This is a genomic window from Natrarchaeobaculum sulfurireducens, assembly GCF_003430825.1.
GTDB lineage: Archaea > Halobacteriota > Halobacteria > Halobacteriales > Natrialbaceae > Natrarchaeobaculum > Natrarchaeobaculum sulfurireducens.
Genome location: NZ_CP024047.1, coordinates 110,405 through 221,733, shown reverse-complemented (window position 1 = coordinate 221,733; position 111,329 = coordinate 110,405). Strand labels below are relative to the sequence as shown.

Genomic DNA, 111,329 nt, shown 5'->3' with positions numbered 1-111,329 from the left:
AGGAGGTAGGCGAGCCACGATCGGTCGTATATTTCTCGAGTCATTGATGAATGTTGGTATCGAAATCAATCGGCGAGTCGGCGCTTAGTTGTCGGCGACCCGAGCGTATCGCTCGAGCTCCTCTTCGACGGATTCTTTCATGTTCGCCAGTCCCTCGTCGACGCTGACGCTACCCGAGAAGATGTCCTGAGAGGTTTCCTGGATCGTCAGCTGGACCTCGCGGGCGGGGCCGACGAGCATCCGGCGGGTCGCCGGAGTCGTTTCGGTTGCGAGTAGCTGATCGAACGCCGTCGCGTAGTGGGGTTGTTCGTCGAACCAGCCCTCCTCCTCAAGCTGGTCGATAGCCTCCTCACGGATTGGGTAGTAGCCGCTACCCTGATGCCACTCGATCTGGCTCTCGACGGAGCCGAGATCGGCGAGTAACTGGCCGACGTGTTCTTCGTGTTCGCTGCTCACCTCGGAGCTGACCCACAGCGACGCACCGCCGATGACGACCCCAGTCCAGTCGTCGGTCGGTGACGGGTAGAAACCGGTGCCGAGTTCGAAGCCGTCGACGTCATCCTCGTCGATGTCATCGGCGTCAACGTCGCCTTCCGCGCCACTGGCGGTCGACTCCACTGCTGCGGTTGAGTCGAGCATGATCCCGACTTGCTCCGTCAAGAAGGCATTTCGGCTTTCGTCCCAGGCCTCGATCCCCGGATTGAGGTAGAGGTCGTCCTGATAAAGGTCGCGCCACCAGGTCCAGAGGTCCTCGGCGAACGCGGTCTCGGCGTACATCGTCGTCGGCGCGCCATCGTGGCCGTTCTCGTTATCGAGGATGAGTTCGTTCGCAAGCGAGTAGAAGGTCTCGATGAACCAGACGTGGTTTGGCCAGGAGATCCCGTAGTTGGTCGCCCCCGAGTCGACCAGCGCCTCACAGTGTTCGCGGACCTCCTGGATCGTCTCCGGCGGCGACTCGGGATCGAGCCCCGCCTCCTCGTACGCGCTCTTGTTGTAGTAGAGGATCGCATTGGAGTTGTTGAACGGCATCGAGTGAAGTTCACCGTCGACCCGGAAGAAGTCCTGAACGGCGGGAACGAGGTTGTCGATCGGGTAATCGCCGGGAAGCAACGCCTCAGCCGACTGAGAGGCTCCAGCGTCGAGCACCTGCTGGTTGTGCAGGCTGTCGATCATTACGACGTCCGGGGACTGGCCGGCCTCAATGGAGGCGAAGAGACTGTTCAGGATGTCCTCGTAGCTCCCCTGGTACTCCGACTGGGTCTCCGCGCCGTCGTACCGCTCGACCATCTCGTCGAGCAGGTCTCCGCTGGCGCCGCCCATCGCGTGCCAGACGTTGATGACGTCGTCGTCGACTTCAGTGTCGCCTTCAGCGTCGTCACCGCCGCCACTGCCACCTTGCGTTCCATCGTCATCGCCAAAACACCCTGCCAACGCTGCAGTACCAGCCGCTGTCCCCGCAAGCACGAAGTTACGTCTCGTGTAATGCCCACCTGTTTTCGACTGATTTCCAGTCATCGAATGAGACGGCTCGGTCTAGACTAAATACGACTTATATTTTTGATATATGCCGCCAAAAATACGATCGGACCGCTACGTTCGTCTCAGTTCGATACCGTTTCTCACGATTCAGGACGCGGCCAAACATCCGATCTAGGCTCCAGCGTTCGACAGACCCGAACGAGGGGCAGAGCTTGTCTCGAGACCCTAGAAGAACGGAATCCAGACCGTCGTTGGGAACACGCCGAGTGCGTACCCGACGGCGATCAGCAGGGTCCCGAAGACGATGGCGGCTGCCGGCGGATCGACGTGGGTGTCTCCGTGTGCGTAGAACACGCGCTGAAAGAGTTCGCCGAACAGAGCGCAGGCGACGCCGACCGCGAGTCCGACGACCAGGGCGACCTCGAGTGAGTGGCTGCCAGCCAGTAGCGCCGTCTCGTTGTAGGGAACCGGTGGGCCAGCGACGGCGTTCGGTCCAAGCACCGCAGCCAGTGCGGCTGTGCTCGCGGGAAACGTGATGTGGTGGGTGACCGGAATACGCTCGACACCACAACAGGCGAAGACCAGCGTCGCCGCGCTGATACCGAACGCGAGGAACGCGCTACCCGAGACAACACCGATGTACGCCCCCAACAGTCCGCCGACGACTCCGATCGCCCCGACGTGGCCCCACCGATACTGGTGGGGAAGCCACGGCTCGACGACGAACCGGCTCGAGTCTGCAGCCGGGCTCGAATCGGACCGGCTCCGATCCGCGGCAGATTCGACCCGAGACAGTCCGCCGTCGGTCGTTCGTCTGCTCGAGTCCCTGCGCTCCCCTCGATCGTAGGGGCCCATGTCGAGAACCCGGCCGCGGACCGTTCCGATCACGCTGTAGCCGAGGACCAGCCGGTGAAATAACGCCGAGACGACGACTCCCATCGCGATGGGGTCGTACGGCATCCCAGCGGTGACGGAGAGTTCCGTGAGCCAGAAGCCGAGCACTCCGAACGCGCCGCCGACGGCGAGGACGTCCGGTTTCGTCCCGAGCGCGTACGTGACGTCCTTGGCCGCGTGGTAGTCGAACGACGTCTCGACGTACCCTCGGCGCACAGCGTAGGCCACAGCCGCTGCGCCACCCCCGAAGCTGATCGCCGGCGAAAACGGCGGTCCGAACGCAACCTCGTCGGTTATCACCGCCGCGTCCGGGTGGACGATCGCGGCGACCTCACCCGCGATCACGAGCAGTCCGGTGAAGACGAACGCCGCCAGCGCACCGATCGACGCGCCGAAGGCGCCACCGGCGAACGACGCGAGAAGCATATCGATCTGAACCAGCGCCTCGAGGAGGTCCTCAAACACAGGTGCCCCCGTCAGGTCGCTGCGTGGTTCGATCGTCGGTCGGCACGCGTTGTTGCATACCGGCCGTCTCCCGCCACCGGTAAACTGCGTGTATATGTGGCCGATGTACGTTACTGGTTGACTCCGTACTGCTCCCAATCAACCGACCACCCTCGTAGCTTCGATGGCCGAATCAGCCACGACAGGTGCCGGCACGAGCCGACGAATGATCCGTTCTGTAGGATGGGGTCGGTGAACACTCGATCGGTCAAAAACGGACCCAAGGATCGCCGGTTGGAACGAATATCGTAGCCACTGCACGTCAGTGCGCACCTGCTCGCCAGACGGATCGGCGATCGGTGTGCACATCGGTGCAGGTGTTACTATAGGTCGTCGATCGGTCACCGGCTATGCAGGATTTGGGAGTGATGGTACAGCGGTCGGTACGGTTCTCGTACCGGACAACGACCGACGTGGATGTTAGGAAGGTCCGCTGCGAACGGACGTTGTCGGAGTTCGTTCGATTCATCACCGGTCACTGCATCCGCTGGTTGTTCCTGGCAGAGCTGCTGTGACAGTAGTGTCGCATCAGAACTGACCGCAGAGCGGGATACAGCGGCGACTAGTGGCAAAAGCGAAGTCGGGTTTGTGGATCGAAAACGGGGTGTTCTGGCTTTTCAGACGTACTCGAGCAGTTCCTGGAGCGATTCGATCTCCAGATACGACTCGAACTGTGGCTCGAGTGTTTCGTTGTGGGAACGACGGAGCAAGACGGGAAGTAAACCGGCGTTTTCGGCCGCAATGAGGTCAGTTTCGCGGTCACCAACGTAGAGGCCGCCGTCGATTTCGAGTGTATCGATGGCCTCTTCCAGGTAGTACGGGTCGGGTTTGCGCCGACAGAAGCCTTCGACCCCGAGGTCGCGACCGCGAACGTACGAGAACGTCCGGAGGTCGAAGTGGTCGACGACGAACGACACCGTCGGATCGTAGTTGTTGCTCACCAGCGCGGTCGGACACTGCTCGACGAGCGTGTCGAGAGCAGTGACGTCAGGGTATAGCTCGCGTTTTCCGGCCTGAATGCGCTCGATCGAACGCTGGGCGCTGTAGTGCTCGCGGAGTGCGTAGAATTCGGACGGGTCGATGCCGAGTCGAATGCACGTCTCGGCGAACTCGTCGGTGTACTCGTAGGTCTCGAGTGCGGCCAACGCTTCGTACTCGACGTCGAGTTCGAGGTCGACGACCGCGTCGTGAAGTGCGCGGCTGTGAACCTCTGGATCGGTACCGTAACCCCGGAGGATGACGCCATCCATGTCGAACAGCACTGCGTGGTCTCCGGCAACGTCGATGATCGATTCGGTCGTCGTAGTTGGTCTCGTAGTCATAGGTTTCAGTCTCAGGTGTTCGAATTCGTAGTTCAGTTCGGACAGCCGTACACTCCGATTTCGTCGCGCTCGAGGTGCTGGTAAGTTCGTTGTCGTTGCTGTCTGATAGCCGGCTAATCGCTGTATCCGCGCCATCCCGTTCGTGTGAATCCTGCTGGACGGATGGGTCATCATCTAACAAGAATTTGTCGTAGACGCCGCCCGTTTCGAGCGGATCTGCGTCGGGATCGGTGCCCGCGACCAGCGGTCTCGTCCGATCGCTCGAGCCGCCACAGACCGACCCGGCGAGGCCGACCGTGAGCAGGGAGCCGAGTGCTACATAGATCGTCTGTTGGGACCGTCGACGGTCGGTGGAGTTCATGTCAGCGAACCACCGCTCGAGCCCGCGCGGAGATCGTTTCGCTCAGGAGGACGATGCCGAGGATGGCGATGAGAATCATCAGGACGGACGACCACTGGAAGGCATCGACGGCATTGAACAGCTGGACACCGATCCCACCGGCCCCAACTGCGCCGAGAATCGTCGCACTGCGGACGTTGATGTCCCACCGATAGACGCCGATGCCGACCAGTGCAGGCTTGATCTGAGGGATGACGCTGTAGAGCAGGACCTGGAACGAGGAGGCCCCGGTCGCACGGATCGCCTCGACCTGATCGAACTCGATCTCCTCGATCTCTTCGCCGAGCAATTTGGCGACGAAGCCGATCGATCGGACGGCGATCGCGACCATGCCAGCAAACGCACCGGGGCCAAGCATGACGACGAAAACGAGCGCCCAGATAATGACGTGGACAGACCGTGTGACGGTGACAATCAGTTTCCCGATCGCGTACGTCACCCGGTTCGGCGTCGTGTTCTCGGCGGCGAGGAAGGCCACCGGCAGCGACGCGCCGACAGCAAGTATCGTGCCAACGACAGCGATGTGGACCGTCTCGATCAGTGGTAGCACGATCTCGGTCGTATACGCCCAATTAGGCGGAAACATCCGGACCGCGAGGTCCAGCAGTTCCTGCGGCGCCGTCCAGACGTACTGCAAGTCGAGCCCCATGTAGAGCCACGAGACGGCGACCGTCCCCAACGCGACGAGAAAGACAGCGATCCGTTTGACGCGCTGTCGCGGTTCGAAACGTTGCCAGTGACGACCGGGTTCTGCGGCCATCACTGGACCCTCCGTCGGACGTAGGCGCTGAAGAGTTCGCCGGCGAGGACGACGGCGATGATCGAAAGCAAGATCAGCGCGGCGAAATCGTACTCGTAGCGTTCGAACGACCGCAACAGCAAGGTCCCGATTCCGCCGGCGCCGACGATTCCGATGATCGTCGACGAACGGATGTTGATATCCCAGCGGTACACTGTGAGGCCGATGAACCGTGGGGCAACCTGCGGGACGACGGCGTAGACGAGCGTCTGGAAGCGCGAGGCGCCAGCGGCGTCGATGGCCTCTTTCGCCCCCATGTCGATGTCCTCGATGTCTTCGGCGAACAGCTTCGAGAAGAAGCCGATGGTCAGATAGCTGATCGCAATAATGCCTGCTAACGGGCCGACGCCGACAGCTTTGACGGCGATGATGGCGATGATGAGTTCGTCGATCGCCCGCGTGATGCTGATGATCCCCCGGTTGAGGTAATAAATCGGTCGGGGCGCGATGTTCTCTGCGGCGCCGAACGCGATCGGCAGCGAGATCAACACGCCGGTGAACGTCGCGACGAACGCCATCGCGATCGTCTCTCCCATATAGCCGACGACCCGATCGACGTTCTCGCTCGCGGTGTTCGGCGGCACCATCGCCTCGAGGAGCAAGACGCCGTTGTTCATGCCGATACTCACCCGCTCGAGGGTAACGCCCGATAGCAGGGAGACGAGTGACCACAGGACGAACAGCGTCGCGCCGACGTAGACCGCCCACTTCATCCGGTGGCTCCCGAACGCGGTCGGTCGCTGCCAGGTTCGATCCGACGGAAGCTCCGAGTGTCCCTCTCCGGTCGCCATCTCAGTCACCCGTAACCGCTGACTGTTCGCGGTCGCTCTCGTCGGTCACCGTATCGGATTCGGAGACGACGCTGAGCGATGAGTCACCGGCAATTGTTTCACCGCGATAGATGACGTCTTTGGCGTTGTCGTCGAGATCGGTCGTCGGGCCGTCGAAGACGAGCGAACCGTCGTGTAGGCCGAGGATTCGATCGGCGTATTCGACGGCCAGGTGGACCTCGTGGATGTTGATCAGAATCGGAATGTCACGTTTGGCTGCGATCTCCGTGAGCAGTTCCATCACAGCGTGGGAGGTTTCCGGGTCGAGACTGCTGGTCGGTTCGTCGGCGAGTAAGATCGTCGGCTCTTGAACGACGGCGCGGGCGATGCCGACACGCTGGCGCTGGCCGCCGGAAAGTTCGTCCGCCCGCTTGTTCTCCATCCCGCCGAGCCCAACCGTCTCGAGGACGTCGTAGGCCATTTCGACGTCCTTCTGAGGGAACGTTCGACGCAAAGCGGCCCAGTTCGAGACGTAGCCCAGCCGCCCCGAGAGGACGTTCTCCATTACGGTGAGCCGTTCGACGAGGTTGTATTCTTGGAACACCATCCCGATGTTTCGACGCGCCGCTTTCATTTCTCCCGCGTCGAGGGCGGTCAGTTCGGTGCCGTCGAGTCTGATCTCGCCCTCGGTTGGTTCGGTCAACCGATTGATACAGCGGATGAACGTCGACTTCCCGGCCCCACTTGGACCGATCATGGCGACGATCTCGTTTCCGTCAACGGTCGTCGAGACGCCGTGCAGCGCCTCGTCTCCCGTCGCGTACACTTTCCGTAGGTCAGTGACTTCGAGCATTGGTGGTGGAATAGCTAAATCGGCTGTCAGGCTGCGCTACAGGTTTTCTTCGTCGTACTCGACTTCGTTGAACTCCTGGTTGATCATCACGTCCTGCCAGTGGTTTACGTAGTCGACCTCGACGTACTGCGGATAGCCCGCTTCTTCACCGTAAGAGGTTCCCGACCAGTCGGTGTTGAGCCAGGTCTCTCGAGCGCCCTCGATGATCTCCTCGTGGAGGTTGTACCGGTAGCCGATCGGTCCCGGCGGGAACGGGTCCGCTGCCCAGACGACCTTGAAAGAGTCCCAGCTGATGTCGTCGACCGCGTCGATGGTCTGATCGACACAGGTGCTGCAGATCGGGCCGCAGTCGTAGTCGCCGTAAGCGATCCCGCGACCGGACTGTTCGTGGCCGCCGGACATCTCCGGATCGTAGTTCTCACCGACGGTGAGCCCGAAGTGTTCGTCGAACAGCGCTGCCGGTGCCTGGTGGCCGGAGTTCGAGGACTCCTCGGTGTGCGCCGCTCGGAAGTCGTTGAAGTCATCGACGCTCTGTATCTCGTCCATGTCGGCGCGAGTGATCGCGATCAGGCGGTAGCCGAACTGCCCGTCAGCTTCGAGGCCCATCGCCATCGGAACCATACCGGCCATGTTGACGCCGAAGGGGGGTGTTACCCGTCGCGAAGTTGGCGATGTGAATTCGCTCGGAGCGCATCCCTTCGACGACCGCCGCGTAGCTGTCGATCGTCTGGAACTCGACGTCTCGACCGGTTTCTTCCTCGAGCGTTTCGATCATCGGCTCCAAAATATCGCGGTACGCCGACTCGCTGTCTTCGCGGGGGAGCTCCGCGTAGACGATTGGGTCGGGATCAATCCACTCCGAAGAGTCATCCGGCCGCTCGGGTGGTTCGGTGCCATAGACGGCCTCGGTATTGCCGCGGTCGCCCATGTTCTCGAGGTCGAAGTCGCTCCCACGTACGTAGTCGTTCTCGTAGATGAGCCCACCGAGGTAGTTGGTGTTCTCCCAGTCGGGATTCTCTGGGTCGAAATCCGACGAGAGCATCGGGTCTTCGGGTTCGGCGCCGTTGTTGCCGTTGCTACCGCCGCTGTCGCCACCGAGGCCAGCTCCGGCCTGGCCCCCGTCGTCCTCGTCACTCAGACACCCTGCCAGGGCTGCCGTCCCGAATGCACCGCCTGCCAGTACGAATTCGCGTCTCGAGGGTCGTCCACTGAAGCCTGACTGTCGTTTCGTCATCACCAGTTGGTCCGTACGCCTCCCTAAATACCTATTATATTTCTTATATGTTTGTAGAGTTAAGCGCACGTACCGTACTCGTGACGCTACCGTGTCTACGGTATGCACATAGCCGAACTGTCCAGAACGTAGTTGATCGTATGCCACTGTCCCAATTATGCGGAATATTGACTCTAAAGCGACTGAAACCCCAGTATTCAAATCCACAGAAAATGAGTGTCGACCGTGTTACGGAAGCGACTCCTCCGGCGCGGTCCGACCGAGCCGCCCGGGTTCGACCCGGCTACGATTCCCGGACAACCGACCGATCGGACGCTGACCATCGACGGAGACGAGTTTCACTGTCGAACGGTCACCTCGCCCGATGGAGAGTGGACACTGGCGTTTGGGCAACGAGCAGACCGAGCTACATCCCGGGCGTTCCGAATACGAAACGATCGAGTCGTCGACTGGCGGTCAGTGTCACGACCCACTCATGGTGCGATCGCAAACGATGGGACCGTAGCGCTCGTCTCCGGGACCGGACCGTCCGACGTCGGTGGCTCCCTCGAGGTCTTCGACGGGGAAGAGATCCACCTCGAGCGGCAGTTCAACGCGACCACTGGGCTCCCGGCGATCCGTGCCGACGGATCGTTCGTCGCCGTCTCGACACGGCCGCCGGCGTCGACTGTAACCCTGTTCGACGTCGGGGCAAACAGGGCAGTAGCCGCGCAGACGGTTCCCCGCCGAACACCGCGAGTGCTCGGATTTCACGGCGACGGCGAGTACCTCTACGTCGGGATTCGACGCAACGACGACCCGTATCTCGCCCTCGACACCACCGGAACGGTCCTCTGGGGAAGCGATCGATTTCGGGCGAGTCGGCCGCTCCGAGCTCGTCTCGAATCGCTCACCGAACAGCTCCGTTCCTGACCGATCGAACGAGGGAGTCGACACACGACGTTCCGTCGAGGCGAGCCACTCGAGGCGGTGACACCCTCCCCACACTGAAGGCGAAGTGTTCGCCTCGAATCACCGTAACCGGACGGCTTTTTTCGCCATCTCCCCTCCATCAGACCGTGTCGGAGTTCGCGTTCGAACTCGCGCTGTGTGCCCACCTCGAGGGCGCTCGTGAGGAGATCATCGCCCGCCAGCTCGGCGCCAGCGTCGCCGATCCTGGAGGCCGCATTCTCGATGTCGTCTGTGTCGAGCCTGGCCCCGGGTTCGACGACCGGACGGCCATCACGAGCGAGTCGATCCCCGACGCCGCGATCGAGTCTGCCGTCGGGCCCGGCCGCGCCCGCTACTGGAAAGACGCCTTCGACTGCCACCCCGACCGTGCCCGCCGGGCGACCGAGCGGGCGCTCGAGATCGGCTTCTTCGAGTCCCACCGCCTCAAGGGCCGCGAGTACGTCCGACAGGTCGCTCGCTACCCCGACTGGTACGGCCGCATCGTCGGCATCGAGAACAAACCCGACCTCGGTCGCCCAGGTGACCTCGAGGCGCAGTTGCGTACTGACGTCAGCCTCGCGCTGGTCGATGCGGCCGTCCTCGCGACTGAGAGCTACGTGACGCGAGCGCATTTGAACCGCATCCCCGAGGAAGTGGGCGTCTGGCGAGTCCATCGCGACGAGACGGGCGACGTGTGCGAACTCGAGGTCGTCCGCGAACCGGTCTCACTTCCCGTCGAACGGCCGGGGATCGAACCGCTCGCCTACGAACCCGGCCGGACCGACGTCGCCGTGGTCGACGCCGAGGCGAAAGCCCGACGACGACGACGGATCGCCGAGCGGGCCTACGGCAAGGGCTGGCGCACCTACGGTTTCCCCGGCTGTGCGAACGGCGATCCCGTCTCCTCGAGCGGCGCGACGCTCCCCTACTGTGCGTGGGCGGGTCGCGTCGTCGACGTGGAATCGGAGTGTGGCCCGTCGTGTCCAGGCTACGAACCGGTGGAGCGCCCAGCAGTCGACCTCGAAGCCGAACGGGACCGCCTGAGTCCCTGGATCGCCGACCCAGTCGGCAAGCAACGGCGACAGTCCGGCCTCGACCGGTTCGGCTGACGGCCTCGAGTCGGGGCCATCTCGAGCCGACGCCGACGAGAGGCGCGAGCGGGGCGTCGTCGCCGACTACACAAACCGACGGCTGTGGCCAGTATCAGATCGTGTACTGCTCGCCGTCGACGGCCAGTGGCTCCTCGAAGGCTTCATCGGGCGGATAGTAGTGGGCAACGTGGACCAGTCGCGTTCGGTCGGCATTCAGGTCCTCGGCGAGCGCAAGCGCACCCTCTCGAGTCATGTGTTTCGTCCCGAAGGTGCGTGGAACACCGTTTTCGTCCTCGTGGCGGCCACCGGCGGGATGATAGTCACAGAGGTGGGCCGGGACGATTGCGTCGGCGAGCAAGAGGTCCGGCTCGGCAAGCGCTGCCCGCGATCGCTCCGGGACGTTGTAGCTCGTATCACCGGAGATCGAGAGTTTTGCCCCCGTTATCGGGTCCTCGATCGCGACGCCATAACAGACCAGCGGCGGGTGCTCGACCGGAACCAGCGTCACATTGAAGCCACAGACGTGGATCGGCTCGAGCGGCGTCGTCGGACAGACGTCGATCACGTGAAGGTAGTGGTAGTCCTCGGCGACCGTTTCGGCGACGCTCCGGCCCGTCTGTGGATCAGTCTCGTCGGCCGCGTACACCTCGAGGGAGTCGACGACGCGAAAGAGGTTCCCGAGGCCGTCGAGGTGGTCGAAATGGACGTGCGTGACGACGGCGGCGTCGGGGATGGAAACGTCTTCGCGCAAGAACTGGTATCGGAAGTCGGGGCTGAAGTCGATCAGTAACGACTCGTCGAGGCGTTCGTTCTCGACGTGTACCGAAAAGCGAGTGCGCTCGATCCCCTCCTCACGGGCACGTTCGCAGGTTTCACAGTCACAACCGACGGTTGGCGTCCCAGTGGTGTCGCCAGTGCCCAGAAGCGTCACGCGCACGGGACGGTCACCTCCCTGGCCGTGGCTCGTGGCGGCGTCTGCGCCGTCCGCGTCGACGCCGTGGCGTGCGGTCGTCGGCGTGTCCCGAAGCCGTCCATCGTTCGTCGGCCCGACATTCGAAGGCGGTGCTTAAGGATGTTCCCCGCCGCCGCGGGCGGTCTGCGCTCACTCCCCGTCGCCGATCGGCGTGCCGTCGTACTCGTACTCGCGAAGTATATCGGGCTCTACGTCCCGGAGGACGGCCTCGTGGGTCGCCTCGAGGACGACCGGGGGTGCACAGTCGGCTTCGAGGGCCTCGATCCAGCGGCCGAGACAGAGACACCAGCGGTCGCCCGCCTCGAGGCCGGGAAAGTCCAATTCGGGCCGTGGCGTGAGCAGGTCGTTTCCCTGGGCGGCGCTGAACTCGAGGAACGACTCGGTCATCACCGCACAGAGCTCGTGGCGGCCGTGGTCGCCCTCGACGCGACGACAGCAACCGTCGCGCAGAAAGCCCGTCGTCGGATCGGTGCTGCAGGGCTCGAGTTCGCCCCCGTAGACGTTGCGATCGGAAGGCACGTCCGTCGAGTCGGGCGACGGACCGAAAAAGGGTTGGAAACCGGCGATTCGACGGCTACTGCCGGTTCAGTGATCGTGGTCGTGGTCGTGGCTGTGATCGTGGTCGTGGTCCTGGCTGTGGTCGTGGTCGTGGCTGTGATCGTGGCCGTGGTCGTGGCTGTGATCGTGGCCACCGTCGCTCGCCTTTCCGAGGTCGCCGCCGGCGACGAGCGCGTCGTGGTCGCCGCCCATCATGTCCATGTTCTTCAGCGTATCGCGCTCTTCGAACTCCTCGACGGCGTTCAGCAGATCCTCCTGGGTCAGTCGCGTTCGATCCTCGGTCAGCGCCTCGAGGACGGCCTCGCGGAGCACCATCCGAAGGTCGCTGCCGGTGAGCCCCTGGGTAACCTCGGCGATTAGCTGGGGGTCGAACTCGTCGATGTCCATCTGTCGGGTGATGACCCGGAGGATGTCCGCCCGCATGTCGTAGTCGGGCTTGGGGAAGTTGATGATCTCGTCGAACCGGCGCCAGGCGGCCTCGTCGAGCTGGTCGGGATGGTTCGTCGCGCCGATGAGCAAGACGTCGTCTTCGATGAGCGAGATGTTGTCGATGCTCTTAAGCAGCGTGTTGACCGCCCGCTTGAGCGCGGCGTGTTCGTCGCTTCGGCGGGTCTTCGCGACGAAGTCGAACTCGTCGATGAACAGAATACACGGCGAGAGGCGTTTGGCGACTTCGAACGTCTTGTCGACGTTTTTCGCCGTCTCACCGAGATACTGGGAGGTGATCATCGAGAGTTTGACCTCGACGAACGGCAGGTCCATGTCCTGGGCCAGTGCCTGGGCAGTCGAGGTCTTACCCGTCCCTGGGGGACCGACGAAGAGCAGTTTCCCGATCTCCCGAAGGCCGATCTGGGAGAGATATTCGCGGTGTTCGATCGCCTTTGCGATCTTATCGAGTTCGTTCTCCTGATCGGCCGTCAACACGAGATCGTCGAGGGACATCTCGACCTCTTCGGGTGCACGCACCTCGACGAGGTCCAGCATCTCCTCGTCGTCTTCGGTGTCGAAATACTCCTCGAGCAGGCCGTCGATCCAGACCCGGTCGGCCTGGATTGGCCGGTTTCGGTCGCGAGCGTCCTCGTGGCTGACGTCGAACGCGTAGTCGTCGTGGTCGGCGAAGTACTTCGCGAGCGTCGGGTTCTCGAGCAAGCGCTCCTCGTCGACGCGGTCGGCGAACCACTGCTCGGCGAGTTCCCGGTCTGCGAAGGTGAGCGTGCCGGAGAACTCGTCGCGTTCGGTGAACATCAGTTCGGAGACGGCCTCCCACGGCTGGGGGACGTCGGTTGCCTCGCGTGCTGTAGTCGCCGTCATCGACAGCGGGCGGCTGATCCCGGCCGGCGTCGAAACGCCGTCGCCACGATCCTCGCCGTCGGCGTCGGCACTGCCAGTCCAGTACACTCGGCGGTACGACGGCGGCAGGTCGTTCTCGTCTAGGGTCCTGTCGTCGGAGTACACGCTCGCCGTAAGCATGAATTCGACGACGTCGAGCGCCGCATCACTCATTCGGTCCACATACTCACCACATGCTCTTAACGGCGTCGTCATCCGCGGCGCATGCGACGACGGCACGTACAGCCGGTCACGTTCCGGTTTTCCGGCCAGCGAGCGGAACTCGAGGCGACTGGCTGGCTCGCAACCGCGCCCCTCGAGTGGCGATGACGGCCGAACGTTGACGGAGACGAATCAGATCGAAAGAACCCCGACAGAAATAGCCCAAAAATTTTTTTTAGAGCCTATTAAGAAACATACGTTTGGTTTTATTCGCTACATAGTCGATTTTGCACCGTCAAAAACACTTATTAGCATACGTTCCAATGGTTGTAGTATCGAGGTGGTGAAAACGAACACGACCGATATCAGACATTCAGTAGACGGCCCGCCTGGGTCCTCAGCCCACAGTGGCCGTATTCCTGTGTGCATACCGCGATGCGCTCTTGTGGCAGGCAGTTTTTGGCTGTGAAAGTCGATTTTTTACTCGAAAAGGGCCAGCGTCGACTACGGCCCAGGAGCTGGCGTTCGGTCCAACGAAGAGACAACAGCGGCGCAACGATTTTCGTCCGTCGGCTCACACGCATGGACATGAACGTCTTAGTGGGTCTTGGCGGCAGCGACGAATCGGTCAAGACGCTTCGCCAGACGATCGATCGCAGCACCGAGGCAGGCGACGAGCTAACTATCGCCGTCGTCGAAAAGCCCGAGTCGAAACGGTCACAAGAAGAGATGTGCGAGGAAGCCACGGGGTTGCTCGAGGAAGCTGGCGCTGACGCCGAAATAGTCGCACTCGAGGGCGACCCGGGTAGTGCACTCGTCGACTACGCCGAGCAGGGCGAGTTCGACCAACTGGTCATCGGCGGTGGGACGCTCTCGCCGATGGGCAAGATCCAGCTCGGGCCGATCGCCGAGTTCGTGCTGTTGAACGCGCCGACGACGGTCAAGCTGGTGCGATAACGATGACCGGAACGCGAACGTACCCCGACGAGGCGTCGGGCCCGTTCCCGTCGCCGCCGACGCGATTCGATGACAAAGACGGCCGGCCGATCGAGATCGTGAGTCTCGAGTCGTTCGATGGCGAGGCGTTCGATACCGTCGTCGAGATGTACACCAACTTCTCTCCCGAAGATCGCGCCCAGGGTATCCCGCCGACCGGGGAGGATCGCATCCGCGACTGGCTCGAGGCGATCGGGAGCGCCAGCATCAACGTCGTCGCCCGGCACGACGGCGACGTCATCGGCCACGCGGTGTTAGTCCCCGAAACTGACGATCCATCGTCGATCGACGACCGCGGCAACCTCGAGTGGGAACTCGCGATTTTCGTCCTGCAGGACTACCAGCGCGCCGGAATCGGCACCCAGTTGCTCGAGGGACTGCTCGGTCGTGCCATCGAACAGGGGGTCGAACGGGTCTGGCTCACCGTCGAGCGATGGAACAGTCCGGCGATTGCCCTCTACGAGCGGGTGGGCTTCGAGGCGAGCGGAACCGAGAGCTTCGAACAGGAGATGGCGATCAGGCTCGGCGACGCGGCGTAAGGGTCGGTGCGGTTCGAAGACGGCCGCCGGCGTGGCGGAAGCGCGGACAACCACCTCTACCTGACCGTGTCCTCGTCAAGCACTGTCCGAATCTTGGACGGTTCGCATTCCAACTCCCGGGGACACGGCAAAGGGGAGTGGGATCAGTTCTGTCGTCTCGATAGGTGCTATCGAGATTTCACCAATCGGCTCTGTTGAAACCCTATTCTTTAGATATGTACTCGCGTGAATCTACTGGACACTACACAAGTGAACTGACCGAATAGCATAGAACAAATAACGGTTTGACCTTTGAGAAGACACTTACCTCTCTACTATGAATCATTTGATATGAACCGTCGTGACGTCCTTGCTACGATGGGAATATCTCTCAGTACTCCTCTCGTTGGTTGTCTCCAAACCAGCAATACTGGAAGTGAGAACGAAGAACAGGAATACGAAGAGTGTTATCTCATTGAGATACAATATGAATGGTTCCCTCAAGACATCAAAGACGAAGTTGACACTGCACTTGAAGAAGGGAGCTACGAAACTGATACGTTACTGTTTGCTGAAGCCGTTGACGCTGAAGAGTCATATCTGGTAGTAAACGACACTCCATACGAACCGATCGTTGAGACTTCCAACGAGACACAGACTCTCGAACTCCACGAAGTTGACGTTATTCGGACGCCCGAGCCGAGAAACATTCGCGTCCACAACGACGACGACCGCAAACACGAGGTGCATGTAGAATTGACAAATGGAGAAACGTTCGTTGCTGAAACCATCACTCTGGACTCGGGAGAAGAAACCGAACTCGAAGCAACCGACAGGTTCGGCACCTACAATCTCTCCGCTCGAACACTTACCGGCCACGGTGCCGAAGAATACGATTACAGATACTCAATTAGTGATTCGACCCGAGACGCGTACGTCACGATAACTGAGGATGAGGTGCGAGTGAGTCATACCGAATCTGACCTTGAACCATGTTCGTGGGATGTCACAGGGTCAAGGTTTCCTAACTAATTCCTGAAGTTCAATTATTATTTACTTGTCCGTTCAGTACACACTCTGTACTGGTCGTTAGATTGCTTGGTCAAGATTGTGGACGATACACGCAAGAGCGAGTTCACGGACCTGCTTCCACCAGCGTCGTGAACGGACGAACGATCCGTACTTCCGCTTGAGCGTTGAGTTGACTGTCTCTGATTGACTCCGTTGGCCGTAGAGGTCGGCGTCTAAGCGTGCGTTCCATGCCTTGTGAAGCGGTGTGAACTCACGATGCTTGATTAGTGGACGAATCTCGTGTTGACGGGCAAGCCGCCTGATTTTCTGGTCGTCGTAGCCTTTGTCTCCGAGCAGGATGTCGATAGTCTCGGGGTTGCGTTTGATCAGCGACGGAGCGATCTGGCTATCGTGTTTTCGTGTCGTCGTCACGTGTAAATCAAGAACTGCGTTCACTTTGGAATCGACGAGCAGTGTTACTTTGAGTTGCTGAATCGTGAGTTCGGCGCGTTTCGTGTAGTGTTTTGAGGCGTGACTGCGGTCGAAACCCGAAGCATCGATCCCCGCAACGCCGTTGGTCGGGAGCAGTGAAACAGAGAGATTGAGCAGCACTCGCCAGACTGCCATATCGAGTCTATCGAACGCTTTGCACAGTGTTGATGGGGCTGGCAGTTCAGTGAGATTGATCGCGTTCCGGATACGGGGCATCTCGATGAGCTCATCGAGGAGTGTACGATAGGTCGTGTTCTTCCGAAGCTTGAGACAGAGGAGAACGATGTGCTGATGGAGCGTGTAGCGTTGTTTCGAGAATTTCGAGGAATATCGAGCAACAGCACGTTTCGCTAACTGAAATGCTTCCTCGACAAACCGGAGCAACCGAGACTTTGGGAGGGTCTGCATCTACTCAAACTACCGACTGAACCTGTAACTCACCAAGTATTTCAATAGAGCCATAATTTTAGAATTTAATCTTCTTGGATCCAGTTTCGGCGACATAATACGGGTAGCACAGCCGTATAGTGTCTCTCTTCAAACGCCATAGTCACTTCAACGGATCTTGGAACGATTTCTACAACCTCCTCAAAATCCACTGCAGGTTCGCTGAGTTTTGTTCCATCAGCGGTATAACTCGTTTCATGATTGACTATAACGCCCAATTCAATTTCCCTTATAAACATTGATTCGTCAACATCATCCGAAATATCGGCTAACTCTACGACCCCTGTTTCTACGAGAATCTCTGAATCCAGTCCCTCGTTTTCGATTACCCCCCGAACGTGTCCAGAGCCAGCATCTGCAGCTCTCCGCGTACCCCACTCATCAAACGACATCTCAGTACTTCCTGCTCGGTCATACTCGATATAGACTGTATCTTCTTCTTCGATGTACTCGTACTCGCGTTCGGGTTCGGCTTCTATCGATGCTAGATCACCCTCTCCAAGTTTGCTTTTTGGCTCGAATCCGGGATTAAAATCGTCTGCAAATTCTCCGCTGTCACTGGAGTCATTATCAGTATTGGATTGTTCGAGAGAACTATTATCGCCACTTTCGCCCCCGCTTTCGCTGAGGCATCCAGTGAGAGTCACTGAAAGTGTACCAATCGCGCCGAGTAGTACACGACGGTTCATATTAAATTCACCACCCTAGAATCATAAATATTTTCCGTCAGTGGATTTTCGAATGGGAACTCGAGACATAGATGTTTCTGAACTGATGGTATCCTGGCCTCTCAGCAGGTCGGCTTCGAGGCGACCGGCACCGAGAGCTTCGAACAGGAGATGGCGATCCGGCTCGGCAACGAGTAACGCCGAACGACGGGCGTCCACAACGGTCGGCGAAGCGGGGAATCAGTATCCCGTCTCGCTTCAGCGCAGACGGGTATCAGACGGAGAGAACGGGCTGGCTCGCATACGAAAGGACGTATCCGGCGGCTTGTTCGAGGACGTCCGCTGACGTGTCGGTCACCGACTCGCGCGGCAGGATGATGAAATCGGCATCGACGAGATCAGCCGTATCGAGGACGACGTTCCCCGGATGTCGCGTCTTGATGCTCTGTGAGAAGCCGTCGTCGACGGAGGTTATCAGCGGAACGTCTGATTCGGCTGCAATCTGTCTGACGCCGTCGAAGAACTCCCGAGTGTTCGTCGCCACGTCGGCCTCGTCGACCGTACCGGCGTTCATACCCTGGATGACGCCCCGACCGAGTACGAACAGGGCGTGAACCGACGCGTCGTACCGATCGGCGACCGCGACGGCGTACTCGAGGGCGGTAACGGATTCGTCGCTGCCGTCGACCGGCGCGAGTACGGTCTCGACGGTAAACGGCACGCTATCGTCCATACGCGCCAGTGAGTCGTCCGATGCAAAAAAGCCTCCCCCCGAAGACGGGCGGACTCGAGTGGCGTGACCGTCGGTCCGGTGGCCCACCGAAGGCGACACGACCGTCGGCCCGACGACCCACCGCAGGTGTTTAAGCCCCCGCGGGGACAATCGCCGGCCATGTTCGATACGGTCGTGGTCGCAACCGACGGCTCGGAAAGCGTCAAACGGGCCGTCGACGTCGCGCTCGACCTCGCCGGCCGCTTCGGTGCCGAGGTCCACGCGCTTTCAGTCGTCGACGCCAGCGAGGTCGACGCCTCGCCCGAACAGCTCCGCGAGGAGTTACGAACCGCCCTCGAGACCACCGCCGACGCGGCACTCGCAACCGTCGAAGATCGCACTGATCAGCAAGTCATCACTGCGGTCCGTCAGGGTCGACCGGCCAACGAGATCTGTGAGTACGCCCGCGAGGTCGACGCCGATCTGGTCGCGACCGGAACGCGCGGCCGCCACGGTGAGAATCGGCTCCTGCTCGGGAGCGTCGCCGAACGTGTCGTCCGCACGTCGCCGGTGCCAGTGTTGACGGTTCGCCAGCTCGAGCCCGCCGACGAGGCGAACGTCGACGCCTGAGACGGGACGACGTGCGTTCGAGACCGGGGGGTACTTCCCTCGGGGCCGCCCAGAAACGGGTATGTACGACGAACTTATCGACAGCGGCGACCTGCCACTCGCCCGCAAGTCGGTTCTGCCGGGCACCGGGTTCTTTCTCCCCGACTCGCTCGAAGAAGACGTCGAAGACGAGCAGGTAGCCGCCGCACTCGAGGGGGCCGAGGTGGCGGTCGTCGCTGACGCTGACGCCGACGGTCTGGCCTGTGTCGCGTTGATCCGTGAGGCCTACGACGACGTCCAGCAGATTCCGGAGCCGGACGAAGACGACGAGGACACAGCCGACGAACCCGACCGGGATGCGACGGACGCCGACGCGGCTGCCCTCGAACCCGACGCGCCGATCTCCGAGGCCGAGCCAACACCCCACGCGGTCGCGCTTATCCCGGCGAGTCCGCACAACGTCGAGGACGCGCTCGCTCGCGTCGCCGAGTACGGCGACGAGGGCATCGATTGCTACGTGTGTGACCTCGCGCCGGACCGCTACGAGTACGTCGAAGACGAACTCGAGGCCGCACTCGAGACCGCGGCTCACGTCGCGTGGTACGACCACCACCAGTGGGACGACGAGGTTGCCGACGCAGTCCGCGAGGCGGGTGTCGACCTCGTCGTCGGCGACTCCGAGGAGGAGTGTTCGGCCGACGTCGTCTATCGGTCGCTCGAGTACGAGTTTTCGGCGATGTACGACGAACTGGCCGCGGTAACCCGCGACCACGACCTCTGGCTGCGCGAGGACCCCCGAAGCGACGACCTGGCGGATTACGCCTACTGGACCGACCCCGCGGAGTACGTCGAGGTCGTCCGCGAGTACGGCGTCGACCTCCCCGAGTGGGTCCAGGAGTTCATCCGTGAGCGACGCGTCGAGAAGGAGGCGCTGATCGACCAGGCCGTCACCCGCGCGGAGTTCCGCGAAATCGGTGGCTACACCGTCGGCGTCACCTACGGGCGCTGTTCGCAAAACGAGGTCGCCGAGGCCATGCGCGAGGAAGGGGCCGACGCGTCGGTGGTCGTCAAACCCGCGGGCTCGGCGTCCATCCGCGGCACCGACGAGTTCGAGCGTTGCCACGAGGTCGCTGGCAAGGTCAACGGTGGCGGCCACCCCAAGGCTGCGGGCTGTAAGCCGGACATCTACGACGACATGCTCGATTACGCAAACCACTGGGTCACCCGTGGTGCAGTCGCCAAGCGGACCATCCTGAACGCGTTCGAAGCCGTCGTCGACGAGGAACTCGAGGACGACGCGACCGACGCGTAAGGAGACGAAGCCGGTTCGGACGAGCGAGGAAGAGAGACCGTGAAACGACAGGAAGTGCGGTTGTGTCGGGGTCGGCCGACGCCAGTCCGGCTCAGTCCTGCGAGAGGACGTATCGCATCACGAGCTGCAGGACGTGGACGAAGACACCGGCGACGGCGATATAGACGCCGATCGTCTGCAGCGCCACCGAGGCGTTGCGCCGATCCCGGACCTCCCAGATCTCGTAGCCGAGTCGCAAGAGGAATCCGAGGAAGATCAGGACGAACCCGACGAGTAACAACACCGGCAGGACGAACGAGCCGACGGCGATGACGACGATGCCGCCGAGGAACGCGAAATTGGCGAACCGGCCCCAGTGTTCGAACGTGATCGATCGGCCGTAGACGTACCCCGAGATGGCGGCCGTCCCGAGGGCGGTGACGACGACGGTCACTCCGAGGATCTGCAGGTGGGTCTCCGGCGGCGCGAACGAGAGCACGCCGGCCCCGAAGATGGCGAACGCAAACACCAGAAGCACCGTCCCGACGAACGCGACGCCCATATCGCCGCCTTTGACGCCGCGTTCGGCGATCAGTTCGCCGACGAAGATGGCGGCCCCGTAGACGAGCACGCCCAGGATCGGCGCGGTGCCGAACAGGTAGTCGTTGACCGTCGCGAGCGGCGTCGCGACGAAGGCGTACATGAGCGCGACCGTCACCGCCATCAGCCCACTCGCGCCGCCGATCACCCGGACCTCGCGACTCGAGAGGCCGGACTCGTGTGCGGATTCGTGGGTCTCGAAGGAACTCATCGCCGGGAGGTTGCCCATCGCGGAGGAAAAGCCTGCCTCTTGTCGGCGACCGAGTCGGTTGGTCGTCGGCGCTCGAGCGACTCGAGGGTGAGCCGGTCTGTACGGCTGTGCAGTCACCGAACGGTTCGCGTTGAAGACGAAGTCCTTCTACGACGAAGAGAACCGCGAGACGTTCCGCGAGGAGTACGCCGCGATGGCGCTTCACGAGAAGGCGATGGAAAACCCCGCACTCGCCGTGGCAGGAATCCTCGCGGTCGTCACGTTCGGGCTCGTCGTCGTGGATGCAGTCGGCCTCGTCTGAGCCGAGTGCGGGCTCAACCAGTCGAGCCGGTCGGTGGCTCGAGCAGCGTCGCGAACTCGCGTGCAAACGACTCTACGTCCTCCCAGTCGGTGTACTCGTAGTCCCGCGAGGTGTCGGTGTCGCCGCTCGACCGGCCGGCGAGAAAGCGCATCAAGAGCCGTTTGAGCCGCCCGTACTGGCTGTATTTCAACGCACCAGCGACGACCAGCGTCGCGTCCGGATCCCAGCCGGTCGTCTCGAGGAACTCCTCGATATAGCCCCTGGCTGGCGCTCGCTGGGCGGGCGTTTCGCGTGCCGCGGTGAGACTCACCGAAAAGAACGCCGAGGGAGCCCGGTTCAGAACGTCGACGTTGGTGCGAACGAACTCGGTGACCGGCCGCTGGTGGCTTCCACCGTGGATCGATGCGCCGACGATGACGCCGTCGAACGATCCTACTTCGAGGTCCGCCGGGTGGGCAGCAGCGTCGACCAGCGTGACGCGATGGCCCTCGTTCTCGAGTGCGGTGCGCATTCGTCTGGCGACCGTCGCGGTCTGGCCCTCGCTCGAGCCATAACAGACGAGGATCGTCGGCTCACTGCCGTTGTCGAGCCCGGACATACTGCACGGACGGGCGCAAAGTGTATCAAACACCCCCGTCGACAGCACGGAGCGAACAGGGCGGGGGTGAATCGCGTTAGCTCCGGTGAGACACCACCGAGTTACTGCCGGTCTTGAGTCTCCAACGCTTCAAGGCCTGCTTCGATAAGCTCTCGATACGCCTCTTCGAGGGGTTGATCCTGTTCCTCGGCGTAATCTTTCACCCGTCCGTTTAGCGTATATGAGGTATTGATGTTTGGTCGTATTTATGTCCAAAAAGGCAATTAGACATAAAATACAAATGTCTGTTGTCGTGAAGCGTACCAACACGTTCGCCGTGCGACCGCTCACCGACGACGATGAGCAGGTGCTACGGGACCTGTTGGACGCTTCCGCCGCTCTCTGGAACGAAATCAATTACCAGCGCCTCATGCGCTACAACGACGAGGACGGCTTCGACGGCGACGTGTGGGAGGCCGACACTGGCGCTCTCGAAGGCAAATACAAAGGCGTTCTCGGTGCGTCCACCGCTCAAACTGTCCGGCGAGCAAACACCGAAGCGTGGCGCTCGTTCTTTCGATTGAAAAAGAAGTTTCACGACGAGTCGAATAATTCAGTCACGGAATACCCGGAACCACCGGGTTTCCGTGGTAACGAGGACGACGGACGTGTTCTCAAAGGCGTTGTCCGAAAAGACGCATACACCGTCGAATGGGGCGACCGCTCCCGACTTGAGATGGTCGTCGGAAAGGAACTCCGAGACAAGCACAGCAGCCCGAAAAGTCGTCTCCGGCTAGAAGTCGTTGGCGACCCGAACTGGCCCGACTACGAAGACCAAGGCCGACTAGAACTGTGGTACGACGAGACTGATTGCACCTTCCGAGCTTCGCAACCCGTAACTGTTTCTGAGGAGACACGGGACGCTCCACTGGCCGACCACAAGGCTGCTCTGGACATTGGTGCAAACAATCTCGTCGCCTGTACCACGACGACCGGCGAGCAATATCTGTACGAGGGCCGGGAGTTGTTCCAGCGGTTCCGCGAGACGACGCGAGAAATCTCCCGATTACAGTCCAAGTTACGGGAAGGTCGATACAGTAGTGAGCGTATCCGGCGGCTGTACCGGAAACGGACTCGTCGCCGCGATCACGCCCAAGAAGCACTATGTCGTGACCTGCTCGAACGTCTGCATGCCGAAGGTGTGGATACGGTGTATATCGGTGGGCTGACCGACGTGCTCAAAACGCACTGGTCGGTCGAGACGAACGCCAAGACCCACAACTTCTGGGCGTTCAAACAATTCACCGAGCGACTGGTCTGTACCGCCGAGGAATACGGAATCTCGGTGGAAGTCAGGTCCGAGGCATGGACCAGCCAGGAGTGTCCGCAGTGCGGCGGCACAGACCAAACGATACGCCATCAAGACACGCTCACCTGCCCGTGTGGGTTCGAGGGGCACGCCGACCTTACAGCGTCAGAAACGTTCCTGAGACGTCATCAGAACTCGGAGAGTTCTGATTGGCGAACGAGACACGACGTGTCTCGTCAACGGCAGACAGAGAAGGCAGTCAGGCCGATGGCACGGCCCGTGCGGTTCGAGTGGGACAGCCACGAATGGCTGGAGTCACCACGCTCTCACCGTCCCAAAGGACAGCGCACAGACCCGAGTACCGTCCACTGTGACAGGAATGTTGCCTCCGGGAAATCGTAGACCGGCTGAGACTTCCACGGAGGAAACTCCGGCGTTCACGCCGGGGAGGATGTCATACGCCCCGATATAGCGCGCTCATCCAGGCACAGGACTACGACCTCGAGGTGTTCTACGACGAGGTCGAACAGATCGGCACCCATCTGCACGACCAGGCGGCCGCGGCGGACGACTGACCGACTGATCGAAGTGCTAAACAACCACGGGTCGGGTGACCCGTGGAACTCTCGCTGTTCCCTTTAGACGCACATCTAGATCCCGCAGAACAGTGTCTCGGACGAAGAGTCCGGGACGAACACCGCTAGACCGTCTGATACCCTGACGATCGAAACGGCCGACGACGACGTCGAAAGCCCCGACCGAGAGTTACTCGCTCTCGAGCCAGGCTTCGATCTCGTCGGCCAGCGCGCCCCGTCGGTGGATCGTCCCGCTCGAGACGTCGACGACCGTGCTCTCGGTGCCGGGCGTCTCGCCACCGTCGAGGACGACCGCGGCATCCCGAACCCGCTCGCTCACCTCCTCGACGCGGCGGGCGCTCGGCTGGCCGCTCTCGTTCGCGCTGGTGGCCGTGATCGGCCGTCCGGCACGGGTACAGAGCTCGAGGGCGGGCTCACAGTCGGGGACGCGCACGCCAACGCGGTCGCGACCGGCGGTGAGCACGTCGGGGATCAGCTCGCGGCGCGCACAGAGCACCGTTACGGGGCCCGGGAGGAAGTCGTCGGCGAACGCCCGTTCGCGATCGGAGGCCTCCACGTAGCCCGCCTCGACGGCCGTCTCGAACGTCGGGACAGCGAACGAGATCGGTTTGTCGCGGTCCCGTCCCTTGGCGTCGAAGACGCGCTCGACGGCGTCGGGGTCGAGGGCGTCCGCCCCGAGCCCGTAGACCGTCTCGGTCGGGTAGACGACCAGTTCACCGTTCCGGATCGCCGTCGCGACTCGCTCGAGTTCGTCCTCGTCCATACGCGAGGGTGGCGCGTTCGCGTCCAAAAGGCTACCGTCACGGTCCGAGCCGTCGACCTCGAGTCCGTAGCGACGAACCCGGCCGAGCTGTCAGTTGACGTTCCGAATCGGCTCGAGCGCGTATCGCTCGGCTTCGATCTCGCGTCGCGTGCGGACGCCGAGTCGGCGAAACAGGGGCACCGGCGGACACCAGCCCTGGAGCGCGTGCTGGAAGAGGAAGGCCGCGACGACGGCCGGGAGCGCGAGAAAGCGGCGATCGACGCGCAGGCCAAGTCCGAGCCCGATCAGCACGAGAGCCGAGGCGTTCGCCTCGAGCGTGCGTTCGATGTCCCACTCGCGCTCGAGTTCGACGAGGCGGTCGTCGATCTCGTCGGGCCGGTCGGCGTAGTACCACAGCCGGTCGCCGATATCCTGTCTGATCCGTTCGTTGACGTCTTCGAGGGTGCTCGCTGGCACGCGATCCGCCGTGGTGAGAAACGGAGCGTCCACGTGAGTTAGGTCGAGGCCATCTCGCGACAGCTCTCGGCACAGTTCGGCAGGATCTCGGCACAGGCCTGGCAGTGGTCGTCGTCGTGCTGGGCGCACTCCTCGGCACACTCCTCATAGAGGTCGGCACAGAGTTCGCCCAGTTGCTCGTGATAGCCGGAGTTGCGAGCCAGCCAGCGGGCGTGCAGCGACGCCACGTCGGCGACGTCCCGACAGAGTCGGATGCACCGAGCCATCCCCTCCTCGTCGGCACAGGCGTCAGCACACCACTCACAGACCTGCGCGGCCTCGAGACAGTTGTCGATACACTCCTGCATGTGGTCGTCGGCGTGTTCGATCTGTTGTACTGCCATGACGATGGACGGACGTGAGGCAGCGTCTTGAACCTGGCACGGTCGACTGCAAGGCGTAGGGCCCGAATCGAAAATAGCCGCTCGTTCAGCGCCGCGCCTCGAGTTCGGCCTCGAGGTCGGCCAGGTCCATCTCTTTCATCGACAACAAGACGAGCAGGTGGTAGACGATATCGGCGGCCTCGTAGGCGATCTCGTCGTGGTCGTCGTCTTTGGCGGCCAGCACGAGTTCGGTGGTCTCCTCGCCGAGTTTCTCGAGCACTGCGTTCTCACCTTTCTCGTGGGTGAACAGCGAGGCGGTGTATGAGCCCTCGGGGAGCGTTTCCTTGCGGTCTTCGATCACGGCAAACAGGTCTTCGAGCGTATCCTCCATCTACATTTCACCGGTGACGTTGCGAATGTCTTCTAACTGGCTGAACTTCTCGCTGTCGTCTCGGCCGTCGTCGAAGACGTCCTCGGTGACCTCGATCGAGACGTTCGTCCGCGCCGCAAGCGCGAGCGAGTCGCTGGGACGGGCGTCGATGACCGTCTCTCCGCGAGGCGTCTCGACGTGGAGATCGGCGATGTAGGTCCCGCCCTGGCCGTTTCCGCGCTGTTCGATCTCGCTGACGACGACGCGGTCGATCCGACTACCCAGTTCCTCCATCACGTCGAGTAAGAGGTCGTGGGTCAGTGGCCGGCCGATGTCCTCGGCCTCGAGACCGCGGGCGATGCTGGTCGCCTCGGTGAAGCCGATGAAGATCGGCACGACGTCGTCTTCGCCGTCGATCGCCAGGACGACCACCGGGACCGGTCCCTGGGGCGTCCCCGCGACGCGGACCGCGTCGATAGATGCCTGCATACCCGACTCGACGGGGGCGAGGATGAAAAACATAGCCGGACGCGAGTGCATGCACGGTGGAGCGAGAGAAACCGATTCGAGACGCCTGTTACCGATCGGGGCGGTCGCACTCGAGCGCCGGCAGCGTTGCGTCGTCGTTCTCGAAGAGGGCCAGTCCGTGGACGCGGCTGTCGAGGGTCAGTTCGGGATGGAAGGACGTAGCGACGACCGGGCCGTCGCGAATCGCGACGGGGCGGCCGTCCCACGTCGCGAGTACCGCAGCGTCACCCACCTCGTCGATGACCGGCGCACGGATGAACACCGCCGGAAAGGGGTCGGCGAGACCATCGACTGACAGCGGTGCCTCGAAACTGTCTTTCTGGCGGCCGAAGGCGTTGCGCTGGACGGTCACGTCGACCAGCCCGAGTTCGTCAACCCGGTCGTCTCCCGCGTCGCTCGAGGCGACGATCAACCCGGCACAGGTCGCAAACAATGGTTTGCCCGCGGCGACGTGATCGCGGATTTCGGGGGCGATTCCCTCGCTGTGGAGTAGTCGTGAGATGGTCGTCGACTCGCCGCCGGGAAGCGCGAGCAAATCGCAGTCGGGAGCGAGCCCCGACTCACTGATCTCATACACGTTGGCCTCGAGTCCACGCTCGTCGGCCGCACGCTCGATGGCGGCGACGTGTTCTTCGACGTCGCCCTGGACGGCGACGACGCCCGCAGTGAGTGTCATGCCCGCGGCTAGGGAGGAAGGAAACAAAAAGAGCGCGCCACGCTCCGGTCACGACGGCGACGGCGTCACGCTCCGGTCACGACGACGACGTCACGGCTCTGCGGTTGTCGAGTGTACCAGAAGGTCGACCCGAGCGGGCCGCTCGTCGTGGAGTGTGCCTGTCGAAAGCGGCGGTTCGGTTACGAGACGAACGTCAGGAGCTGAACCAGCACGCCCAACATGATACCGGTCGCGATGACCGTCTTGGGGTTGATGAGAATCGCGTTGGAGTCCTCTGCGTCGAAGTACCGGACCAGCCCGGCACTGGACATGAGTCCGCCGGTATTCTGTCCTCGATCCATACCCGACCTTACGTGAGGACCGAACTAAACCTTTCGACCCACCGTCGCTCGAGCGCCGGGAACGCTGTACCGACGCTGACGAACTGGCGCTTGCGAACCGACGCTGGTCGCCGAATACGCTGACCCGGCGAGGGATGGGCCACAGATTGTCGGACGGAAGTTACCGAAGAGAATTCGCGGGCCGATGGTGGCGAATCCTGACACTAATTCTGTCCGGCAGTATCACTCGTCGGTGACGTCTGCGATCCGGGCCGTGCCGGTCGCCCGCGAGATGTGGACGTTGAACGATCGCTCGGGCGTCTCCGCGTGGACGATCCAGTAGCCACCCATCTCGTGTGGCTGGCCCTCGAGTTCGAGGCCGTCTGCGTCGACGTCATCGGCCGACTCGAGGGCCGTTCTGGCTGCGTCGATGGCGGCGCTGGCGTTATCGACCGGCTCTTCGCCCGGCTCGGCGCGTGTCACGAGAACAGAACACGTGACGTTTCGCATCACGTGTTCGGTGACGCTGCCTAACAGGAGTTTGTCGAGCCCCCGCCGGCCATGGGTCCCCATCACGACGACGTCGATGTCGTGCTCGTCGACGTACTCGAGGATCACTTCTCGCGGGTCGCCCTCCTCGACTGCCCGAACGACCTCGAGGCCTGCGGGCGCTTGCTCGGCGACGCCGCCGGTAAGCTGCTGGCCGTACTCGCGCATCGACTCGGCGGCCTGACTCGAGGAGATGTCGAGTGGCGTCCGGTCGTCGAGGTCGGCGGCGTACAGCACGTGCAACGTGGCGTCGAATCGGTCGGCGATCTCGAGTCCCTGTTCGACCGCGCGGGCGGCAGGTTCGCTTCCGTCGGTCGGAATCAATACGGTGTCGTACATACCCGCCGGTTGGACGGACAGCACGTAAAACAACGGGGAAAATGGTCGGCCGGTGAGAACGACCGCCACTCGACGGGATGGCAGAGTCGCACGCAACTGGGAAACCCTTATGCGCGCCGCGTCGGAACCTAGCAGTGAACCGATGACTGTCACACTGAAGGATTTCTACGCAGACTGGTGTGGCCCCTGCAAGACCCAGGACCCCATCCTCGAGGAGGTCGAGGACGACTGGGAGGGCCGTTTCGAGGTCGAGAAGATCAACGTCGACGAAGAACAGGACGTAGCCAACGAGTATCAGGTACGCTCGCTGCCGACGCTCGTCATCGAGAACGACGACGGCATCGTCGAGCGCTTCGTCGGCGTCACCCAGCGTGAGGACATCGAAGACGCCCTCGAGTCCGCCGGCGCCTAGAGCAGACCACGTTTCGACCGATCGGTTTTTCGCCGAAGTTCACTCGAGAGTGACGACACCGAAACGAGTCGGCTCTCCGAACGACTGACCGGCACCGACGAGCTCGAGCGAGAGCCCGACGTTGGCATCAGTCGAGCGTTACACCCACTTCACGCCGACGTCGTGCATGTCATCGTTGTACTTCGCGATGTTGATGACCAGCGGCGTGACGCTCTCGACCTCCGCAGCGTTGGCTAGCGGGCCAGCATCGAGCGCGCGCAGCCCCTCGATCTCGTTCGAGAGGTCCCGAACGAGTTTCTTCGCGTCGGCGTCGTCGCCGACGACGAGCGTATCGAGGTCGAACGTCACGTCGAGGTCGGCGAGTTTGCCGGCCGCGAGGTTGTGGTACGCACCGACGACGGGAACTCCGTCGGGAGCGCGGTTCGCGACGAGTTCGCTCACGCTGCCGACGCCCGGCGGGTGATAGTGCAGGCCGTCCGCGTCGCCTTTCATGCCGACGGCGGGCGTGACGAGGATCGTGTCCTCGTCGAGGCGGTCGGCGACGGCTTCGACCGTGTCACCGACGTGATACGGCGGGACCGAGAGGACGACGATGTCGGCGCGGTCGGCCGCCATCTCGTTGACGAAACCCTTGAGGGTGGCGTCGACGCCGCGGTGCTCGAGGTCGGCTTCGTACTCCGAAACCGCCTCGCGGGCCTTCTCGGGATCGCGCGAGCCGATGAGGAGTTCGTGGTCCGTATCGCGCGCAAACCGAAGTGCCAGTCCTTCGCCGATGTCGCCGGTGCCGCCGAGTAGTGCGATTCGCATACGACGTTCTGGGGACGGAACGCGAATAAAGGGACGGGAGGTCGGCCGATCTGGCCGGAAGTTCGTCGCTGGTGCCGAGCCCGGGCCCACGACGGCCGTCGTCTCAGCCGACTCCGGCTCAGGCGAGCACCTGGACCGGTACCTCGGCTTCGTCATCGGCCCCGACCACGCGAACCGGGAACGACTGATCCTGGCTAACGGCCGCCGTCTCGAACTCGAGCGTTGCAGCCCCGCTTTCGCCGCCGTCGAGTGAAACCGGCTGGGTGTCGACGCGTTCGGGATCGTAGCCGACGATCAGGTCGAGTTCGTCCTCCCGGTACGTCGTGCCGTCGTTCTCGAGGTCGACGATCACCTCGAGGACGTCGCCGGCGTCGACCGGCGAGTTCGTCGAGCGGATCGAGACGGAGAGGCCGGCGTCGGGGGCGTCGTCGCCGTCCAGCAGTTGCCAGCCCTCGTCCGCGGTGAACGTTCCATCCGAGCCGATCACCCATGGCTGGACGTTACAGGTGTGACAGAACGCGTCCGTCGTAAGCGACGCGGTGTCCGTGGCACCCTCGAGGTCGGTGATCTCGAGGATCGTATCGGCCTGGGTGAGCCACCAGACGACGCGGTCGAGGTCGCCGTCGGGGTCGGTCGTAGTGAACTCGACGGTGTACGTCTCGCCGCGAGCGATCTCGAGGACGTCCTGAGCAGGCGTTCGGTCGTCGATCGTCGGTGAAGTATTCCCCCCGGCAGTGACGTCGACGGTCCAGGTGGCGACGAACGACTCGTCGGCGTCGTCGGGAAGAACGGCTGCAGCGACGTCGTACGTCCCCGTCGAGTCGAACGTGTAGCGGAAGTAGTCGGCACCGGCCTCGGCGTAGTAGGCGGCCTCCCAGGGACCGCCGACGCCGCTCGACTCCTGCTCGCCGTCGACCCACCAGATGGTCTGCTGGACGCCGTCGGGGTCGATCGCGCCGGCTTCGAAGAAGACCTCGGTGCCGGGCTCGACGGCGAGTTCGTCGTCGGGACTCGAGTCGGGCACCGCCGAAGCACCCACGACGGACACCGTTATCTCGGCGGTCCCGACGTCAGTCACGACGCGGACCGGGAACTCGTCGTCTCTCGGTACGGGATACGTGAAAAAGCCCTGGCGGACCGTCCGCGTCTCGCCGGCCGGAACCGTTAGCTCCCGGCGTTCGATCCGTGCTTCGGCCTCGCCGACGAGCAACTCGAGACCGAGGCGGACGTCCTCGGCTCCCGTATTCTCGAGTTCCGTCGTCACGCGGAGAAACTCGCCCGCGGGAACGGGGGCGTCCGTCTCGACGATCGATACCTCGATGGTCCCTGTCCCGTCGGCGGCGGTCGACTCGCGACCGGCAACCGGCCCGCCGGCGGCCGCAAGGACGAGGGTGGCCACGGAGACGCCTTCCAGCAGCCGGCGTCGCGTCGGATTGTCCATGCCCCAGGGTACTCAATGATTCCGACAAAAAGCGCGCAGACGGTTGCATACGCAAGGCATCGTTGGACGACGACGCTTCCCAGTACGACCTCAGTACCGCGTTCTGACACCGCTGTAGGCATCGATTACCGTCGGCGATCGACCCTCGACGCCGCCATCACGGGCTGTGGCTGCCCGTCGGACCCACCGCTCGAGGGCCAGAATAGCGACCTCGTCAGCTACTGCGTCCTCGTCGTCGGGGTTCATCGCCGCCCCCAGTTCGCTATCGTAGGCGTCGCGTTCGTCGGTCTGACGGATACATTGCTCGACCGTATCCGGGAGTTTCTGGCGACGCTGTTCGTCGACGTCGGAATCGGCTCCGAGCGCACGAAGGTCTTCGCGAGCAGTCCGTAGCGCCGACAGCGCCTCCTCGGCTCAAGATCACTCGCACGGTCCAGGCGACGTTCGACGTCCTCGAGTGTTGGGTCTGACATGGTCGACGGTATCACCGGCGAGGGGTTCAATTGCCGGCCGGGAACTGCCACGGGGAAGTCCGTCGACGACCGAGTCGATCCCAGCAGCTCCTGGGTCGACGACCGCAAGCCCGAGGTTTTCCGGGGCATCCGACGAACGGCCACCATGAGCAACGAACTCGCAACCCCGACCGAGTACGGCTTCGGTGGCAGTCTCAACTGGTTGATCGGCGGCGCCGTCGGCGGTGTCGTCGGCTCGGCTCTCTTCGGGCTGGTCCTGTGGCTGGTCGATCCCGCCGTCGTCACCGACGCGATTCCGGCGATCTACGGGCTCGAGCCGGGGACGATCGGCTGGGGCTTTCACCTCGTACACGGGCTCGTCCTCGGCATCGTCTTCGGCGTTCTGGTCACCCGTGACGTGATCTTCGGGACGATCACGGCGGGCGTCGCGACGGACGCCATCGACGAACTGGGGCTGGGGACGCGGCTCGCGCTCGCCGGGATGGTCTACGGGCTCGCCGTCTGGGCGATCCTCCCCCTGATCGGCCAGTCGATCGCCTTCACAGTCGGCGGCGACCCCAGCTTCCCCGTCGCCGCCTTCGAGAGCCTCCTCGGCCACCTGGTGTACGGCCTGTTGCTGGGTGCGCTGTTCTCGGTGTTCGTCGAGGTCGCCCCCGAAGCCGAGGCGGCTGACGCGCCGTTCGAGGAGGATCCCGACACGGAAACCGACCCCTGATCTCGGTCCGGCGACCACTTCCGTCAGTCCCACTCCTCGAGCGATGAGGACGGGGATTCGGCGAGGTCGTCGTTCGCCGGCCCCTCGAGCACCTCGCCGTCGGGTGCGAATCGCGAGCCGTGGCAGGGACAGTCCCAGCTACACTCGGCGTCGTTCCACTCGACGAGACAGGCCATGTGCGAACAGACCGCCGAGACCGCGTGCACCTCGCCGTCGGCGTCGCGCGCGCAGGCGACGGGACGGCCACCCTGGCGGACGACGGTTCCCTCGCCGCGCTCGAGGGTGGCGAGGTCGGGCGAGAAGAGGGCGCGCGCCCAGTTGGTCGCGAACTGGCTCGCGGCGTCGGCGTTCTCGGAGAGGGTCTTCCCGAGGGAGGGCTTCGGCGTAAATCGGAGCGGATCGAAGAGGTCGGCTTCCGGCGGCTCCGTGCCGGTGAGAAGCTCCGCGAGCAGTCCGCCGGCCGCGACGCCGTTGGTCATCCCCCAGCCGCGAAAGCCGGTCGCGACGAAGACGCACTCCGCGCCAGCACCGAGGCGGCCGACGAACGGGACCCTGTCGACCGGAACGTAGTCCTGGGTCGACCAGTGGTAGTCGACCGACTCGATGGGGAATCGCTCGCGTGCCCAGCGAAGCAGTCGCCGGTAGCGCTCGGTCGTCGAGCCACCCTGTCCCGTCTTGTGGTTCTCGCCGCCGACCAGCAGGAGGTCACCCTCGTCGTCGCGGTGGGTTCGAACCGACCGATACGAGTCTCCCGAGCGGTAGTACATCCCCTCGGGGTGGCGGCCGTCGAGTCGCAGGCCGAGGACGTAGGATCGTTTCGGGTGCATCCGCGCGAAGTAGCCCGCCCGGTCGAGGATCGGAAACCCGGTCGCGAGGACGACCTGATCCGCCCGCACCGTCCCCGATCGAGTCCGCACTCGGGGCCGGCGTCCGGGCTCGACGTCGGTAACGCGCGTCCCCTCGTAAAGCGACGCACCCTCGTCGGCCCGGAGTTGCGCGGCGATTGCGAGCAGGTACGCTCGAGGGTGAAACCAGGCCTGGTCGTCGAACCGGACCGCCGCCTGGGCGCGCTCGAACGGTGGCACCGAGGTGACGTAACTCGCCTCGAGTCCGGCCGCCCGGGCGGCGTCGGTCTCGCGCTGGATCGCTTCGGGATCGTCGCCGTAGAGATACGAGGGGACGCGCTCGAAGCCACAGTCGATCCCCAGCTCGTCGATACGGTCCTCGACCGCGTCGATGGCGTCTTCCTGGAGGGTGGCGTACTGGCTCGCCTCCCGGCGGCCGAACTCCCGACGGAGGTGATCGTAGATTCGGCCGTGCTGGCTGGTGAGTTTGGCCGTCGTCTTCCCGGTGACGCCGGTCGCCACGCGGTCGCGCTCGAGCACCGCGACGGAGACGTCCCGCTCGCGCAGTTCGATCGCCGTGGAGAGACCGGCGATGCCGGCACCGACGATCGCGACGTCGACCGACTCGGTGGACTCGAGTCTCGAGACGTCGGCTGCGGGCGTACTCGCCAGCCAGGGCGAGGTCGGTTCGCCGGGAAGGTCGGTGTCGGAAGAAAAGTCGGCCATGGACTGTCGGTTACCTACACGAAGCGCGGACAAAAAACGGCGGGGCGGGCGCCGCAGGCTGGGGAACGACCAGCGGCGGGACGAACCTCACCAGATGAACTCGCCGTCCTCGAGCGTCTCCCGGTCGCCATCCTCGAGTGACTCCTGGGCCACGACGGCCCGCTGCTGGAGCGCGTCGATCCGCGGGACCGCAGTCACGTTCGAGAGCAAAACGGTCGCCGTAAGCGACGACGCACGCGGTCGCGGCTCGTCGCCAGCGAGCACTTCGACGGTGTCGGTCTCTCGCTCGAGCCAGTAGCGAGCGCTCTCGAAGCCCTTGCGCGAGACGGCATCCGGCGGCCCCGAGAGGACGACGAGCGCGCGATCCGCGCTGTCGATCTCACAGGGCAGCGTGAGTTTGCCGTCGGCTGCCCGGCGGACGAGGCGTTTGACCTTCGCCGCGTCGGTCGGTCCCCCCTCGGCGGCGTCACCCTCGAGCCACGAGCGCAGGCGCTCTGGAAGCCACGACGGGATCGGCAACCAGGGAACTCGAGTTCCGGGCGAATCGAGTTCGAGTTCCGCCCGGCCGATCGTAGAGACACCGCCAGTCTCGAGCGTGCGGGCCAGATCGCTCGCGTCGGCCCGGTTCTCGGCGATCGACGTCGACTCGAGTTCTCCGGCACCGAACAGCGAAAGAATCCGCGTGGCGACGGCGCGGTTGAGTTCGACGTAGTTTACCACGCTTGCAGCCTCCTCGCCGTCTTCGGCGTCGGATGTCTCTTCGCTATCGGTATCCTCGTCGGCTGTGTTCTCGTCGACTGTCGTGTCGGTCTCGCTCTCAGTCCGGGCGGCGTCGACGTCTGCAGCCACACTGGGTTCGACGTACTCGAGCGTCGATCGCCAGTTTTCGTTGTCGAAAAGCACCACGTTGTCGGCGATATCGACGAACGACGGGAACGCACGAGCGGCGTTCAACGCACTACGATCCGGCTCGTCCGCGGCGGGCAACACCCCGAGGGCGTAGACGGGCTCGTCACAGACCGTCTGGAGTTCCTCGAGCAACACCGCACCGGCACCGCCGCCAGTGCCGCCTGCCAGTCCCGCGACCAGTAACGCGCCGTCGACCTCGGTGAACTCGAGGTCGTCGAAGGCCCGACGCAGTTCGTGGATGTCCTCTCTGGCGACCTCGACGCCGAGGTCTGGGTCACCGTCGGTCCCGTCCGGGCCGATTTCGGGGTGGGTGTCGCCGAAGACGGCACGGCGAGATTCGGGGACGAACTCGAGGTCAGCGAAGCCGTCCTCGGCCGTATCGAAGACTAATACGTTCCCGTTCGAGAGATTCCGGCCGGTCGACTCCTCGAGAGTGACCAGTCGGTCGACGATCCGACCACCGGCGCTTCCGACGCCGACGAGGGCGAGTTTCATGGGTATCGTCCTCCGGAGATTGTCATCGGCCGGATCACACGACCGGGTCCAGTTTGTCGTCGTCGTCGGTGATCAGGTCGTTGATCTCCTCTTCGCGGACGGCCTCGAGCTCTTCGATCTTGTCCTGGGCGTCGACGGCCTGGCTCTGAATGTCTTTGATCCGCGGCGTCTCGGTCACGTTCGAGAGGAGGACGACTGCCGCAAGCTCCGGCGAGTTCGGTCGCGGATCGTCGCCAGCCATCACCTCGACGGTGTCCGCTTCCTGCTCGATCCACTGTCGGGCGCTCTCGATCCCCTTCCGGGAGATCAGCTCCGGCGGCCCGGAGAGGACGACCAGTGCACGGTCGGCGCTCGAGACTTCACAGGGAAGCGTCAGCCGAGAGTTGACCGCCCGGCGAACCAGCCCCTTGATTTTCGCAGCGTCGGTCGCGCCGGCCTCGAGTTCCTCGCCGTTGCGGAACCGGTCGAGCAGGCCCTCGCCCTCCTCGCGGATGGCCGTCGACGCGTAGCCGATCGAGGAGACGCCGTCGGTGTCGAGGGTGCGCATGATGTCGCTCGAGTCCATCGCGTTCTCGGCGACCTCGGACTCGTCGATCTCGCCCGCAGCGAGTAGCGTGACGATCCGGATCGCGAGTTCGCGGTTCATTTGCTCGTAGCCCTCCTCGATCGTCTGGCCGCGGGCGCGCCAGGCGTCGTTGTCGAAGGCGATGAAGTTGTCCACCTTGCGGACGAACGACTGCAGCGAGCGGGCAGCGTTCAGTGCCGGACGGCCGCCCTCGTACTCGCCAGGGAGGATGCCGAGTCCGTAAACCGGCTCGTCGTACATCTTCTGTAGTTCGTCGATGACAACCGGGCCAGCACCGCTGCCAGTGCCGCCGCCCAGCCCCGCTGCGACGAGAATCGCGTCGACCTCGTGGATCTCGACGTCGTCGAACGCTCGACGGATCTCGTCGATGTCGTGTTTGGCGACTTCCGCGCCGACCTCGACGTCGCCGCCGACGCCGTGGCCTTTCGCCTTCTGGTGGGTATCACCGATCAGGACCCGCCGATCCTCGGGGACGTAGTCGGGTTTGGCCAGGTCGGTCCGCGCCGAGTTGATGACGAGAACGTGCCGGCAGAGATTCCGACCGGTCTCCTCCTCGAACTCGAGCATTCGGTCGATGATCTTGCTGCCGGCATTTCCGACGCCAATTGTCGCGAGCTTCATACCTCGCTCATCAGAGCCCAGGGATAATTCGCTTTTGTTTAAATTCAGGATATTGACACGGATCGGGACAACGTTTTACCGGTGACCGCTCTGACGGGACGGCGATCACCGGTAAAGAATTGTAACAGACCCTACGAGACAATATGGATGAACGCAGTCGAAACGGTGTGACACGAATGTGAAGTACCTCGGGTCAAGCCCCGAGGCACTCTCGCTGTACCTCGGTAGACTACGTTCTGAACCACCGGGAGAGGATGTCGATAGCGACGACGACGGGTGATAGAAAGCGACAGCGAACGAGCGAAAGACGGATCACTGTCCGTCAGTCCCGCCACACCCGACGGACGGTTGCAGGTTTGACAGGAACACGGAACGACAACCCGTCTCAGTCGGCGAGCCAGTCCGGCAGGTCGTTGATCGACTCGAGCACCGCCGTTGCACCCGCTGTCTCGTACTTTTGCCGTCCCTCTTCACCAGTCAGTCCGCCAGTGAGAACGCCGACGCCGTGGTACTCCCGGTCGGGATCGGCGTCGGCCGCGTTGACGGCCGTCCGAACGTCGTCTAAGGTGTCTCCGACGAAGACGACCGTCTCGGCGTCGAAACGCTCTGCGAGCGTCACCAGCGCCCGCGGGTGGGGTTTTCCCTCCTCCCAGTCGTCCATCGTAAAGCGGTGCTCGAGCGGAACCTCGCTCTCGAGGCCCACACGCTCTAAGGCGATTTCGGCCTCCGGCGCTGGACGGCCAGTCAGGATACCCACATCGTAGTCGCCGAGCAACGCATCGCGAGCGTCGTCCTCGAGCAAAACGGGCTCGTCGTGGATGAATCCGCGCGTCTCGAGTTCGGGGTTGCCGCCCTCGAGACCGCGATAGAGCGCTGTGCCGAGGTAGAGTTGCTGGAAGACGTCGCGCAGTCGGTCACGGTCCCAGTTCCCGTCGACGCGCTGGAACGCCCGCGCGCCGATCGACTCGCGAACGACGGATTCGGCTGCCTCGAGTCCACCGCCCGACTCGGCGATGGCGTCGGTGTACCCGTCGATCGAGGCGTCGTACCCCTCGCCTGTCGCGAGGACGTACAGCGCGGCGGCGTCGGTGAGTTCCCAGTCGTTGTTGAACCCACCTGCGTCCTTGAACTGCTGGATGTCGGCTTTGCGGATGGTCCGGTCGTAGACGTACTCGACGGAGTCGACGATCGCGCGCCGGTAGGAGTCGGCGACGTCGACGAGCACCCCATCGACGTCCAGCACGACAGCGTCTGCGTTCATACCTGGCTTAACGGTCCGGAAATGATAAAGGCGGTCGGATTCCAGACGCCATCGAACCTCGGAAGCCCCTCACCCTGGCTGGGACCGTGCCACGTACAGCGTCCCCTCCCGGATCGTCCGTCGTTCGACCGGTATCGCAGGCTGGTCGCCGCCGAGCGTCGTAAACAGGAAGTCGGTGTCGGCCTTCCTGGCGACCTCGAGCGTTGGCCGATGAAGCTCCGGTGGGAGGTGTCGAGCGTAGATGGCGTCGGCGTCGGCGTACACCTCGAGGTCGGGGTCGACGACGTCGTCACGGACGGACCGGACGCCGTCGGGGACGTCGCGGAGGTAGACGTCCGTTGCCGTGACGGCAACCCCCGCTTGGACGAGTTGGGCCGCCACATCGGTCCGACGACCGATACCCACCTCGACGACGTGGTCGTACTCGAGGAGGTAATCGACTATTGCCTTCAGGTTCCGGCGAGAGTCGGACACGGCGGGACGTTTATGCCGCCTGGCGACTAAGCCCTTTTCATGCTCGTCGACATCGTGCCGGTCGGAAGCGTCCCCGCGGAGGTCAAGCGGGCGGCCTCCGGAGCGCTGCGATCGGTCTACGACTGCGACGTCTCGATCAACGACTCGCAGTCGGTCCCGAACGGCGCGTACGACTCCGGACGGAACCAGTACTCCGCCGAGCCGTTCATCCAGTTGGCCGAACGCGTCGGTCGGGGCGACAAGAACATCGCGATCACCCCACACGACCTCTTCTACCGTCGGCGTAACTACGTCTTCGGCCTCGCCTATCTCGATGGCTCCGGCAGCGTCGTCTCGACGTACCGGCTCCAGACCTCGAGCGACGGCGGCTTCTCGAACAAAAGCGCCGCGGAAATCTTCGAGAACCGCGTTCGCAAAGAGATCGTCCACGAGATCGGCCACACCTACGGCTTAGAACACTGTGACAACAACCGCTGTGTCATGAACTTCTCGCCGACCGTCCGCGAAGTCGATATCAAAGAGGAGAACCTCTGTGGCAGCTGTCAACGGTTGATCAGCTAATCGCAACAACTCGTCGACGCAGCCGAGAGATCCTCCTTCGACGTCGCGGCTGTGGGAAACTCGATCGTCGACGGCCTCGACTCGCGTTCGCCGACCGAACCGGTACCAGTGTTTTTATTCCAGGAGTGTGACCAGTGGACGATGAACAGATCACCCTTCGAACACCTGGTCGCGGAGTACGACGAATGGTTCGACGCCAATCGCGGTGCTTACCGCGCCGAGCGGGCCGCCCTCGAGTGCGCTCTTCCCGAGTCGTTCGACGGTGGTCGTGCACTCGAGGTCGGCGTCGGCACCGGCCGATTCGCCGCCCCACTCGGCGTTTCGGTCGGCCTCGATCCGGCTCACAGCCCGCTCGAACGAGCGCGGGAGCGCGGGATCGACCCCGTCCGCGGCGTTGCGGAAGCCCTCCCGGTCGCTGACGACGTACTCGAGGTGGTCACCGTCGTCACCGTGCTCTCGTTCGTCGACGACCGCGAGACGACCCTGGCCGAACTCGAACGCGTCCTCGAGCCCGACGGCACGCTCGTCCTGGCCGTACTCGATCGCTCGAGTCCGATGGGTGCCGTCTACCAGGACCACAAAGACGAGAATCCGTTCTACGCGGAGGCGACGTTTCTCACCGCTGCCGAGGCGTGTTCGGCCCTCGAATCGGCCGGCTTCGAAGTCGAGCGGCGGCTTCAGACGGTGTTCGACGACCCTGCAGAACCTGGGGCCGAGGGAGCCGACGTGGACGTCCGCGAGGGCCACGGCGACGGCCTGTTCGCCGTCGTCCGGGCGACCCCCACCGGAACGTGACGGGAACGACTTACCCCGCTTGACCCCGTAGGCTCGAGTCGACACGAACCAGTGACCGACGACGCCGACACACCGACCGAAGACGAACACGCAACGAGTGACGACGACGGCGAGGTCGAGATCGAGATCACCCGTGGCAGGGTCGACGACCGCCGCGTCCCGACCGACAACCACCATAGCAGTGCTCGAGACAGCGGCGAGCGACACGATCAGGAGGCAGCGACCGAGGCTGCCAGCCGCGACCTCGCGGACGAACTCGGTCGAATCGACGTGATGACCACGCCTGAAGGGTACGTCGAGGGCCGCGTGATCGACGTCTGTGCCGTCGACGAGACGACCGTTCGGCTCACAGTCGCACTCCCTCACGGCGAATCGACCGCGTTTACCCTCGAGAAGCCGATTCCGTGGTCCCGCGAGTTCCTCCTCGCACGGATCGTCGAGGACGTCGGCTACGACGCCGCCTCGATCGACCACGTGGTTGGTGACGCCGTCTACGTACAGCGGACGGACCGCGAGGCCGACGACGACCCCTGGTGGGATTCGTCGGTACAGACCGCGAGCGACGCGCTCCTGTCGTCGCTCTCGGCCGGGCGCTACCGACTCGAGCGCGACACCAGCCCCGAGTGGCGGCTGGTCGACCCGCTCGAGCGACCGGATGCGACGTCGGAGGCAGGCGAGGAGATGACTGCCGACCTCGTGGGGGCGGGGCTAGTGCTCGTCGGGACGATCGTTGCCGCCGCCGGTGCAGTGGTCGGTGCGACCGGCGGACTCGTCCTCTCGGCTGCGGTCGTCGGCTACGCTCTCGTCGGGCTATTACTCGTCCTGTTCGGTCTCGGAGTACTCGTTCGAGAAGCAAACTGACGGGTCCGAAGCTGGCGGTTCGATCCGCCGCGTCAGGGCGCGTAGTAGTACTCGCCGTCGGCTTTCTGTTGCTTGTCGAGTTGCGAGTCGGGCTTGTTGATCCGCGGCCGGGAGGTCCGCTCGTCGCGGCGGAAGGTGACCTCGAGGTTCGCGAGGAACTCGTTCATGCCGCCACGCATGGACTGTGGCGTGCCCGCACGACCGTGGACGGCCGGCTCGCCGTCGAAGACCATCAGTCGATCCGCGAGCAGGTCGATCATGTAGATGTCGTGGTCGATGACCATGACCGTCGCGTCCTGCTGTTCGGCGTAGCGACGGATCGCGCTCGTCGCCTGGACCCGCTGTTCGACGTCGAGGTGGGCGGAGGGCTCGTCGAGCAGGTAAAGATCGGCGGAGTCCGACAGGCAGGCGGCAATGGCGACGCGCTGGCGCTCACCGCCCGACAGATCCGAGAGGTTCTGTTCCATGATCCGCTCGAGTTGCAGTGGCTGGGCGATCTCGGTGTTCCAGTACGAGGAACCGAACTGATTCGTGATCGACGAGAGGAACGCATCGACGCGCATGTGCTGGTCGATGGTGACGTACTGGGGTTTATACGAGATGTCGAGGTCGAGGTCGGCGTCGCCCTCGTCGGACTCGAGGTTGCCCGTCAATAGCTTCGCAAACGTCGACTTCCCGATCCCGTTCGGCCCGACGATCCCCAGCACTTCGTTCCGGCGGATCTCGCCGCCGTCGACCTCGAGGGAGAACTCGCCGTCGCCGTAGCGCTTGGTGAGGTCGGGATACTCGACGAGCGTCTCGCCGCGGCTCTCGGTCCGGGGGGCGTGTTCTTCGAACTCGATCGGATTCGGCCGGATCCGCATGTTCTCGTTGTCGAGATAGCCCGCGAGATACTCGTTGATCCCGTTGCGGACCGACTTCGGCGAGGTGACCACACCGTACGCTCCGGGCTCACCGTAGGCGACGTGGAGCGTGTCCGCGAGCAGGTCGAGGATCGCCAGGTCGTGTTCGACGACCAGCATCGATCGGTCCTCTTCCTCGGCGAGTTCGCGGATCAGACGTGCGGCGGTGACACGCTGGCCGATATCGAGATACGGCGTGATCTCGTCCAAGAAGTAAAAGTCCGTATCGCGAGCCAGCGTCGCCGCGAGCGCGACTCGCTGGAGTTCGCCGCCGGAGAGGTCGTCGATCGACTGGTCCATGACGGGGCCGATCGAGAGCCGTTCAACCAGGTGGTCCAAGGCGTCGCGTTCGTCCGTCCGCTCGAGCAACTCGCGCGTGTTCCCGTCGAAGGAGTTCGGGATCTGGTCGACGTACTGTGGTTTCCGGGCGACGGTCACTTCGCCGTCGCGGACGTCCGCAATGTATTCTTGCAGTTCAGTGCCGCGATAGGCCTCGAGGACGTCGTCCCAGTCGACCGGCTCGCCGTGACGGCCGAGGTTTGGCTCGAGTTCGCCCGCGAGAATCCTGACGGCGGTCGTCTTCCCGATCCCGTTCGGGCCGAGGATACCGGTCACCTGCCCATCCTGCGGTGCCGGGAGGCCGTACAGCGAGAAGGCATTCTCGCCGTAGCGGTGGGCCGGGTCATCCTGAAGTTCCTGTGGCAGGTTGATGATCTCGATGGCGTCGAACGGACACTTCTCGACGCAGATCCCACAGGTCTCGCCCAGACAGATCTCCTCGGAGATGTGGACCTGTTCGGGCTGACCCTGATCAGTTTCTTCGCCCCGAAGCGTGATACACTCCTTGCCAGTCCGGTTCGGCGGGCAGTAGTTCTTACACTCGTAGCTACACCGGTCGGGCTGGCACCGGTCGAGGTCGACGACGGCAATACTATCGTCTGCCATGGTCAGGCGTGGAACTCGGCGGTCAGCAAGATTCCCCACGTCACGAACCAGAACGAGAACGTCATGAACACGATAAACAGGTAGTGTTTCACGCCGAACTCGTCGTCGCTATAGATGCTCGTAAAGTCATAGAGGACGTACTGAAACAGGATCGCCCCCAACACGAGCACGAGCGCTCGAGTGTCGGTCGCTGCGTCCGCCGGGGCCATATCACCTGTAATGGACACGGACGCGAACGCCACGCCGACGCCGAGCAACGCGGACAGCGCCGTCACGCTGATCGAGCGAATATGCTCGCGTCGGTCGCTGATCGATTCGGTCGACATGGGCGTGACTCTGTGGTCGGTGGTGAAAAGGAGTTCGGGTTCGTGATGAGCGAACCGGAGGGCCTACTGGACGTCAGTATCAACCCAATTGCGATTCAGGCGACGGGTGATCGAGGGCCTGTCTAACAGTCCGTATCAGAGAGCGAGGCGGGAGGAGGAGCCGAGACTACCCGATCACGATCTGATCGGTATCGGCGTCGACACCGGAGTGACCGGTGCTTCCGTCCAGGTCAGATGCGTCGGACTCGCCGGGTCCTTCACTGACCGAATCACCTGCACCGGGGTCGATCGTGATGCTCGGTGTGTCGGGGTCGACGCCAGCCCGTTCGACGTCGACGTACACGATCAGATCGTTGAAGTTCGGGTCGTAGGTGTCGGTGGGGTTTTGCTCGTACGCATCGATGGCGTCGTTCCACAACGCGTCGATGTCGTTTTGATCGCATCCCACCTGGCTACAGTCGATCGTATTCTCGAAGAGGAATACGAACTCACCGGAACCGAGGTCGAGTTCATCCTCGCCGGGTTCGACCAGCCCTGCTTCCTCGAGGACTTCAGTCGCACTGAGTTGCTGGTCGGTCCCGGACGGAAGCGCTGGGATCGTATTGTCCTCTGCGCTTCGGACCCTGACGTTCTGGAGGTTCTGATCCTGAGAGGCGTCGATCGGCCCGAAGACGCTGTTCCATGGCGTATCGGTACACCAGGTGAAATCTCGATCGGTCGGTCCCGAGTAGTGTGAGAGTTCAGCCGGATCGGTCGTCCGACTCTGACACGTGCTATACCGAGTATTCCGCAGCGTGAGTTCGGTTTCGTCTTCGATGGTGAAATTGTAGGTGAAACTGTCGTCGCTTTTGTCCTGCCACGTCGGACCAGTGTTTAGATTACTGCCACCGTCGGGATTGGTAAACGAGTATTCGGTCTCGTCGTTTGCAACGACGTCGAGCGACATCGGAGCGAGGTTATGAACTGGCGTCGGGTTGGGGAAGCCACCTATGGTACCATCGCCGGAAACCTGTGAGCCGAGGACCTGTACACTCACGTTCGCGTCCTCGATCTCACCGAGTCCGACGCGGCCAGGGTCGACGCCAGCACTGACCTCGAACGACGTCGTCGCCTCGTCGTCCTCAGTGTCGATCGTTGCCTCGTACTCCCCATCGAGGAGGACGCTCTGGTTAATTGGAACCTCGATAGTGCCATTCTCTCCGTACGATCGAGTGATCTCCTCGAGTTCGATATCGTCGTACGGATCGTCCTCGAGTTCTTCTTCGTACTCGAGGTCGAGGTCGAGTTCCTGTGAGCCGTCTTCGAGGCCGATGTTGTGGAGGTCGGCAGTGATCGTCACGTAGTCATCGTCGACCGTCGAGTCCGTGTTTGACAGGTTGAAGTTCGTGTCCGGCTTCCCGAGGTAGAACGAACCTGGCTCGTCGAGCGTATCGAGTTTGTGGCCAGCATCGTCAAGCGTGCTGATCGTGTACTCGTACGTATACCCAGGGTCAAGTTCGTCTTTGGCGTCGGTGACGCTTACAGTCCTGTTTTTCGTCCCCTCTGCAGACAGAGGGTCACCGCCCTCTCCGGCGGGACCGTCTTCGATAGACACGTTCATTACTGGTGATTCGAAGGTATCACCGGCCGCGTTCGTCAGCGCCGCCTCGAACTGCATCGGTTCACCGTACTCGAGTTGGTAGTCACCGATATCTTCACCACCATCTGGACCGAGATCCTCTTCGACGTACAGTTTCGGCTGCGTGGTCGTGTCTCTGATCTCCGTGATCGTCGCGACGACGCGTTCGTCACTCGGTTCGTGTTCGACCGTGACCTCGTCGTGGTCGTCCTCACCGAGCGCATCGGTCAAGAACTGGTACCAGCCTTCGTGATACGAGCTAGTGAGCGATAGCGTGACGTTTTCACCGTCAGATCGTTCGGCTGCGTCATTGATCGCATCGCTCAACGAGCCGTCGACGGTGTGGTCGGCTCGAGCCATCGTGGTTCCGCCATCGGTCACGTCCTCGTCGAGCTGTAAGATCCGTAACTCGAGCGTTCCGCTCTCGCCGTCGTAGCCGATCTGGGGCTCGGAATCGGCGCGGACGGTGTCGCCTGTATCCTCCCAGATACCACCGCCTTGATGAGCGATCGTTCGGTCCTCGAGTTCGAACTCGAGAGCACCGAGGTCATCGTCGGCGGTGACGTCGATATTCCCCCCGTGCCACGTCACGTTGACGTGTCCGTCGTCGACGACTCGAACATCGCCATCTACCTCGTCGATCGGCAGCTCCTGGTCCTGTCCGCTCGCGGCGACCGTCATGAGCTGGTGGTCTGTCTCGTCGACGAATAGATCGACTCGTTCCTGATCGGCCTGCGCCTCGAATGCGTCTATCATCGACGTACCGGCGATGAACACGAGTGCGGCACCGAGAACCACCATCGCGAACAGCAGGACGATCCCGACGACCGGACTGAGACCCCGTCCGGCCTCATTCGAAGTGTGAACAGTATCCTGCCCCGTCATTTCCCATACAAAGTTACCAATGGTATAAAAATTTGTATGACAGTATGTTTCGGACTAAGAGGAACACTGGTTCAAATAGGCACATTGTATATCCGAATTAACGGCCACGATCAGGATGTAGCCTCCAGCGAGTTTTACGCATAGTAGGCTGGAAGCCATGGCATGACCAACTCCGAATCGGGGCAGAGACACTCGTTCACAATCCATCAGTGATCGGCCCGCGGGACGAACGAGCGCATACTCGCTCGGATACTACAGTGCAACGAGTTGTACACTGATCGCCGATCAGTCTGGCGAGCAGGTGCGCACTGACGTGCAGTGTCCGCTATACCTTTCGAATACCACTCGAGCGACGTCACCACGGCAGTCTGGGCATCGGTCGGATCCAGCCCAGCAACCGACGGCGAAGGGGGGCCTCGAGGCGGCACACTCAATTTCTGACTAACCAGTTAATCAAGTTTATCTTGGCCCATAGGGGCCCAACGGCACATATTACGCTTTGAAGATTAATGGAAATAAACCAGCCACCGACGTTCTGTAAGGCTCAACTTTTATACTGCTGGGGGAGTTCGATTCGTAACATGGTAGACACCGACGGGGAGGACATCGAAGACCTGCCTCCGAGCGCCAAACTCGTCTTCAAGGTACTCGAGTACGACGGGCCGCTGACACAAAAACAGATCGTCAAGGAGTCGATGCTGTCAGCGCGGACCGTCCGGTACGCACTCGAGCGACTGGAGGATATCGGCATCGTTGACGAGGACATCTACTTTGCGGACGCGAGACAGAGTCTCTACCGACTCGAAGAGCCGGTCGCGGCAGACGGAAGCGGCGTCGACGAGACCCCGAAGAAAGACGCCTGCTGCGCGGAGTGACGGCGTCGGCGACGCTTGCGAACGCCACAGTTATTTTGGCTGGGTAACCCACCTGTGCTATGGACAAAGAGACGCTGCCGCGGTGGGGGTGGCTGCTACTCGGGCTGTTCGCGATGGCGATGCTCGCAAACGTGCTCAATGTGACAGTGCTCGGCCCGGCTGGACTCCCGGAAGCGTACTACGTGATTACGGTTATCACCGGCATGGCACCGGTGTTGATCTACATCGGCGTCTGGTACGACGAAGAGCGCCAACACTACTGGGAACACCCCCGAACACGGATTCTCGGAGATTTGGTGTTCGTCTTCCTCGGGGCGCTGATCGGCTCGTCGATCGTCTTCGTGGGAATCACCGAGACCGGCCTTCCCCGACTAGTCATCGACATTGCAGCGATGGCAGGCGGGTTCATGCTGGGCTGGGGGCTGTTCTGGTGGCGAAACCCCGAAATCTACCAGCGAGAGACTGCCACCTGAGGCGACTCCGGACCCGCGCCGTGTCCCGTCTTGGCAGCCGGTTCGAGCACGAGGTTGACAGTCACGAGCGACGTCTGAACTGGCGACCCTGATCGTCGCGGCCGTCGAGGCCCGGCGTCGGTGGAACGGTTCGTTTGTGCGCCGTCTCGGCTGCCATCCAGGCGATCGAGCGCGCCGTCTGTCGATCGATCTCGAGCGCTTTGGCGGCGTCGGCGATGGGCTGGCCGTCGTCGACGAGTCGACACAGCAGCGGATCGATCACGCTGTATGGGGCACCGAGTTCCTCGAGGTCGGTCTGCCCCGCGAAGAATCCGGCAGACGGTTCCTTGGTGACGATTCGACGAGGAACGCCGAGGCGCTCGGCGAGCGCACGGACCTCCGTCTTGTAGAGGTCACCGATCGGGAAGGCGTCGGCCGCACCGTCGCCGTACTTCGTGAAGTAGCCAAGCAACAGCTCAGAGCGGTTCGCGGTCCCGAGGACGAGTCGTGATCGGCGGTTCGCGGCGTAGTACGCACACGTCATCCGGAATCGAGCGACGGCGTTTCCGAGTTCATGGGTTCGTTCGTTCGGTCGATCCGCGTCGTCACCGGCGGGCTCGAGTTCGGAGCTGGCAGTCCGCTCGAACGCCTCGAGGAGCGGTCGGAGCTGAATCTCGTGATACTCGATTCCCAGCCCGTCTGCGATGGTGCGAGCCTCGATAGCGTGTTCGCGATCGGTCTTGTGACACGGAAGACCGAGCCCGAGCACGCGTTCGCGGCCGAGCGCTTCGACGGCGAGGACGGCCGTTACCGTCGAGTCGAGTCCGCCGCTCATCGCGACGACGACGCCCTCGGCGCTTGCATCGTCGACGGCTCTCCGGATCGACTCGACGAGGCGCGAACGAACGGCCTCGAGTCGTGTGAGGTCCATTATCAACGGATCAGTCTCGATATCGGTGCTGGAATAGACGAACGTCGCATCATCTGTACTCATTGATATCAGGTCCCGAGTGCCTTCGTGAGAAAACCAGACATTCGTCCGGTATAAAGAAGTTATGCTTAAACAGCTAGTAGGGGAGAGAGTTGCACGGTGACTGGTCGGTCGAAATCGGCCGCTGTAGTGGATGATTGTCGTGATTGGGCGCTGTAGGAGGGCGTATCGGGACCGGTCGGCGTCTGGGCGCACCAGAGACGTCGAATCCCGAACCCATCCAGTCGTCGACTCGAAGCGCTTCGGTCGCCGATACGTTTAATCTCGCGTGAGGGAACTCCAATCCATGGCACCGACTCTCGTGAACGTGGCCGTCGGCGTCCTCCTCGGGCTGGCGTTGCTGGGAGCGGCGTTCGACCGGCGATCGATCGTCGTCGTTGCCCTCGCGGCTGCGACACCGGATCTCGATGCAGTCGCGAGCCTTGTGATCGACGGCGCGACGAACGCCCTCTTTCATACGCTGTTGCTCCCCGGCGTCGCGTTCGTCGGTCTCTACTGGGACACCTGTTACCGCGAGCGCTCCTGGCTCGGCGAGCGCTACGGCTGGTACGGCATCCGCGTCGCCTGGGTCGCCCTCGCGGCCTACGTCGTCGCTGGGATCGGCGTCGACCTCTTCCGCCCTGACGGCGTCAATCTCCTCTACCCGCTCCACGACCGGTTTTACGCCGTCGTTGGTACGTTCCTCCTCTCGAGTCAGGACGGGGTCCACCTCACCTTCGTCGAGCGTGGCGAGGGCCTGTTCTGGCTCACCTCGCCGGGGACGACGGCTGATCACCACGTCGCCTCCTGGGTGAATCCGACGCCGGGAACCGGCCTTGAGACGGGCGTCGAACGCGAACTGCATCTGGTGAGAACGGGCTGGCAACTGATCGTCGTGAGTGCAGCCACGGTCGCGCTCACGATCCGGCTCTGGGAGGCACGCTGATGCCGTCGACGGTCGTCCACGTCGGATTCGCCATCCTGCTCGCAGCGGGGCTGTTGAAAGGTGCGTTCGACCGACGGGCGCTCGCGATCATCCTCGTCATCGTGGTGCTCCCCGAAGCCGACACCCTGGCTGGTCCCTGGATGGACGGTGCCCACCGGGCGCTGTTACACACCCTGACCATCCCCATCGTCGCTGGGGCCTGGCTCACCTGGGACACTCGCCTCCGGGAGCCGGAGCAATCGTGGCTGCGCACTCGCTGGGGTGACTGGGGCGTCCGCGTCGCCTGGGTCGCACTCTTCGTCCATCTGTTCGCCCACGTGCTGCTCGACTGGGCGCACCTCGAGGGAATCAACCTCTTTTACCCCGTCTACGACCGGTTTTTCCGCCTCGAGGGCGAACTGGTGCTCTCCTCGAGCGAAGGACTCGTTCAGACGTTCGTCGAGATCCACACCGATCCCGAGACTGGCGATCGAACGGCGGACGCCGGGTCGGTGGGGACGACTGCTGACACCCACGTTGCGAATCCAGTCGAGCTGTCTGCCGAGCCGGAACCGGACGATCCGATCCTGCTGCCGATCGCCGAGAGCGGCTGGCAGCTCTATCTCGCGCTCACTGGCGTGTTCGTGCTGGTAGCTCGACGATTTCAGGACCGCCGGGACGAGTGACTGAGCAGATGCCCGATGTGACGACGGCCCCGTCAGCGCTCCTGAACCGGTCGACAGTACCGTGTAGGTGAACGATACCCGCCGTACGCACATCGTAGATTCCCGAATCACTCACCGAACACTGCCGGCCGGCGAACCAGTTCGCGACGCTCGAGTCGACGTCTCGTCTCGGTACCTCCCGAGCGAGTCCGAGTCTATCGCCGAGTGACGCGGTGAGCGGTCACGTTTGGGGACGTTACCGAACCGTCGAAACTGGTAGCCGGCTCGTACGAGTAGTTGTCGGACGCTACAGGCCGAGTGGTACGAACAGCCGACAGTGATGAGTGAGGGAACGAATCGGGCGTACCGATCGGTGGATGAATCAACAAAAGGACACGAAGACGGCGACAGGACGGTAAAAAGTGCCCTGCCTGTTCCGGCAGCCCAGCCATTCAGTCGGGTATCGACCCCTCCTCGAGCATGGAACGGCGATCGTATTTGACGACGATGGCAGCGATTGCAGGTGTGCCGGTTTCGAACCGGTTGGGAACCGGCGACGACGAGTCTGACGGGAGCGAAACCGACGACGAGATCGAGGGCGATCCTCGTCCACCCAGCGAACTCATCGGCACGTTCGACGACTTCGAATCACTCGAACCGTGGCGCGCCTACCAGGATATCGGGTCGATTTCGTCGACGACGGAGTACGCGCCCGATGGCGGACAGGCAGCGCTCCTCGAGCCGAGAGAAGACGACGGACAGGTGCGCGTGCGTCGAGAGCTGGACGAACCGATCGACGTCAGGGCCGTCGCCCCCGGCATTACGGTCGCTGCCGACCGGGACGCGAGGGTTCGACTCCAGTTACAGGACAGTTCGGGCCACTACGTCGAGTTCAGTCGACAGGTCCGAAGCGAGATGCCGTTCGTGAGCGACAACTTCGGACTGTCGCGTGTCAGCGGCGAGCCCGACCTCACCGATGTGGTCACTGTCCAGATCGTCAGCTGGTTCGGCGAGAACGCCGACGGGCGACTCGTGATCGACGACCTCTACTTCGTGCCGACCGTCGGAACCGGAACCGTCTGTCTCCAGTTTCACGGCGGGTACGAGTCCCACTACTCCGACGCTCTCGAGATCCTCGAGGACGCTGACACCGACGTTCCAGCGACAGCGTTCGTTCCAACGGATCGAATCGCCAGCGAGGATCGGCTGACGATCGACCAGCTCGAGACGCTCTCCTCAGCAGGGTGGACGGTCGGCAGTTACGGTGCCCGCGGAACGCCGATCAACGGCTCCGGCGAGGTGATGGAGTCGAACGTCGCCAGCCCGGTCGACTGGCTCACCGGACACGGCTTCGACGACGGGGCTCGGTTCCTCGCCGTTCCCGGGTCGCAGTATTCAGAAGCGTCCTACGAGGCGGTTCAAACTCACTACGACCTGGCGTTTTCGGGCTGGGGACTCTCACAGGGGTATCCCTCCGACCCACATCGCTGTGCGGTAATCGTCGATCCGGATCGGGAGCAGGCGGTCGAACTGCTCGAGTGGACGGCCGCCCGTGGCGGCTTCACCTCGATCGCGTTCACCACGCTCGACAGCGACGAGGATCGCGAGACGCTCGAGGAACTGGTGTCTCGGCTCGAGGAACTGGCGGCCGCTGACCTGCTCCGCGTGGGAACGCCCGAGGACCTGCTCGACGCCGCGAACGAACTCGAGGCGATCGGCAGCGGTGACGAGGACAGCGACGACGTGGTCGACGATCCCGACGAGCAGGCACTCGAGGACGAAGAGACAGCGGAGGCCGTCGATCCCGACGAGGAAGTGATCGAAGAAGTCGAGCAGAACGAATTCGAGGGTGTCGACGAGGATTCGGAGACGGACGAGCGTTCAGGTTCGGAGTCAGAGTCAGAGTCGGAGTCGGAGTCGGAGTCGGAACCTGAATCAGCGGTGGACCAATCTACGGACGGCGACTCACTCGAGGTGACAGAAGACGACGGTATCGGCACTTCAGGGGGGACCGGATCATCGGAAAATACGTCCGAAACAGCGGGCCGTGGGTGGGAGGAGATCGACCCGTAGACGAGTTTCGAACCGAATCCGTCCACGACCGAGCCGCTCTCGAGCCCTGGATCTCGCACGCGGACCGTTTTTACTCGGGTCGCCGACGGCGCTCGCTCGCGAAAACTTCTTCAGCAAAAAGCCGCTCGCTTCGCCCGCGAGCGGACCCGTTCGCCGCTTCGCAACAAAAACTACCGTGGACTCGCTTGCCGTTCGGAACTTTACGACGACGGAACGACCGTAACCGGCTCCGTCCGGTCGATCGCCTGTTCTAACTCGTCGGCGATTGCACTCCCCCTCGAGACCTGGATCTCGCCGCCGCGACTGACGGTGGCGGTGAAGAGGTAGTCACCGCCGGCCTGGACCTCGACGGTCTCGCCGTGGTTACCGTCGACGGGGACAACGATGTGTCTCGAGGTGATCTCGGGAGTGACGAGTTGCCCGGCTGCCTGGCCGCCGCGGCCGTTTGCAGTCGTGCCGCCAGCGGCGCCTCCGCCGCCGTGGTGGGGGTTCTCGTCGTGGGTTCGGACGTCGATATCGATGCCCAGGCGGTTCTCGACGTCCGTGATGCGGCCGCCGCCTTTGCCAATAACGGTCGAAATGTCGTCCTGTTCGACGTAGACGACGGCACGGTCCTGGGTTTTGAGTTCGACGTCGACGTAGCCACGGGCGATCGAGCGAATCTCGCGTTCGATCTCCTGTTTGGCGATGCGGTCGACGCCGGATTCGTGGCCGGGGCCACCCTCTTCGTCTACGAGCGGCACGGTGACGACCTGGCGGTTGAACGTATAGATTTCGTACTCCGGCTCGCCGGTCTGGAAGTTGGTGACCTGGATAACTGGCCGGGCCAGGTCCTCCTCGGTGAGGCCCGCGGGGACTTTCACCTCCGTCCGGACGTCGTAGACGGTGTTGACCTCGCCAGCGTCGATGTAAACGACGGTGTCGACGACCTGGGGGATCATCCCGAGTTCGACGCGGCCGACGAGTCGCTGGAGGGCGTCGATCGGCCGGGTCGCGTGGACGACGCCGATCATGCCGACGCCGGCCAGACGCATGTCCGCGAAAACCTCGAAGTCGTCCGTCTTGCGGACTTCGTCGTAGATGGTGTAATCCGGACGGACCATCAACAGAGCATCCGCAGTCTTGGCCATCTCGCCGGCCAGTTCGGTGTACTGCGTGATCTCCGGGCCGACCTGCAGGTCACGCGGTTTCTCCATCGTCTTGACCGCGTAGTCGTTGGTCGAGATGAACCGAGCGACCGCCTGTGCGAACGTCGACTTGCCGGCACCCGGCGCACCCGAGATCAGGACACCGCGCTGGCGCTCGAGCAGTCGCTCTTTCAGCTCCGCGGCGTTCTCGTAGTCTTCGATGTCGGTCTGTGCGATCGGCCGAACCGCGGTGATCTCGATACCATCGGCAAAGGGCGGTCGGCCGATCGCGATCCGGTAGTCACGAAACTGGACGATCTTCATGCCCGGCTCCGAGAGTTCGAGAAAGCCGTCCGGGGACTCTTTGGCAGCGTCGACGATCTCGCGGGCGTACTCGTCCATCGTCCCCTCCTCGAGTGGCTCATCGGCGATCGGCTCGTAGTGCATCTCGCCGAGGTCGCCCCGTTTGGCCATCGGGACCATCCCCGTCTTGAGGTGAACGCTCATCGTCGCCTCGTCGAAGTAGTTCTCGACGGCAAGCGTCTCGACTTTCCGTACTTCGGGCGAGACGCGTTCGACCTCGAGGCCCTTCGCTTCAGCCACCTCGGCCTGAACGACGTCACTCGTGAGAAAGGTCCCCCCGAGTTCCTCGGCGAGGTCGCGGATCAGCGCGTCGATCTCGCCCTCGGAGGCATGGCCGCGCTCGATCGCGTTCGGCCGCTCGCCGACGTACTCGAGTTCGATGGTACCGTCGTCGGCGAGATCGGCGAGCCGTTTGAGCTCCTCCAGGCCGTCCCAGCCGGTCTCGATACCGTCGTTTGCCTGCGCCTCGAGTTCCGCGACGACGGCTTCCGGCACCGAAATCGTCGCTCCCTCGAACTGCCCGTCTGCAATCGCCGTCGAGACGCGGCCATCGATGACCACGCTCGTGTCCGGCACGACGTTCATGTCGGACGATTCGGTTCGAGCGCGTAAAAGGATGCGGGAGACGATCGATTCGGCGCTCGAAGATGGCAACGTGTCGAGCCCAAAACACCACCTGCGAAAGCGACGAGAAACCGACTGCCGACTGACCGTTTTATCCACTGTCGTCGTGGCGAGAGTATCCAAGCTACCTTATACAATCAACTGAACAGGTATCTGTATGGATCCGGAGGAGACGTTCGGCCGTGGGAAACTGAACGAGCGCATCGATCCCGAGCGGCTCGTCGACCGCATCGGCCTCGACGAAGCCGAAGTTTCGTGGCGAAAGACGTTCATCGGGTTCGACGAGGAAGACGAACGGCGACTCTCCGACCTCGAACCCGTCTTACGAGAGAATCAAGAGCGAATCGCCGACGACTTCTACGAGGCGATCCTCGAGTACGAGCGCACGCAATCGGTTATCGGGCGCTCGCCGAAAGGCGTCGGATCGCTCAAGCAGACCCAGCGGGCCTATCTCGTCTCACTCGCGACCGGGTCGTACGATCTGGACTACTTCCACAATCGCGCTCGGATCGGCAAGCTCCACGAGATGATCGACATGCCGTTGCACTTCTACGTCGGTCAGTACGGCGTCTACTACGACCTGTTGCTCGAGCGGCTGAACGACCGGGTTCAGAATCGGGTCGTCGACGCCGTCGAAGAGTGGGCCAACGAACGCGACGACACCGGCGGCGGGCTCGGAGGACTGGCCAGCGCACTCGGACTGGGTGGTAGCGACGACCCGACGCTCGAGGAGAGCTTCGAGACGACTGTCAGAGACGCCATCGACGACGGGATGATGGACGTCCTTTCGCTGCTCCGGATCATCAACCTCGACATGCAGGTCGCCGCCGACACGTACGTCGATTCCTACGCACAGCGCCTCGAGCGGTCGATCGAACGACGAAAACGATTGGCGCGTGAGGTCGAACACGACGTCAGGCGACCGATCGAAGAACTCCACGAGGCGAGCGAAGTCGTCGCGGGTCGAGCCGAGACGATCAGCGGCCACACCGCGAGCCAGGCGTCGGCCGTCGACGCCGTCGCGGGTGACTTGAGCGAGGTGAGCGCCGCCGTCGAAGAGATCGCAGCTGCCGCCGGGGAAGTTCACGCCGACAGCGAGCGAACCGAGCGCCTCGCCGCTGAAGGCGTTGGGGCGGCCGACGAGGCTATCGCGGACCTCGAGGAACTCGAGGCCGTGACCGACCGCGCCGCGACGGCAGCCGACACTCTCGAGGCGAAGACCGACGAGATCGACGCGGTGCTCGATCGACTCGAGGGAGTCGCCGAGCGAACCGCGATCCTGGCGAAAAACGCGAAGATCGAGGCCAGCCGATCCGACAGCGAAGACGCCGGTCCGATGCGAGTCATCGCAGAGGAAGTCGACTCGTTCGCAAGTCAGACGAGGAGTGATCTTGAGGCGATCGAAGACGCCGTCCTCGCCGTGCGCGAGGAAGCCGCCGAGACCGCCAGCGCTACCGAACAAACGGTCGAACGGGTCGACGACGGGACCGAGCACGTCCACGAGACCATCGCGTCGCTCGAGGAGATCCACGAGTCCGCACAGGCGACGGCCTCGAGCATGGAAGACGTCGCAGTGGCAACCGATCAACAGGCGCGCAACGTCGAGCGCGCGGCGACCACCGTCGACGACGTCGCCCAGACAGCAGACCAGGTCGCGGCCGCCGCGGAGTCAGTCGCCGCTGCAAGCGAAGAACAGACCGCAAGCCTTCAGGACGTCGTCGAGACGGTCTCGAGACTCACCGACGAGGAGAACGGGGCGACCGAAACGAGCCAGTGATGGACGATCCCGTGGGGGAAGACTGCCGGACAGAACGAGCCTGAGAATTCGCCTGACAGGAGCGGCGAAGTCTCTTCGTTGACTTCTGTCTGATAGTATGAGCAAGACACTGTTCTTCGCTCGGAGGGCCGTTCGTTCGACGAGCGCGGTGCGTACGTTCTTGTACGCACCACCTGTTGGACACGACCGTGACAGAGACACTCATCGAACTGGCAACGAGGTTGGCTGCCGTCTCGAGCCACGAGGACGAAACGGCCGCCGGCGACGAGATCGAGGCGTGGTTGTGCGCGGAGACGGACGCCGACGTTCGGCGCGACGAGGTCGGGAACGTCATCGCGCGGAACGGAGCAGGCGAGCGCTCACTGGCGCTGGTCGGCCACCATGACGTCGTCGCGCCCGCTGACGAACAGGTGACAGACGACGGCAACTACATCGTCGAAGCGTGCGACGGCCGTCTCTACGGACGCGGCACGGCGGACATGAAGGGGGCAGTCGCAGCCGCGATGCTCGCGTTCCGTGATATCGACGTGGCAGGTACCTCGAGCGAGCGGACGTCGTCGGACGACGCCAGCTTACCCGGCGAACTCGTCTTCGCGAGTTTCGTCGGCGAAGAGGTCGGCGGCGTGGGCGCTCGCCACGCGATCGACGAGGGCTTTTCCCCCGACTACGCCATCGTCGGCGAGGGCTCGACGGGCTACTCGAGCCCCGGCGTCACCGACGTTGCCGTCGCCCACAAGGGCCGCCGCGGGAGTACGATCACTGCCCACGGAAGCGCCGCCCACGCGAGCGAACCCGATGCTGGCGAGAACGCCATCTACCGGGCCACCGACGCCGTCTCCCTGATACGAACGCTCGAGGCCCCTACCGTCGAGGTCGCAGGCGAGTCCCTCGAAGGGAGCGTCGTCGTCACGGAAATCGACGGCGGAACGGCGATGAACGTCGTCCCCGACCGCTGTGACGTGACGGTCGACGAGCGGACGGTTCCCGGCGAGCGTGCCGCCATAGAGCGCCTCGAGGATCTCGAGGGCGTCGAGTGGACCGTCGACCAGGACCTCCCGCCGATGCGGTGTGGCGACGAGGCGTTCGCCGGTGGCGTCCTCCAGACCGCCGACAGCGTGCAGTCAGGATCACCGGAGTTTGTGACCAAACCCCACGCGACCGATGCGGGCTGGCTCGCGGCGGCGGGAACCGAGTGTGTCATCTGCGGTCCCGCAGAGCCGGGTGAGGCTCACACCGCAGACGAGAGCGTGTCGGTGGCGGTGCTCGAGCGATGTTACCGGATCTATCGGGGAGCCGCCGAAAACTGGCTGGGGTGAGCGGTCACTCGCGGTCAGTCGTGCTGTCTACGTCTCGTCATCGAGCGCGGCTTCGTCTTCGAGGTGTGTATCCGACTCCGTCGAGCCGTCCGTGTCGACCGCTTCGGAGGCAGTGTCAGGTGGCTCGCGCTCGACGACGGCGTCGCTGCCACACGCCGGACAGTCCCCCTGGTCCGTGTAGAATCGCTCGCCACAGTCCGTACAGACGTAGCTCGCCCCCTCGTCGGCCGCTTGCTTGGCCTCGTGGGTGAACTCGCCGACCTTCCGTCCGAGGGATTCGAAAAAGCCCATACGTTCTGTAACCGGTCGAGCGTGTTAACAGTTCACCACCCGCTCGTACTCGAGGGCGCGTCGAGTGCCCTGACGTCCTGCAGGGTCGTAGGGTGTCAGACCCCCGGAACGCCGACCGCGTCGAAGCCGGTGATCCCGACGGCGGCGAGGACGTAGAGTACGATCAGGACGGTGAGCCAGGCGACGAGCCCGATCATCGCTGCAGCAGTCCAGTCGCCGGGATACCGGACGTTGATCACCGCGATGTACGCGAGCAACGCGAGTAGCGGACCCAGGAGGGGGATCCACCCGACGAAAAAGCCGACGATCGCCCAGACGATCGCCCCGACCAACGCGGTGACGATGGCGTGATCGTAGTCGCCGGCACCAACGATGACTCTCGCGCCGAGGTAGATGCCGAGTGCACCGATCAACAGGCTGACGACGAACACGATTGCGCTTGCGAGGACCATAGCACTCGAAGAGAGATCAGTGCGCCCGAACAGTTCGTGGCTTGCACGTTCCACACCGGGTTCATCGCAGCGCCCTCGAGCACCAGTCAGCGTCTGTTCGTTCGTCAGTGACCAGCCAGCGTTCGTTCGCCGGGACGTCCGTTCGTCCGCCGAACGTCGTGGCGACCAGGGCCGTCGACGAGCGCGGACGGTGAGCCGCCGATGGGTGCAGACGGTGAGAAGAGGCGGCCGAGCGTGCTGGAACCACGACGTTGATAGGGCCAGGGCGGGAGCACTCGTGCATATGGCGACCGATCAGGCCCAAGGCGGCTCGGTATCCGAAACGTACGAGGCGTTCTGTCAGCGCGTCGAACGCATCTCCAGCGTCGAAGACGCTGGCGGCGTCCTGCGGTGGGACCAGGAAGTCGTGATGCCCGAGGAAGGCACCCCGGCCCGCGCCAAGCAGCTTTCGACGCTCTCGTCGATCAGCCACGAACTGCTGACCGACGACGAAACTCGCGAATTCCTCGAGGAACTCGAGGCGGCGGACCTCGACGACGAGCAGGCTGCCGTCGTTCGCGAGATTCGCCGGAAGTACGATCGCGCGACGAGCGTCCCCGAAGAACTCGTCGTCGAGCTCTCCGAAACGACCGCCACCGCCCACCCCAAGTGGAAGCAGGCCAAAGAAAACGACGACTTCGAGGCGTTCGCGCCGACGCTCGAGAAACTGGTCGACCTCAAACGCGAGTATGCCGCCCACATCGACCCCGACGCCGACCCCTACGAGGTGCTCTTTGCGGACTACGAACCCTACCTGGACCTCGAGACCGCAGAGCGCGTCCTCGAGCGGCTTCGTGACGAACTCGTCCCGCTGATCGAGGCGATCGACGAGAGCGACGCCGACCTCGAAACGGACGCCTTCGCTGGCACCTTCGAAGACGACGACCAGGAGGCACTCGCCCGCGACGTCCTCGACTCGCTCGGCTACGACTGGAACCGTGGCCGACTCGACACCGCTCCGCACCCGTTCTCGACGGGGACGCAGTTCGACGCCCGCGTGACCACCCGCTTCGAACCCGAGGACCTGCTCGGCTCGATCACCTCGACGATCCACGAGTTCGGCCACGCCAACTACACGCTCGGACTGCCCGACGACCACTACGGGACGCCACTGGGTCAGTCGCGGGACCTCTCAGTCCACGAATCGCAGTCGCGACTCTGGGAGAACCACGTCGGTCGCTCGCGTGCGTTCTGGGAACACTTCCTGCCGATCGCCCGCGAACGGTTCCCCGAACTCGACGAGGTCACCCCCGAAGAGGCCTACGAGGCCGCAAACCAGGTCTACGACGACAACCTGATTCGCGTCGAGGCGGACGAACTCACCTACCACCTCCACATCGTGATCCGCTTCGAGATCGAACGCGAACTCATCTCGGGCGACCTCGAGGTCGAAGACGTACCCGAAGCGTGGAACGACAAGTACGAGGCCTACCTCGGCGTCCGCCCCGAAACCGACGCGGAAGGCTGTCTGCAGGACATCCACTGGTCACACGGAAGCTTCGGTTACTTCCCGACGTACTCGCTTGGCTCGGTGCTCGCAGCCCAGTTGTACGCCACCGCCGAAACCGAGCTAGGCGACCTCTCCGAGGACGTCCGGGACGGCGAGTTCGACGACCTCAACGGCTGGCTCCGCGAGCGCGTCCACCAACACGGCAAACGGTACACCACGCCGGACCTGATCGAGACGGCCACCGGCGAGGCGTTCACCGCCGACTACTTCCTCGAGTACGTCGAGGAGAAATACGGCGAGTTGTACGCCCTCGAATAGGACAGAACGCCGACGTCGACTTTTCCGCGGCCGTTGCTCGACGAAACACCGACGGTTCTGGGACACACAGGGTGGGGTAGCCATGACAGCCAGCCAGCAACTCGAGGGACAGGTCGCGATCGTCACGGGCGCGAGTGCGGGTATCGGTGCGGCCACCTGTGACGCGCTTGCCGCCGAGGGAGCGACCGTCGTGCTTGCGGCCAGAAGCGAAGACCGACTGCGGGAACTCGCGGCCGACCTTGAGGCCGACCACGACGTCGAGACGCTGGTCGTCCCGACGAACGTCCGCGAGGAAGCCGACGTCGATACCCTGATCGACGAGACGGTCGAGGCTTTCGGCGGCATCGACGTCCTCGTCAACAACGCCGGCCTCTCGCGCGGCAGCGACGTGGCCTCGATGTCGACCGACGAGTACGAGACGATGCAGGAGACCAACGTCGACGGGCTCTTCTACGCGACGCGGGCCGCGATCCCACACGTCCGCGAACGGGAGGGCCACCTGATCTTCGTCGGGAGCTTCGCCGGCCAGTACCCCCGCTCGTTCAACCCCGTCTACGCCGCGACGAAGTGGTGGACCCGCGGCTTCGCCAAGAGCGTCGCCGCACAGGTCGGCGACGAGGGCGTCGGCGTCACGATCGTCAACCCTGCCGAAGTCCGCTCTGAGTTCGAGACGACCGACGGCACGACCTTCCGCGAGCACTTCGAGCCAGGCGAGGCCAGCGAACCCGACGAGGTCGCCGATGCCATCCGCTTTGCAGCTACGCGAGGCCACTCGAGCGTCAGCGAAATTGACGTCAACTGCCGCGACAAATTCGCGGACGGCTTCTAATCGACTTCTCGTCGATGTCGCGTTCTGGTCCGTCGGATCAATCCGGTTTCGAGCGTCTCGACACGGGTTCGAACAGCGATGCGGTCTCGAACACCAGCGGAACGTACTCCACACCAGCCTGTGTAAGACCACGTCCCCCAGCGACGGCTTAAAAGCGCCGTGGCAGTGCCAGGTGTGTACTGACCCGTCGCGGGTGACTCGAGTCGACTATGCGACTTTCCATTCCAGGCGTCCCCGGCGTCTATTACGATACCGACTCGGGCTCGACGGCCATCGGCGTCGCCCTGACGGCAGCGGGCCGTAAAGCCCCGAAACCGAAAGGCTACGCGATCCAACTCCTGCCGTATCTCTGGTCGTTCGAGGTCGACCTGCGCGACGTGCCGACCGACCACCCGATCCAGTACCTCCACCCGGAAGGGGCCCAGAGCCTCGGCGAGGTCGCCGCCGGACGGCCCGTCCGCGAGGTCGGCACCGAACTCGAGTCCGTCCTCCGGTTCGTCCTCTCGGTCAACCAGACCGTCGAGTCGACGACCAACCAGTTCCTCGGTCGGCCACGCGACACCGAGGGCGTCAGGATCGAGATCACGGACGGCACCGTCAGCGTCGACGGCGCGGAACTCGAGACCGACGAGTTCGACCTCGAGTCCCAGGGCCGGACCGACGAGGGAACGACGATCGACGTCGACGAGAGGGTGTCGCGTACCGACGCGTTCGAAGACGACGCCGACGACGAGGCCTTCGACAGCGGTGGCGAACGGTGACGTGAGGTGGCCCGGCCGAGTAGTGCGTGACGGGATCGTGCTCGAGGACGAGGACCCGACGTTCCGGCGCTGTTATCCGACGAGAACGACGAGCATCGAGAGCGTCGCGATCGAGACGAGCGTCGTGACGAAGACGTTCATCGAGGCGAAGGGGGTGTCCCCGCCGATCGACTGGTCGTACGTCGAGACGAAGACGAGTGCCGGGAGCGCGACGTAGTAGGCCAGCGCCTTCAGACGGGCGGTTCGACCCGCGTCGAGAACGCCACCGATGCGGAGTCCGGTGCCCGCGAACAACAGCGCGAGCAACACCACCAGTCTGCCAGCGACCTCCATGTCACCCATTGTGACGTAGCAAGTGTAGTACCATCCGGTCCCGGGACGAGCTGTGACGGGCCGAGACGATCGGGGTAGTCACACGATCGCCGAAATAGAGGGCGTGGCGCCTCAACGAACGGTTTCAACGTCCCGATTCGTCTCGAGTTTCGATCGTTCACGCGACTGAATCCAACGAGAGTGATCGAAATCGTTCGCGACTGATGAAACGAGCGGTCGCGTTTATCCGGTCTGCGAGAGTGAGTCTTCTCCGTCCATGACGCTCTACGTGAACCGATCGTCCGCCGGCAAGGATAGATCGGTCGGCCGCGGGGTCACTCCTGCAACCGACGACCCATTTTCCCGCAAGCAACTCGAGAACGTCCTCGAGAACTCCCGGCGACGAGCGGTGTTGCGGCGGTTACTCACCGAACCAGACGGCGAGCAGATCGCGGTACGTACGCTGGTGGCGGACGTCGCTGACGCCGAGCACGACACAATAGCCGTCACGACGCTCTTGGAACGTCGCCAGCGCGTTCACGTCTCCCTGTCCAGGACACACCTCCCGCTGCTGGAGTCGCGCGGATTCATCTCGTACGACCGAGAACGGGGGCTCGTCTCGCCCGGCAGAGAACTGCTGGCGGTCGAAGACCTCCTCGAGAAGTCATAGGGATGGGGCGAACCGCGAAACGGCCCGCGGGCAGCCGGTAGAGTTCGATGCGCCGACCAGCCGCTCGAAGAGCGTGTCCGGTGAGCCCTTCGAGGCCCACGTTGGGCCGCTATTCGACCAGCCGTTCGATCTCGGTCACCAGAATTCCGCTCGCGCCGGCATTTTTGACGTCGGTGATCGTCTCGAAGACGTCGCGCTCGTCGACGACGGCGTGGACGGCGACTTTCTCACCCTCACCGTTCGCGACGTCCATCACCGTCGGCCCGCCGAGACCAGGGATCACGTCACGGACAGCCTCGAGTCGGTCCTGCGGGACGTTCATCATGAGGTAGCGTTTGCCTTCGGCCTGTTTGACCGATGCGAGCGCGGTCCGGACCTCGTCGACTTTGGGATCCTCGAGGACGTCCTCGCGGCCGAACAGTCGGACGGAACTCGAGAGGACGTCGTCGACGACGGCCAACCGGTTCATCTTCAGCGTGGTGCCGGTCGAGGTGATGTCGACGATGGCATCGGCCATCTCGACGTGCGGTGTCAGTTCGGTCGCACCCGACACCTCGACGATGGCCGGTTCGACGCCGGTATCGGCGAAGAAGTCGCGAGTGATGTTCGGGAACTCGGTCGCGATCGTCTTTCCAGCCAGGTCCTCGACGCCGTCGATGTCGCCGTCTTCGGGAGCCGCGAGGACGAGTCGACAGCGGCCGAACTCGAGGTCGAGCAGTTCCTCGACGGTCTCGACGCCCGCCTCACAGACCTGGTCGTAGCCGGTGATGCCGAGGTCAGCGGCACCGTCGGCGACGTACTCCGGGATGTCCGCCGCCCGGGCAAACAGCACCGAGACGTCGGGGTCGACGGTGTCGGCGTACAGTTTCCGGTCGGCCCCGTTCTCGAGGTGCAGTCCCGCCCGCTCTAGGAGGTCGATCGTCGGCTCGTGCAGGCGGCCCTTGTTGGGAACGGCGATTCGCATTTGTCGGGGGTTCGAGTCGGGGTCGGAACTGTCTTTCTACTTCTCTCGAGCGGTGGGCAACACGCTCGAGGCCTCCGCACGACGACGCCGTCGGCGGAGTCGAGGCAAGGCCGTACGACTCTGGAATATTGATGTACGTCCGTTAGAGAGGCCTACCCGAAGCCCCGTGACGAGTTTCGCAGACGTGACGTCGGTCGCACGCCGCCACTGGCGCGATGGGAGGGGAAAGGTCCTGCTGGCGATCTCTGCAGGGTGGTTCCTCTCGATCGGCGTTAGACAGGCGTTTCCGGTGTTGTTGCCCCACCTCCAGACGGCCTACGGACTGACCCTGACGACGGCCGGCTTGCTGTTGACCGTCCTCTGGCTCGCCTACGCGATCGGTCAGCTACCCGGTGGCGTCCTCGCTGATCGGATTGGTGAGGGGACGACCATGGTCGTGAGTATGGCCGCGGCCGCGGGATCGGTCACGTTGATCGTCCTCGGCGGGCCGACGGTCCTGCTGTTCGTCGCCACCGGACTGTTCGGATTTTCCACCGCCCTCTTCGGCGTCGTTCGGCTCAGCGCCCTCTCGGACGTCTACCCCGACAGCGTCGGTACCGCGATCGGCGTGATGTCTGCGGCCGGCGACCTCGGCAACACCGTGTTGCCACCCGTCGCAACCGTCCTCGCCGTCGGCCTTGCCTGGCAGTTCGGCTTCGGGTTCACCATCGCCCTGTTTGCGCTGGTCGCACTCGGTATCTGGCTCGCCGTGCCCAGACGAACGTCCGACGGGACGGGTGGAACCGCCATCTCGCTTTCGGGCGCACTCGAGACGCGGTCGTTGCTCTGGACACGGTCGATCGTGCTCATCACCGCGATTCAGATCGTCGCGAACGCCGTCTATCAGGCGTTTACGGGGTTCTATCCGACGTATCTGATGGAGGTCAAAGGATTCTCGCCAACGCTCGCGAGCGGCCTGTTTGCGCTGTTTTTCGCGTTTGGAATCGTGATGAAACCACTCGGAGGGACTGCCTACGATCGCATCGGCGCACGCAGGGCACTGTTCGTCATTCTGGGCGGTTCCGGCGTCGCGCTCGTCATCTTACCGTTCATCGACGGGTTCTGGCCCGTCGTCGGGGTGACAGCGCTCGTGAGCGTCATGCTCGGCGGAGGGGCCGTCGTCCTCGCGTACATGACGACCGCCGTCCCGAACCAGATCCAGAACACGGGTCTCGGCACGCTTCGGACGGTGTACATGACCATCGGCGCGGCCAGCCCGGTCGTCTTCGGTGCGGTCGCCGACCAAGGCTTCTTCGATGAGGCGTTCTTCCTGCTCGCCGCCATCTCCAGCCTCGCGCTGGTGCTGTTGCTCTGGCTTCCCGAACGATAATCGAGTGGAGAAACTGAGCCCGCTAGCGATCGCAACAACTGATTCGTCGATGGCCGACGAGTTCGCGCCGACCTCGAGCTACAGGAGCCCGTCTTCTTTCGCCAGCAACAGCGCCGACATCGTCGCGTCGTTCGCCGGCAACTCGCGAGCGCGCTCGAGCGCCTCGTCGACCGGAACGGTCGTCACTTCGAGAAACTCGTTGCTGTCGAGCTCGCGTTGGCCCGGCTCGAGCCCCTCGGCGTAAACGATTCCCCGGTCGTGACGAAGTAGCCCGGTCGCGACGGCGTACTCCTGGATCAGAGCCGTACTCGAGGGCCGAAAGCCGGTCTCTTCCTCGAGTTCGCGGGCGGCCGCTTCGGTGTAAGACTCGCCGTCTTCGACGATTCCAGCCGGCAACTCGAGGTGGGTCTCGCGGACCGTCGGCCGGTACTGCTCGACGAACAGGAGGTGGTCGCCCCCGACAGCGTCGGAATTGCCCGCGAGTGACGCAGCAGCCGTGGCGTCGATTCGAGCAACGACGACGACCGCGGGTGGCAACTCGGCCCAGTAGTAGCGCTTCTCGGTGCCATCGGGCTGTTCGAGCACGTCGTAGCCCCCGTCGTACCAGGGCGTTTCGTACTCAGTGACTGTCTCCTGAAGCGTCCAGTCGTCGACGTCGGTCATCGTCCGAGGCGTGGGCTCGAGGGCGTAATAGCGTATCGGAGACCGTTAGACGAGATCGCGATAGAGCCGACCGAACGCCTGCCGTCGGAGCGTCGCAATCGCCGCGTCATCCTCGTTCTGGAACGTAGCAGCGACGGCTTGCCCGGCCGGGCCAACGTGCCAGACGACGTTGTCGACTCGTTCGTGGCCGGCCACCGTCACTTCGCCGTCGTAGGACTCACGCCACTCCTCGAACGCCTCACGAGAGCCGACGGAGACCTCGAGCAGGCTGGCAAACAGGGCGTCACGAGCCGTCTCGACGACATCGCCAGTGACACGTTCGCCGTACTCCTCGCGGTCGAACGCCATGGCTCTGGCGACCTCGCGGACGACCGTCTGTGCCGCTGGTCCGATCGACTCGTACGCTTCGCGTGCCTCGGTAGTCGACTCGAAAGAGAACGTTCCGACCGTCTTCATACGTGTGGGCTCGAGGGGCCCGTAGTTACGCGTTTTCGTTTTCGTCGCCCGTCGTGTCGGCGTCATCGTCGTCCGCCTCGTCGGCGTCGTGCATCCGGCGCGTGAGCTCGCGGGCCTCCTCGAGGACGTCCGCAGCTTCGGCTGTCAGCGTTCCTCGACCGGGGTGACGGGTCTGTCGGGCAAGTTCACCCTCGAGTCCGCCCGGCCGGCCGTGTTCGTGTCCGTGACCGTCCTCGAAGTCCGGTGTGTCGATTTCCTCAGCGTACTCGACGACGAGTTCGGCGAGCTCTGCGGGGCTGTACTCAGCCCAGTCGGGAGCGTGCGCTGTGAGCCAGTCCTCGTGGTCCCGACGACCGAGCGAGGCGGTAACAGCGAGGTGGTTCGCGAGGTGGACCGCATCGGCCTGTTCGGCGGCACAAACCGGGCAGGCGTATCCCATACACGAACCCACGGATGCCGTCGGTAAAACGTCCACGCTACTCGACGCCGAACCCGGCTGTACGGAGACGCGTAGCGATCCATCGAGCGACGGACAGAACGGTCAGATGAGCCGCTACTCGAGTTTACGAATCATCACGATGGCGTCCTCGTCGTCCTGGTAGTAGCCTGGGACCAGTCGGAGCGGCTCGAAGCCGAACTGCCGATAGAGACGCTTCGCGTCCTCGTTCGAACGCCGAACCTCGAGTTTAACGCTATCGGCACCGTGTGCCGTGAGGATGGCTAGCGCACGAGAGAGGAGTGCAGAGCCGACACCCTTTCCACGTAAGCCAGGATGGACAGCGATGTCTTTGACGTGGCCGAGTTGCTGGCCGAACGACGACGTCACGTCAGCGACGACGTAGCCGGCGATTCGCCCGTCGGATTCGGCGACGAGAAAACCGGGTTCACCGAGGAATCTTTCGAACGCATCGTACGGCCATGGCTGTGTGAACGACGTGTTCTCGATGCTGACGACCGCGAACAGGTCTACCCGCTCAGCACGCCGGATTGTGAACTCACCGTCGGTTTCCCCGGGAAGCCGAACAGTCACAGAGTGACATAGCGCGTCAAAGGTAAAAGAACTACTCGCTACACAGGGCGAGCGTGGCGAACGTCCGACGTGAGACCGAGTATTCCGTCTCGAGACGAACCGAACAGGTACAGACCTTTTTACCGGCGTACACCCAACGGTTCTCCATGACCGACGACCGGAACAACGGTCGTTCCCGCGGTTCACGGAACCGCGAGCGATCGATCCCGACCGACCGCGAATCACCCGTGGGCGCACCCGTCATCCGTGGTGACGAATCGGTCACCGGCCAGCGGGCCCGTGACGCAGTCCAGTTCGACCCCACCGATCCCGACAGTCTCGCCGACGCCGCCGAGACCGTCCGCCAGTTCGCCACCGGCGCGACCGACGAAGACCACCTCTACATGCTCCGTGGCGCTGCCGCCTGTGCAGCCCTCGTCCGAGGGGAAGGGTCGTACAAGACCGCAGCCAAACGGGCAGGCAACGACGTCACCGTCTCGTTCATCCGTAAGTGGGCCCGCGTCCACGACCTCCCTCGATCGGTTCGCAAACAGGTTGCCCTCGGCACGATCGCACCCACGGCCGCCAAACACATCGCACGGGTTAGCGGCGAATCCCGCCTCCTACTGGCGTGGGCGACCCTCGACGGCGACCTCACCGTCCGAGAGGTCCGCAGCGTCGCCAGCACCATCAACGACGGAACACCGCTCGAGGACGCTCTCGCAGACCACGGCATCGTTCTCGGACAAATCGAGGTCACCCTCTCACCGGCAACCTACCGCACCCTCCGCCAGCACGCATCCCTCGACGATGTCGACCCCGGGACACTCATCAGCCGCGCGCTCGAGGCGCATCTCGGCTGACGGTTACACCACCAGCCGAGACTGGCGTTCGACGGCCGAAGAAAGAAAACGTTTAACCACTACTCGCCGATAGTACAAATCAGAGGGCCGGTAGCTCAGTCCGGCAGAGCGTCTGGCTTTTAACCAGACGGTCGCGTGTTCAAATCGCGCCCGGCCCGTATTCTCGCCGCGAGCAGATCCGCGAGCGGTGAGTCTCGGAACCGGACGGATTTGAACGCAGGGAGGGTTCGCGCAGCGAGAGCGCGGTCGCAAACGGCGACGCCGTGAACGAGCACATCCGACCGCGTGTTCAAATCGCGCCCGGCCCACTTTTACGACGAGCAATACCGTGAAGAGCAGCCCGCCCAGAGCGATTACGACATGGGAAAGACGTGCCCCCACGAGCGTGGTGAGCAAGGAAGGAGTTGACCGGGTCCACAAACTATACCCAGAGTAGATTGTATCGGGACCCGACATAGATCAGGCGGCTAAAACCCGTCGGAGTATAGCGCACAGCCGTGACCCGTGCCCCCTCTCGAGATCGAGTTCGTCGGTCTCACTGGAAGCGATTTGATGACTGGGGCGTTTACACCCACCTCACGGCAGACCAGGGAACGATGTTTGGCCACGGCCAAAATATTTATATTTGGGACTCATACCTCGCAAACTGGCGAGGAAGGGACGCGCTGTCGTTGCCACGTCATCGGTCCCTCACTCACAGAAACGGCCTCGCCATAGTGCGAAGCCGGCCCCACCGTACCGCGCGTATTCACCGTAGGGGGTGAACACCTTGGACTTATCGGCCGGCTTCTCGACGGACGCCGAAGCAACAGGTAACGACGATTTACATTGCAGAATTCATTGCGCGCGCCAGGCACACGATGAGCTCGAGCGAACGCCGCCGCTCTAGGCTCGGTACAGGCACCGACCGAGTGGCCGGGTCAAACTGCGGGTGATAAATCGGTGACCAGGGTAGCAAGCGGTTGGGTCGCTCGACAGCCAACAATAGATTCGATCCAGAAGGGGTTTCCTCTCTATACACGACTCAGTTGCAGACGCTCATCCCGAAGTGTTGCTGAAAAAGCCAAGGGCCGGATTTGAACCGGCGGTAGGCGGCTCTGCAGGCCGCTGCGTTCGGCCGGACTCTGCCACCTTGGCGCATATAATACTAGGTGGTCCGTTCGTTTAAGCATAGCGGTACGCCACGAACGCACCGACATGCCGAGCTGAGCGCTATGGGTACAGTCTGTAAATACGGATAGCCCCCAGAGCTGCTGCTCTGGAGGCTTAATCCTATATGAGTAGTCGGCGGCGAATCCACGTTCCCAGAGGGTCTCCCACTCCAGTACTTGCCGATACGCGGGCGAGCTTATCTTCCGTGTTCGGGATGGGTACGGGAGGTCCCTCGCCGCTCTGGCCGCCGTAACGCCGATCGACGGAGTCGAACCGTCACAAGACCATCATCGGTCGTATGTCATGTCTAATACCGTGTGTACGTGTAGTCCAGTTTGCGTCTGGACCCGTTCTCGGGTCCGATCCAAATGCGTTGTAGTTATGAGTGTGTGGCTTGGCCGATTAGTGCTCGCGGGCTCAACGTCTCGTTGCCTCGACGCGTACACCCCGAGTCTATCGAACTCGTCTTCTACGAGTGGCCTCCGCGGTTCCTCTTTTCCAGGTGGGTTTCCGGCTTAGATGCGTTCAGCCGTTACCCCGTGGTGCGTGGCTGCCCGGCACGTGCTCTCTCGAACAACCGGTACACCAGTGGCACCCATTCGTAGTTCCTCTCGTACTATACGAACGTTCCCGTCAGGAACCAATAACACCCCCAATAGATAGCAGCCGACCTGTCTCACGACGGTCTAAACCCAGCTCACGACCTCCTTTAATAGGCGAACAACCTCACCCTTGCCCGCTTCTGCACGGGCAGGATGGAGGGAACCGACATCGAGGTAGCAAGCCACCCGGTCGATATGTGCTCTTGCGGGTGACGACTCTGTTATCCCTAAGGTAGCTTTTCTGTCAGCAATTGGCCGCATCAAGCAGCCGAATTGGTTCGCTAGACCACGCTTTCGCGTCAGCGTCCGTTGTTGTGCCGGACACTGTCAGGCTTCCGTATGCTCTTGCGCTCTTTCCCGAGTCTCCGACTCGGGTGAGGAAACCTTGGGGCGCGCTCGATATCTTTTCAAGCGCGTACCGCCCCAGTCAAACTGCCCGGCTACCGGTGTCCTCCGCCAGGAGTGAGAGTCGCAGTCACTACCGGGTAGTATTTCAATGATGCCTCGGTGGCCCGCTAGCGCGGGTACCTGTGTAATGGCTCCTACCTATGCTGCACAGTAGCGACCACGTCTCAGCGACAGCCTGCAGTAAAGCTCTATAGGGTCTTCGCTTCCCCTTGGGGGTCTCCAGACTCCGCACTGGAACGTACAGTTCACCGGGCCCAACGTTGGGACAGTGACGCTCTCATTCATCCATTCATGCAAGCCGCTACTGAAGCGGCAAGGTACTACGCTACCTTAAGAGGGTCATAGTTACCCCCGCCGTTAACGGGTCCTTCGTCCCATTGTACTGGGTGTTCAGATACCCGCACTGGGCAGGATTCAGTGACCGTACGAGTCCTTACGGATTTGCGGTCACCTATGTTGTTACTAGACAGTTGGAGCGTCCGAGTCACTGCGACCTGCCTCTTTCCGAGGCAGGCATCCCTTCTTCCGAAGGTACGGGACTAACTTGCCGAATTCCCTAACGTCGGTTATTCCCGACAGACCTTGGCTTTCGCCGCCACGAGTACCTGTGTCGGATCTCGGTACGGACAGTGTGCTTGCCTTTTCACGGGCTCTAGGTTGACCTCTCTTGCGCTATCCAGCCATTCGTTCGCTTCCTGCCATTACGGCTTCCACGAATTTCGACTGTTCGACCGGGCGAAAGCCCGGTAGAGGCGGCCCCAAAGCGTCGGCTTTGAGTGCACACTGGCATAGGAATATTAACCTATTTCCCTTTCGACCTGCTCGATCTACGGCAGGACTTAGGACCGGCTAACCCTCAGCTGATCAGCATTGCTGAGGAACCCTTACTCGTTCGGCCGTCGGGGTTCTCACCCGACTCACGCTGCTACTATGACCAGGATTTTCGTTACCGCACGGTCCACATGAGATCTCTCCCATGCTTCCACCCGAACGGAACGCCAACCTACGGGATCGCACTCACTGAGTGCGCCGCTAGGTCTCGGTGGTGGACTTGAGCCCCGATCATTTTCGGCGCCGCAAACCTCGGCCGGTAAGCTGTTACGCTTTTCTTAGAGGGTAGCTGCTTCTAAGCTCACCTCCCGGCTGTCTAGGGCTTGCGACCACCTTCGATCGCACTTAGTCCACACTTGGGGACCTTAACCCAGCTCTGGGTTGTCTCCCTCACGGTACACAGGCTTACCCCGCGCACCGGACTCCCCGCGTCGACGGCGTTCGTAGGTTCGGAGTTGGACAGGGAGGCACACTCCTCTCGGAGTGCGATCTCCCAATCCGTCGCTCTACCCCACGAACTACCTCGGCGGAGGTCATGCTTCGACATGTTTCGGTTGGAACCAGCTGTTTCCGGATTCGATGGGCCTTTCACCCCTAGACATAGATCACGCGAGGGTATTGTAGGACACCAACGCTAACGGGCCTCCACGTGGCTTTCGCCACGCTTCGCCCTGCCCATGCCTAGATCATCCGGTTTCGGGTTGTGCCCGATTGACTCCCCGCCCTTGAAGACGGCGGCCCTCACACAAAGTGCTGCGGCCATGTCGGTTTCCCTCTGCCTTCCCTGATACTCAGGTTAGACTCGCCAATCAGGCACACTCCCTGGTCCGTTTTTCAAAACGTACGACGGGACACCGGCTTCCTGATCTTCCTACTGCAGGTTCGCACCTGGGTCGTTTTGATCAGGACCTTTCGTGCCCTGTCGCTCTATCGCCAACTGATTTCACGCCCTATTGCACCTCCCTTCTTGGGGTGCTTTTCAGCGTTCGCTCACGCTACTTGTTCGCTATCGGTCTTGAGGAGTGTTTAGTCTTCGCGGTCGATGCCCGCGATCTTCACGAGGGATATCCAACCCCCGATACTCTGGAGCTGACTCGTTCGATACTCGACGACAATACGGGACTGTCACCCTGTCTCGTGCTCTGTTCCAAGAGACTTCCTGTCGCCTTTCGCGAAGTGATCGTCAGTCCGAACACCACATTGCCCGAAGGCTTCGGTTTGGACTGCGTCGCGTTCACTCGCCGTTACTAACGACATCGCGTTTGCTTTCTTTTCCTGCCGATACTGAGATGTTTCAGTTCTCGGCGTTCCCCATTGCGCGAAGCAATTGCGGTGGGGATTCCCATTCGGAAATCCTGAGTTCTTCCCCTCCGTGCGGGTCCCTCAGGCTTATCGCAGCTTGGCACGTCCTTCTTCAGCTCTCAAGCCGAGCGATCCACCAGCTGGCACAGTAGCCACGTTCATCGGATCGACGTTGCGATAGAATCGCAACGGAATGTCGTCACACCGAAGTGTGACGATTGTGACCCGGGAACGGGTCCAGTGGACGCCTGGACTACACGTACACACGGTCTCATCCGCACGCCCGCTGACTAACGGGCCTGCATCAACCCTTCCCACTCACGCTTGCGCGGAGTGGTGCATCGGTTTCGTTCGGATCAGATCAAAGTTCCTTGCCACACTTAAGGGCACGGATCTCGATCCCATCCGAGGTATGGACCCACTGGGATTCGAACCCAGGGCATCCTCCTTGCAAAGGAGGCACTCTCCCACTGAGCTATGGGCCCACCCCTGTCTCACGTCTCACGACAGCGAGACAGGGTGTTGTGTTAGCCTTGGTAGTTCAAAGGTGCCCGATCGGCCGACGATGGGTCGATCGAACGTAGACCGTGTGGCGCAAAGCGCCACGGTTCGCCGTAGCGTAAAACGCTACATAAGGTGGGTCAGGCCATCGGCCTGATCCCGATCTGTGGAGGTGATCCAGCCGCAGATTCCCCTACGGCTACCTTGTTACGACTTAAGCCCCCTTGCGAAGCCCAGATTCGACCCCTGACGGGGCCTCATCCGGACCTCACTCGGGTGCTTTGACGGGCGGTGTGTGCAAGGAGCAGGGACGTATTCACCGCGCCCTTCTGAGGCGCGATTACTACCGAATCCAGCTTCATGCGGGTGAGTTTCAACCCGCAATCCGAACTACGATCGAGTTTCGGAGATTAGCGTCTCCTCTCGGAGTTGCATCCCACTGTCTCGACCATTGTAGCCCGCGTGTCGCCCAGCACATTCGGGGCATACTGACCTACCGTTGCCCATTCCTTCCTCCAGTTTGGCACTGGCAGTCTCCCTAATGTACCCAACTACCGCAAGGGTATTGCTGGCAATTAGGGACGTGGGTCTCGCTCGTTGCCTGACTTAACAGGACGCCTCACGGTACGAGCTGACGGCGGCCATGCACCTCCTCTCAGTAGCTCCAGTAAGCTCATCATACTGACCTTCACAGCATACTGTCGGTGCTGGTGAGATGTCCGGCGTTGAGTCCAATTAAACCGCAGGCTCCTCCGGTTGTAGTGCTCCCCCGCCAATTCCTTTAAGTTTCATCCTTGCGGACGTACTTCCCAGGCGGTCTGCTTCACGGCTTCCCTACGGCACACCACAGGCTCGTAGCCTGTGGCACACCTAGCAGACATCGTTTACAGCTCGGACTACCCGGGTATCTAATCCGGTTCGTGACCCGAGCTTTCGTCCCTCACCGTCGGATCCGTCTTCCTGAGGCGCTTTCGCCACCGGTGGTCCGTCCAGGATTACGGGATTTCACTCCTACCCCAGACGTACCCCTCAGGTCTTCCGGTCCCAAGCCACGCAGTTTCCACCGGACGCCCGCGCGTTAAGCGCGCGGATTTCCCGACGGACTTGCCTGGCCAGCTACGGACGCTTTAGGCCCAATAATAGCGGTCATCACTTGGGCTGCCGGTATTACCGCGGCGGCTGGCACCGGTCTTGCCCAGCCCTTATTCGCCTACCACCTTACGGTAGGAAAAAGCGAGGACGATATGCCCTCGCACTTGGAGTCCCCTTATCGCACTCGCGTGCAGTGTAAAGGTTTCGCGCCTGCTGCGCCCCGTAGGGCCCGGTATCTTGTCTCAGATACCGTCTCCGGGCTCTTGCTCTCACAACCCGTACCGATTATCGGCACGGTGGGCCGTTACCCCACCGTCTACCTAATCGGCCGCAGCCACATCCTATGGCGCCGGAGCATTTCTGAGTCCCGGCAGTTCCAGCCTGGGACTCCTATTCCGGATTAGTCTCAGTTTCCCGAGGGTATCCGGATCCATAGGGTAGTTTGGCCACGTGTTACTGAGCTATCTGCTACGAGTCTGAACTCGTGCAACTAGCATGGCTAAATCGGACTCCAATAGCAATGACCTCCGGCAGGATCAACCGGAATGCTATAACTCCCTGTGAAGGGAGGGTTTGGCGGTGAATGCTAATGCACTCACACTAAATGGGTCCACGTTCGGTGACCGCGATCGACGACCGATCTGGCGTCACCGAACTACCAAGGCTAACATCAGATCCCATCTGTACGGCGGACCGCAGGGGTGGGGTCCTCATCTTCTTCCGATTAAATTGTAGTCGCCGACCACTACTTAAGGCCTCTGAATCGAGGTCGTAACGGTAGGGAGTACCAGACATTCAGCCCGGACGGTCAGATTGCGACTCAGTAGAGACGACCACCGCGACGACTGCAGCCGTTCGAGGTGGGTCAGTGGTCCAGTCGACGTCCATCAGATCGCAGGTGGGTTGGCAGGTCCGCATACGAGACGGGTGATCAGCGCACAGCCGCGGCTGGTCTGGGGCTATTCGTAGAGACGATAGGGACAGATCGGTGCTATACGTCGACGTACTGGCGTTCCCACTCCCGACGATCCTCGATCTCGCGAAGACCGTCGTCGCTAATTTCGTAGTAGTTAGTTCGTCGATCGAGTTGTCCTTTCTCGACGAGTTCCTTGTTGACGAGCGTATCGAGATTCGGATACAGCCGGCCGTGATTGATCTCGGCGCTGTAGTAACCCTCGATCTCCTCTTTGACGTCCTGTCCCGATGGTTGATCGGCCCCGGAGATCACGTACAGTAGATCTCGCTGGAACCCAGTCAGATCGTCCATGTTTCACCCATGTGATCACACCAATCGGTCGACTATTTGTTATCTATCGCGTATCAGGCCCGCAAAGAGCGTTTCGCTGGGCCAATACGGTGTTGTGGGTTTGGCTACTCGTTTCCGGGGATGACGTGTAATCAAGTGAGAAATGATGAGGATGTGAATAAAGTCCCGAGCGATCGACGGAGACGTCCGTCATGCCGAAGTGAAGTCTATCGGCGGACCACAAAGGAGGATTGGCCGCCGTAGCGCGATCTGAATGACAGGGGTGGCCAGTGCTGACGGGGACGACGGGAGTGTAGTGACGGCTTTCTATTCGGGCACAGAGAGCGGTGCACCCGTCAACGGACAGAGGATGGGGCTGAGTTGATCAAGGCAAGCACTGAAGCAACCCCATAACTGCCGTTCGATCAAATACTTCAACAAGCAGTTTCAGCACTGAAACCGTACGATCCTGCTCGAGCAGGTATCGAGTCTCAACAGGTGTTCGACGGAGGGGAATGCAACCTCTAAAACGGCGTACCCGTCGACGAGAGTCCACGATTCTCGTCAAGTGTGGTCGAAATAAGAGGAAGATACTTCCGCAGGACCTCGTGGGCCAGCCGAATGGACCTGATGCCGCGCTCGAGGAGTCGGCGGATACCGTCGAACGCGTCGGTTGGAACGTCGGACGGCCGGTCGAAGAAGGGGTGCCATCGTGGCGACCGCCGTGGGGTCGTCTCGAACCGTTTACGTGACTTCGTTGGATAGGCGAACGGTATGACGAGCGGATCCGAGGCCCGTGAGACGGCCACCATCGCACAGGTGGCGTTGATCGGGGTGTTCGTGACGGCCCTGGTGACGGCACAGTTGACCGCGTCGAAAGTGCTCGCGTTCGAGTTACCGTTCTCGTTGCCGGTGACGGGAGCCGAGCTCGTTTTGCCGGGGGCGGCGCTAGCGTACGCGCTGACGTTCGTGGCCAGCGACTGTTACGCCGAGCTGTACGGTCGTCGGGCCGCCCAGATCGTCGTCAACGTGGCGTTCGTGATGAACTTCATCGTACTGGCGCTCGTCTGGTCGACGATCATCGCGCCGGCCGCGGAGGCGAGCATCGACCCCGAAATGTTCGCAGAGGTTCTCGGCGCCTCGACGAACATCGTCCTCGGGAGCCTGCTGGCGTACGTCGTCAGCCAGAACTGGGACGTGATCGTGTTCCACCGAATCCGTGCGTACACTGGCCGCGAGAAGCTCTGGCTGCGCAACGTCGTTTCGACGGGGAGCAGCCAGGCCATCGACACCGTCATCTTCGTTGCGATCGCGTTCGCAATCGCACCGGCCGTCCTCGACGTCGGTGTCGTCCTCCCGCTCGGCGAGTTGCTCGCGCTGATGATCGGTCAGTACCTGCTGAAACTGCTTATCGCCCTCCTTGATACGCCGATCGTCTATGCCGTCGTCCACCTCGTGCGGTCGCGCGACGGCCTCGAGTCGGCCGAAGTCCCCTCGTAGCGCTCACCGTCGAGCGTTCGTCGCATCGCCGCCTGCGAAAGGGCGGGTCATTTTGTGCGTGCCTTCGTATCACCGACTATGGACGAACGCGTCCGCGAACATGCGGAAGTACTGATCGGCTGGAGCGCCCGTGTCGAGGAAGGCGACGACGTCGTACTCTCGGTCGGACCGGACGCACACGACCTCGCGGTCGCCGTCGCCGAGAAACTCGGCGAACGCGGAGCGAACCTGCTGGCGACCTATAGCTCCGGTGAGGTAACACGAGCGTACCTTCGGGAATACGACGGCGAGTTCGACGAACCGGCACACGAACGCGCCCTCTACGAACACGCGGACGTCGTTCTCTCGCTGGGGGGCGGCCGGAACACGAGCGCGATGGCCGACGTCTCGGGCGACACTCGCCAGACTTACGACACCGCACGCGCCGGCGTCCGCGAGGCGCGCTTCGACACGCGGTGGGTGTCGACGATCCATCCGACGCGCGCGTTGGCCCAGCAAGCCAACATGGCCTACGAGGAGTATCGCGACTTCGCATACGACGCAATCCTTCGGGACTGGGAATCGCTAGCCGAGGAGATGGGTCGGATGAAAGACGTACTCGACGGCGGCTCCGAGGTACGGCTCGTCTCAGGTGGAACTGACCTCTCCATGCAGATCGACGACCGGACGGCAGTCAACAGCGCCGCATCGGTCGCCTACGACTCACACAACCTCCCCAGTGGCGAGGTGTTCACCGCCCCATACGCGACCGAGGGCGAGGTCACGTTCGACGTTCCGATGACGATCCGCGGCGAGCCCGTCCGGGACGTCCGCCTCGAGTTCGCTGACGGCGAGGTCGTTGACTACGATGCCGAGCAGGGCGGTGAGGTGATCGAAGCCGTCCTCGAGACTGACGACGGCGCACGACGACTGGGTGAACTCGGTATCGGGATGAACCGCGGCATCGACCGCTATACCGACACCATCCTCTTCGACGAGAAAATGGGAGATACCGTCCATTTGGCGCTCGGACGGGCGTACGACGCCTGTCTACCCACGGGAGAGTCGGGCAACGAGTCGGCCGTTCACGTCGATTTGATCACCGACGTCAGCGAGGACTCCCGGCTCGAGGTCGACGGCGAGACCGTCCAGCGAGACGGTCGATTTCGGTGGGAAGACGGCTTCGAGGGGTAAGCCCCTGGTTCGACCATCCGGCCGGTAAGTCGTTCCTATCGGTAGTGTAATCGCCGCCCACCACGGGAAACCGACACATAATAATGTATCCGTCCGGCGTCACCTCGAGTACCGCCCGTGACCGGTGGCGGCCAGTAACCGGTTGGGGCGCTCGCTCGGCGCCTCCGTTCCCCCGTTTTCACAGTTGTCTGCCCGCCCCGCCGGAGGCGGTACGTATCCGGCACTTTCGATCCGTCGACCGAACCGGACGATACTCGAGGCTCGAGGACGGCCACGAGACACGTCTCCTCTGTTGGGACACCGCCACCGAACGCCGACACGCTCTCGAGGCTCGAGCACGACCTCTACGTATGGACGATGCGCTCCGGGCAGGCGTCGCCATCTACAACGACGGGTACTACCACGCGGCCCACGACGCCTGGGAGGACCGCTGGCTCGAACTCGAGGAGGACACCGACGACGAGCGGCTGCTCCACGGGCTGATCCAGTTCACCGCCGCCGTCTACCACGCTCGCGAGCGCAACTGGGACGGTGCCGTCGGGCTCGCCGAGAGCGCCAGCGAGTACCTCGAAGACCTCCCCGCCGAGTACCGGGAGGTCGACCTGCCGCCGGTACGGGCGTACCTCGAGGCGCTCGAGTCCGATCCGGAGCTGATCGAACGGCGTCGACCGATCGCGCTCGTCCACCATGGCGACGGTCCGACCGTCGCGGACCTCGAGTTCGGGCCGACGGCGATCGCAGCCGTCGTGCTCGCCGAGGAGCTGGGATACGACGAAAAGCCGATCGAGCAGGCACGGGGGTACGCGCGAGACGACCTCGAGGCAGGTGACGACGGCAGCCGGTTCATCACGCTGCTGTTCGACTTCGTCCGCGAAGACGACCACCGAGGGATCGTCTACCAGCGACTAACCGGCCACGTCGAGCGACGAAACGCGCGTGAAGAAGACGTCGAGGGACTGTTCTGAGCGGCCGCAGACTCGAGGAGGCAACGATCAGTCGTGCTCGGCCGAGTTATCCTGCGGTTCATAGCCCAGTGCTTCTCGAGCGCGGTCGATCGAGTAGTATTTTCGGTCGTTGTCGGAGATGCCGTAGACGATTTCGTACTCGTAGTCCGCCTCGATACAGCGATCGAAGAGGTGTGCACAGTCACGATAAGAGAGCCACATCGCTTGCCCGCGCTCGTAGTCGATCGGCGGGTGCCCCTTCGTGAGGTTCCCGATGCGGACGTTGACGACGGAGATGCCGTACTCGTCGTGGTAGTATCGGCCGAGGGTTTCGCCGGCGGCCTTCGAGACGCCGTAGAGGTTGCCCGGACGGGGGAGTTCCGTGCCATCGAGGCGGAACTCGTCGTGGACGCGGTACAGCCCGGGAGTGCGCTCGTCGGTCTCGAATGCGCCGACGGCGTGATTCGAGGAGGCGAACGCGACCTTTTCGACGTCTGCATCGACTGCGGCCTCGTAGATCGTCCGTGTGCCGTCGATGTTGTTCGTGAGGACGCTGTCCCAGGGCGCTTCCGGACGCGGATCGCCGGCGAGATGGATCACGACGTCGATACCGTCCATCGCGTCGCGAACGGACGTCTCGTCGGTGACGTCCGCGACGACGAACTCCCCAGGATACTCCTCCGTCGGCGGATCGCGATCGAGAAAGCGCCACTCGTGTTCGTGCGCGAGGCCACCGAGGATCGCATCGCCAACGCGCCCCGCAGCCCCCGTAAGCAGGACCGACTGTGCCATTCGTTTGGAGTCAGGAACAGGGGCGATAAGAACTATGCGATTCGGCCCCTGTAACTGCCCAGGCTGGATCGCAACGTCCATGGAGACGGACACGGAGAAAAGGACATGAGCGACCAGAGGACACCGAACGCGGCCGAGTCACTCTGTTTCGAGGCCGGAATCAAGTTCGGGACGCTGTACCACCAGTTTGCGGGGACACCGATCGCCAGCGAGAGCGCAACGAGTCTCGCAACTGCGATGGAAGAGTCGATCGAAAACCAGCCTCACTGCCAGGCGGTGACCGTCGAGATCCGCGAGGATGAACTCGAGCGCGCCATCGCGGACGGTGCGGCCGATTACGTGGAACTGACGGGTCGGTTCCTCGAGGTGGAGATCGTCGTCGAGGACGGCGATCTCGAGGTCGTCGCTCGGATGGAGATGGACGAAGGCTACCCGTTGATGCAAATCGAGACGGTTCGTGGTGGTCGAGAGGGCGCGTAACTCACACTGGCGGGAAGACGACGGCCCACAGGACGAACAGTACGGCGGCGACAGCCAGTGTCCACACGATGCCGTCTTGGGGGACGGGCTCGGACGGCTCGGACGCGAAAATGAGGGTGTATCCGCCGTAGCCGATCAAGGAGAGGCCACCGAGTGCCATCAGGACGGAACCAGGACCGACGGCTCCAGCCACGAGACTTGCGGTCCCTAGGACGACGAAGACGGCGCCAATAACGGCGAGCGACGCGAAATAGACGAGCGTTTTGCTCATAACAGGAACTAGTGGCGAGCATCGCTAAAGCGTTACCCTGTGGCTCCGGACGTACTCGTCACGGCCGACACCCTGGCCCGACTCGAGGTCGCGGAGAGAGCCACGGTTCGGTCCCGGTGGTCACACGGGAACTGTCTGCTAACCCTTTCGAAATCAGCCTGCCTTTTGCCCATTCTCACTGCTCTCGAGTGGAATTTCACTTTCACTTTCGGGCTACCTTTTAACCTCGCCGATCGTGAAGTGATACCTATGAGTCAAGCGACGTTCAGCGACGACGAACTGTTCGGCGAAGCGGCCAGCGAGATGCGAGCCGACGTCGAGTCCTCACTCGCCGATGCCTGGGACGCATTGCCGGGCGCAGACGACGTCTGGGAGAGCGACGCCGGGAACGTACTGGGCGTTCTCAACGGCCTCAACTCGGCGCTCGACGCTGGCGACGCCGAGGCCCACCTCCGTGACGCCAAGAAGTGGTTCACGATGGGACAGCGCGCCGAGGCCTTCGATGACGCCGAAGATCTAGAAGAAGAGATCGCCGATCTCGAGGAAACGATTACGACCGTCGCAGAGGCGAGCGAGCAGGTGAGCGAACTCACCACGACGATCCCGGAACTTCGTGGAACGCTCCAGGACGTGGGCGACGACGCGGACGACGCGGACGGCGAGGACGACTGATCGACCGCCGCGTTGCGACCGTCAGCCGATCGGCCAGCCACAGCCCACGGCCGCCCGTCGCTACCCTCGCTGGTCGGGTCGCGAGACGTCGCGTTCGGCGACCGCATCGACGAGACGTACAAGCGCGTCTGTCGCCAGGTCGTACAGCTCTGCGCCCCGGTCGGCCGATCCCTCTCCTGGGTCGCCGACCACTCCGTTTTCCGTGAACTCGGCCGAATCGTAGGCGAGGTTCGCGTGACTTACCCACTCGCCCCAGCCGTCGGCAGCGCCAGCGCGAGCCTCCTCGAGTCGGTCCTCGCGGACGAGGTCGGGCTCGAGATGAGCCAAGAGCGCCGTCTCGAGCGGCCCGCCGTGGCCCATGTCGCTCGAGTGGTCGCCGACGGCGTCGAACCAGGTGAATGGGACGGCGTAGGCGGTGCCGTCGCGGGTCAGGCGAGCGCCGACTTCTCTGAGCGCGGCGACGTTGCCGCCGTGGCCGTTGACGATGACGACGCGGTCGAGGCCGTGAGACGCGAGGCTCGCGATCGATTCGTGGACGTAGTTGCGGAACGTCTCGGCTGAGACCCACATCGTGCCCGGAAACTGGCGGTGTTCCTCGGCGACACCGATCGGGATCGTCGGCGCGCGGACGATCTCTCGGTCGCTTCGCTCCGTCGCCGCGTCGGCGATCGTTTCGGCCGTGATCACGTCCGTGCCGAGCGGGGCGTGCGGGCCGTGCTGTTCGGTGCTGCCGACCGGTACCAGTGCGAGGTCGGTCTCGCAGTCGGCGACGTCCGTCCAGGTGGCCGACCTGAGCTTCATAGGCACCTCGACGGTCGGTCAGTCCTTGTAAGCATCGCCAGGCGATCAGTGAAAGCCGCCTCGAGCAACCAGGACGGTGGCAAGCGAACAGCCAACGACGGCGAACCCGGCGAGGACGACGAAGACGGCGAGCGGCGAAGCGTAGGTGAGGACCGCCCCGACGACGGTAGCCCCCAGCGCACCGACGCCGAAGATGCCGAGGTAGGTGTAGCCAAAAGAGAGCCCCCGGGAGTCGGGTGGGGAGTACTTCGCGATCGTCGCCTGGGTGAGTGGCTGGAGAGCGAAGAGGACGAAACCAAGCGCAAGGCTCGCAGCAGCGAGTGTGAGCAGGCTTGCCTCGGCTGCCGGCACGTAGACGAGCGCGATCGCGACGAGGATGAAGAGGGCGATGGCGACGCCACGTTCGGGTGGCATTCGATCGGTGAGCTTTCCGCCGAGATACTGACCGCCGATCCCGACGGTCAACAGGCCGACGTAGACGTACTGTGCGAGGTCGAACTCCTCAGCGAACGGGCTGTCGGGGCCGAAGAACTCGAGGCCGACGTCGCCGAGCAACGCCGTGAGGAAGTCGTCGAGTAGCTCCGGGAGGAACGTGAGTACGCCCCGGTAGTAGAGGCCGTTGAACATGACGATCACGAAGACGAGCGCGAAACCGGCGGTGAACACGTGACGGGTGCCGCCGAGAAATGCCGCGAGCGAGTCGATCGACGACTCGTCGTCCACCTGGCTCGAGTCGATCGCCGCGGACTCATCGAAGTCGACGAGGAGGCCAGCAGCGGCGGCGACGAACGCGGGGATTGCGAGTGCAGTGACGACGAGCCGCCAGTCGAACGCGAGCAGCAACACCGCGGTCACGAGCGGGCCGAACGCGATACCGGCGTTGCCGGCCATCCCGTGATAGGCGAACGCCGTCCCGCGGACGTCGTCCCTGACGCCGTTGCTGATCAGGGCGAGTCCCGCCGGGTGATAGACGCTCGCAGCGATGCCCCAGACGCCGAGTGCGAGTGCAATCGTCACCACGTTCGGCGACAGCCCGAGCAAGACGAACGAGACGGCCATGCCGAGGAGACACCAGACGATCAGCGGCCGCGACCCGTACCGGTCGACCAGCAAGCCACCGGGCAGCGCGCCGACGCCGAACAGCCCGTAGCCGACGGTGACGACAGCACCGAGCACCGCCGCGGTGACCGAGAACTCGAGCAGCCAGATCGTCATCAGGATCGGGATCGAGAGCTCGTAGGTGTGGACGAGCCCGTGAGCGACCATCACGAATCCGGTGATCGACCGATCGTTCGCGTTCAGCGCGACCACCTCGAGCGCGTCCGATCCGCCCGTCGCCAGCAGGGGTAGTCCCCGAGCGGCGACCGGTTGTGTGACATGTCACCGACCCGTTTGGCCACCAGATTGACTCTTTCGGTTCGAGGGGGAGCCGACCCCGCGAGGGCAGGCCGAAGCGGTTCCGGCCGCGCCCGGCAACGGCGCGTATGACCGACGACAATCGCGAACGCGGCGTCGAACTGGGAGGCCTCGGTAGCCGACTCGAGTCAGCGGACTATCCGCTCGGCCACGACGAACTCCTCGAGGAGTACGGCGACGAGGAGATCGAGATGGAGGGAACCGAGATGACGCTCGAGGAACTCATCGGGCCGCTGGGCGAGGACGAGTACCGAGATTACGGCGAAGTCGAAGGGGCGATCATGAACATGGTCGGCGACGAGGCGATCGGACGGAAGAACTACAGCGATCGGACACCGCCCGCGGTGGGCGAACAGCGTCAGGATGAGGGTGCGCCCGACCAGGAAGGACAGGAAGAACGGGAGTCGTTCTAGGCTCGAGTCCGGGCAGCCGAGCTGCGATACCTCACTGCCGTCGAAATACCGGCCGGGTCGTGGTTGTACCCCTATATCGTTCTACCGTAGCGAATCAGTCGTCGTCGGTCGCGTCGATATCGACTTCCGTCCGCGCCTGCCGCCGCTGGGCACGCTCGATGAACTCCTGTGGGAGGTCGTCGATCTCGCCGGCCTGCACCCCCCAGAGGTGGGCGTAGAGGCCGTCTTCCTCGAGCAGTTCCGCGTGAGTCCCACGCTCGACGATCCGGCCGCCCTCGAGGACGAGGATCTGGTCTGCGTCCTTGATCGTCGAGAGCCGGTGGGCGATGGCGAACGTGGTCCGGTTCTCGGTCAGTTCGTCGATCGAGCGCTGGATGAGCATCTCGGTCTCGGTGTCGACGTCGCTCGTGGCCTCGTCTAACACGAGGATGTCGGGGTCTTTGAGCACCGCACGGGCGATGGCGACGCGCTGGCGCTGGCCACCCGAGAGTTTGACGCCGCGTTCGCCAACCATCGTGTCGTACCCCTCGGGCAGATTCTGGACGAAGTCGTGGGCCTCTGCAGCTTTTGCCGCGGCGACGATTTCCTCGCGGGAGGCGTCGAACGAGCCGTAGGCGATGTTCTCTTCGACGGTGCCGTAGAAGAGAAACGACTCCTGGCCGACGTAGCCCATCGAGCGACGCAGACTCGAGAGCGAGACGTCTCGGACGTCCCGGCCGTCGATGCAGATCGCTCCCTCGTCGACGTCGTAGAGTCGTAAGAGGAGCTTGAGAACGGTGGATTTGCCAGCGCCCGTCGGCCCGACGAGCGCAACCGTCTCGCCACCCTCCACCTCGAAGGAAATGTCGTCGATGACCAGATTTCCGGCGTCGATATCATAACTGAAACACACCTGGTCGTACTCGACGCGTCCCGCGCTGACTTCGAGCGCGTCGGCCTCGGCGTCGCGTTCGATCCGCCCCTCCTCGTCCATCAGGCCGAAGATACGCTCGCTCGAGGCTTCGGCACGCTGGTACATGTTGATCACCTGGCCGAACTGAGCCATCGGCCAGACGAGTTGCTGCGTATAGAGGATAAACGCGACGAACGTGCCGGTCTGGAGGGTACCGGTGAGCGGTCCGGGGGCCGTCTCCGTAAACACCCAGTAGCCGCCAACGACGAACGTGAGGACGAAGCCGATCCCGGAGATCAGTTGCAGTCCGGGGAAGAACTTGATTCGCAGCCAGATGGCCTCCCAGTTCGTGTCGTAATATTTCCGCGAGACGTCCTCGACGCGGCCGGACTCGAACGACTCGGTGTTCGAGGACTTGATGACGTTGATCCCGCCGAGGTTGTTCTCGAGTCGGGAGTTGACTTTCCCGACCGACGAGCGAACGGCCGCGTACTTCGGCTGGATCTTCTTCACGAAGAGATAGGTAAACGCCGCGATCAGCGGCACGGGCGCGAGCGAGACGATCGCGAGCTGGGGCTCGAGCCAGAACAACAAGAACGTAATTCCGACGACCATCACGACCAGCCGGGTCGCGGAGTTCATCCCCTCGTTCAGGAACCGCTCGAGCTGGTTGACGTCGTTCGAGAGCACCGACATCATCTCGCCGGTCTGTTTGTTCGCGAAAAACTCCATGTCGAGACGCTGCATCTTGTCGTAGGTGGCCGTCCGGACGTCGTGCTGGACGCTCTGTGAGAAGGCGTTGAATCCCCAGTTGCGTATCCAGTGAAAGATCGCCCCGAAAACGAACGAGGCCGCAATCGCCGCGACGACGAACCAGAACTGGCCATCCTGGGTCGCCGGCAACCACGCCTCCGGAAGCACCGACAATGGCACCTGCTCGGCGAACACGGCGTCGCCGAAGATCGCGTCGATCGCCACCGCGAGCAACAGCGCCGGCAACAGATCCAGCGCCCGCGCGAGCACGCTCGAGATGAGTCCGACCGACACCGAAAACCAGTAGGGACGGCCGTACTCGAAGATGAGTCGGCGCATTGGACTCTCGACGCGCTCGCGTTGCTCTTCGAACGGATCGTCTTTCTCCCAGTCGACGCCGTCCATCAAGTTCGCCTCCGGGAGCGTCGTAAATAAGTGTTCGTGACGAAGCAACACGGCCACAGATCGGGACGGGTCACTGGTACTCGATCTCGACGGCGTCCCCAGCGGCAATCCCCGTCTCGTTCGCGTAACCGCGTGGCACCTCGAGGACGTACTGTGCCTGTCCGGTGTACTCGAGATCATCGCCGTCCTCGCCGGGTTCGGGTGCGCGAGCGTGCTCGATCGCCGTGATTTCCCGCTCCGCATCGATGAAAATGATGTCGATGTCGAAGGCCATCTCGCGCATCACGTACGTCCGTTCGGCCTCGCTCGAGTGAACGAACAGCATCCCCTCGCCCTCGGCGAGCGACTCGTGTTCGCTCAGGCCGGTGTAACGCTCGCCCCAGGTGTCGGCGACCTCGGCATCGACGACGGCCTTCCGCTCGCCCGCGTCGTCGAGTACCCACACCTCGGCCCGATCCTCGCCCCACGGCGCTGAGACGAACCCTGCCTGGACGAAGAGAAGGCCGACGATCGAGATCACGACGAGGAGGAGAAGCCCCTTCCAGACCCGCTCGAGAACCATACGCAGACTGCGATGTGAGAAAGTAAAGGTTATTCGGACGGGGCCACTCAGTCGACGTACGGGCTCGTGGTCTAGTTGGTTATGACGCGGCCTTTACAAGGCCGAGGTCGGTGGTTCGAATCCGCCCGAGCCCACTTCCTGCTGTGAGCAACCCCGCGAGCAGCAGGTACGTGGACCGAAGACGGTTCGAACCAGACCAGTCGCAGCGGCCGAACGGAGTGAGGCCGACCGTCTGGACGAGGTTCGAATCCGCCCGAGCCCACACCGTCACTGAGTCGAGCCCCAAGACCCGTCTCGAGCAATGACTCGAGCGAGGGGCGTGATGACCGAATCGTCGAGACGATTCGTCGGCCCCAATCGGTCACTATCACGCCGACGCTTGCCACTGCACGGAGTAGTCAGTGCTTGAGTCGGGCGACGTTCTCCCTGATCTGGCTGAAAAATCCGTCGCCGGATTCAGCTTCGAGGGCCGCGTGTAGCGTCGAGTTTTCGGGTTCGTCGCGGACGACGACGCGGAGATAGGGCTCGAGTTGGCCGAAGTTATCGCCGAGGATGACAGTGTGGTTGTCCTCGTCGTGGTCGACGACGCCTGCATCGGCCAATTTCGGGACGTGACACTGGACCGACGAGACGTAGACGCTCTTGTACTCGTTTTGGGCCACCTCGTCGGGCGGGACGTCGTGTTCCCAGCCGGCGACGCGCTCGGCGAGTTTCGACAGTTCGATCGGCTCTTCACGGCCACGCAGTGCGTACAACAGGTATCGGCGGCGGCGGTTCGCAAGTAACTCGAGGATGGTGTCGGCCGAGAGTTCTTGCTCACCTTGGCTCGAGGTAAGTGCCCCCATAACACGATGTTACTCGCCAGCGCGGAAAAGGGTGTCTTGAATATCCGTAAATCCAACAGAGCACAGGCCACCGAACGCTACGCGAACTGTATCCATCCGTTACTCGGCTGTTGAGTCTTCGTATGCCCCACAACTGACGGGTCGTGACGTCTGAGCGATGCGTTCCGATTCGAAATCCTTTTTTATACCATGGACGGAGATGTAGGTGAGCCGCCTTAGCTCAGACTGGGAGAGCACTCGACTGAAGATCGAGCTGTCCCCGGTTCAAATCCGGGAGGCGGCACTTTTGTGACGAACAAGACGACGAGCGAAGCGAGTCGTTCGTGAGTCACAGACCTGCTCTCGAGCGGAGTTGAACCAGACGAGTTACAGTGCGTACAACGAAGGAGATGAGCGAGCACAACTGTCTCGGCGAGGTTCAAATTCGGGAGGTGGCATGGGGTTTCCACACGATCTCTATTCCAACGGGAGCGCTCGACCGACGGTCAAGCTGTCCCCGGTCCCGCTCGCTACGCTCTCGAGAAGTCGGGTACTGTGGACACGAAGCTGCCGAGAAGCGACCACTCCAGCAGGATGGCGATCGGATCGAGGGACGGTCTGTGAGCGAACGCTCCTAACACTGTCGGGCAGAACTACGGTGAGCGTTCGCCGCGTCCGTCCGGCGAATGCGCTTCAGTGACTTCTGTCCGACAGTATAACTCTCCCGAACGATCCAAGACGGTATTCTTTTTCGTCGTGCATTCGTCGGTGAAGTCACTGTGAAGAGGTTCGAGCTGCTCTGGGATTCGTCGGTCAACGAATCGGTTCGCGAGTTACTCGAGCCGTTCATCACCGCGCTTGCACTTCTCACTCACCTCGGAGACGGAGCAGTGTTGCTCGTTCTGGGCGTGCTCATCTACTGGTTCGGTGCCTTAGAGAGCCGGCGAGACCGAGCGTTCGTGATCGCTGTCGGGGTCGCGGCGCTGGCGCTCTCGGCCGGAATGAAAGGCGTCGTACAGCTCCCCCGACCGGAGGTAGCGTTCGCGCCGGCGGGATATCCGGGTTACTCGTTTCCGAGCGCCCACGCGATGGGGAGTGCAGCGTTTTACGGCGCTCTAGCAGTGACCATGGAGTGGGGAACGCGTCGGCGCCGTTATTTGCTGGCCGGGAGCGTAATCACGATCGTCGCGCTCTCGCGGGTAGTGATCGGCGTCCACTACCCCGGAGACGTCGTGGTCGGAGTGCTCTTCGGCCTCGGACTGGTCTGGATCGGCGTGTGGACCCGCAAGGAAGGGCTGTTCGAGCCCGGCCCGATGTTCGCACTCGCCGTCGTCATCGCCGGCCTGGCGGTGGTACTCGGTTCTCGCGTCTTCGTGAGCCTAACACTCGGGGCCTCGATCGGCGGGCTGATCGGCTGGCACTACGTCAAAGACCGACCGGCCACACAGAGCGGTGCCGCAGTCCTCGTACTCGGGGTCGTCGCCGTCGTCGGTATCGCGTCGCTTCGCGTCGTCTCTTTCCAGCTCGGCCTGACAGCACCCGGTGGGACGATCAGTCCCGTCGTATTTCTCGCCGAGGTCGTCGGATACGCCGTGCTGACCGTCGCGGTATTGGTCCTCCCGTGGCTTGCAATCGCCGTCGAAGATAGCCCGGTCGTCAGACAGCTCCAGTCTCGGCTCCCGTTCGCCAATCGAACGATCGACGGAGCTCCGGACGACGACTGAGTATCGGACATGAACGGCTGCAACCACGGGTTGTGCCCGTCACCGAGGATCGATCAACCCGCTTCAGGGGGGAGCGGATCAGCCAGTGTCAACGCAATGGTGGCGACGCCGCCGACGAGGATCGTGAACCAGTACGTCGCAAACCGATAGAGGATCGCAACGGCGAGTGCAACGGCACTACTCATCGGGGAAAGAACGATCAGGACGCCGGCCAAGGCAGCCTCGACTCCGCCCAGGCCACCGGGAGTGGGAACCAGAAATCCGACCTTGCTGAGTGCGACGGCCGCCATCGCAACGGCGAACGTGACCGGCGATCCGACTGCTGCGGCCGACGCGTAGAGCGCACCCGCGAACGCGAGCCAACCTGCGTGTGCATAGCCGAGCGCGATGACCATCGCCCGACGATCGTGAGAGACGACATCGAGAGTCCCGTAGAATCCCTCGAATCGACTGATGACGTTTTCACGACGGAACTGGCTGGCTTTTTGTGGCGCAATACGCTCGAGGACGGGTCGAATCGCGGACGCGAGATACACGATCGCTTCGAGCAGCAGTTCCCGACGGAACAGGACGACGGCGACGAACGCGACGACGGCAACGACGAGCGCAGCGACGACCGGGGCGTGTTGCTCGAGGGGAATCGGAGGGGCATCCACGAAGAAGACGTACCCCAGCGCGATCGAACCGAACGTGTAGTACGGGACGTAGTTGAGGAAATCTGCACTCGCGACCGCAGCGAGCGCTTCCTCGTATGCCGAATCGTAGTATCGGCTAACGACTGCAGCGACGCCGACGCCGGAGGTTACCTGGCCATACGGCGCCACGTACTTTGCGAACATCGCGGTGAGAAACAGGCCGCCGACGAGCCAGTACGGTCGCGGTCGGTCGACGACTGACAGCATTCGGTGCCACACTAGGGTGCGACAGAGAAGACAAGCGAGCGTCGCAACGAACGCCAGGGCATAGATTCGAACGGTGGCACGCCCGAGTGCCGCAAACACGGCCTCCCACCCGACCACGGCGACGAACAGAACGAGCAACAGCAGGGAAATTACCAACGCAACGGCGGCTTGTTTCTTCATCAGTCGTCTATTCGTCTTCCGATTCTATTCACTTGAATGGGCAGGTCTACGGCGACATCCGCGTTTCTCCCGTTGGTCTCCTCGAAGTCAGACAAATGCGAGCGTCTCTCGCGGTTCGAATGCCGATGTCACCTCGGTTCTCCGTGACAGCGTAGGTACGACGAGTCCCCCTCGAACTGGTGCGAGAGCAAGTATAGTAGCCACTGCACGTCAGTGTAACCTGATCGGCAGACGGGTCGACGATCAGTATGTGAATCGTTGCAGTTGTTACTAGAGACTCGAACGTCTCGATTCATCCTGATCCTACGGGGCCAGGTATTCTCCTCGATTCTGATAAGCGTTCGTGGAACGTATCGGCATGGGCCACACAGCCGCCGACCAAGACGGGGTTCGAAGTACCGTCTAACGAAATGGAAACAGCGGCTTCGACGGCTGTAGGACCGAAAATATTAGAAAGGTGCCAGCAGAGTGGTGGGTTACTGCTGTCGACGGCGTGTCAGCATGGCAACAGCCAGTAGCGCAACGATCGCAACCGTAAGACCGAATCCAGGGATTCCGTCACCCTCGGTCTCTGTGGCCGTATCATCGGATTCATCGGCATCAGCCTCGTCAGTCACCTCATCAACGGTGTCATCCGTCGTGTCGTCAGCAGCGTCGGCGTCGGAATCACCGGCATCGTCAGCGTCGGCAGCCTCGGAATCGTCAGTATCGTCAGCGCCGTCATCCGTCGGTTCGTCGGCGGTGTCGTCGGCCGGGTCGACGGACTCGAGTTCTTCGACGAAAATTCCGTCAGTGTCGGCAATTGCACTGCCACCCACGCGATACTCGAGCGTCGCTTCGTCGCCGTCCTCACGGTCGTCGAAATCGAACGGTTCGGACGCCCACGACCCGTCAGTATCGATCGCCGCATCTTCGGTTGACAGGAAGCTCTCGGTCTCTCCGGCGTTGCTGATCCGAAGGTCGACGGACGAACCAGGTGCAACGTTCGTCTCGCCCGAGACGACGGCCTCGTCGTCGGTCTCGAGCTGGACGGCGTCGTCCGCGTCGAGTGCGTGGAACCCGACGTCTCGGTCGACCATATCGAACTCGGTAGTGATAGTCTGGGACTCTCCAGGTTCGAAGTACGGATAGGCTGGATCACGGGTCGTGTGCTCACCCGCATCGCCTCGCCACGGCATTCCATCAGGCGTCACATCGTATCCGCCAGGATACCTGTCCGCAATGAGCTCGATGAGGCTGTCCGGACCGTAGAAGTAGAAGCTGTCATCGGTGTCTGCTTCGTACTCGATCGTTGCCTCGAAGGTATCGCCGTCCTCGTAGTCGCGGGTGAACGCATCAGACGCGCTCGTATCGACGACGATGTACAGTTCACCGTCGAGATGGTTGCCGAAGGCGACGACCTCGTCCTTGTCGGCGTTCTCGAAGTCAACGCGGTTCGGGTCCTGGTTGCCCGTCGTCTCGGTTTCTTCGATCTCAAGCGTGACCCCTTCGCCGTCGTACTCGTTGAGTTCGTGGATCACATGGGGCTTAAACCCGTCTTCGATCAACGGATCGTAATCGCCCTCGTCAGCGATTCCAACCATGAGGCCGTAGACACCGGACATTTCCGCCCGGACGATCAGCCGGTCATCTTCGGCGATGCCGGTTCGTGGCGTCGGCGTCGCCTCTTCGATCTCGGGATCGAGGAACTCCTCGAGTTCGTGTGCGTCGGCATCGTCTTCTGGTGCGACCATCGTTTCGACCTCGCCGAGTCCGGGCTGAGTCAGGTCGACTCTCGCCGCGTCGAGTTCGTCGTCGACATCGAGTTCACCGCTGTCGGCGACGAGCACACCGTCATCGGTGCTCGCGAGCGGGTAATCGGTCGGCTGCAGCGGCCGCACGAGCTGGTTGTACGCGATGTCGCCAGTGTCCTCGTTGACGCCAGTGATCACGTCTACACCGTCTGGGGCTGGATTGCCCGTATCAGGATCAATGGTTTCCCACTCGAAGAGGTCGTGAGGCTGGTCGACCGGATCGTCGATGAGCTCGAGCTCTTCGAGGAATTCGACGAAGCTTACCCGGTCGGTCGCGTCCATGTCGCCGTCGTCGTAGAACTCGAGGTCATCGAACGGCTCGGGAAGATCGTCGTCAGTGTGGTGGTGGTTGTCGACCCACTCGATGGGGTTATCGAGGTCGATTTCGTCGAGTAGGCTCACCACCTCGTCCTCGGAGTCGACGCTCGCGTAGCCGTTACCCATGCCCATCAGTCGGGGGTTGAGCGTCACGTTGGCCATCCCGCTACCGGTGTCGTCTTCGACGTAGACGATGTCGACGAAACCAACGTCCTCGTCACCGAAGACGAGATAGGCGTCGTCGGTATCGTCGAACTCTACCGTAAGATGAACCGGATCGCCAGCCGTCTGTGTGTAGACGCTATCGTCGAAGTTCGCCTCGACATCGGAGTCTAGGACGGAAATATCCTGCTCGTCCGACGCGGCGGTATCGGTCACGCTGAACTCGAACGTGTAGTCACTGTCGTCGATGCCGTCGAAGTCGACGTCCGCGTCGGTGTCGGATAGCTCGACGAAGACGATCGACTCGTCGGCGTCGTCCTCGTCGGCCGCCCAGAGCCCGACGTCGAAGTCACCGAAGGTGACGGCTTCGACGACGTCGGCTTCGTCGCTATAGTCGCTATTGTCGGTTACGTCGTCGACGAAGTCCTCGTCGAGAACGGGGTTATCGTTGGCGTCGGTTTCGAAGACACCGCCAGCCGCACGGAGCGCGTCGACGACGTCACCGTAGTCGTCGTCACCCCACTCGAGGTCGGTCGGGCCATCGTAGCCGACCTCCGAGTCGGAGGCGTTGTCGAGGAAGTACGAGACCTCCGCGAAGAAGACACCGGCATCGCTATCGGACTCTTCGAAGACGGTCCGAAGGAGTTCGTCGTCGTCGAGATCGCCGTCGGCACTCACGGTGACCGAGTAAGTGCCGCGGTCGGAGTCGATATCGAGTTCCGTCGTGGACTCAGCACCGTCGTCGGTCACTTCGTCGTCGTCGAATGTGGCACTAAAGCCCTGTTCGGTCACTTCGAAGGTATCCTCCTGGGCTGGACTGGACTCGAGTTCACCACCGCGGACGAAGTAATCACCAGCGTCGAGGCCGCTGGTATCGACTTCGATAGCCCAAACGTCATCGTCGTCGTCGGGGTTTTCCGATGTTGGCAGCCCAGTATCGCTCGGATCGACCTCGAGAGCGAGTTCGTCGTAGCCGACCCACTCGGCTTGCAGTTCTTCTTCGAAGCTACTGCTGTCGACGTCCCCGCCATCGAACGAGTCGACAGAACGGAGCTGGAAGGTTGCATCTGGGTCCTCGTCGACCGCCTCACCGACGATATATACGTCTTGGCCCTGGAAGATGACGCTTGCACTCGAGTTGTAGGCGTCAACGTACTCGACTTCACTGCTAGTCGAAGCCGCCGCAGCGCCGGCAAGCGTGGTGGACATTGCCACCAGCGAGAGTGTCATCATCGCAGCTAGAACCACCGCGCGTCTCATGTCGTGATATGACCTCGTATCGTTCATTGTTGTCTTGGGGATTGTCTGTTGGGAGAGGGTAGTTCGCGAGCGGTACGCGGAAACACCGGTCAGCACCTCACCGACGGATCGTCAGCACCGACGGCCCCGGGAAGGGGTATCATGTGAGTAATTCGTACCCCATGATAAATATGCATGTTTATAGTATCCGAGCTGATAAACTCGATACACGTGTGTACAGCGTTTAGTAGCGTCCGGATGGGCGATTAAGAGTCTGAATAACAGACCTCTAGTAATTCATAATTCAAGACAGAGCCATAGAAGCAGCGAGTTTATGCGGGAGACTCATAGAAATGGTTGTTTCCTGTCAGGCTTGTTAGGATCACGATTGGTCGATGCCTCTTGCGGACGGAAAAACCTTCAAACGGTCTAGTTGTTGCTTCGCAAGGGTAGCTCGCTGATTACTTCCGGGTCGATTGCAACTAGCCACTGCGTCAGACGAATCGTTACACCGGTACCGGTAGACGCTCCAACGAGGGCCCGATCACCGATACCGAATTGCGACAGCCCCTATCGGCCCACCGAACACTGCGGACTAACCCCACCACTCGAGGGCACGCTCGAGAAGCGATCCCGCCGTCCGTCGCCTGGCGATGATGACCGGGACGGGGACCCGCTGACCGACGGCTTCGGCGACGGAGCCCACCACACGGTTCTGGAAGCGACGCTCCCGGGTCGCGCCCAGAACGACGACATCCCGATCGGCAGCAGCCGCCACGATAGCGTCGGCGACGGCGTCCGTTTCGTGGACGTCGGTCTTCGTGGACACGTCGGAGAGCAGGCCACTGGCCTCGTGGACGTGACGAAGGGCGGTTTCACGATCTGGGTCCGTGGCGTCCTGTGGCACATAAGAGGCGACGGTCACGGTCGCATCGTTGGCCCGAGCGATAGCAGCCGCGAGGTCGGCCGCGGCCTCGGCGTGGGGGCCGCCGTCGGTTGGGAGCAAAACGTCGTCAACCGTGTCGGTGGTCGTACCGATCCGTTCGACGAAGACGTCACACGGTGCCCGCCGAAGAACAGGATCGACGGTCGTTCCGAGGACGATGTCGGAGGGGCGAGCGCGCTCTTGCCACCCGAGCAAGAGTGCATCGGCGTCGGCATCTTCGACCGCGGTGAGGAGTGCATCGGAGACGTCGCTGCCGACCAGAAGACTGCGCTGGACTGGGACTGACGCACGCTCGGCGACGGCGACCGCTTCTTCGAGGACCGACGCCCGTCCGTCGGCGAACTCCCGTTTGATCCGATCGTCCGAGAAGAGTAAAAACGGCGAACTCGCGTGTTTGTGGACGACGCTAACGACACGAATTTCCCCACCTCGATCGGTCGCAACGTCGACGGCTGTCCGCATGAGTTGTTCGACGTGGTTGGGATTCGAGACGGCGACGACGAGCGTGTACGGGCGGTCGGTCGCCGTCTCATCCTCGATAACCGTCTGGACGTCGCCCATACCCTGCCGATACGCGCTGAGCGTAAAAATAAACTAACAACAGAGAGACGATAGGTGGGACTCGATGAATGTCTCAAAACCGATGAACAAACCAAAAATAGACGCTGTTCGGCGAGTTACTATCGAGTGCTACGGAACGCTGTCCGACTATCCCAGAAGGCAACGACCCGAAAGCAGTCTCTGGGAGCCAGGTACAACAGCCGTGCCAGACGGAGATCGACCGTCTGAGATGGACTACAGTCAGTCATTTCCGGCGCACCCACGACCTGTCCGGCGGTTGCATCGGTAAATCGTCACAGTAACCCGTATGATCAGCACAACGATGTGAGCGACTCAGCAATCGAGATTAGAGGTTCTCGAGATCCCAGCCGACGAACTCGTTCTCGAGGTCGACCTCGAGCGCCTGGAGGAGCCGTGCGAGTCCGAGATAACAGCCCGAAAGTGCACAGACGCCGAGAATCGTCTCCTCGTCGTAGTGGTCGGCCAGTCGCTCGTGGGTCTCGTCGTCGACCTCGTCGTCGACGAACCGCTCGACGTAGGCAACGAGTGCCGCCCGTTCCGGCTCGAGTCGATCGGGTTCCTCTCGAGAGATAGCGAGGATTTCCTCGGGGTCCATCCCCTCATCGAGCGCGACACGGACGTGCTGGTGCCACTCGTAAGCCGTGTCGGCGTAGTATGCGGTCGCGAGGATGACGGTCTCACGCTCGTGTGGTGAGAGACCGCTTTCCAACCAGACGGTCGAGCCGTACCCCCGAAAGCCCTCGAGCAGCGCGACGGTTCGCCCGAGCGTCCGGTAGACGTTGAGCGTGCCACCCTCGAGCGAGTGGCTCCGTTCGTCGTCGTCGACGTCCGCATCGGAGAGCGTGTCGAGCAGGTCACGTTTTTCGGCGGGCAGGCCCTCGGGGTTGGCGTAGTCGATCCGTGCCATACGCCCTCATTTCGCTCGAAGAGGATAAGCGTCGGTGGCCGACGGCGGACCACACAGACTCACGCGCGCACAGCCACTACGTGGAAGCATTCATCCAGACGTTCACCGAGAGCGTGACACCAGAACTCGAGTGAACCGACTCGAGAACGCGGTCGCGGGCCGCGTCGGGCTCGAGGGCCGTGGAAGAAGACGGCCACCAGGGTGAGAGTACACCGAGTCCAGCCTGGGAGATCCGCGTCGATCGTCTCGCATCTGTCGCATGGGCTCCCGTGATTCGAGGGGCCAGTCGCTGCAGAACGTCCGGGTGCGAGAATCGAACCACGGTCGTTCCGTTCGTTTCGGTCACTTCACTCTCTGATTCGATTCTCTGGGGGCTTCCGCGGCTCACGATGTTGTTCGCCGCAGAACATCCGGGTGCGAGAACCGAACCACGGTCGTTCCGTTCGTTTCGGTCACTTCACTCTCTGATTCGATTCTCTGGGGGCTTCCGCGGCTCACGATGTTGTTCGCCGCAGAACATCCGGGTGCGAGAATCGAACCTCGCCGAGACGCGTTCGCTTCGCTCCGCGCGACTCGTCTGGTTCGGCCTCGTCTTCCGGCTTTTTCACTCCTCACGTCGTTTGTCGTAAAAAGGTCCGGGTGCGAGAATCGAACCCGCGTCTCAGCCTCCACAAGGCTGAAGGATAACCACTACCCCAACCCGGACACGCTTGCAACCACTAGTAGGCCGGGTGCGACTCAAATACGTTACGACTCGAGCACGCCCTGTGTGACGTCATACCGCAGCGTCCGTCGTCAGTACCGACCGGGTCGGCGCTACGGCCCTGGTTCCGACCGAGACGTTTTTCGGCTGGACCCACGAACTGTGGCCAACGCGTGGCCATCACCGACAAGATCTACGTCAAGAACCACCGACAACTCAGCTCTCAGCTCGAGACGAACATCCCGAAAGGCGCGTTCAAGGGTGCGACGCTCGACATCCTCTTTCAGGGCGAGGGACTCGAGAAGCTCGACGACGCGACCCGCGACCGCGTCCTCGACTTCGCACAGGACTTCCTCGACTGTGCCTGCGACGACAATCCCTACTGTGGCTGTCCGGAGCGGAAGTTCATCCGTTATCTGCTCGAGCTTCGCGCCCAGGGGCTCGGTCCCGACGCGATCGTCGACGTGATGAGCGACGACTACATGCTGTATGCCTACTCCGGCGACGTACTCTCGTTTCTCGACGACGGCGTCCGAACGCTCGAGGCCGCAGAAGGGCTCGCTCGAGTCGAGGGAGCGAACGAGAAGTGCAACGAGATTCGAGACGCGAAACACGACCTCGCGAAGTAAGCGCCGACAGCGGCTCAGCGCAGCTGATAGGAGTCGTCGTTCTCGTCGAGTTCGTCGAGCAAGAGCACTTCGTTTTCCTCGTCCTCGAGTCGATCCTGGAGCTCGGTGACGTACGACTTGTACTCGTCGAGTTGCTCGCGCAGGTGACCGGCCTCGAGCTCGAGCCGTTCGTGCTCGCGGATGAAACTCTTCGGTACCTCGATGGTCGGCGGGAACGAGATGTCACCGTCCTCGCCACCCGAGCTCTCACGGGAGACGTCGTCTTCGGGAACGACGACGACCTGGCCGTCGTGTTCGACGAGCTGGTCGACGTAGTCACGAAAGACCGCCGACAACGAGATGTCACGTTCGGCCGCGATGTCCTGGAGCGCCTCGAACGCGTCCTCGTTGACTCGAAACGAGATCGTCTTGTTCTTGTTGCCCATTCATCGGTGTAGTTTCCGTTCAACGTACTTAACAGTTGGTCAGACGACCGGCAGTCGCCGCCGAGCGGGCCAGTAATGGCGTCTCGAGAACCTGCCGAGCGACGAATATGAGTACTCGGCGGGCGGTTTCAGTTCCGGCGAGAAAAACGGCGGTCCGGTGGTGTGTCGAACGGCAGATTTGAACCGACCGTGTGGTGATATATCGAGTGCGGGTTACGCCGGCGCTTCCGCGTCGGTCTCCTCGAGTTGCTCGAGCGCCTGGATGACGACACGCCGATAGTTTTCGACGGGTGAATCGTAGCGGTCGTGAACCATCTGAGCGTACTCGTTGGTCGGTGCGGTCGAACCGCTCTCGGGTGCCTCCTGCTCGGCTTCCCACGCCTCGAACGCTTCGATGCGATCGAGCGTTCGTTCGGCGGTCTCGACGACCCAGCGGTCGCGCGTCGCGGCGTCGACGACCGCGATCGACTCGGGGCGGACCGAGACGTTGACGGTGCCGTCTTCGGTCTCGTACGTCCGGGGTTTCCCGACGACCGCGACGTACGCCGGCGGTTCAGTGTCCCGGAGAATCGAAGCGGCTTCGGGCTGGTACTGGCCGGCGTAGACGAAGAACGTCCCCGTGGGATCGACGACCCGGCCGCGCCAGTACTCGCTGTCCTCGCCGACGTCTTCGGTTTCGGTGAGGGTGCCAACGAAAAACACGCGGTTGGCGCGGTCGCCCGTCGGAAGCAGCGCGTAGTTGGGTGCGCGCTCATCGTCGGATTCTTTGAAGGTGTACGTCGAGTCGTTAAATTCCGAGGCGAAGACGCGGCGAGCGACTTCGCGAGTGAGTTCTGCCTGGCTCATGTTACATCGACCTCGCTTTGATCAGCAGGTCCTCTGCATCGCCCGGTGCGTCTAGTTCCTCGACGTCGTCAGCCAGCACGTACCGGCCGAACGTCGGCCCCTCGATCCGGTAGTAGGTGCCGAGGATCTTCGCCGCGATCTCGTCGGCGACGATCGTCGTATCGAGTGCGTCCATCGCCATCTCTTTGGCCTCCTCGAGCGAGAGTCCCGTGAGCTCCTCGGTGGCTTCCTTGTCAAAGATCACTTCGTGCGCGTCGATGCCGTCGTCGACGACGGCCTTGATCCGGAGGTCGAACTCGCCTTCGACCTCGCCGTGTTCGTTACAGCGGCCGTTCTGGAGGACGCGCGTACAGTCCTCCTCGGGGCAGCGCTTGATGAGTCCACTGCCGCTCTGCATGTCGATGAGGGCACCGTGGATCTCGCTCGTGTCGTCGCCGACTTCGAGGTCCTCATCGAGTTCCTCGGTGACGGTCGTTGAATTGAGTTTGACCGAGTATCGGCCCTGATACTCGTCAGTGACGACGTTTCGGAGCTCGTAGACACCGCCTTCCTCGAGCGTCGGAAGCTCGGATTTGGCCCACTTGGTGAACTTGATCGTCCCGGTCGGGTCCCCGAGCAGTCCCACCTGTGCGATAGAGTCACTGCGGGGCTCCCAGAGTTCGATGACCTTCGCAGTGAGGTCGATCCACTCTTCGGGCTCGTCGACGTCTTCGATGCTGACGGCCTCGCTGCCGCCACGCGAGATATCCTCGCGCTCGAGACCCGCCTCCTCGAGATAGTGGTTGGTGACGCTCCGTCTGGCTTCGTCGATGGGGACTTTGTACTCGTCGACGAGCGTCCGAAAGCGCTCCTCGACGTCTTCGACGGTAACGTCGAGATGGTCCGAAAACTGCTCGTATACGTCTTCCGCGTGCTGTCGTACGTCGCTCATTGTCTCACGCCTCCTCTTTCGTTTCAACGGGAGGCATACCGCTGTTCGCGCCCGATACTATTTAAATTGCCGCCACCGGATCGAAAGTGAACGTCCGTACGACGAGCGTGGCGACGGCCCGTTCACCGCCGTCGAGTCCTCATACTATCAGCCAGAAGTCAATGAAGGGGATTCGTCGGACGGGAGCGGCGAACGCTCACAGTGGTTCTGTCCGACAGTATCAAATGCCGACGAAGACGAGATACCATATCATCGCGGCGGTGAAAAACGCGAACATGGCGAAAAAGACGTAAGCCATGGTCGGCGAGGGGGCGTCATCGGACTCATTGAGCGAGCCGTGGTCAGCGACGCGGCGACGGTCGATTCCTCCGAGTTCGTCGGCGTGTTCCGAGCCGAGGTGGGTTAGATACGCGTCTTCGTCGGAAATCGTCGCGTCGCAGTACTCACACTCGGGCATTGATCGACGTCTCGGCTCAACCCACTCAGTAGTGACGGCTCGAGCGTGACAGGCTCACTCCGATCCGTCGCCGTATTCGGTCAGTGACCCCTCGGTCACGTCCGCCCGATGGCTCGTCGCGAGTCCCGCGAGGTGGGGTGCCTCCGGAACGATGAGTTTCTCACAGGCAGTCTGACAGGCGCCAGTGCTCCCCGGGATACAGAACACCGGTGTGTCGACGGCGAGACCCGCGGTCGCACGCGAGGCGATTGCTCGCGTACCGATTTCGTCCCACGAGAGCGCGCGAAACCGTTCGCCAAAACCCGGCAGGTCGCGTTCGAACAGCGACGACGTGGCGTCGGGCGAGACGTCGTCGACCGTGACGCCCGTCCCGCCGGTCGTGACGACGACGTCGATGTCACGACGGGCGACCAGGCCCCGGACAGCCGTCCGGATCGCCGAGTAGTCATCCCGAACCAGCAGTCGCTCGCGGATCTCGTGGCCCTCGTCCTCGAAACACTCCTGGATCGTGTCCCCGCCCGGATCGTCGGGATCCGCTTCGTCGGCCGCCGCGCGAGAACTCGAGACCGTCACGATTCCGACATAGAGCGGATCGATGAGGTCGTGGCCGTGATCGTCGGTGCTTCGCCGGTCGTCGCGATCGATCGGTGCGTCGGTGTCGGTCATGGGTCGTATGCGTGTGTGCACGCCGCGGTGCGATAATTGCTGTCCTCCGGGACGCCGTGGACGGATCGGTCACCCGTCACCGGAGATAACGACCGTCTCGCCCATTCCCGTCGGTGCGGGGTTCTCGAAGGTCGACCAGTCGGCGTCCAGTTCCGCGTCCGTGAGCAGACAGTCGTCGAGTCGCTGCGTGAGGGCCTCGAGATCGAGCCCTCGGCCAATGAGCGCGAGTCGCGTCTCGCGGTCGCCCCACGTGTCGTCCCACTCGAGGTCCGATTGGCCCTCGCGGTAGAGCTCCTGTTGGTCCTCGGAGAGGCTCGCGATCCAGCGTCCCGTCACCTCGAGGGTCGTCTCGTCCCCTGCCTGGCTCATCGTGATCGCCTGTCGGTCGCGGCCGGCGATCCAGCACAGCCCCTTCGCGCGGACGAGTTCGTCGGGGAGATCAGAGAGCAGGGCCGCGAACCGCTCGGGGTGGAGGGGCCGTCGGCGATGGTAGCCGTCGACGACGATGCCGTAGCGTTCCGGCGGATGTGCGTGCTCGTCGTCGTGCCCGTGGTCGTGATCGGTGTGGTCGTCCTCGTGATCGTGATCATGCTCGTTGTCCGCGTGCCCGTGTGCGTGTTCCTCGCAGGTGCCGTCTTCGGCTCCGCCCTCGTCCTCGAGCGCCCGTTTCCACCCCGCGGCGTCGGTTGCTGCCTCGAGGTCGAATCGGTCGACACCGAGCAGGTCCTCGGGATCGAGCGCGCCGTACTCAGTGGTCACGATTTCGGCACGGGGCTGTAAGGTCTCGAGCAGTGTGACGACGCGCTCGCGCTCGGCGGCGTCGACGAGGTCGCATTTGTTGACGACCAGCAGATCACAGAACTCGACCTGCGCTAAGACGAGGTCCGCGAGCGGTCGGTTGCCGGAGTCGTCTTCGCCCCGGCGTTCCGGGGTCGCTGGGGGAGTGTCAGACTCGCGGTCGCTACCGTCGTCGGCGAAGCGATCGTGGAAGCGACGGGCGTCGACGACAGTGACGACGGCCTCGAGGTCGTAGGGGCCGCCAGCGGGGCCGCGGACGAACTGGCGGGCAATCGGTTCCGGTTCGCCGACGCCGGAAGCCTCGACCACGAGGTGGTCGAAGTCGTGTTCCTGCCAGAGGCGGATCACGGATCGGGAGAGTTCGCCACCGAGGCTACAGCAGATACAGCCGTTCTCGAGAGCGAGTACCTCCTCGCCACCCTCGAGATCGGTGCGCGCCTCCACGAGGTCGGCATCGACGTTTACGTCGCCGACGTCGTTGACCAGCACCGCGACGTCGCGGTCGGTCGACTCGAGCAGCGTCGAGAGCAACGTCGTCTTTCCTGCGCCGAGTTCACCACAGAGGACGGTAACCGGGACGGACATTTCTTACTCGTTTGCGAGCGCGAGTTCACGTCGATCTTGCGGTTCGAACGGATCGGCGTAGGTCTCCCAGTCGTCGTCCAGTTCGGCGTCGGTGAGCAGACAGTCGTCGAGTCGGTCGATCAGGCCGGCCTCGTCGAACTCGCGGGCGATGAAGACGAGGCGGGTCATTCGGTCGCCCCACTCGTCGTCCCAGTCGTCCTCGAGGCCGGGGCGAGCGGCGAAGTACTGCTCGCGCTGGGCGGCCGGGAGCGTCGCGAGCCACTGGCCCGACGGCCCCGCGCGGACGGACGTGCCGGCTTTGTCGAGTCCCATCGCGACGTCCTCGCGACCGGCACTCCAGAAGAAACCCTTCGCGCGGACGATCTCGTCGGGCATTGAAGTAAAGACGGCGGCGATCCGCTCGGGATGGAACGGCCGGTCGCGCTCGTAGACGAACGAGGTGACGCCGTGTTCCTCGGCCGGGTCGTGGTGGTGGTCGTGCTGGAGTTCGTGTTTCCAGCCCGCCGAGTTCTGGGCGCGCTGGAAATCGAAGCGGCCGGTACCGAGGATCTCGGCGGGATCGACGTCGCCGAACTCGGTGCGAACGATCTCGGCCCGCGGCTGAAGCCGTTCGAGGACGGCCTCGATCTCCTCGAGGGCGTCGTCGGGGACGAGATCGCATTTGTTGAGCACGAGGACGTCACAGAACTCGATCTGGTCGAGCAGGACCTCCTCGGGGACTCGGCTCGAGTGCGCCTCGAGTCGCCCGTCGGTCAGTTCCGAGCCGGTGTCGAACGACTCCCAGACGCTGTGGGCGTTGACGACGGTCACCATCGTGTCGAGTTCGTACGTGTCGGTCGGGTCGAAACTCGCGTCCTCGAAGCCCATCGCGAACGTCTGGGCGACCGGGATCGGCTCGGAGATACCCGACGATTCGACCAGCAGGTAATCGAACTCACGCCGGTCGGCGAGACGGCCGACTTCCTCGAGCATATCGCCGCGCAGGCGACAGCAGATACAGCCGTTGGACAACTCGATGATGTCTTCGTCACCAGCCAACTCGGACTGCTGGGCGACGTGTTCGGCATCGACGTTCACCTCGCCCATGTCGTTGACGACGACGGCCACCTCGAGGCCGTGGTCGGCGGTCAGTACGTGGTTGAGGACGGTCGTCTTGCCCGCCCCGAGCGGGCCGCTGAGAACGGTCACGGGAATACGGTCGTCTGTCATCGTGAGTTGTGAATAAGTTCCAGAGTCTTATTAATGTTAGTTATTACGTGGGCTGCGCGGAGTAGATAACAAATAATATTATTTTTATTATTGGTATTATTAATATGCCCGTCGTCAGCGGCTCGATGCCCACGGAACTGCTCGAGCGACTCGACGCACTTGCCGAGGAGTACGACTACACTGGCCGCAGCGAGGTGGTCCGCGAGGGAGTCCGAACGCTGCTCTCCGAGTTCGACGACGAGCGTCTCGAGAGCCGGCCGCTCGCGGCGACAGTCAGTGTCGTTTCCGCATTCGGTGCTCGCGGCGACGAACACCGCATCGCGGCGCTGCGCCACGAGCACGAGGAGCTGCTTGTCTCGACGTTCGTCGGCGGCTGTCGGGTGCTCGAGGGTGTCGAGGCCGTCGAGTGTTCGCTGGTCCCGCTGGACGACGTGGGTCAACGACCGGTCGACTGACCGGTGCTCACGTCGGCACGGCCCATCTCGGAGCCACGACGGGAGCGGACCGGAGCCGACGGCTTCGACTCCAGTCGGAGTAGTTACTCCCTCGGCCGCCCGTACTTTTCGGTGGGTGACACCCATCGCCTTTCGATGGCCGGTCCGGGAGGGACCGGTACCACGGCGTCGGACGGGGACGACCGCGACTTACCTCGACCGTGTGCGAGTGTTCGAGATGGACGGACAGTCGGTTGAACACTGGGACGAGCCCGGTGGCTAGATCAGTCCAAGGACGAACGCCAGCCCCATCCCGACGAGCGCGACGGCGGTGATCGTCGGAAGATATGGCGTGAGTCGTTCGATCCGATCGCGGGAGTGCTCATAGCCCGCGATCAACAGCAGCGTCGGGACGACGATGGCGACGATGACGGCCAGCGAGTAGACGAGCATCAACTCGAGGCAGGCATCCGTCCCGACACAGATGGCGAGGATCTGGATCGGCTCTTCGTGGGCAAAGCCGAGCAAGAGCGCGGTCGTCCCGAGCGCAAGGAGGCCGCGTTCGGCGTGTTCCTCGCTGAGGTGTTGGTGGCCGCCTCCACCAGGGAGGACGCGCCGAAGCCGGGTGAAGAGTCCGGCCGATTCGGCGTGGTCGTGCCCGTGGAAGTGTCCACCACGGTCGTGCGAATGGGCCTCGCCGGCATCAGTGCGGTGAGCGTGATCATGATGATGGTCGTGGTGTTCCTGGTGACTGTCGTCGTGTTCGTGGTGGTCGTGGTGGCCGGCGTCGTGTTCGTGGTCGTCGCCGATCCCGTGTACGTGACCGTTGCGATACTCGTGGATGCCGAGCAGAATCAGGATGAGACCGGCGACGTACCGGAGCCACGGCCCCTCAGCAAACTCTGCAAACGCGGAAAACCAGAAGTACGCTAGAACGAGTGCGACGCTGCTGATGAGATGCCCGACGCCGAGGATCACCGCCGCGAGAAAGCCATACAGCAAGCGCCGTCGCTTGTTCAACGCGTACGTCGCGGCGATCGGCCAGCCGTGGTCCGGCAACACGCCGTGGACGAACCCGATGAGGACGACCCCGAGAACGACACCGAGTTCCATATCCAAACGGCAGCCCCTGGGCCCTAAACAGGTTGTTATGAGCAGTGTCGGGGTATCGTAATACGACTAGGAAATCCTGCTAAGGTCCGGGATCAGACTGTTAAGCAAGTGGTGGATGGAAGTGAACCGCGACCTGGCGGCCACGGGAACGTTCGACTCCCCGTACTGCCGGACAGCAGTGATTGAAGCGCAGTCACCGGACGGGTGCGGCGAATCTCACACGAGTTCTGACCGACAGTATCAGTTTCCGTCGTCGTACTCGTATCCCTTCTGGGGGTCCTCGACGCCTTCGGTGCGCGAGCCGACCCAGGCACCGAGCGAGAGGCCGTAGACGAGGTGGCCAGCGTGAAACAGCGCGAGTTCGTCCGCCTCGAGGCGGGTGCCGAGCACTTCCTTCAGCATGATCTGGGAGCCAAACGCCGAGAGCACCATCCCGTAGACTGCGCCCCAGAGAAGCCCGCGCTGTTCGGGTTCGATCGACCGGTCGGCATCCTGCAGGGCGAACAGCGTCCCGAAGAGCGCGCCAGCTTGAATCCCGTAGGCGAAGTGGAGGAGAAGGCCCGCAGTCGGATGGTCGTCCGGCTCACCCCGGGAGACGTACTGCGCCCAGAAGTTCGCTGACGGCGTTGACCTCCTCCCGCGCCTGAAGACGCCGGAATCCGCGAAGCGGAGTTCAAGGTTGCGCGTTTCCTCGGTGGCGAAGTACGCTTTCGCGTCCCACGTCGACGGTCGCCGCCCAGTTGTGACCAAGGACGTGCGTTACAGCGCGTATAGCCCGGCCAAACGGGCCTTCCGTCCGACGCGCGGTCGGCGTTTCGACGCGACGAATACCGCTCGTCCCTCCACGGCGGGGTATTCAGCCCGCACGGTACCACGATTCGCGTCACCCGAAGTCTGGCGGAATCGAAGATTCCGCTGCCCTCGCGGAACTGGGTTCCGCTTAGTGTTACGTCGTGGACTGGTTCGATCGGATTTGTTACCACGTGAGAAGTCACGGCGAAGCCGTAGTGCCGTCGAAGACGGCGTTTCTCAACGTGGGAACTCCGGTACTGCCGTTTACGGGATACAGCCCAATCAAGCTTACGCGCGTATCCACGGCCTTCAGGCCGTGGCATTGCGCTGCTCCGCCTGTAACGACCGCATGATCGGTAGCCGGAACGCGGTCATGATCAGCGTCGCGACGAACCCCGCCTGAAGCCCTCGAACACCGGCGTAAGCGGCGTGTTCGAGCCTCGAACGATCGTCGGTTTCCTCGGTTCGATCCGTCGGCTCGCCGCGTGGTCGAAGCCGTCGGAGCCGGTCAGATACAGACATCGATTGGATCGGCTGTGAGCCTACGACGAACGGCGTCTTAACGCTCCGGCGTGCGACTGACTGCACGGCTCGCGAGCGGTCGTTGTGAGCTTGTCGTCTGCTGATTGATCACCGAATCTCTGGAAATCGATGATCTCCGCGACGAAACCGAACGGCACGCTTTTGTTTCATTGCTTATCACCACAACCCACAGCGATGGGACGGCGAGGTCCACTCGACGCCCCGTCCGTTATGACCGGCGTCTACGTCGCGTTGCTCGCGTGTGGGGTCGGGTCTGTCCTCGGCCTCGAGCGTGCAGTCTTGCTCGTCGGCGGGCTGCTCGGCTGGTTGGTCATCGCGTTCGCGCTCACGGCTCGACCGTGGGTCTGGGTCGTACTCGGTCGGCAGCGGCTTCTCAGCGTTCCGACCATCGTGGCGTTTGGACCCGCAATCGGGCTTGCGATGGCACTCCAGACGGGGGTCGTCGGAGATGCGTGGCGAACCAGCCTCTACGTGTCCGTGGCCCTCATGCTACTCGGCGTCGGCATTCATGTCACCGGAACGAGTGCGTACGCCCGGCAGGCCGCGGGCGACCGATCGATCTCGTGGGAGTGTCGCGCGGACGCAACTCGCCGACGACGAACACGCCTCGCGAGCTGGATCGCGGCACTCGTCGCCGTCCTCGGGCTCGTCGCAACCGTCGAGTTCGGCTTGCCATCGCTCGTTTCGGTGATGGCTGCCGGCGTTGCAGGCGGGCTCTGGGGATCGCTGGGACAACGACTGACGTTCGACGTCTGCGAGCACGGGCTTCAGCGTCGTCAACCCGGAGTCGGCGGGACCCAGTTCACACCCTGGGAGCAGTTCGACGGCTACCGCGAAACCGACGGCGCGGTCATCCTCGAGCGTCGGTGGTGGGTCGACCACCGACTGGCCGCCGACGAGGTCCCCAGGGCCGCCCGTGACGCGCTCGAGGCCGCGATCGGCAGCTAAGCGCCACCGTCAGCTCCCAGTGTCGACACGACAACGTACTTTTCCCCGTTCGAGACGAACGACGGGTCATGACATCGGTCGAGGCGAAACTCGAGGCCGTACGCGACGACCTCGCGAGTCACGACGGCGTGCTCGTGGCCTTCTCCGGCGGGGTCGACTCGAGCGTGGTGGCCGCACTCGCCCACGACGCCCTCGGGGAGGATGCAATCGCCTGTACGGCCCGCAGCGAGACGCTCCCCGAGGCCGAACTCGAGGACGCCAGACGGGTCGCCGACGAGATCGGCATCCGCCACGAACTCGTCTCCTTTTCGGAACTCGAAAGCGACGAGTTCGTCCAGAACGACGACGAGCGGTGCTATCACTGCCGGACCATGCGACTGGGCGAGATGCTCGACACTGCCCGCGAGTTCGGCGTCGAGACGGTCTGTGACGGGACGAACGCGGACGACCCCGGTGCGGGCCACCGACCCGGCCTCAAAGCCGTCGACGAACTCGAGGTTCACTCACCGCTGCTGGCTCACGACATCACGAAAGCCGAGGTTCGCGAGATCGCTGCCCACTACGGGCTCTCGGTCGCCGACAAGCCCTCGATGGCCTGTCTCTCCTCACGCATTCCGACCGGCCTCGAGGTCACCGAAGAACGACTGACGCGTGTCGAACGGGCCGAAGCCCTGCTTCGACAGTGGGGGTTCGATCAGTTCCGCGTCCGCGACCACGACGGCCTCGCACGCATCGAGGTCGCAGGCGACGAACTCGAGCGCGCGCTCGAACTCGAGTTCGTCGAAACCGTCCGCGAGGAGCTCTCGGCGCTCGGGTTCGACCACGTCACGCTCGATCTCCACGGCTATCGCACCGGGAGCGTCAGTCCCGCCGCCGACGTCGACGACCGCTCGGGCGAAGAAAACGCGGTCACAGCCGAGTCCCCACCCGACGGCTGAGACGGACCGCTATCCGTCTGCGGAGAGTCGAGTCGGAAGCCGCCATAGCGGAGAGTACCCACGGCAGTGAACGGGCCGAACGTTGGAAACGTCCCACCGGTGGCAGACGTTCGTCGAAATCGAACCCCCTGTTCGTGCATCGAACGCAACGATGAGGAAATTCCTGGACTTACGTACGGAAATATTGCACAATACGATGCGAACGTACTTCCGAAAGGAGTAGCAGTACTCGATGGATGCGGACGCAGAGCCCGAGTGGAGCATCGAAACGCAACGGACGTATACCCCCGCCGATAGCGACCGAGAACGCGAGTATCGAACCTACCGCCACGAGTCGGGTGACCTGCGGTTGAAGGTCGCTCCCGCAGCACTCGATGGTGACGACCACCCCGGATACGCGCTGACCGCAACGAGCTACCCTGGCCTCGAGTTATCCGAGACGATCCACGTCAGGACCGTGCTCACGGCGGATCGCTGTGACCAGATCGCCCGCCAGTTTATGACCCTTTTTGCGGCCCGTTACGACGGCCCCGGCTCGCTCGAGGATGCCCTCGAGTACGCCGCCGACCGAACGCGAGACCATCGATGAGCGGCCCCACGGCTCGTCGGTCACTCCCGCCCGACCCACTTTAAGACCAGTAGCGTCCCCTCGAAGAGGAGGATCATCACGATGCCGACGAGGACCGGTGCCATCGCCGTCGGATCGAACGTGAACATGAACGCCAGCCCGAAGAAGGCCGCCCAGAAGTACAGGCGCTTTTCGGCCAGCCAACGTCGGGTCGTCACGCCCATCATGATCGCGAGCATAATAAAGAGCGGAATCTGGAAGACGATGGCGAGGAAGGCCGTCAACGTGATGACCAGGTCGAAGGTCTCGCCGAGCGCATAGGCAATCTCGGCGCTGCCCTCGGCGTAGAACGTAAAGTAATAAAAGAGGATCGGCAACACCAGCAGGTACGAAAACAGCATCCCGACGCCCGCGAGGACGACACTGGTCGGGACGGCCGCGAGGTAGTACTTGCGCTCGTTGGGGTAGAGCCCCGGCTTCATGAACAGGTAACACTGGTAGACGAACATCGGGAGCCCGACCATGATCCCGAGTAACGCCGCGACCTTGATTCGGGTAAGCCACAGCTCGAGCGGGTGATAGATGTGCGGCGGTGGTTCGTCGACACCCTCCGGGAACACGTCGGCCCAGATGATCGAAATGGCGTCGGAAGCCCACAGCAGGCCGATGGCAGTCCCTGCCGAAGCAAAGAGAAGAACGACCGCGAACCGGAGGATCATCTCCTCGATGTGATCAGCCAGCGGCATCTCCTCGTCGTCCGGCGGGGTCGAGATCCCTCCAACGTCGTCGGGGTACGACTGTTCGGGAGAGCCGTGTCCGGAAGCGACGCCCTCACCGTCGGTTTCGACGGGGCGAGCCTCGTCCTCGGTGTCGGTAGCCTCGTCCTCGGTGTCGGCAGCCTCGTCTGCCGGGCGCGGCGGCTCGTCACCCGCTTCGCGTGACCTGCCGGGGTCCTCGCGGTCCCCGTCCGGCGCCGGCTCCTCGGACATCTATCGAGATATAGATAGGCCGCCGGTTATAGGCCTTTTTCTTACGTGCATCGGCAGAGAGGATGAGAGATGCCACCCACGCGGACGAGAAACGCTAGACACACGAAAGGTTGATAACTGGAAATCGGGTACCCAGAACCAGTCAATGAGTTCTGCCGTCAACGAAGATACCGCTCGAGCTATCCACACCGGCCGGGAAACCCTCGGTGCGATGTTCTCGAGCGCGCAGACCCACCTGCAAAAGGTGTTCATCGTCTTCGTGCTCGGCTTTCTGGGGTCGTTCTGGGCCCTTCGGATGTACATCTGGGACTTCCTCGAGGAGACAGCGAAAGCGGAGATGACCGCCGAGGTCGCCGAGGCGACGAACATCATTACACGAACGCCGTTCGAGGTGATCCTCTTACAGGCGAAGATCGGACTGCTGGTCGGTGCGATCGTCGCGGTCCCGGCCCTGCTGTATTTTTCTCGGGATGCGTTACGACGGCGCGGCGTCCAGTCCGCCGTTCCGGTTTCGCGTGGCTATCTGGTCGGGTTCGTGCTGGCGTCGGTCACTCTCTTCTGGATCGGTGTCGCCTATGCATACGCCGTTTTCTTCCCGTTCGCGTTCAACTTCCTCGGTGCCGTCGCCCACGACGCTGGTGTGAACCCGAGTTGGGGGATTACGGAGTTCACCGAGTTCATCGCCCTACTGACCCTCTCGTTCGGCCTCGCCGCCCAGTTGCCGCTGTTCATGAGCGTCCTCTCGTATACCGAAATCGTCTCCTACGAGACGTTCCGTGATAAGTGGCGACACGCGATCGTCGCGATCACCGTCTTCGGCGCGCTGTTCTCGCCGCCGGACCCGTTCACGCTGATCATGTGGGCGCTGCCGCTGGTCGGCCTCTACGTCTTCAGCCTCGGCCTCGCAAAGATCGTTGCGAACATGCGCCGACGCGGCGCGGCCGAACTCGACACCGGAACGAAACTCGTCAAGCGACGGGTCTTGCAGTTCGTCGGCGCTCTCGGGGTCGTCACCGTCGCCACGGCGACGTTCGTCAATCAGGATGGCTTCGATCACCTCGAGGAGTCGGTTTACCCCCTGTTCCCCGACGGCTTTAGACCCGAGGGGACGACCGGGCTCGAGGCCATCGCACTCGAGTACGGCGTGCTCGGAGACGCCGCCGCCGGCCTGATCGTAGCCGCTGTCGTCGGGTTCGTCGTCCTCGTTGGCTACACGGCGAAGGTGCTCCGATCCCCGGTTTACCCGCGTGAAGACGACATTCGAACCGCCGAAGCCCCCGACGACATCGACTTCGAAACGCTCGCCGCCGACGACATCGAGGACGTGCCGGCACCGGTCTTCCTCGCGATGGACGAAGAAGAGGCGCTCGAATACTCCCGAGAGGCGTTGTACGACGAGAATCGGGAGAAAGCTCAGGCGATCCTCGACCGTTTCGACACCCTCCAAGAGCAAGCCGAGGACGCTGCCGAGGACGCCTCGAGCGAGGGGACAGGAACGGCAGTCGGCGCAACCGACTCCGACGACGCGGCGGGAGGCAGCGTCTTCTCGAGTACGGCCGCCGGAATGCTCGATCCGTTCACGGAAGACGAAACGACCGAAGACGACATCGGAGGCTACGCCTACGACCTGGCGTTCATCGTCGACAGTCTCACCTCGAAGACGATCTACATCGTCGGCGTCTTCATGGCCGTCCTCGGCGGCTCGTTCCTGGCGCTCTATCAGGGTGGGTTCGGCATCATCCTCGCGCAGTTCGTCGACCGCGTACCCCCGGAAGTGCTCGACGAAGTGACCGAAGACGGCGCCAACACGGACGAGGTGACGTCGGAGTTAGTGGGCGAACTCGGACTGGTGATCGCCTTACACCCAGTCGAGGTGCTGATCTTCATGGTGAAGGTGAGTACGATCCTGGCGTTCATCGCCATTGCCCCGATGATCCTCTACTGGGCCTGGCCGGCGGCCAAAGAGCGCGGCCTCGTCTACGGTGATCCGCGGGTGTTCCTCGTCTGGGGCGGCGCGTTGTTCGTCGGCTTCGGGGTCGGGCTGTTCCTCGGCTTTTATTGGATCGCCCCGGCCGTGATCTCCTATCTCATCACCGACGCCATCGCCAACGGAATGGAAGTCACCTACCGGATCAATAGCTTCTCGTGGCTCGTGATCTACACGACCCTCGGTATCGGCTTCCTCTTCAACATCATCGTCACGATGGCGCTGTTCCACGTCGGCGGCATCATCAGCTACCGCACGATGCTCGAGCGCTGGCGGCCGGTCGTCGTCGGCATCTTCACGATCGCTGCCTTCGCGAGCCCGAAAGGAATCCTCACGATGTTGTTGCTGGCGTTCCCAATCGCCCTCACGTACCTGCTGGGACTGGCGATTCTCTACGTGTTCACCGCCGGTGGGCGCCTCTTCGGTGGCGGTGGCGGAAAGCGAAAGGCCGATCCCGACTCGGGACTGCTCAGCGACTGAGACGGACATCGTCACACACGGGAGCCGTCACTCTCGTCGACACTCGAGGTGAACGGCTGAACGTAACTTTCGAGTTCGAAGCCAAGGGTCGTTAAGAACCAGCGGTTCGAACGGCCCCACATGCCGAAGATTAGCGTCGAAATCCCACAGGAACTCTTAGACGACCTCGACGAGCACGTCGGCGACGACGGCAAGTTCGTCAACCGGAGCGACGCCATTCGAGCGTCAATTCGCAAGAACCTCGATATTCTGGACGAGATCGACGAACGGCACGACCGCCTCGAGACCGAAGAGTAACTAGTCGCGGTCGAGACGCTGGGCGAAGCCGAAGTTTGGCTTGACGTCGTCGACGCGCACCGCGACCGTCTCGCCTGTCTCGGTTGCAGGGACGAACAGCCGGTAGCCGTCGACGGATGCGATACCGTCGCCTTCGCCGCCGACGTCGACGATCTCGACCTCGAGTTCGTCGCCCGGTCGGACGGGTGCCGTGAGTCGCCCCTTCCCGATGAGGTAGATCTCGGACGATTCGTCGCGGGAGGCTTTGGGGCTCGTTGCACGCACGTACCGGAACTCCTCTTCGACGTCAGCCCGGAACGCCTCGACGTCGGGGCCCTGGAAGACCTTGACGACGAAGTCGCCGCCGGTGTCGAGCAGCTCGAGGGCCGTCTCGAACGCCTGGCGGGCCAGATACAGCGAGCGGGCCTGATCGAGCGAGTATTCACCAGACATGTTCGGTGCCATGTCAGAGACGACAACATCCACGGGTCCACTGGCCGGCTCCGAACTGGCGGCGGGAGCCGTCTCATCGGCGCTCCCACCGGCAGCCTCGATGACGCGCTCGCGGGTTCGCTCTTCGGTCATGTCGCCGCGAACCGTCTCGACGCGGTCGTTCAGCTCGTCGTCGTCGAACGGCTTAATCCGCTGGAGGTCGACGCCGATCACCGTTCCGTCGGGGCCGACGTTCTGGGCGGCGACCTGGAGCCAGCCACCCGGTGCGGCACCGAGGTCGACGACCGTATCGCCGCGTTCGATGACGTTCTCGAGGTCGTCGAGCTGTTTGAGCTTGTACGCCGCTCTCGAGCGATAGCCTTGCTGTTTCGCTCTGTTGTAGTAGTCGTCTTTTCGTGTCATGGGGAGTTCACCGGAGATCGGATTCCGTCTCGGGTGCGAATCGTCGACGAATTCGCGTTCATACACGGTGTGACGCAGTCGGTCCGGAAAGGCTCGTCGGAT

107 protein-coding genes, 6 tRNA genes, 3 rRNA genes and 5 pseudogenes (1 of these 121 cut by a window edge) are annotated in these 111,329 nt (G+C 62.8%); 44 read left to right on the top strand and 77 right to left on the bottom strand.

Translation table 11 applies throughout. From position 1 onward, the window contains the following. The 9 genes and pseudogenes from AArc1_RS02305 to phnD all read right to left on the bottom strand — a co-directional run. Positions 1-44 carry the beginning of a carbohydrate ABC transporter permease gene (locus tag AArc1_RS02305; protein WP_117362722.1) on the bottom strand. 841 nt of this gene lie to the left of the window's left edge, so only the first 44 of its 885 coding nucleotides appear in the window; it begins with the start codon at positions 42-44; its stop codon lies beyond the left edge, outside the window. A gap of 40 nt (positions 45-84) precedes the next feature. Continuing rightward, positions 85-1,515, bottom strand: a complete 1,431-nt coding sequence (locus AArc1_RS02300; RefSeq protein ID WP_228442371.1) for an extracellular solute-binding protein — start codon at positions 1,513-1,515, stop codon at positions 85-87. Between the two features lie 189 nt (positions 1,516-1,704). Continuing rightward, the gene (locus AArc1_RS02295; RefSeq protein WP_117365741.1) at positions 1,705-2,799 is read right to left on the bottom strand and encodes a hypothetical protein; all 1,095 of its coding nucleotides are present in this window, start codon (positions 2,797-2,799) and stop codon (positions 1,705-1,707) included. A gap of 340 nt (positions 2,800-3,139) precedes the next feature. Beyond that, the gene (locus AArc1_RS19745; protein WP_449289244.1) at positions 3,140-3,346 is read right to left on the bottom strand and encodes a DUF7511 domain-containing protein; all 207 of its coding nucleotides are present in this window, start codon (positions 3,344-3,346) and stop codon (positions 3,140-3,142) included. 148 nt (positions 3,347-3,494) lie between these two features. Beyond that, complete coding sequence (locus tag AArc1_RS02290; RefSeq protein ID WP_117362721.1) at positions 3,495-4,199, bottom strand: HAD family hydrolase; 705 nt, start codon at positions 4,197-4,199, stop codon at positions 3,495-3,497. A gap of 362 nt (positions 4,200-4,561) precedes the next feature. Continuing rightward, on the bottom strand, positions 4,562-5,359 hold the full coding sequence (gene phnE, locus AArc1_RS02285) for a phosphonate ABC transporter, permease protein PhnE (protein WP_117362720.1): 798 nt from the start codon (positions 5,357-5,359) through the stop codon (positions 4,562-4,564). Next, entirely contained in the window at positions 5,359-6,189 is an 831-nt protein-coding gene (gene phnE, locus AArc1_RS02280) for a phosphonate ABC transporter, permease protein PhnE (protein WP_117362719.1), read from the bottom strand. The genes phnE (AArc1_RS02285) and phnE (AArc1_RS02280) overlap by 1 nt, the downstream gene beginning before the upstream one ends. A 1-nt stretch (position 6,190) precedes the next feature. Next, positions 6,191-7,021: a phosphonate ABC transporter ATP-binding protein gene (phnC, locus tag AArc1_RS02275; protein WP_117362718.1), complete on the bottom strand. Its 831-nt coding sequence runs from the start codon at positions 7,019-7,021 to the stop codon at positions 6,191-6,193. Positions 7,022-7,057: 36 nt separating this feature from the next. Continuing rightward, positions 7,058-8,255: pseudogene (gene phnD / locus AArc1_RS19640) on the bottom strand (phosphate/phosphite/phosphonate ABC transporter substrate-binding protein). A gap of 459 nt (positions 8,256-8,714) precedes the next feature. Between phnD and AArc1_RS02265 the strand changes: the two are divergent. After that, positions 8,715-9,167, top strand: a complete 453-nt coding sequence (locus AArc1_RS02265) for a beta-propeller fold lactonase family protein (RefSeq protein WP_228442370.1) — start codon at positions 8,715-8,717, stop codon at positions 9,165-9,167. Positions 9,168-9,313: 146 nt separating this feature from the next. Continuing rightward, entirely contained in the window at positions 9,314-10,294 is a 981-nt protein-coding gene (locus AArc1_RS02260) for a DUF5787 family protein (RefSeq protein ID WP_117362716.1), read from the top strand. A 94-nt stretch (positions 10,295-10,388) separates the two neighbouring features. On the opposite strand, the gene AArc1_RS02255 is transcribed toward AArc1_RS02260, so the two are convergent. The 3 genes from AArc1_RS02255 to AArc1_RS02245 all read right to left on the bottom strand — a co-directional run bounded on the left by AArc1_RS02255 (position 10,389) and on the right by AArc1_RS02245 (position 13,310). Further along, the gene (locus AArc1_RS02255; protein WP_117362715.1) at positions 10,389-11,213 is read right to left on the bottom strand and encodes an MBL fold metallo-hydrolase; all 825 of its coding nucleotides are present in this window, start codon (positions 11,211-11,213) and stop codon (positions 10,389-10,391) included. A 165-nt stretch (positions 11,214-11,378) separates the two neighbouring features. Next, entirely contained in the window at positions 11,379-11,768 is a 390-nt protein-coding gene (locus tag AArc1_RS02250) for a DUF2237 family protein (protein WP_117362714.1), read from the bottom strand. 66 nt (positions 11,769-11,834) lie between these two features. Further along, positions 11,835-13,310, bottom strand: coding sequence for an ATP-binding protein (locus tag AArc1_RS02245; RefSeq protein ID WP_117362713.1), 1,476 nt, complete (start codon positions 13,308-13,310; stop codon positions 11,835-11,837). 576 nt (positions 13,311-13,886) lie between these two features. On the opposite strand from AArc1_RS02245, the gene AArc1_RS02240 reads away from it, so the two are divergent. From AArc1_RS02240 to AArc1_RS02230, 3 genes are all read left to right on the top strand, one after another. Further along, a complete protein-coding gene (locus AArc1_RS02240; protein ID WP_117365740.1) occupies positions 13,887-14,255 on the top strand; it encodes a universal stress protein in 369 nt (122 codons plus the stop codon). A 2-nt stretch (positions 14,256-14,257) separates the two neighbouring features. Beyond that, positions 14,258-14,833 (top strand): GNAT family N-acetyltransferase, encoded by a 576-nt coding sequence (locus AArc1_RS02235; protein WP_117362712.1) that lies wholly within the window; start codon positions 14,258-14,260, stop codon positions 14,831-14,833. Between the two features lie 330 nt (positions 14,834-15,163). Next, complete coding sequence (locus AArc1_RS02230; protein ID WP_228442369.1) at positions 15,164-15,844, top strand: hypothetical protein; 681 nt, start codon at positions 15,164-15,166, stop codon at positions 15,842-15,844. A 57-nt stretch (positions 15,845-15,901) separates the two neighbouring features. On the opposite strand, the gene AArc1_RS02225 is transcribed toward AArc1_RS02230, so the two are convergent. From AArc1_RS02225 to AArc1_RS02210, 3 genes are all read right to left on the bottom strand, one after another. Further along, positions 15,902-16,723 (bottom strand): IS5 family transposase, encoded by an 822-nt coding sequence (locus tag AArc1_RS02225; RefSeq protein ID WP_117362711.1) that lies wholly within the window; start codon positions 16,721-16,723, stop codon positions 15,902-15,904. A 65-nt stretch (positions 16,724-16,788) separates the two neighbouring features. After that, positions 16,789-17,451: a hypothetical protein gene (locus AArc1_RS02220; RefSeq protein WP_117362710.1), complete on the bottom strand. Its 663-nt coding sequence runs from the start codon at positions 17,449-17,451 to the stop codon at positions 16,789-16,791. A gap of 253 nt (positions 17,452-17,704) precedes the next feature. Beyond that, entirely contained in the window at positions 17,705-18,163 is a 459-nt protein-coding gene (locus tag AArc1_RS02210) for a universal stress protein (protein ID WP_117362709.1), read from the bottom strand. A 159-nt stretch (positions 18,164-18,322) separates the two neighbouring features. Between AArc1_RS02210 and AArc1_RS02205 the strand changes: the two genes are divergently transcribed. Both AArc1_RS02205 and AArc1_RS02200 read left to right on the top strand, forming a co-directional pair. After that, positions 18,323-18,772, top strand: coding sequence for a universal stress protein (locus tag AArc1_RS02205; protein WP_117362708.1), 450 nt, complete (start codon positions 18,323-18,325; stop codon positions 18,770-18,772). A 61-nt stretch (positions 18,773-18,833) separates the two neighbouring features. Next, positions 18,834-20,063 (top strand): DHH family phosphoesterase, encoded by a 1,230-nt coding sequence (locus AArc1_RS02200; protein ID WP_117362707.1) that lies wholly within the window; start codon positions 18,834-18,836, stop codon positions 20,061-20,063. Between the two features lie 91 nt (positions 20,064-20,154). On the opposite strand, the gene AArc1_RS02195 is transcribed toward AArc1_RS02200, so the two are convergent. After that, positions 20,155-20,853, bottom strand: coding sequence for a hypothetical protein (locus tag AArc1_RS02195; protein ID WP_117365738.1), 699 nt, complete (start codon positions 20,851-20,853; stop codon positions 20,155-20,157). A gap of 74 nt (positions 20,854-20,927) precedes the next feature. On the opposite strand from AArc1_RS02195, the pseudogene AArc1_RS02190 reads away from it, so the two are divergent. After that, positions 20,928-21,154 (top strand): annotated as a pseudogene (locus AArc1_RS02190) (restriction endonuclease); the annotation flags it as partial. A 13-nt stretch (positions 21,155-21,167) separates the two neighbouring features. Here the strand turns inward: AArc1_RS02190 and AArc1_RS02185 are convergent. Further along, entirely contained in the window at positions 21,168-21,752 is a 585-nt protein-coding gene (locus AArc1_RS02185) for a flavodoxin domain-containing protein (protein ID WP_117362706.1), read from the bottom strand. 292 nt (positions 21,753-22,044) lie between these two features. Between AArc1_RS02185 and AArc1_RS02180 the strand changes: the two genes are divergently transcribed. Beyond that, a complete protein-coding gene (locus AArc1_RS02180) occupies positions 22,045-23,442 on the top strand; it encodes an RNA-guided endonuclease InsQ/TnpB family protein (RefSeq protein WP_117365737.1) in 1,398 nt (465 codons plus the stop codon). Positions 23,443-23,805: 363 nt separating this feature from the next. On the opposite strand, the gene AArc1_RS02175 is transcribed toward AArc1_RS02180, so the two are convergent. The 8 genes from AArc1_RS02175 to AArc1_RS02140 all read right to left on the bottom strand — a co-directional run bounded on the left by AArc1_RS02175 (position 23,806) and on the right by AArc1_RS02140 (position 27,999). Beyond that, a complete protein-coding gene (locus tag AArc1_RS02175; protein WP_117362705.1) occupies positions 23,806-24,399 on the bottom strand; it encodes an L-threonylcarbamoyladenylate synthase in 594 nt (197 codons plus the stop codon). Between the two features lie 90 nt (positions 24,400-24,489). Further along, positions 24,490-24,888, bottom strand: coding sequence for a hypothetical protein (locus AArc1_RS02170; protein ID WP_186336638.1), 399 nt, complete (start codon positions 24,886-24,888; stop codon positions 24,490-24,492). Positions 24,889-24,893: 5 nt separating this feature from the next. Continuing rightward, a complete protein-coding gene (locus AArc1_RS02165; RefSeq protein WP_117362704.1) occupies positions 24,894-25,238 on the bottom strand; it encodes a four-helix bundle copper-binding protein in 345 nt (114 codons plus the stop codon). A gap of 85 nt (positions 25,239-25,323) precedes the next feature. Beyond that, positions 25,324-25,608 carry a phosphoribosyl-ATP diphosphatase gene (hisE, locus tag AArc1_RS02160; RefSeq protein WP_117362703.1) on the bottom strand — a complete coding sequence of 95 codons (285 nt, stop codon included), beginning with the start codon at positions 25,606-25,608 and terminating at the stop codon, positions 25,324-25,326. Next, positions 25,609-26,076, bottom strand: coding sequence for a bifunctional nuclease family protein (locus AArc1_RS02155; protein ID WP_117365735.1), 468 nt, complete (start codon positions 26,074-26,076; stop codon positions 25,609-25,611). An 88-nt stretch (positions 26,077-26,164) separates the two neighbouring features. Continuing rightward, on the bottom strand, positions 26,165-26,791 hold the full coding sequence (gene pdxT, locus AArc1_RS02150; protein WP_117362702.1) for a pyridoxal 5'-phosphate synthase glutaminase subunit PdxT: 627 nt from the start codon (positions 26,789-26,791) through the stop codon (positions 26,165-26,167). Between the two features lie 179 nt (positions 26,792-26,970). Further along, on the bottom strand, positions 26,971-27,132 hold the full coding sequence (locus AArc1_RS02145; protein ID WP_117362701.1) for a preprotein translocase subunit Sec61beta: 162 nt from the start codon (positions 27,130-27,132) through the stop codon (positions 26,971-26,973). A gap of 222 nt (positions 27,133-27,354) precedes the next feature. Further along, positions 27,355-27,999 carry a universal stress protein gene (locus tag AArc1_RS02140; RefSeq protein ID WP_117362700.1) on the bottom strand — a complete coding sequence of 215 codons (645 nt, stop codon included), beginning with the start codon at positions 27,997-27,999 and terminating at the stop codon, positions 27,355-27,357. Between the two features lie 142 nt (positions 28,000-28,141). On the opposite strand from AArc1_RS02140, the gene AArc1_RS02135 reads away from it, so the two are divergent. Next, a complete protein-coding gene (locus AArc1_RS02135; protein WP_117365734.1) occupies positions 28,142-28,411 on the top strand; it encodes a thioredoxin family protein in 270 nt (89 codons plus the stop codon). A gap of 138 nt (positions 28,412-28,549) precedes the next feature. Here the strand turns inward: AArc1_RS02135 and npdG are convergent, their stop codons facing one another. From npdG to AArc1_RS02120, 4 genes and pseudogenes are all read right to left on the bottom strand, one after another. Beyond that, positions 28,550-29,218 (bottom strand): NADPH-dependent F420 reductase, encoded by a 669-nt coding sequence (npdG, locus tag AArc1_RS02130; protein ID WP_117362699.1) that lies wholly within the window; start codon positions 29,216-29,218, stop codon positions 28,550-28,552. Positions 29,219-29,336: 118 nt separating this feature from the next. Beyond that, positions 29,337-30,659 carry a hypothetical protein gene (locus AArc1_RS02125; protein ID WP_117362698.1) on the bottom strand — a complete coding sequence of 441 codons (1,323 nt, stop codon included), beginning with the start codon at positions 30,657-30,659 and terminating at the stop codon, positions 29,337-29,339. A gap of 90 nt (positions 30,660-30,749) precedes the next feature. Further along, positions 30,750-30,905, bottom strand: a complete 156-nt coding sequence (locus tag AArc1_RS18890) for a hypothetical protein (RefSeq protein WP_186336692.1) — start codon at positions 30,903-30,905, stop codon at positions 30,750-30,752. Continuing rightward, a pseudogene (locus tag AArc1_RS02120) lies at positions 30,882-31,132 on the bottom strand (hypothetical protein); the annotation flags it as partial. The pseudogene AArc1_RS02120 and the gene AArc1_RS18890, both read right to left, overlap by 24 nt. On the opposite strand from AArc1_RS02120, the gene AArc1_RS02115 reads away from it, so the two are divergent. After that, complete coding sequence (locus tag AArc1_RS02115; protein WP_323368559.1) at positions 31,131-31,847, top strand: hypothetical protein; 717 nt, start codon at positions 31,131-31,133, stop codon at positions 31,845-31,847. The pseudogene AArc1_RS02120 and the gene AArc1_RS02115 sit on opposite strands and share 2 nt — an antisense overlap. A gap of 23 nt (positions 31,848-31,870) precedes the next feature. Here the strand turns inward: AArc1_RS02115 and AArc1_RS02110 are convergent, their stop codons facing one another. The 5 genes from AArc1_RS02110 to AArc1_RS02090 form a co-directional block, all read right to left on the bottom strand. Beyond that, positions 31,871-33,418, bottom strand: a complete 1,548-nt coding sequence (locus tag AArc1_RS02110) for an FAD-dependent oxidoreductase (RefSeq protein WP_117362697.1) — start codon at positions 33,416-33,418, stop codon at positions 31,871-31,873. Between the two features lie 87 nt (positions 33,419-33,505). After that, positions 33,506-34,822, bottom strand: coding sequence for a tubulin/FtsZ family protein (locus tag AArc1_RS02105; RefSeq protein ID WP_117362696.1), 1,317 nt, complete (start codon positions 34,820-34,822; stop codon positions 33,506-33,508). A 34-nt stretch (positions 34,823-34,856) separates the two neighbouring features. After that, complete coding sequence (locus tag AArc1_RS02100) at positions 34,857-36,029, bottom strand: tubulin/FtsZ family protein (protein WP_117362695.1); 1,173 nt, start codon at positions 36,027-36,029, stop codon at positions 34,857-34,859. 385 nt (positions 36,030-36,414) lie between these two features. Then, positions 36,415-37,290 (bottom strand): TIGR01548 family HAD-type hydrolase, encoded by an 876-nt coding sequence (locus AArc1_RS02095; RefSeq protein ID WP_117362694.1) that lies wholly within the window; start codon positions 37,288-37,290, stop codon positions 36,415-36,417. 69 nt (positions 37,291-37,359) lie between these two features. Continuing rightward, a complete protein-coding gene (locus tag AArc1_RS02090; RefSeq protein WP_186336637.1) occupies positions 37,360-37,764 on the bottom strand; it encodes a UPF0146 family protein in 405 nt (134 codons plus the stop codon). A gap of 39 nt (positions 37,765-37,803) precedes the next feature. On the opposite strand from AArc1_RS02090, the gene AArc1_RS02085 reads away from it, so the two are divergent. The 3 genes from AArc1_RS02085 to AArc1_RS02075 all read left to right on the top strand — a co-directional run bounded on the left by AArc1_RS02085 (position 37,804) and on the right by AArc1_RS02075 (position 39,981). Beyond that, a complete protein-coding gene (locus AArc1_RS02085; protein ID WP_117362693.1) occupies positions 37,804-38,325 on the top strand; it encodes an archaemetzincin family Zn-dependent metalloprotease in 522 nt (173 codons plus the stop codon). A gap of 141 nt (positions 38,326-38,466) precedes the next feature. Then, a complete protein-coding gene (locus AArc1_RS02080; protein ID WP_117365731.1) occupies positions 38,467-39,120 on the top strand; it encodes a class I SAM-dependent methyltransferase in 654 nt (217 codons plus the stop codon). 51 nt (positions 39,121-39,171) lie between these two features. Beyond that, the gene (locus tag AArc1_RS02075) at positions 39,172-39,981 is read left to right on the top strand and encodes a hypothetical protein (protein WP_117362692.1); all 810 of its coding nucleotides are present in this window, start codon (positions 39,172-39,174) and stop codon (positions 39,979-39,981) included. A 32-nt stretch (positions 39,982-40,013) separates the two neighbouring features. On the opposite strand, the gene AArc1_RS02070 is transcribed toward AArc1_RS02075, so the two are convergent. From AArc1_RS02070 to AArc1_RS02060, 3 genes are all read right to left on the bottom strand, one after another. Then, the gene (locus AArc1_RS02070) at positions 40,014-41,828 is read right to left on the bottom strand and encodes a ribosome biogenesis/translation initiation ATPase RLI (protein ID WP_117362691.1); all 1,815 of its coding nucleotides are present in this window, start codon (positions 41,826-41,828) and stop codon (positions 40,014-40,016) included. 2 nt (positions 41,829-41,830) lie between these two features. Then, entirely contained in the window at positions 41,831-42,154 is a 324-nt protein-coding gene (locus AArc1_RS02065; RefSeq protein WP_117362690.1) for an EMC6-like membrane protein, read from the bottom strand. 166 nt (positions 42,155-42,320) lie between these two features. Next, complete coding sequence (locus AArc1_RS02060) at positions 42,321-44,657, bottom strand: DUF7289 family protein (protein WP_117362689.1); 2,337 nt, start codon at positions 44,655-44,657, stop codon at positions 42,321-42,323. Between the two features lie 581 nt (positions 44,658-45,238). On the opposite strand from AArc1_RS02060, the gene AArc1_RS02055 reads away from it, so the two are divergent. Both AArc1_RS02055 and AArc1_RS02050 read left to right on the top strand, forming a co-directional pair. Next, positions 45,239-45,532, top strand: a complete 294-nt coding sequence (locus tag AArc1_RS02055) for a winged helix-turn-helix transcriptional regulator (protein ID WP_117362688.1) — start codon at positions 45,239-45,241, stop codon at positions 45,530-45,532. A 59-nt stretch (positions 45,533-45,591) separates the two neighbouring features. Next, entirely contained in the window at positions 45,592-46,005 is a 414-nt protein-coding gene (locus AArc1_RS02050; protein ID WP_117362687.1) for a hypothetical protein, read from the top strand. A 61-nt stretch (positions 46,006-46,066) separates the two neighbouring features. Here the strand turns inward: AArc1_RS02050 and AArc1_RS02045 are convergent, their stop codons facing one another. Beyond that, positions 46,067-46,978 (bottom strand): NAD+ synthase, encoded by a 912-nt coding sequence (locus AArc1_RS02045; protein ID WP_186336636.1) that lies wholly within the window; start codon positions 46,976-46,978, stop codon positions 46,067-46,069. A gap of 283 nt (positions 46,979-47,261) precedes the next feature. Between AArc1_RS02045 and AArc1_RS02040 the strand changes: the two genes are divergently transcribed. The 3 genes from AArc1_RS02040 (at position 47,262) to AArc1_RS02030 (ending at position 50,617) form a co-directional block, all read left to right on the top strand. Continuing rightward, the gene (locus AArc1_RS02040) at positions 47,262-47,900 is read left to right on the top strand and encodes a metal-dependent hydrolase (RefSeq protein WP_117362686.1); all 639 of its coding nucleotides are present in this window, start codon (positions 47,262-47,264) and stop codon (positions 47,898-47,900) included. Beyond that, positions 47,900-48,565: a metal-dependent hydrolase gene (locus tag AArc1_RS02035; RefSeq protein ID WP_117362685.1), complete on the top strand. Its 666-nt coding sequence runs from the start codon at positions 47,900-47,902 to the stop codon at positions 48,563-48,565. The genes AArc1_RS02040 and AArc1_RS02035 overlap by 1 nt, the downstream gene beginning before the upstream one ends. A 459-nt stretch (positions 48,566-49,024) precedes the next feature. Continuing rightward, a complete protein-coding gene (locus AArc1_RS02030; RefSeq protein WP_186336635.1) occupies positions 49,025-50,617 on the top strand; it encodes a polysaccharide deacetylase family protein in 1,593 nt (530 codons plus the stop codon). A gap of 200 nt (positions 50,618-50,817) precedes the next feature. Here AArc1_RS02030 and AArc1_RS02025 read toward each other — a convergent pair whose 3' ends face one another. Further along, positions 50,818-52,692 carry a PINc/VapC family ATPase gene (locus tag AArc1_RS02025; RefSeq protein WP_117362684.1) on the bottom strand — a complete coding sequence of 625 codons (1,875 nt, stop codon included), beginning with the start codon at positions 52,690-52,692 and terminating at the stop codon, positions 50,818-50,820. Positions 52,693-52,888: 196 nt separating this feature from the next. Here AArc1_RS02025 and AArc1_RS02020 point away from each other — a divergent pair, with 196 nt between their 5' ends. Together AArc1_RS02020 and AArc1_RS02015 are read left to right on the top strand one after the other, a co-directional pair. Then, entirely contained in the window at positions 52,889-54,508 is a 1,620-nt protein-coding gene (locus tag AArc1_RS02020) for a globin-coupled sensor protein (RefSeq protein ID WP_117362683.1), read from the top strand. Positions 54,509-54,696: 188 nt separating this feature from the next. After that, on the top strand, positions 54,697-55,824 hold the full coding sequence (locus AArc1_RS02015; protein ID WP_117365729.1) for a M20 family metallopeptidase: 1,128 nt from the start codon (positions 54,697-54,699) through the stop codon (positions 55,822-55,824). A 27-nt stretch (positions 55,825-55,851) separates the two neighbouring features. Here AArc1_RS02015 and AArc1_RS02010 read toward each other — a convergent pair whose 3' ends face one another. After that, on the bottom strand, positions 55,852-56,115 hold the full coding sequence (locus AArc1_RS02010; RefSeq protein ID WP_117362682.1) for a PhlB family protein: 264 nt from the start codon (positions 56,113-56,115) through the stop codon (positions 55,852-55,854). A 95-nt stretch (positions 56,116-56,210) separates the two neighbouring features. Continuing rightward, positions 56,211-56,567: a hypothetical protein gene (locus AArc1_RS02005; RefSeq protein WP_117362681.1), complete on the bottom strand. Its 357-nt coding sequence runs from the start codon at positions 56,565-56,567 to the stop codon at positions 56,211-56,213. A gap of 283 nt (positions 56,568-56,850) precedes the next feature. Between AArc1_RS02005 and AArc1_RS02000 the strand changes: the two genes are divergently transcribed. From AArc1_RS02000 to AArc1_RS01990, 3 genes are all read left to right on the top strand, one after another. Beyond that, a complete protein-coding gene (locus AArc1_RS02000) occupies positions 56,851-58,374 on the top strand; it encodes a carboxypeptidase M32 (protein ID WP_117362680.1) in 1,524 nt (507 codons plus the stop codon). Positions 58,375-58,456: 82 nt separating this feature from the next. Continuing rightward, a complete protein-coding gene (locus tag AArc1_RS01995) occupies positions 58,457-59,203 on the top strand; it encodes an SDR family oxidoreductase (protein ID WP_117362679.1) in 747 nt (248 codons plus the stop codon). A gap of 209 nt (positions 59,204-59,412) precedes the next feature. Beyond that, on the top strand, positions 59,413-59,964 hold the full coding sequence (locus AArc1_RS01990; protein WP_117362678.1) for a hypothetical protein: 552 nt from the start codon (positions 59,413-59,415) through the stop codon (positions 59,962-59,964). A 161-nt stretch (positions 59,965-60,125) separates the two neighbouring features. Here AArc1_RS01990 and AArc1_RS01985 read toward each other — a convergent pair. Next, positions 60,126-60,297 (bottom strand): annotated as a pseudogene (locus AArc1_RS01985) (AEC family transporter); the annotation flags it as partial. 256 nt (positions 60,298-60,553) lie between these two features. On the opposite strand from AArc1_RS01985, the gene AArc1_RS01980 reads away from it, so the two are divergent. Continuing rightward, entirely contained in the window at positions 60,554-60,946 is a 393-nt protein-coding gene (locus AArc1_RS01980; protein ID WP_117362677.1) for a DUF7344 domain-containing protein, read from the top strand. A gap of 109 nt (positions 60,947-61,055) precedes the next feature. Here the strand turns inward: AArc1_RS01980 and hisG are convergent, their stop codons facing one another. Then, the gene (hisG, locus tag AArc1_RS01975; protein WP_117362676.1) at positions 61,056-61,910 is read right to left on the bottom strand and encodes an ATP phosphoribosyltransferase; all 855 of its coding nucleotides are present in this window, start codon (positions 61,908-61,910) and stop codon (positions 61,056-61,058) included. Positions 61,911-62,094: 184 nt separating this feature from the next. Between hisG and AArc1_RS01970 the strand changes: the two genes are divergently transcribed. Further along, the gene (locus tag AArc1_RS01970) at positions 62,095-63,279 is read left to right on the top strand and encodes an MFS transporter (protein ID WP_228442368.1); all 1,185 of its coding nucleotides are present in this window, start codon (positions 62,095-62,097) and stop codon (positions 63,277-63,279) included. A 78-nt stretch (positions 63,280-63,357) separates the two neighbouring features. Here the strand turns inward: AArc1_RS01970 and AArc1_RS01965 are convergent, their stop codons facing one another. The 4 genes from AArc1_RS01965 to rimI all read right to left on the bottom strand — a co-directional run bounded on the left by AArc1_RS01965 (position 63,358) and on the right by rimI (position 65,428). After that, on the bottom strand, positions 63,358-63,942 hold the full coding sequence (locus tag AArc1_RS01965; protein ID WP_117362674.1) for an NUDIX hydrolase: 585 nt from the start codon (positions 63,940-63,942) through the stop codon (positions 63,358-63,360). A 45-nt stretch (positions 63,943-63,987) separates the two neighbouring features. Further along, positions 63,988-64,398, bottom strand: coding sequence for a DUF5809 family protein (locus AArc1_RS01960; protein WP_117362673.1), 411 nt, complete (start codon positions 64,396-64,398; stop codon positions 63,988-63,990). 25 nt (positions 64,399-64,423) lie between these two features. Then, a complete protein-coding gene (locus AArc1_RS01955; RefSeq protein WP_117362672.1) occupies positions 64,424-64,837 on the bottom strand; it encodes a DUF5810 domain-containing protein in 414 nt (137 codons plus the stop codon). A 114-nt stretch (positions 64,838-64,951) separates the two neighbouring features. Next, complete coding sequence (gene rimI / locus AArc1_RS01950; RefSeq protein WP_117362671.1) at positions 64,952-65,428, bottom strand: ribosomal protein S18-alanine N-acetyltransferase; 477 nt, start codon at positions 65,426-65,428, stop codon at positions 64,952-64,954. A gap of 146 nt (positions 65,429-65,574) precedes the next feature. Here rimI and AArc1_RS01945 point away from each other — a divergent pair, with 146 nt between their 5' ends. After that, the gene (locus AArc1_RS01945) at positions 65,575-66,270 is read left to right on the top strand and encodes a DUF7119 family protein (RefSeq protein WP_117365728.1); all 696 of its coding nucleotides are present in this window, start codon (positions 65,575-65,577) and stop codon (positions 66,268-66,270) included. An 84-nt stretch (positions 66,271-66,354) separates the two neighbouring features. Beyond that, positions 66,355-66,428 (top strand) — tRNA-Lys (locus AArc1_RS01940). Between the two features lie 903 nt (positions 66,429-67,331). Here AArc1_RS01940 and AArc1_RS01935 read toward each other — a convergent pair. The 6 genes from AArc1_RS01935 to AArc1_RS01910 all read right to left on the bottom strand — a co-directional run bounded on the left by AArc1_RS01935 (position 67,332) and on the right by AArc1_RS01910 (position 73,425). Further along, positions 67,332-67,407, bottom strand: a tRNA-Cys gene (locus AArc1_RS01935). 145 nt (positions 67,408-67,552) lie between these two features. Continuing rightward, positions 67,553-67,674 (bottom strand): 5S ribosomal RNA (gene rrf / locus AArc1_RS01930). A gap of 132 nt (positions 67,675-67,806) precedes the next feature. Further along, a 23S ribosomal RNA gene (locus tag AArc1_RS01925) occupies positions 67,807-70,726 on the bottom strand. Between the two features lie 252 nt (positions 70,727-70,978). Then, a tRNA-Ala gene (locus AArc1_RS01920) sits at positions 70,979-71,050 on the bottom strand. A 183-nt stretch (positions 71,051-71,233) separates the two neighbouring features. Then, a 16S ribosomal RNA gene (locus tag AArc1_RS01915) occupies positions 71,234-72,705 on the bottom strand. Together the 16S, 23S and 5S rRNA genes with 2 tRNA genes alongside form the textbook arrangement of a ribosomal RNA operon. Positions 72,706-73,149: 444 nt before the next feature. Further along, positions 73,150-73,425, bottom strand: a complete 276-nt coding sequence (locus AArc1_RS01910; RefSeq protein ID WP_117362670.1) for a PadR family transcriptional regulator — start codon at positions 73,423-73,425, stop codon at positions 73,150-73,152. A 753-nt stretch (positions 73,426-74,178) separates the two neighbouring features. On the opposite strand from AArc1_RS01910, the gene AArc1_RS01900 reads away from it, so the two are divergent. The 3 genes from AArc1_RS01900 to AArc1_RS01890 all read left to right on the top strand — a co-directional run bounded on the left by AArc1_RS01900 (position 74,179) and on the right by AArc1_RS01890 (position 77,042). Then, a complete protein-coding gene (locus AArc1_RS01900) occupies positions 74,179-74,904 on the top strand; it encodes a queuosine precursor transporter (RefSeq protein WP_117362668.1) in 726 nt (241 codons plus the stop codon). Between the two features lie 78 nt (positions 74,905-74,982). After that, the gene (locus tag AArc1_RS01895; RefSeq protein WP_117362667.1) at positions 74,983-76,077 is read left to right on the top strand and encodes an aminopeptidase; all 1,095 of its coding nucleotides are present in this window, start codon (positions 74,983-74,985) and stop codon (positions 76,075-76,077) included. A 350-nt stretch (positions 76,078-76,427) separates the two neighbouring features. Continuing rightward, positions 76,428-77,042 (top strand): DUF309 domain-containing protein, encoded by a 615-nt coding sequence (locus tag AArc1_RS01890; protein ID WP_117362666.1) that lies wholly within the window; start codon positions 76,428-76,430, stop codon positions 77,040-77,042. 27 nt (positions 77,043-77,069) lie between these two features. On the opposite strand, the gene azf is transcribed toward AArc1_RS01890, so the two are convergent. Further along, on the bottom strand, positions 77,070-77,813 hold the full coding sequence (gene azf / locus AArc1_RS01885; RefSeq protein ID WP_117362665.1) for an NAD-dependent glucose-6-phosphate dehydrogenase Azf: 744 nt from the start codon (positions 77,811-77,813) through the stop codon (positions 77,070-77,072). A 105-nt stretch (positions 77,814-77,918) separates the two neighbouring features. Between azf and AArc1_RS01880 the strand changes: the two genes are divergently transcribed. Continuing rightward, positions 77,919-78,293, top strand: a complete 375-nt coding sequence (locus tag AArc1_RS01880; protein WP_117362664.1) for a dihydroneopterin aldolase family protein — start codon at positions 77,919-77,921, stop codon at positions 78,291-78,293. Between the two features lies 1 nt (position 78,294). Here AArc1_RS01880 and AArc1_RS01875 read toward each other — a convergent pair whose 3' ends face one another. Beyond that, on the bottom strand, positions 78,295-78,564 hold the full coding sequence (locus AArc1_RS01875) for a hypothetical protein (protein ID WP_117362663.1): 270 nt from the start codon (positions 78,562-78,564) through the stop codon (positions 78,295-78,297). 249 nt (positions 78,565-78,813) lie between these two features. Here AArc1_RS01875 and AArc1_RS01870 point away from each other — a divergent pair, with 249 nt between their 5' ends. Next, on the top strand, positions 78,814-79,236 hold the full coding sequence (locus AArc1_RS01870) for a DUF5790 family protein (RefSeq protein ID WP_117362662.1): 423 nt from the start codon (positions 78,814-78,816) through the stop codon (positions 79,234-79,236). Positions 79,237-79,296: 60 nt separating this feature from the next. Here AArc1_RS01870 and AArc1_RS01865 read toward each other — a convergent pair whose 3' ends face one another. Further along, on the bottom strand, positions 79,297-80,037 hold the full coding sequence (locus tag AArc1_RS01865) for a creatininase family protein (RefSeq protein WP_117362661.1): 741 nt from the start codon (positions 80,035-80,037) through the stop codon (positions 79,297-79,299). A 45-nt stretch (positions 80,038-80,082) separates the two neighbouring features. Continuing rightward, the gene (locus AArc1_RS01860; protein WP_394341277.1) at positions 80,083-81,339 is read right to left on the bottom strand and encodes an MFS transporter; all 1,257 of its coding nucleotides are present in this window, start codon (positions 81,337-81,339) and stop codon (positions 80,083-80,085) included. Positions 81,340-81,521: 182 nt separating this feature from the next. Here AArc1_RS01860 and AArc1_RS01855 point away from each other — a divergent pair, with 182 nt between their 5' ends. Then, complete coding sequence (locus AArc1_RS01855) at positions 81,522-81,866, top strand: DUF5789 family protein (RefSeq protein ID WP_117362660.1); 345 nt, start codon at positions 81,522-81,524, stop codon at positions 81,864-81,866. Positions 81,867-81,960: 94 nt separating this feature from the next. Here AArc1_RS01855 and AArc1_RS01850 read toward each other — a convergent pair whose 3' ends face one another. Together AArc1_RS01850 and AArc1_RS01845 are read right to left on the bottom strand one after the other, a co-directional pair. Beyond that, positions 81,961-83,916 carry an ABC transporter ATP-binding protein gene (locus AArc1_RS01850; RefSeq protein ID WP_117362659.1) on the bottom strand — a complete coding sequence of 652 codons (1,956 nt, stop codon included), beginning with the start codon at positions 83,914-83,916 and terminating at the stop codon, positions 81,961-81,963. 70 nt (positions 83,917-83,986) lie between these two features. Beyond that, positions 83,987-84,478 (bottom strand): DUF192 domain-containing protein, encoded by a 492-nt coding sequence (locus AArc1_RS01845; protein WP_117362658.1) that lies wholly within the window; start codon positions 84,476-84,478, stop codon positions 83,987-83,989. Between the two features lie 60 nt (positions 84,479-84,538). On the opposite strand from AArc1_RS01845, the gene AArc1_RS01840 reads away from it, so the two are divergent. After that, a tRNA-Val gene (locus AArc1_RS01840) sits at positions 84,539-84,612 on the top strand. Positions 84,613-84,876: 264 nt separating this feature from the next. Here AArc1_RS01840 and AArc1_RS01835 read toward each other — a convergent pair. Next, positions 84,877-85,323 (bottom strand): DUF7344 domain-containing protein, encoded by a 447-nt coding sequence (locus AArc1_RS01835; protein WP_117362657.1) that lies wholly within the window; start codon positions 85,321-85,323, stop codon positions 84,877-84,879. Between the two features lie 209 nt (positions 85,324-85,532). Between AArc1_RS01835 and AArc1_RS01830 the strand changes: the two genes are divergently transcribed. Both AArc1_RS01830 and AArc1_RS01825 read left to right on the top strand, forming a co-directional pair. Further along, positions 85,533-85,606, top strand: a tRNA-Phe gene (locus tag AArc1_RS01830). Between the two features lie 475 nt (positions 85,607-86,081). Further along, positions 86,082-87,026 (top strand): phosphatase PAP2 family protein, encoded by a 945-nt coding sequence (locus AArc1_RS01825; RefSeq protein ID WP_117362656.1) that lies wholly within the window; start codon positions 86,082-86,084, stop codon positions 87,024-87,026. Between the two features lie 53 nt (positions 87,027-87,079). Here AArc1_RS01825 and AArc1_RS01820 read toward each other — a convergent pair whose 3' ends face one another. The 5 genes from AArc1_RS01820 to AArc1_RS01795 form a co-directional block, all read right to left on the bottom strand. Beyond that, the gene (locus AArc1_RS01820; RefSeq protein ID WP_117362655.1) at positions 87,080-88,108 is read right to left on the bottom strand and encodes a lysylphosphatidylglycerol synthase transmembrane domain-containing protein; all 1,029 of its coding nucleotides are present in this window, start codon (positions 88,106-88,108) and stop codon (positions 87,080-87,082) included. 476 nt (positions 88,109-88,584) lie between these two features. After that, the gene (locus AArc1_RS01815) at positions 88,585-91,590 is read right to left on the bottom strand and encodes a BGTF surface domain-containing protein (RefSeq protein WP_133412201.1); all 3,006 of its coding nucleotides are present in this window, start codon (positions 91,588-91,590) and stop codon (positions 88,585-88,587) included. A gap of 625 nt (positions 91,591-92,215) precedes the next feature. Further along, on the bottom strand, positions 92,216-93,127 hold the full coding sequence (locus AArc1_RS01810; protein ID WP_117362653.1) for a universal stress protein: 912 nt from the start codon (positions 93,125-93,127) through the stop codon (positions 92,216-92,218). Positions 93,128-93,473: 346 nt separating this feature from the next. Beyond that, entirely contained in the window at positions 93,474-94,055 is a 582-nt protein-coding gene (locus AArc1_RS01805) for a carboxymuconolactone decarboxylase family protein (protein ID WP_117362652.1), read from the bottom strand. 633 nt (positions 94,056-94,688) lie between these two features. Beyond that, positions 94,689-94,760, bottom strand: a tRNA-His gene (locus AArc1_RS01795). Positions 94,761-94,931: 171 nt separating this feature from the next. Between AArc1_RS01795 and AArc1_RS01790 the strand changes: the two genes are divergently transcribed. Next, positions 94,932-95,387 carry a DUF5814 domain-containing protein gene (locus AArc1_RS01790; protein ID WP_117362650.1) on the top strand — a complete coding sequence of 152 codons (456 nt, stop codon included), beginning with the start codon at positions 94,932-94,934 and terminating at the stop codon, positions 95,385-95,387. 14 nt (positions 95,388-95,401) lie between these two features. Here the strand turns inward: AArc1_RS01790 and AArc1_RS01785 are convergent, their stop codons facing one another. The 7 genes from AArc1_RS01785 to AArc1_RS01755 all read right to left on the bottom strand — a co-directional run bounded on the left by AArc1_RS01785 (position 95,402) and on the right by AArc1_RS01755 (position 101,304). After that, positions 95,402-95,812: a ribbon-helix-helix protein, CopG family gene (locus AArc1_RS01785; RefSeq protein ID WP_117362649.1), complete on the bottom strand. Its 411-nt coding sequence runs from the start codon at positions 95,810-95,812 to the stop codon at positions 95,402-95,404. 213 nt (positions 95,813-96,025) lie between these two features. After that, positions 96,026-96,658: an RPA family protein gene (locus AArc1_RS01780; RefSeq protein WP_117362648.1), complete on the bottom strand. Its 633-nt coding sequence runs from the start codon at positions 96,656-96,658 to the stop codon at positions 96,026-96,028. Position 96,659: 1 nt separating this feature from the next. Then, a complete protein-coding gene (locus tag AArc1_RS01775) occupies positions 96,660-97,589 on the bottom strand; it encodes a replication factor A (RefSeq protein ID WP_117362647.1) in 930 nt (309 codons plus the stop codon). 220 nt (positions 97,590-97,809) lie between these two features. Continuing rightward, positions 97,810-98,046 (bottom strand): hypothetical protein, encoded by a 237-nt coding sequence (locus AArc1_RS18885; protein ID WP_117362646.1) that lies wholly within the window; start codon positions 98,044-98,046, stop codon positions 97,810-97,812. Between the two features lie 54 nt (positions 98,047-98,100). Further along, positions 98,101-98,712, bottom strand: coding sequence for a MogA/MoaB family molybdenum cofactor biosynthesis protein (locus tag AArc1_RS01765; RefSeq protein ID WP_117362645.1), 612 nt, complete (start codon positions 98,710-98,712; stop codon positions 98,101-98,103). Between the two features lie 69 nt (positions 98,713-98,781). Next, complete coding sequence (locus AArc1_RS01760) at positions 98,782-100,095, bottom strand: CobW family GTP-binding protein (RefSeq protein ID WP_117362644.1); 1,314 nt, start codon at positions 100,093-100,095, stop codon at positions 98,782-98,784. A 3-nt stretch (positions 100,096-100,098) separates the two neighbouring features. Beyond that, entirely contained in the window at positions 100,099-101,304 is a 1,206-nt protein-coding gene (locus AArc1_RS01755) for a CobW family GTP-binding protein (RefSeq protein WP_117362643.1), read from the bottom strand. A gap of 104 nt (positions 101,305-101,408) precedes the next feature. Here AArc1_RS01755 and AArc1_RS01750 point away from each other — a divergent pair, with 104 nt between their 5' ends. Continuing rightward, positions 101,409-101,759: a CopG family ribbon-helix-helix protein gene (locus AArc1_RS01750; protein ID WP_117362642.1), complete on the top strand. Its 351-nt coding sequence runs from the start codon at positions 101,409-101,411 to the stop codon at positions 101,757-101,759. A gap of 258 nt (positions 101,760-102,017) precedes the next feature. On the opposite strand, the gene AArc1_RS01745 is transcribed toward AArc1_RS01750, so the two are convergent. The 3 genes and pseudogenes from AArc1_RS01745 to AArc1_RS01735 all read right to left on the bottom strand — a co-directional run. Then, the gene (locus tag AArc1_RS01745) at positions 102,018-102,851 is read right to left on the bottom strand and encodes an ABC transporter permease (RefSeq protein WP_117362641.1); all 834 of its coding nucleotides are present in this window, start codon (positions 102,849-102,851) and stop codon (positions 102,018-102,020) included. A 240-nt stretch (positions 102,852-103,091) separates the two neighbouring features. Then, a complete protein-coding gene (locus AArc1_RS01740; protein ID WP_228442367.1) occupies positions 103,092-103,601 on the bottom strand; it encodes a hypothetical protein in 510 nt (169 codons plus the stop codon). Between the two features lie 381 nt (positions 103,602-103,982). Next, a pseudogene (locus AArc1_RS01735) lies at positions 103,983-104,165 on the bottom strand (hypothetical protein); the annotation flags it as partial. A 195-nt stretch (positions 104,166-104,360) separates the two neighbouring features. Here AArc1_RS01735 and AArc1_RS18880 point away from each other — a divergent pair. The 3 genes from AArc1_RS18880 to AArc1_RS01720 all read left to right on the top strand — a co-directional run bounded on the left by AArc1_RS18880 (position 104,361) and on the right by AArc1_RS01720 (position 106,661). Beyond that, positions 104,361-105,134 carry a hypothetical protein gene (locus AArc1_RS18880; RefSeq protein WP_133412316.1) on the top strand — a complete coding sequence of 258 codons (774 nt, stop codon included), beginning with the start codon at positions 104,361-104,363 and terminating at the stop codon, positions 105,132-105,134. Between the two features lie 68 nt (positions 105,135-105,202). After that, complete coding sequence (gene larE, locus AArc1_RS01725) at positions 105,203-106,072, top strand: ATP-dependent sacrificial sulfur transferase LarE (protein ID WP_117362639.1); 870 nt, start codon at positions 105,203-105,205, stop codon at positions 106,070-106,072. 232 nt (positions 106,073-106,304) lie between these two features. After that, positions 106,305-106,661, top strand: a complete 357-nt coding sequence (locus AArc1_RS01720) for a hypothetical protein (RefSeq protein ID WP_117362638.1) — start codon at positions 106,305-106,307, stop codon at positions 106,659-106,661. 20 nt (positions 106,662-106,681) lie between these two features. Here AArc1_RS01720 and AArc1_RS01715 read toward each other — a convergent pair whose 3' ends face one another. Then, positions 106,682-107,629: a twin-arginine translocase subunit TatC gene (locus tag AArc1_RS01715; protein WP_117362637.1), complete on the bottom strand. Its 948-nt coding sequence runs from the start codon at positions 107,627-107,629 to the stop codon at positions 106,682-106,684. 145 nt (positions 107,630-107,774) lie between these two features. Here AArc1_RS01715 and AArc1_RS01710 point away from each other — a divergent pair, with 145 nt between their 5' ends. After that, positions 107,775-110,096: a twin-arginine translocase subunit TatC gene (locus AArc1_RS01710; RefSeq protein ID WP_117362636.1), complete on the top strand. Its 2,322-nt coding sequence runs from the start codon at positions 107,775-107,777 to the stop codon at positions 110,094-110,096. A 120-nt stretch (positions 110,097-110,216) separates the two neighbouring features. Further along, complete coding sequence (locus AArc1_RS01705; protein WP_117362635.1) at positions 110,217-110,393, top strand: ribbon-helix-helix domain-containing protein; 177 nt, start codon at positions 110,217-110,219, stop codon at positions 110,391-110,393. Here the strand turns inward: AArc1_RS01705 and AArc1_RS01700 are convergent, their stop codons facing one another. Further along, on the bottom strand, positions 110,394-111,227 hold the full coding sequence (locus AArc1_RS01700) for a 23S rRNA (uridine(2552)-2'-O)-methyltransferase (RefSeq protein ID WP_117365726.1): 834 nt from the start codon (positions 111,225-111,227) through the stop codon (positions 110,394-110,396). Positions 111,228-111,329: the final 102 nt, after the last annotated feature.

What these genes read in the sequence shown, in the direction of transcription:
- AArc1_RS02300 (WP_228442371.1), bottom strand. Translation starts at nt 1,515, where the DNA reads ATGACTGGAAATCAGTCGAAAACAGGTGGGCATTACACGAGACGTAAC.
- AArc1_RS02295 (WP_117365741.1), bottom strand. Translation starts at nt 2,799, where the DNA reads ATGCTTCTCGCGTCGTTCGCCGGTGGCGCCTTCGGCGCGTCGATCGGT.
- AArc1_RS19745 (WP_449289244.1), bottom strand. Translation starts at nt 3,346, where the DNA reads ATGAATCGAACGAACTCCGACAACGTCCGTTCGCAGCGGACCTTCCTA.
- AArc1_RS02290 (WP_117362721.1), bottom strand. Translation starts at nt 4,199, where the DNA reads ATGACTACGAGACCAACTACGACGACCGAATCGATCATCGACGTTGCC.
- phnE (WP_117362720.1), bottom strand. Translation starts at nt 5,359, where the DNA reads ATGGCCGCAGAACCCGGTCGTCACTGGCAACGTTTCGAACCGCGACAG.
- phnE (WP_117362719.1), bottom strand. Translation starts at nt 6,189, where the DNA reads ATGGCGACCGGAGAGGGACACTCGGAGCTTCCGTCGGATCGAACCTGG.
- phnC (WP_117362718.1), bottom strand. Translation starts at nt 7,021, where the DNA reads ATGCTCGAAGTCACTGACCTACGGAAAGTGTACGCGACGGGAGACGAG.
- AArc1_RS02245 (WP_117362713.1), bottom strand. Translation starts at nt 13,310, where the DNA reads ATGAGTGATGCGGCGCTCGACGTCGTCGAATTCATGCTTACGGCGAGC.
- AArc1_RS02240 (WP_117365740.1), top strand. Translation starts at nt 13,887, where the DNA reads ATGAACGTCTTAGTGGGTCTTGGCGGCAGCGACGAATCGGTCAAGACG.
- AArc1_RS02235 (WP_117362712.1), top strand. Translation starts at nt 14,258, where the DNA reads ATGACCGGAACGCGAACGTACCCCGACGAGGCGTCGGGCCCGTTCCCG.
- AArc1_RS02230 (WP_228442369.1), top strand. Translation starts at nt 15,164, where the DNA reads ATGAACCGTCGTGACGTCCTTGCTACGATGGGAATATCTCTCAGTACT.
- AArc1_RS02225 (WP_117362711.1), bottom strand. Translation starts at nt 16,723, where the DNA reads ATGCAGACCCTCCCAAAGTCTCGGTTGCTCCGGTTTGTCGAGGAAGCA.
- AArc1_RS02220 (WP_117362710.1), bottom strand. Translation starts at nt 17,451, where the DNA reads ATGAACCGTCGTGTACTACTCGGCGCGATTGGTACACTTTCAGTGACT.
- AArc1_RS02210 (WP_117362709.1), bottom strand. Translation starts at nt 18,163, where the DNA reads ATGGACGATAGCGTGCCGTTTACCGTCGAGACCGTACTCGCGCCGGTC.
- AArc1_RS02205 (WP_117362708.1), top strand. Translation starts at nt 18,323, where the DNA reads ATGTTCGATACGGTCGTGGTCGCAACCGACGGCTCGGAAAGCGTCAAA.
- AArc1_RS02200 (WP_117362707.1), top strand. Translation starts at nt 18,834, where the DNA reads ATGTACGACGAACTTATCGACAGCGGCGACCTGCCACTCGCCCGCAAG.
- AArc1_RS02195 (WP_117365738.1), bottom strand. Translation starts at nt 20,853, where the DNA reads ATGAGTTCCTTCGAGACCCACGAATCCGCACACGAGTCCGGCCTCTCG.
- AArc1_RS02185 (WP_117362706.1), bottom strand. Translation starts at nt 21,752, where the DNA reads ATGTCCGGGCTCGACAACGGCAGTGAGCCGACGATCCTCGTCTGTTAT.
- AArc1_RS02175 (WP_117362705.1), bottom strand. Translation starts at nt 24,399, where the DNA reads ATGGACGAGGACGAACTCGAGCGAGTCGCGACGGCGATCCGGAACGGT.
- AArc1_RS02165 (WP_117362704.1), bottom strand. Translation starts at nt 25,238, where the DNA reads ATGGCAGTACAACAGATCGAACACGCCGACGACCACATGCAGGAGTGT.
- hisE (WP_117362703.1), bottom strand. Translation starts at nt 25,608, where the DNA reads ATGGAGGATACGCTCGAAGACCTGTTTGCCGTGATCGAAGACCGCAAG.
- AArc1_RS02155 (WP_117365735.1), bottom strand. Translation starts at nt 26,076, where the DNA reads ATGCAGGCATCTATCGACGCGGTCCGCGTCGCGGGGACGCCCCAGGGA.
- pdxT (WP_117362702.1), bottom strand. Translation starts at nt 26,791, where the DNA reads ATGACACTCACTGCGGGCGTCGTCGCCGTCCAGGGCGACGTCGAAGAA.
- AArc1_RS02145 (WP_117362701.1), bottom strand. Translation starts at nt 27,132, where the DNA reads ATGGATCGAGGACAGAATACCGGCGGACTCATGTCCAGTGCCGGGCTG.
- AArc1_RS02140 (WP_117362700.1), bottom strand. Translation starts at nt 27,999, where the DNA reads ATGTACGACACCGTATTGATTCCGACCGACGGAAGCGAACCTGCCGCC.
- AArc1_RS02135 (WP_117365734.1), top strand. Translation starts at nt 28,142, where the DNA reads ATGACTGTCACACTGAAGGATTTCTACGCAGACTGGTGTGGCCCCTGC.
- npdG (WP_117362699.1), bottom strand. Translation starts at nt 29,218, where the DNA reads ATGCGAATCGCACTACTCGGCGGCACCGGCGACATCGGCGAAGGACTG.
- AArc1_RS02125 (WP_117362698.1), bottom strand. Translation starts at nt 30,659, where the DNA reads ATGGACAATCCGACGCGACGCCGGCTGCTGGAAGGCGTCTCCGTGGCC.
- AArc1_RS18890 (WP_186336692.1), bottom strand. Translation starts at nt 30,905, where the DNA reads ATGAACCCCGACGACGAGGACGCAGTAGCTGACGAGGTCGCTATTCTG.
- AArc1_RS02115 (WP_323368559.1), top strand. Translation starts at nt 31,131, where the DNA reads ATGGTCGACGGTATCACCGGCGAGGGGTTCAATTGCCGGCCGGGAACT.
- AArc1_RS02110 (WP_117362697.1), bottom strand. Translation starts at nt 33,418, where the DNA reads ATGGCCGACTTTTCTTCCGACACCGACCTTCCCGGCGAACCGACCTCG.
- AArc1_RS02105 (WP_117362696.1), bottom strand. Translation starts at nt 34,822, where the DNA reads ATGAAACTCGCCCTCGTCGGCGTCGGAAGCGCCGGTGGTCGGATCGTC.
- AArc1_RS02100 (WP_117362695.1), bottom strand. Translation starts at nt 36,029, where the DNA reads ATGAAGCTCGCGACAATTGGCGTCGGAAATGCCGGCAGCAAGATCATC.
- AArc1_RS02095 (WP_117362694.1), bottom strand. Translation starts at nt 37,290, where the DNA reads ATGAACGCAGACGCTGTCGTGCTGGACGTCGATGGGGTGCTCGTCGAC.
- AArc1_RS02085 (WP_117362693.1), top strand. Translation starts at nt 37,804, where the DNA reads ATGCTCGTCGACATCGTGCCGGTCGGAAGCGTCCCCGCGGAGGTCAAG.
- AArc1_RS02080 (WP_117365731.1), top strand. Translation starts at nt 38,467, where the DNA reads ATGAACAGATCACCCTTCGAACACCTGGTCGCGGAGTACGACGAATGG.
- AArc1_RS02070 (WP_117362691.1), bottom strand. Translation starts at nt 41,828, where the DNA reads ATGGCAGACGATAGTATTGCCGTCGTCGACCTCGACCGGTGCCAGCCC.
- AArc1_RS02065 (WP_117362690.1), bottom strand. Translation starts at nt 42,154, where the DNA reads ATGTCGACCGAATCGATCAGCGACCGACGCGAGCATATTCGCTCGATC.
- AArc1_RS02060 (WP_117362689.1), bottom strand. Translation starts at nt 44,657, where the DNA reads ATGACGGGGCAGGATACTGTTCACACTTCGAATGAGGCCGGACGGGGT.
- AArc1_RS02055 (WP_117362688.1), top strand. Translation starts at nt 45,239, where the DNA reads ATGGTAGACACCGACGGGGAGGACATCGAAGACCTGCCTCCGAGCGCC.
- AArc1_RS02050 (WP_117362687.1), top strand. Translation starts at nt 45,592, where the DNA reads ATGGACAAAGAGACGCTGCCGCGGTGGGGGTGGCTGCTACTCGGGCTG.
- AArc1_RS02045 (WP_186336636.1), bottom strand. Translation starts at nt 46,978, where the DNA reads ATGAGTACAGATGATGCGACGTTCGTCTATTCCAGCACCGATATCGAG.
- AArc1_RS02040 (WP_117362686.1), top strand. Translation starts at nt 47,262, where the DNA reads ATGGCACCGACTCTCGTGAACGTGGCCGTCGGCGTCCTCCTCGGGCTG.
- AArc1_RS02035 (WP_117362685.1), top strand. Translation starts at nt 47,900, where the DNA reads ATGCCGTCGACGGTCGTCCACGTCGGATTCGCCATCCTGCTCGCAGCG.
- AArc1_RS02030 (WP_186336635.1), top strand. Translation starts at nt 49,025, where the DNA reads ATGGAACGGCGATCGTATTTGACGACGATGGCAGCGATTGCAGGTGTG.
- AArc1_RS02025 (WP_117362684.1), bottom strand. Translation starts at nt 52,692, where the DNA reads ATGAACGTCGTGCCGGACACGAGCGTGGTCATCGATGGCCGCGTCTCG.
- AArc1_RS02020 (WP_117362683.1), top strand. Translation starts at nt 52,889, where the DNA reads ATGGATCCGGAGGAGACGTTCGGCCGTGGGAAACTGAACGAGCGCATC.
- AArc1_RS02010 (WP_117362682.1), bottom strand. Translation starts at nt 56,115, where the DNA reads ATGGGCTTTTTCGAATCCCTCGGACGGAAGGTCGGCGAGTTCACCCAC.
- AArc1_RS02005 (WP_117362681.1), bottom strand. Translation starts at nt 56,567, where the DNA reads ATGGTCCTCGCAAGCGCAATCGTGTTCGTCGTCAGCCTGTTGATCGGT.
- AArc1_RS02000 (WP_117362680.1), top strand. Translation starts at nt 56,851, where the DNA reads ATGGCGACCGATCAGGCCCAAGGCGGCTCGGTATCCGAAACGTACGAG.
- AArc1_RS01995 (WP_117362679.1), top strand. Translation starts at nt 58,457, where the DNA reads ATGACAGCCAGCCAGCAACTCGAGGGACAGGTCGCGATCGTCACGGGC.
- AArc1_RS01990 (WP_117362678.1), top strand. Translation starts at nt 59,413, where the DNA reads ATGCGACTTTCCATTCCAGGCGTCCCCGGCGTCTATTACGATACCGAC.
- AArc1_RS01980 (WP_117362677.1), top strand. Translation starts at nt 60,554, where the DNA reads ATGACGCTCTACGTGAACCGATCGTCCGCCGGCAAGGATAGATCGGTC.
- hisG (WP_117362676.1), bottom strand. Translation starts at nt 61,910, where the DNA reads ATGCGAATCGCCGTTCCCAACAAGGGCCGCCTGCACGAGCCGACGATC.
- AArc1_RS01965 (WP_117362674.1), bottom strand. Translation starts at nt 63,942, where the DNA reads ATGACCGACGTCGACGACTGGACGCTTCAGGAGACAGTCACTGAGTAC.
- AArc1_RS01960 (WP_117362673.1), bottom strand. Translation starts at nt 64,398, where the DNA reads ATGAAGACGGTCGGAACGTTCTCTTTCGAGTCGACTACCGAGGCACGC.
- AArc1_RS01955 (WP_117362672.1), bottom strand. Translation starts at nt 64,837, where the DNA reads ATGGGATACGCCTGCCCGGTTTGTGCCGCCGAACAGGCCGATGCGGTC.
- AArc1_RS01945 (WP_117365728.1), top strand. Translation starts at nt 65,575, where the DNA reads ATGACCGACGACCGGAACAACGGTCGTTCCCGCGGTTCACGGAACCGC.
- AArc1_RS01910 (WP_117362670.1), bottom strand. Translation starts at nt 73,425, where the DNA reads ATGGACGATCTGACTGGGTTCCAGCGAGATCTACTGTACGTGATCTCC.
- AArc1_RS01900 (WP_117362668.1), top strand. Translation starts at nt 74,179, where the DNA reads ATGACGAGCGGATCCGAGGCCCGTGAGACGGCCACCATCGCACAGGTG.
- AArc1_RS01895 (WP_117362667.1), top strand. Translation starts at nt 74,983, where the DNA reads ATGGACGAACGCGTCCGCGAACATGCGGAAGTACTGATCGGCTGGAGC.
- AArc1_RS01890 (WP_117362666.1), top strand. Translation starts at nt 76,428, where the DNA reads ATGGACGATGCGCTCCGGGCAGGCGTCGCCATCTACAACGACGGGTAC.
- azf (WP_117362665.1), bottom strand. Translation starts at nt 77,813, where the DNA reads ATGGCACAGTCGGTCCTGCTTACGGGGGCTGCGGGGCGCGTTGGCGAT.
- AArc1_RS01880 (WP_117362664.1), top strand. Translation starts at nt 77,919, where the DNA reads ATGAGCGACCAGAGGACACCGAACGCGGCCGAGTCACTCTGTTTCGAG.
- AArc1_RS01875 (WP_117362663.1), bottom strand. Translation starts at nt 78,564, where the DNA reads ATGAGCAAAACGCTCGTCTATTTCGCGTCGCTCGCCGTTATTGGCGCC.
- AArc1_RS01870 (WP_117362662.1), top strand. Translation starts at nt 78,814, where the DNA reads ATGAGTCAAGCGACGTTCAGCGACGACGAACTGTTCGGCGAAGCGGCC.
- AArc1_RS01865 (WP_117362661.1), bottom strand. Translation starts at nt 80,037, where the DNA reads ATGAAGCTCAGGTCGGCCACCTGGACGGACGTCGCCGACTGCGAGACC.
- AArc1_RS01855 (WP_117362660.1), top strand. Translation starts at nt 81,522, where the DNA reads ATGACCGACGACAATCGCGAACGCGGCGTCGAACTGGGAGGCCTCGGT.
- AArc1_RS01850 (WP_117362659.1), bottom strand. Translation starts at nt 83,916, where the DNA reads ATGGACGGCGTCGACTGGGAGAAAGACGATCCGTTCGAAGAGCAACGC.
- AArc1_RS01845 (WP_117362658.1), bottom strand. Translation starts at nt 84,478, where the DNA reads ATGGTTCTCGAGCGGGTCTGGAAGGGGCTTCTCCTCCTCGTCGTGATC.
- AArc1_RS01835 (WP_117362657.1), bottom strand. Translation starts at nt 85,323, where the DNA reads ATGGGGGCACTTACCTCGAGCCAAGGTGAGCAAGAACTCTCGGCCGAC.
- AArc1_RS01820 (WP_117362655.1), bottom strand. Translation starts at nt 88,108, where the DNA reads ATGAAGAAACAAGCCGCCGTTGCGTTGGTAATTTCCCTGCTGTTGCTC.
- AArc1_RS01815 (WP_133412201.1), bottom strand. Translation starts at nt 91,590, where the DNA reads ATGTCCACCACGCTTGCCGGCGCTGCGGCGGCTTCGACTAGCAGTGAA.
- AArc1_RS01810 (WP_117362653.1), bottom strand. Translation starts at nt 93,127, where the DNA reads ATGGGCGACGTCCAGACGGTTATCGAGGATGAGACGGCGACCGACCGC.
- AArc1_RS01805 (WP_117362652.1), bottom strand. Translation starts at nt 94,055, where the DNA reads ATGGCACGGATCGACTACGCCAACCCCGAGGGCCTGCCCGCCGAAAAA.
- AArc1_RS01785 (WP_117362649.1), bottom strand. Translation starts at nt 95,812, where the DNA reads ATGGGCAACAAGAACAAGACGATCTCGTTTCGAGTCAACGAGGACGCG.
- AArc1_RS01780 (WP_117362648.1), bottom strand. Translation starts at nt 96,658, where the DNA reads ATGAGCCAGGCAGAACTCACTCGCGAAGTCGCTCGCCGCGTCTTCGCC.
- AArc1_RS01775 (WP_117362647.1), bottom strand. Translation starts at nt 97,589, where the DNA reads ATGAGCGACGTACGACAGCACGCGGAAGACGTATACGAGCAGTTTTCG.
- AArc1_RS18885 (WP_117362646.1), bottom strand. Translation starts at nt 98,046, where the DNA reads ATGCCCGAGTGTGAGTACTGCGACGCGACGATTTCCGACGAAGACGCG.
- AArc1_RS01765 (WP_117362645.1), bottom strand. Translation starts at nt 98,712, where the DNA reads ATGACCGACACCGACGCACCGATCGATCGCGACGACCGGCGAAGCACC.
- AArc1_RS01760 (WP_117362644.1), bottom strand. Translation starts at nt 100,095, where the DNA reads ATGTCCGTCCCGGTTACCGTCCTCTGTGGTGAACTCGGCGCAGGAAAG.
- AArc1_RS01755 (WP_117362643.1), bottom strand. Translation starts at nt 101,304, where the DNA reads ATGACAGACGACCGTATTCCCGTGACCGTTCTCAGCGGCCCGCTCGGG.
- AArc1_RS01750 (WP_117362642.1), top strand. Translation starts at nt 101,409, where the DNA reads ATGCCCGTCGTCAGCGGCTCGATGCCCACGGAACTGCTCGAGCGACTC.
- AArc1_RS01745 (WP_117362641.1), bottom strand. Translation starts at nt 102,851, where the DNA reads ATGGAACTCGGTGTCGTTCTCGGGGTCGTCCTCATCGGGTTCGTCCAC.
- AArc1_RS18880 (WP_133412316.1), top strand. Translation starts at nt 104,361, where the DNA reads ATGGGACGGCGAGGTCCACTCGACGCCCCGTCCGTTATGACCGGCGTC.
- larE (WP_117362639.1), top strand. Translation starts at nt 105,203, where the DNA reads ATGACATCGGTCGAGGCGAAACTCGAGGCCGTACGCGACGACCTCGCG.
- AArc1_RS01720 (WP_117362638.1), top strand. Translation starts at nt 106,305, where the DNA reads ATGGATGCGGACGCAGAGCCCGAGTGGAGCATCGAAACGCAACGGACG.
- AArc1_RS01715 (WP_117362637.1), bottom strand. Translation starts at nt 107,629, where the DNA reads ATGTCCGAGGAGCCGGCGCCGGACGGGGACCGCGAGGACCCCGGCAGG.
- AArc1_RS01710 (WP_117362636.1), top strand. Translation starts at nt 107,775, where the DNA reads ATGAGTTCTGCCGTCAACGAAGATACCGCTCGAGCTATCCACACCGGC.
- AArc1_RS01705 (WP_117362635.1), top strand. Translation starts at nt 110,217, where the DNA reads ATGCCGAAGATTAGCGTCGAAATCCCACAGGAACTCTTAGACGACCTC.
- AArc1_RS01700 (WP_117365726.1), bottom strand. Translation starts at nt 111,227, where the DNA reads ATGACACGAAAAGACGACTACTACAACAGAGCGAAACAGCAAGGCTAT.